This window comes from Streptomyces sp. CB02980, assembly GCF_014451325.2.
Classification (GTDB): domain Bacteria; phylum Actinomycetota; class Actinomycetes; order Streptomycetales; family Streptomycetaceae; genus Streptomyces.
The window spans coordinates 1-115,343 of sequence record NZ_JACSCH020000006.1; the positions used below are offsets into that span (position 1 = coordinate 1).

A 115,343-nucleotide genomic window follows, 5' to 3' on the forward strand; every position below is an offset into this window, starting at 1 on the left:
CTCTATCAGATCTTTTCGACCCGATTTCCTCGGTGCTTTCCGGTCCCTTTTGTTTTCACTCCGGGGGCCTTTCGGCGTTTCCGACTTTATCAGAAGATCTGAGTCGGTTTTTCCGCCTCCCGGTGAAGCGTTCGGGCGCACGTCGGCGCCGGGGCTTCCCGTTCTGGCGGAGCCGTAAACGTACTGGAGCGGGGCGCCCCGATGCAAATCGAGGGGCCCCGCTCCGGTGCTGCGCTGGTCCAGGCCGTCAGGCCTGTCAGACCTCTACGACGACCGGGAGGATCATCGGGCGCCTGCGGTAGGTGTCGGAGACCCACTTGCCGACGCTGCGGCGGATCAGCTGCTGGAGCTGGTGGGGTTCCACGACGCCGTCCTGGAACGACTTGTTCAGCGCCTGGTCGATCTTCGGGAGCACCGCGTCGAACGCGGAGTCGTCGATACCGGAACCTCGGGCGTGGACGTGCGGGCCGCCCACGATCTTGCCGGTCGAGGAGTCGACCACGACGAAGACCGAGATGATGCCCTCCTCGCCCAGGATGCGGCGGTCCTTGAGGGAGGTCTCGGTGACGTCGCCGACCGAGAGGCCGTCGACGTACACGTAACCCGCCTGGACCTTGCCGGTGATCCGGGCGCGGCCGTCGACCAGGTCGACGACGACGCCGTCCTCGGCGATGACGATGTGGTCCTTGGGGATCCCCGTCATCGCGCCGAGCTCGGCGTTGGCGCGGAGGTGGCGCCATTCGCCGTGGACCGGCATGAGGTTCTTCGGGCGGCAGATGTTGTAGAAGTACAGCAGCTCGCCGGCCGAGGCGTGGCCCGAGACGTGGACCTTGGCGTTGCCCTTGTGGACGACGTTCGCGCCCCAGCGGGTCAGGCCGTTGATCACGCGGTAGACCGCGTTCTCGTTGCCCGGGATCAGGGACGACGCCAGGATCACGGTGTCGCCGGGGACGATCCGGATCTGGTGGTCGCGGTTGGCCATGCGGGACAGGGCCGCCATCGGCTCGCCCTGGGAACCCGTGCAGACCAGCACGACCTCGTCGTCCGGCAGGTCGTCGAGGGTCTTCACGTCCACGACGAGGCCGGCCGGGACCCGGAGGTAGCCCAGGTCGCGGGCGATGCCCATGTTGCGGACCATCGAGCGGCCGACGAAGGCGACCCGGCGGCCGTACTCGTGGGCGGCGTCGAGGATCTGCTGGATGCGGTGCACGTGGCTGGCGAAGCTGGCCACGATGATGCGCTTCTGGGCGTTCGCGAAGACCGTGCGCAGGACGTTGGAGATGTCCTTCTCCGGCGGGACGAAGCCCGGGACCTCGGCGTTCGTGGAGTCCGAGAGAAGGAGGTCGATGCCTTCCTCGCTCAGACGCGCGAACGCGTGGAGGTCGGTGAGGCGGCCGTCCAGCGGGAGCTGGTCCATCTTGAAGTCGCCGGTGGCGACGGCCATGCCCGCGGGGGTGCGGATCGCGACCGCGAGCGCGTCCGGGATGGAGTGGTTGACCGCGATGAACTCGCAGTCGAACGAGCCCAGGATCTCCCGGTCGCCCTCCTTCACCTCGAGGGTGTAGGGGCGGATGCGGTGCTCCTGGAGCTTGGCCTCGATCAGGGCGAGGGTCAGCTTGGAGCCGATCAGCGGGATGTCCGGCTTGAGCCGGAGCAGGTAGGGGACGGCACCGATGTGGTCCTCGTGGCCGTGCGTGAGCACGATGCCTTCGATGTCGTCGAGACGGTCCCGGATGATGGTGAAGTCCGGGAGGATCAGGTCGATACCGGGCTGCTCCTCTTCGGGGAAGAGGACGCCGCAGTCGACGATGAGCAGACGGCCGTCGAATTCGAAGACCGTCATGTTCCGGCCGATTTCGCCGAGCCCGCCGAGCGGGATGACGCGCAGGGCGCCCTTCGGCAGCTTCGGCGGGGCACCGAGTTCAGGATGCGGATGACTCAAAAGACTCTCCTCACCACGCACGCCACGTACCTCTTGGCACGTGGCGCGCATGACATTCGTGCACTTGCTGTTGTCAGTGTTCAGTTGTGAAGTCCGTTGTCAGAGCTCTACCCCGCCGGCGGCCAGGTCGATCTTGAGCTGCTCGGTCTCCTCGGGGGACAGCTCCACGAGGGGCAGCCGCAGGGGGCCGGCCGGGAGGCCCTGGAGGGCGAGGGCGGCCTTGGTGGTCATGACGCCCTGGGTGCGGAACATCCCGGTGTAGACCGGGAGCAGCTTCTGGTGGATCTCGGTGGCCTTCTGGATCTCGCCGCCCAGGTGGGCGTCGAGGAGGGCGCGGAGCTCCGGGGTGACCACGTGGCCCACGACGGAGACGAAGCCGCAGGCGCCGACGGAGAGCAGGGGCAGGTTGAGCATGTCGTCGCCGGAGTACCAGGCGAGGCCGGAGCGGGCGATGGCCCAGCTGGCGCGGCCGAGGTCGCCCTTGGCGTCCTTGTTGGCGACGATGCGCGGGTGCTCGGCGAGCCGGACGAGCGTCTCGGTGTCGATCGGGACGCCGCTGCGGCCGGGGATGTCGTAGAGCATCACCGGGAGCTCGGTGGCGTCGGCGATGGCCGAGAAGTGCCGGTACAGGCCCTCCTGCGGGGGCTTGTTGTAGTACGGCGTGACGGCGAGCAGTCCGTGTGCCCCGTCACGCTCGGCGGTGCGGGCGAGCTCGATGGAGTGGTGGGTGTCGTTGGTGCCGATGCCGGCCACGATGTGGGCGCGGTCGCCGACCGCCTCCAGTACCGCTCGTACGAGCTCCGATTTCTCCGCGTCGCTGGTGGTGGGGGACTCGCCGGTGGTGCCGTTGATGACGAGGCCGTCGTTGCCTGCGTCCACCAGGTGGGTGGCCAGTCGCTGGGCACCGTCGAGGTCGAGTGCGCCGTCCGCCGTGAAGGGCGTGACCATGGCGGTGAGGACCCGCCCGAAGGGGGTCTGCGGAGTGGAGATCGGAGCCATGGGTAACACGCTACTCGCTGCTCAGCGCCGGGTGTCCCCTAGGGGGACAGGATAAAGGGAGCCCGGCGCTGCCTGCTCGGGGGTTCAGGCAGCGCCGGGTCCGTTTGATCAGCCTAGATGAACTTCGTGAAACGTCGCAATACGGACACTTCGCACGAGGGGTTCGGACATCTGTGCCCTATGGGGCCACACGGCCGTTCTTGTTGAAGGCTCCATGGGTCAGCGGCATCAGCCGGGCCCAGTGCTCCTCCATCTTCTCGCCGACCATCTCGATCTCCCGCTGCGGGAAGGACGGGACCGCGGCCAGCTCGTGCTGGGTGCGCAGACCGAGGAAGTGCATCAGCGAGCGCGCGTTGCACGTGGCGTACATCGAGGAGAAGAGACCGACGGGGAGGACCGAGCGGGCGACCTCGCGGGCGACGCCGGCGGCGAGCATCTCCTGGTAGGTGGCGTACGCCTGACGGTACGAGTCCTCCATCGTGCGGCTGACCAGGTCGTGCTGCTCCTGGGTGCCGTCGACGAAGACGTACTTGCCGGGACGGCCCTCCTGGACGAGCTTGCGCGAGGCGTCCGGGACGTAGAAGACCGGCTGGAGCTCCCTGTAGCGGCCCGATTCCTCGTTGTACGACCAGCCCACGCGGTGGCGCATGAACTCGCGGAACACGAAGATCGGGGCGCTGATGAAGAAGGTCATCGAGTTGTGCTCGAAGGGGCTGCCGTGGCGGTCCCGCATCAGGTAGTTGATGAGGCCCTTCGAGCGCTCCGGGTCCTTCTGGAGCTCTTCGAGGGACTGCTCGCCCGCCGTGGAGACCCGGGCTGCCCAGAGGACGTCGGAGTCGGCCGCCGCGCTCTTGACCAGCTCGACGGTGACGTCGCTCCGGAAGTCGATCTTCACGTTCTCGGTGGGGCTGTCGGTCACCAGCGGTCCTTCCAATCGGCTGTTGCAGTCGCCCACTCTAACGACGTCCTACCGGAGGATGAGATTCGGCCGCTTTGGTGAAATAGGGCACCAAAGCCCCGGTTCTGTCGTCTCTCCCTGTGACGCATGACGACGACCCGAGGAGAGTGGCTCTGATGTTCCGCCGGAGAGAGGCCGTACCGTTCGCGTTCGTCGCGGAGGCCGACCACTTCCGCAGTAACGTCGCTCCGCCACCCCGGGAGCGCCTCGGCGCCTCGCAGATCATGGGCCGTACCCTGCTGGGGCTGACCGTCGCGGCCGGCCTCGTGGGCTCGTTGATCTTCGGGATGCCGTCCCTTCAGGCGGCCGACTCCACCACTCATCAGCAGCAGTCCGAAGCCTCCGACAACCGCTGAGGTAGCCTCACCGGGCATCGCCCCTTCGAGCGTGCTTGTGAGTGAGGACCTGTCGTGCCCCTGCCCTTTCTGACGGCCGACCGTGCTTTTGACACGACCGACCACGTCGCCCTGCCGTTCGACGACCACGACCAGTGGCGTCGTCCGTACCGGCCGGGATCCTGGCGGGTCGGGGCGGCGGCGCTCGCGCTGCTGCTGGCCTCGTTCGTACTCCTCGCCGCGGTGATCATCACCGCGGCCGGAGGATTCAGCGGCGGGGCCGTCACCCTGGCCACCGCCGTACTCGTCATCCTGGCCGCCCTGCGGATGCTGCGCATGGGCACCTGGGTGAGCCGCGCCGGGATCCGCCGCGTGGCCTTCTTCTCGACCGTCACCGTGCCGTGGGCGAAGGTGACCTCCGTACGCACCGTGCAGCAGCCGGTTCGCTGGCTGGGGCTCCCCCGTACGGTCCAGGGTCAGGCCCTGGCGCTCGGCCGGCAGGGTGGTGAGCAGCTGATGCTGCTCACCGACCACAACGCCGACTTCCTCTCCCGTGTCGAGGCCTTCGACCGGGCGGCCGACACGGTCGAGGCCTGGAACGCCGAGTACGGCGTGGCCCCGGCCGTCACACGCTGACCGGAAGCCCTTCGTGGAGGGCGATGGCCCTCTGCATCGCCTTGCGGGCCCGCGGGGTGTCGCGGGCGTCGTGATAGGCGACCGCGAGCCGGAACCAGCAGCGCCAGTCGTCCGGCGTGTCCTCCGTCTCGGCCTTGCGCCGGGCGAAGACCTCGTCGGCCGAGTCGCGGTCGATCCGGCCGCCCTCGGTGCGCTTCAGCTCGTCCACGGGCAGGCCGCCCTCCGCCTCCAGTTCGGTGGCGAGGCGGCCCGCCTGGCGGGCGAACCGGGTGTTCTTCCAGAGGAACCAGCCGCCGACCGCGGGCAGCAGGAACGCCACCGCGCCCATGCCCATGGCGGCCGGCTCGCCCGTGAGGAGGAGCAGGACGCCCTCCATCGCCACCACGCCGAAGACGAGGACGAGCACGGTGGAGAGGAAGACGTACGTGATCTTTCCGCCCATGATCGTCAGCCCAGGTCCAGGAAGTGCTCCAGGCCGAAGGTGAGGCCCGGAGTGCTGGGGACACGGCGGGCGCCCAGAAGGATGCCCGGCATGAAGCTGGAGTGGTGCAGCGAGTCGTGGCGGACCGTCAGGGTCTCGCCCTCGCCGCCGAGCAGCACCTCCTGGTGGGCCAGGAGGCCCGCCAGGCGTACGGAGTGGACGCGGACGCCGTCGACGTCGGCGCCGCGCGCCCCGTCCAGGGCGGTCGCGGTGGAGTCCGGCTGAGCGCCGAGACCGGCCTCGGCACGGGCGGCGGCGATCAGCTGGGCCGTCCGGGTGGCGGTGCCGGAGGGGGCGTCCACCTTGTGCGGGTGGTGCAGCTCGACCACCTCGACGGACTCGAAGTACGGGGCCGCGATCTGGGCGAACTTCATGGTGAGGACCGCGCCGATGGAGAAGTTCGGAGCGATGAGGACGCCGGTCTCCGGGGAGGCGGCGAGCCAGGTCCGCAGCTGCGCGAGGCGCTCCTCGGTCCAGCCGGTGGTGCCGACGACCGCGTGGATGCCGTGGCGCACGCAGAAGTCGAGGTTCTCCATGACCGAGGCGGGGGTGGTCAGCTCGACGACGACCTGGGCGTCCGCCTCGACGAGGCGCTCCAGCTTGTCGCCGCGGCCGAGGGCCGCGACCAGTTCCATGTCCTCGGCGGCCTCGACGGCCCTCACGGCCTCGGAGCCGATGCGGCCCTGGGCACCGAGGACCGCCACGCGCAGCTTGCTCATTGCTCTGAATTCCTTAGGGCTAGATGGTCAGGAGACGGCCTGGTGCAGACGGTCGGCCTGCTTGTCCTTCAGCGGGCCGATCACCGAGAGCGAGGGCCGCTGGTCCAGTACATCGCGTGCGACCTCCCGGACCTCGTCCGGGGTGACGGCCGCGATCCGGTCCAGCATGTCGTCGACCGACATCTGGGTGCCCCAGCACAGCTCGCTCTTGCCGATGCGGTTCATCAGCGCGCCGGTGTCTTCGAGGCCGAGCACGGTCGAACCGGAGAGCTGGCCGACGGCGCGGGCGATCTCGTCGTCCGTGAGGCCGTCGGACGCGACCTTGTGGAGCTCGTCGCGGCAGATCTTCAGGACGTCGTGGACCTGGCCCGGGCGGCAGCCCGCGTACACCCCGAAGAGGCCGCAGTCGGCGAAGCCCGAGGTGTACGAGTACACGCTGTAGGCCAGACCGCGCTTCTCGCGGACCTCCTGGAAGAGGCGTGAGGACATACCGCCGCCGAGAGCGGTGTTCAGTACGCCGAGGGCCCAGCGGCGCTCGTCCCCGCGGGCCAGACCCGGCATGCCGAGGACCACGTGGGCCTGCTCGGTCTTGCGGTTCAGGAGCTCGACGCGGCCCGCCGCGCGCAGGGTGCGCAGGCCGTCGCGCGGGGCGACGGGGACTGCGTCGGTACGGGTGAGGGCGCCGGCCTTCTCGAAGGCGCGGCGGACCTGGCGTACCACCGTGGCGTGGTCGACGTTGCCCGCGGCGGCCACGACCAGGTGGGTCGGGTCGTAGTGCTTCTTGTAGAAGCGGGCGATCTGGCCGCGGCTGAGCGCGTTGACCGTGTCGACGGTGCCGAGGACCGGGCGGCCCAGCGGGGTGTCGCCGAACATGGTCTGCGCGAAGAGCTCGTGCACGACGTCACCGGGGTCGTCCTCGGTCATCGCGATCTCTTCGAGGATGACGCCGCGCTCGGCGTCCACGTCCTCGTCGAGGATGAGCGAGCCCGTGAGCATGTCGCAGACGACGTCGATCGCCAGCGGCAGGTCGGTGTCGAGGACCCGGGCGTAGTAGCAGGTGTACTCCTTCGCCGTGAAGGCGTTCATCTCGCCGCCGACCGCGTCGATCGCGGCGGAGATGTCGAGGGCGGACCGCTTGTGGGTGCCCTTGAAGAGGAGGTGCTCCAGGTAGTGGGTGGCGCCGTTGAGCGCCGGGGTCTCGTCGCGGGACCCGACGTGCGCCCAGATGCCGAAGGTGGCGGAGCGCACGGAGGGAAGGGTCTCGGTGACGATCCGGAGGCCGCCGGGGAGGGTCGTGCGGCGGACCGTGCCGATGCCGTCCTTGCCCGGGAGAAGCGTTTGGGTACGGGCGACGGCCCGCCCCTCCGAGGAGGGGCGGGCCGTCGTCACGGAACTACGGGACGTCACTGGTCGGTGTCGCCCTTGTCGTCGGCGGCGCCGTCCTCGTCCGCGATCACGGGGATCAGGGACAGCTTGCCGCGCTGGTCGATCTCGGCGATCTCGACCTGGACCTTGGAGCCGATCGCGAGCACGTCCTCGACGTTCTCCACGCGCTTGCCACCGGCGAGCTTGCGGATCTGCGAGATGTGCAGCAGGCCGTCCTTGCCGGGCATGAGGGAGACGAAGGCACCGAAGGTGGTGGTCTTGACGACCGTACCCAGGTAGCGCTCGCCGACCTCCGGCATGGTCGGGTTGGCGATCGCGTTGATCGTGGCGCGGGCGGCCTCGGCCTGCGAGCCCTGCTGGGCACCGATGTAGATGGTGCCGTCGTCCTCGATCGTGATGTCGGCGCCGGTGTCCTCCTGGATCTGGTTGATCATCTTGCCCTTGGGGCCGATGACCTCACCGATCTTGTCCACCGGGATCTTGACGGTGATGATGCGCGGCGCGTTCGGGGACATCTCGTCCGGAACGTCGATCGCCTCGTTCATCACGTCGAGGATGTGCAGACGCGCGTCGCGGGCCTGCTTCAGCGCGGCGGCCAGGACCGAGGCGGGGATGCCGTCGAGCTTGGTGTCGAGCTGGAGGGCGGTCACGAACTGCTTCGTGCCGGCGACCTTGAAGTCCATGTCGCCGAAGGCGTCCTCGGCACCGAGGATGTCGGTGAGGGCGACGTAGTGCGTCTTGCCGTCGATCTCCTCGGAGATCAGACCCATGGCGATACCGGCGACGGCGGCCTTCAGCGGCACACCGGCGTTCAGCAGCGACATGGTGGAGGCGCAGACCGAGCCCATGGACGTCGAACCGTTGGAGCCGAGGGCCTCGGACACCTGGCGGATCGCGTAGGGGAACTCCTCGCGCGTCGGCAGCACCGGCACGATGGCGCGCTCGGCGAGCGCGCCGTGGCCGATCTCACGGCGCTTGGGCGAGCCCACGCGGCCGGTCTCACCGACGGAGTACGGCGGGAAGTTGTAGTTGTGCATGTAGCGCTTGCGGGTCACCGGGGAGAGGGTGTCCAGCTGCTGCTCCATGCGGAGCATGTTGAGGGTGGTGACGCCCAGGATCTGGGTCTCGCCACGCTCGAACAGCGCGGAACCGTGCACACGCGGGATGGCCTCGACCTCGGCCGCGAGCGTACGGATGTCCGTCAGGCCACGGCCGTCGATGCGGACCTTGTCCTTGATGACGCGCTCGCGGACCAGCTTCTTGGTCAGCGCGCGGTAGGCGCCCGAGATCTCCTTCTCGCGGCCTTCGAAGGCCGGGAGGAGCTTCTCGGCGGCGAGCTCCTTGATGCGGTCGAGCTCGGCCTCGCGCTCCTGCTTGCCGGCGATGGTGAGCGCCTTGGTGAGCTCACCCTTGACGGCGGCGGTGAGCGCCTCCAGGACGTCGTCCTGGTAGTCCAGGAAGACCGGGAACTCGCCGGTGGGCTTCGCGGCCTTGGCGGCGAGGTCCGACTGGGCCTTGCAGAGGGCCTTGATGAAGGGCTTCGCGGCCTCGAGACCGGCGGCGACGATCTCCTCGGTCGGCGCCTCGGCGCCGTCCTTGACGAGATCGATGGTCTTCTCGGTGGCCTCGGCCTCGACCATCATGATCGCGACGTCGCCGTCCTCCAGGACGCGACCGGCGACGACCATGTCGAAGACGGCGTCCTCGAGCTCGGTGTGCGTCGGGAACGCGACCCACTGGCCCTTGATCAGGGCGACGCGGGTGGCGCCGATGGGGCCGGAGAAGGGCAGGCCCGCCAGGATCGTGGAAGCGGAGGCGGCGTTGATCGCGACCACGTCGTACAGGTGGTCGGGGTTGAGCGCCATGATCGTCTCGACGATCTGGATCTCGTTGCGCAGGCCCTTCTTGAAGGAGGGGCGCAGCGGCCGGTCGATCAGGCGGCAGGTGAGGATCGCGTCCTCGGAGGGGCGGCCCTCACGGCGGAAGAAGGAGCCGGGGATCTTGCCGGCCGCGTACTGCCGCTCCTCGACGTCCACCGTCAGGGGGAAGAAGTCGAGCTGGTCCTTGGGGCGCTTCGAGGCGGTGGTCGCGGAAAGGACCATCGTGTCGTCGTCCAGGTAGGCGACGGCGGAGCCGGCGGCCTGCTTGGCCAGACGGCCGGTCTCGAAGCGGATGGTGCGGGTACCGAAGGCGCCGTTGTCGATGACGGCCTCGGCGTAGTGGGTCTCGTTCTCCACTAGTGGTTTCTCCTACGTGTTCGTCTTTGCGTCCGGGGCCCGTGTGGCCGGGGACGGTGGCGACGGCGGCGGAGAAGCGCCTCGGGTGCGGGCCGGTCTTCGATCGAAGCACCCGGTGATTCGTCCGGGGGCCACTACCGAGGACCGGCGGCTGGCCGGCGGCTTCTCGCTCGTCGTATGGGGTTGTGCGACCAGACTAAGCCGGTGCGCACACTTTGTGCACGTACAGCAAAGGGAGCGGCCCCCCGAAAGTGGGAACCGCTCCCTTCACGGCGTCTTACTTGGCGCCGCCGGCCGCACCGCGGCGGATGCCGAGGCGGTCGACGAGCGTACGGAAGCGCGCGATGTCCTTCTTGGCCAGGTACTGCAGCAGGCGGCGGCGCTGGCCGACCAGGATCAGCAGACCACGACGGGAGTGGTGGTCGTGCTTGTGCTGCTTGAGGTGCTCGGTCAGGTCCGAGATGCGGCGGGACAGCATCGCGACCTGGACCTCGGGAGAGCCGGTGTCGCCCTCCTTGGTGCCGAACTCGGCAAAGATCTGCTTCTTGACAGCGGCGTCGAGAGCCACGCGGTTCTCCTCGTTGGTTCGTGCGCCCGTGAGTGCCCCTGGTCTTGATCTCAGGGGAAGCTTCCGTGACTCGACGGGCGAAGGTCCGATGGGCGCAGCTTCCAGAGGATTCCGGGAGCGCGTACACAAACGGCCGTCACACAGCGTACCAGCTCGCCGGAGCGCCCCCGGAGCAGACCTCTACTTGCTGGTCAAGGACCGGACCGTGGAGAAGACGTCGAGGACGGCGAGGCAGAGCGGGACGAGGGAGAGCAGGACGAGGCCCTCGGCCAGGTCGAGGAGGCGGCCCCAGAACGGGGAGAGGCCCTTCCTCGGGATGATCAGGCCGATCGCGGTGATCAGCGCGGCTCCGGCGGCGACGGACGCGGTGAGCCAGATCGTACGGATGTCCAGGCCGCCCCGGTCGCCGTACATGAGGAGGTCCTTGACCAGGTCCGCCGGCGGGTTGAGGGAGAGGCCGAGGACGAGCAGCGCGATGGCGGCGATGCCGGCGACCAGGACGCAGACGACCTGCGAGGTGTAGCGGAAGAGGCGGGCGCGCAGCAGCATCGCGAGGCCGGCGGCGAGGGCGAGGAGCTGGCCCCACATGTTTCCGGCGAAGCCGAGGACGGCCGCGGAGCCGACGACGACCGCGGCGCAGCCGCCGACCAGGCCGAGGAGCATCTCGTGGCCGCGGCGGGCCTGGAGCGCGATGCGCTCCCCGTCGACGGGCTGGAGGTCGTCGCCGGCCGGCTGCTGCGGGTCGCCGTGGAACTCGTCGTCGGCGGCGCTGCGAGGGGCGGCGTAGCCGATGGGGAGCCGGGCGAAGCGGGCGGAGAGGCCGGGCAGGAAGGCGACGAGGCCGATGGCGACGGGGGCGCAGGCGGCGGCCGTCTCGGTGGCGGTCGACTCGGTGAGGATCGCCACGAAGGTCGCGAGGGTGCCGACGGTGGCGAGGAAGGTGGCGGCCACGAAGGGCGCGTCGCCGCTGGGGGTGAGCGCGACGAGCGCCACCGAGGCGACCAGGACGGTGACGCAGCCGAGCAGGAACTGGAGGCGGCCGGGGCCCTGGCCGGCGTCGGGGCCGACGATGCCGGAGCCGGCGATGAGCAGCAGCGGCAGCGCGCCCAGGCCGAGGGCGACGGCGGTGGCCCGGTCGCCGTACACGCGGGCGCGTACTCCGGCGAAGGCGGTGAGGAGGAATCCGGCGGCGCCCGCGATGATCCCGGGCAGGCTGTGCATGTCGTGCCGGATCGGGTCGGCGAACCAGAGCACGAAGCCCATCAGGACGAGGAGCAGCACGCCGCCGAGGAGTCCGGCGCCGCGCAGCAGCTCGTCGCTCCACAGGTGCCGGTCGCGGGTGACGGCGGAGGCGACGGCGTCGGACACGTCGTCGTAGACGGCCGGCGGCAGGGACTGGGCGAACGGGCGCAGGGAGAGCACCTCGCCGTCGAGGACCTGCTGGGCCGCGAGGGTGCGGGCTCCGTCGAGGACGGATCCGTCGCGGCGGACCAGGTGGTAGCCCGTGGGCGTACCGGCGGCCTGTGTCTGTCCGGTGAGGCGCAGGATCTCCGGGTAGACGTCGGCGACGGCGATGTCCTCCGGGAGCGCGACGTCGATGCGGCTGTCCGGCGCCACGACGGTGACGCGGCAGAAACCGGTCGCTGCGGTCGTACTCACGTGTCTGGACCCCCTGATTCGCGGTTGCGCACGATGCGCGCGCCACCCTACCGGGGACGGCGGGTGAGGGCTGCAAGTAGGATCGCCGTCCCATGGGGGAAGTCCGTGTGCCCGGCTGCCGACAGGGGTGCCGGGCGGATGCTCCCGCCACGAGCCCACCTCCAACGAGGGATTGATGCGCCGGTGAGCCAGATCGTCGTCAAACGCCCGCCGAGGTCTCTTCCGCCGGAAGTGCCCGGTGGGGAACTGGTCCTGGAGTCTCCGCCGGAACTCCCGCGGGGACAGCAGGAGTCGGCGCTGATGCAGCTCCTGCCGATGCTCGGCATGGGTTCTTCGGTGGTGTTCTTCTTCATGACGCCGTCGCCGATCATGCGGATCATGGGCACGCTGATGCTTGCCTCGACGGTCGCGATGGCCGTCGCCCAGTTCGTGAGATTCCGTCGCGGTACGCAGGGGCAAATGTCCGATGTCCGCCGCGACTACCTCAAATACCTCGCGCAGACCCGGCGTACGGTCCGGCGCACGGCCCACAAGCAGCGGGACGCGCAGCTGTATCTGCACCCGTCCCCCGAGCAGTTGTGGTCGGTCGTGGCCGAGGGCTCGCGGGTGTGGGAGCGCCGGGTCGGCGACCACGACTTCGGGCAGGCGCGGATAGGGCTCGGGGCACAGCAGTTGGCGACGCCGCTCGTGGCGCCGGACACGGCTCCGGTGGACGAGCTTGAGCCGCTGTGCGCGGGTGCGATGCAGCAGTTCCTCGCGGTGCACGGCACCCTGGACGGGCTGCCGATGGCGGTCTCGATGCGGGCGTTCTACCACGTGACGGTGTCCGGTGAGCCGGAGTCGGCGCAGGCGGCGGCGCGTGCCCTGGTGGCGCAGCTGGTGACCCTGCACTCCCCCGACGACCTGATGCTCGCGGTGGTCGCGACCCGGCCGGCGCAGGAGCGCTGGGACTGGACGAAGTGGCTGCCGCACACGCAGGTGCCGGGGCAGGTCGACGGGGCCGGCACGAAGCGTCTGTTCGGCGACGACCTCGCTGAGCTGGAGCAGTTGGTCCGCTCGAAGCTGGACGGTCGGCCGCGGTTCTCCCGGGAGAACCAGCCGGTGCTCGACCAGCCGCACGTGGTGGTGGTCCTCGACTCCGATTCCACCCGCGGTGGTCTGGTGCCGCCGGACTCGCTGCTCGCGGCGGCCGAGGGCCTCCAGGGCGTGACGATCGTGGAGGTCGTCTCCGGCGACCTCGACGAGCCGCGCGGTGGTCTGTCCGTGGTCGTACGGCCGGGCCGGCTGCGGCTGGAGTCGGGTGGCGGTTTCGCGTACGAGGGTCTGCCGGACGGCGTCTCGCTGCCCGCGGCGGAGGCGCTGGCCCGTCAGCTGGCCCCGCTGAAGATGGGCGGCGGGGACGACGACGAGCCGCTGCTCGCCAATCTGGACTTCACGGATCTGCTGAACCTGGGCGACGCGGCCTCGGTGGACGTGGCGCGGACCTGGCGGCCCCGTTCGGTGGCCGAGCGCCTCCGGGTGCCGATCGGTGTCGGCGAGGACGGCCAGCCGGTCATGCTCGACCTCAAGGAGGCCGCACAGGAGGGCATGGGCCCGCACGGTCTGTGCGTGGGCGCCACGGGTTCCGGAAAGTCGGAGCTGCTGCGGACGCTGGTCCTGGGTCTCGCGGTGACGCACTCCTCGGAGACGCTGAACTTCGTCCTCGCGGACTTCAAGGGCGGCGCGACCTTCGCGGGCATGTCGCAGATGCCGCACGTGGCGGCGGTCATCACCAACCTGTCGGACGACCTGACGCTCGTCGACCGCATGGGCGACGCGATCCGCGGTGAGCTGCAGCGGCGTCAGGAGCTGCTGCGGTCGGCCGGCAACTACGCCAACATCCACGACTACGAGAAGGCGCGCGCGGCGGGCGCCCCGCTCGAACCGCTCGCCTCGCTGGTCCTGGTGATCGACGAGTTCTCCGAGCTCCTCACCGCCAAGCCGGACTTCATCGACATGTTCATCCAGATCGGCCGCATCGGCCGCTCCCTGGGTGTGCATCTGCTGCTCGCCTCGCAGCGCCTGGAGGAGGGCAAGCTGCGCGGCCTGGACACGTACCTCTCGTACCGGATCGGTCTGCGGACCTTCTCGGCGGCGGAGTCGCGGACGGCGATCGGTGTGCCGGACGCGTACCACCTGCCCTCGGTGCCGGGTTCGGGCTATCTGAAGTTCGGTACGGACGAGATGACCCGCTTCAAGGCGGCGTACGTCTCGGGCACGTACCGGACGGGCGGGCCGCGGCTGGAGATCGGGCACCTGCCCGTGGAGCGGCGTCCCGCGCTGTTCACGGCGGCGCCGGTGCCCGTCGTGTACGCGGCGCCGGACCCGGCGTACCTCGCGCGGCAGCGGGCGGAGGAGGACGACGCGCTCGCGGACACCGTCCTCGACGTGATCGTGCGCCGCCTGGAGGGCCAGGGCGTGCCCGCGCACCAGGTGTGGCTGCCGCCGCTCGACCAGGCGCCGTCGCTCGACCAGCTGCTTCCGGGTCTCGCGCAGACCGCGGACCGGGGGCTCACGGCGACCGAGTACACGCGTCAGGGCGGGCTCACGGTGCCGCTCGGCCTCATCGACAAGCCGTTCGAGCAGCGGCGCGAGGTGCTGTACCGGGACTTCTCCGGCGCGGCGGGCCACATGATGGTGGTCGGCGGTCCGCAGTCCGGCAAGTCGACGATGATGCGCACGCTCATCTCGTCGTTCGCGCTCACCCACACCCCGGCCGAGGTGCAGTTCTACTGCCTGGACTTCGGTGGTGGCGGCATGGTGTCGCTCGCCGATCTGCCGCACGTCGGCGGGGTGGCGTCCCGGCTGGACCCGGAGCGGGTGCGGCGTACGGTCGCCGAGGTGATGGGCGTGCTGAACCGGCGCGAGGAGTTCTTCCGCTCGCACTCCATCGACTCGATCGCGACCTACCGGCGCAAGCGGGCCGCAGGCGAACTGCCCGGCGAGGCCTGGGGCGACGTCTTCCTGGTCGTGGACGGCTGGGGCGGTTTCCGCAACGACTACGACGTGCTGGAGCCGATCGTCTCCGACATCGCCGCGCGCGGTCTCGGCTACGGCATCCACGTGGTGATCACCGCCTCCCGGTACATGGAGGTGCGTGCGGCGCTGAAGGACCAGATGCTGGGCCGGCTCGAACTGCGGCTCGGTGACGTCATGGACTCCGAGTTCGACCGCAAGGTCGCGGCGAACGTGCCGCCCGGCGTGCCGGGTCGCGGCCAGGTGCCCGAGAAGCTGCACTTCATGGGCGCGCTGCCGCGGATCGACGGATCGAGTTCGGCCGCCGACCTGTCGGACGGCACGGCGGCGTTCGTACGGTCGGTGCAGGCGTCCTGGACCGGGGCCCCGGCCCCCGCGGTGCGACTGCTGCCGCGCAAGCTGTCGGCGGACCGACTGCCGAAGGGCTTCGAGTACCCGCAGCACGGCATCGCGATCGGCATCGACGAGACGAACCTGGAGCCGGTGTTCGTCGACTTCGAGTCGGACCCGTTCTTCCTGATCTTCGGCGAGAGCGAGTCCGGCAAGACGGCGCTGCTGCGGCTCATCGCCAAGCAGCTGTGCGAGCGGTACACGCCGGAGCAGGCGCGGATCGTGGTGGGCGACTACCGGCGGACGATGCTGGAGGCGGTCGCGCCCTCGCACCTCCTGGAGTACGCGCCGATGGCCTCCGCCATGCAGATGCACATGGAGGCCATCAACACGGTGATGGGGAAGCGGGCGCCGAAGCCCGACATCACACCGCAGCAGCTGCGCGACCGCAGCTGGTGGACGGGTCCGCAACTGTACGTCCTGGTCGACGACTTCGAGCTGGTGGCCACCAACTCGGGGAACCCGCTGGCGGTCCTGGTGGAGAACCTGCCGTTCGCACGGGACGTCGGCATCCGGTTCATCGTGGCGCGCAGCGCCGGTGGTGCCTCCCGGGCGATGTACGAGCCGTTCATGCAGCGCGTGAAGGAGCTGGGCGCGCAGGGCGTGGTCCTCTCCGGCGACCCGCAGGAGGGCGACATCCTGGGCAGCGTCCGGGCACGGCCGATGCCTCCGGGCCGGGGCACGTTCGTGTCGCGGAAGCGGGGCACGCCGCTGGTGCAGCTGGGCTGGCTGCCGGAACAGCACTGACGGAGCGGGCCGGACGGGCGGGGGAATTCCCGCCGACCGGGTACGGCGGTCCCACTACTGTGGGAGGGACCGCCGTACCACCGCGAAGGGAACGCGCCGATGACCGACGCAGACACGAGCACGACCAGCGCCGACAGCGCCGCCGACGCCGCTCTGGCCGCCGAGAAGCAGCGCCAGAAGGACGAGCTGTACGCGCTCGACATCTCGGGCGTCTCGTGGGAGGGCGCTCCCGGGACGAGCCCGGACGAGGAGCGCGTGGAGATCGCCCGGCTCCCCGAGGGGGCGGTGGCGATGCGTTCGTCCCTCGACAAGGACACGGTGCTGCGGTACACGAAGGCCGAGTGGGACGCGTTCGTCCTCGGGGCCCGGGACGGCGAGTTCGACCTGCGGTGACGCGCGGACATACGTGAGGGGGTGGCCCGTCGTACGGGCCACCCCCTCACGCGTGCTCGCCGGGTCTCACATCATGCGGAACCGGGCGGCGTTGCCCTTGTCGGTGTCCTGGTAGCCCATGACCGACTCGTCGAGGAGCTGGGCGATGCGCGCCAGGTCCTGGTTCATGCCGGCCATGTCGCGAGTGATGCGGTCCTGGGTCTCGCGGTAGGCGACCTTCGCCTCACCTTCCCAGTTGGAGGCGACACGGTTGACCTCGGCCATGAGGTCGTCGAGCTTCTGGGTGAGCGTGGTGGAGGTCAGGCGGGTGTCGGCCGCCGCCTGCGTCACGGTGTCGTAATTGACCGCAGTGGTCATGATGATGACTCCTGAAGTGAGAGTGGCGCGGAGGAGTGGGTGAGGACGGGGCTCAGACGCCCAGGATGGCGCTCTGGCCGCCGCCGCTGTTGTCCATGGTGCGGAAGGACCGGAGGCGGTCCTCCTCCTCGCGCGAGAACCCGTCGGCGCTCATGCGCATCATCTCTTCGAGGTTGGAGAGCTCCTGGCGCATGCTGCGCAGGCGCTGGTTCAGGTCGTTCTGGACCCGGTCGTACTCCTTGCTCGCAGCACCCTGCCAGCCCGCCTGGACGCGGTCCACCACGCTGTTGAGCGAGGTGATGCGGGACTGGAGCTCGTCGGAGAAGTCCTGGATCCGGCCGGCGAGCTTGACTTGTTCGGCACTGGTTACGTTCAGGTCTTTCGACATCTTGCCCCTTCTTCCTTCGGTGACGTCGACGGCTGGGCCGTCGGGCCATCCGGTCGTGATGCGGACGGGAATCTTCTGATGCCGCCCCCGTGCTGGGATCGCACTGTCGTGCGCCCAGCGGTCACTTTAACCATTGACGGCGGCAGTTCCAACTGCAAAGGAGGGTCGGGATACTTGACCGACACGCCGGTCAACGGGCCCCCCTTCCGCGGCGGCTGTCGCGGATCACGGTGGCGGTCCCGGCGACCACGGCCACCAGGACGACACCGATCCCCAACGTGTAGGTGGCGAGCCGTTCGGAGCGCTCCTGAGGCGTCTCCGACAGCGCCAGACGCGCCGGCTCGGGAGCCGGCGGCTTGGGCGGGCGAGGGTCGGGCGTGGGCGCCGCGGGCGGCGTCCCGGGGGTGTCCGCGAGCGCCCGCACCGGGTCGACCACGCCCCAACCGACGTAGTCGTCACGTCCGTTGACCGAGCGGACGGCGGTCTGCTCGATCCGGGCGACGATCTGGGCCGCGCTCCAGTCCTTGTGCTCGGCGCGCAGCAGGGCGGCGACACCGGCGACGTACGGCGCGGAGAAGCTGGTGCCGTTGTCGACGCACTGGCCGCCGCCGGGGACCGTGGAGACGATGTCGACGCCGGGGGCGGCGACACCCACCATGGGGCCCGCCTGGGAGAACACGGCGCGCTCGTTGTTCCGGTCGGAGGAGGCGACGGCGAGGACACCGGGGAAGGCGGCCGGGTAGGTCAGCTTGGAGGTGCCGTCCATGCCGTCGTTGCCGGCGGAGGCGACGACGACGACGCCCCTCTTGATGGCCTCGGCCACCGCCTTGGCCATCGCCGTCTCGGGGCCGAGGCGCTGGGTGGTGTCCTGCGAGATGTTGATGACGTGTGCGCCCTTGGCGACGGCCCACGTGATGGCCTCCGCCATCGTGTCGGCCTTGCCGCTGTTCTTCTCGTCGTTCTGCCGGATCGGGATGATCGTCGCCTCCGGCGCGAGGCCGACGAATCCGGTGCCCTTGTGGGGGCGGGCGGCGATGATGCCGGCGACCTTGGTGCCGTGGCCGACCTGGTCGACGGTGCCGTCGGTCTTGCCGCGCTGCTCGTCGCCGAAGCCCGGGTTCTTCTTGTCGGGCTTGAGGTAGTCCTTGCCCGCCTTGGCGTCGACGGCGGACTTCAGCTGCGGGTTGACGTCGTCGACGCCCGTGTCGATGACCGCGACCCTGACGCCCTTGCCCTTGGTGTCCTGCCAGAGCTCGTCGAGGAGGACCCGCTGGAGCGGCCAGGGGGTGTCCGCGATCTGCTTCTTCATGGGGAAGGTGCACTCGCCGCTGCCGTCGAGGACGGGAGTGCCGCCGGCGCCTTCACGGGGCCCGGGGGCGGCCGAGGCCGCGCCGGGGGCCGCGAGGAGCGCGGTGAGGGTGCCCGCGGCGAGGAGGGCCGCAGCGCGGGTGGTCGTCGTCATCGGTGCCACCCCCTAGGAACCCTGCGGCTGGGCCGCGCTGTTGGAGTCGAGCCGGGGGCCCTTCGAAAGGAACTCGGACCATTCGATCGGGACCCGGGCCGGCACGACCTTGTCGTAGCCGAGACGCTTCTGGGCGTCGCTGGGTTCCGGGCGTCCGTCGGTCGGCTTCTCCTTGTCGCCGGCGCCGATCTCGGAGCGGGCGGAGTCGCTGTCGCCGTTGGCCTGCACCGCGTAGCGGAGCCCCGTGTCGGTGACGAGGAACAGCGAACCGTCGGGCGTCTGCTGCTTGCCCTGGGTCTGGGTGTACAGCAGGCCGGTGCCGGGGGTGACGTACGTGCTGCTGCCGCCCGCGGTGATGTCGGCGGGGTACTGGGGACCGGCCCAGGTCGCGAGGGTCGTCTGCCCCTTCTCGCCGACTTCGGTGAGGATGCTGCAGACGGTGTCGCGGGCGTCCGGGCCGGTGACGGAGTTGACCTGGTCGGACCTCTTCTTCGGCCAGTTCACCTCGCCGTGGAAGACGGTCGGGTCCGGGACGAAGGAGGAGGCGTCGGCGGGGGTGGCCTCGCCGTCCATGTCGAGGGACCGGGTCTGCGGGGCGTTGATGAGCAGCCAGGCGGTGAACGGCGTGACCGGCTGCACCTTCCCGGGAAGGACGACGTAGTTCTGGGGCCCGGAACCGGTGGGCGCGAGCAGGACGTTGCCGATCCGGCTCTCGGTCTCGGTCAGGGTGGAGCCGGGGATCTGGGTGGTGCGGCCGACCTCGTTGCTGTCGATGCGCGGGAAGTCGATCGCGTCGCCGGTCTTCAGCGTGGCGAGCCAGTCGTCGGTGACCGCCTGCGGCTCCTTGCCGAGGCCGACCAGGGCGGTGAGGAGTCCGGTGGACTCGGCCTTCACCGGGTACTTGGTGCCGGTGTGGTCGATGAGGAACTGGGCCGCGCCCGCCTGCCCCTTGACGTACAGGATCTCCCCGTCGTCGAGCTTGCTCTTGTCGTCGGTGAGCTTCAGATCCCGCTGGGCGAAGACGAAGGTCGCCTTCTGGACGCTGGCGCCCGTGCCGCCACCGGGCTGCTCGCAGACCGCCCAGCGCTTCGCCTTGCCCGCCTCGTCCGCGGTGGGCAGCCGGTCGGGGGCGTACGGAATGCCGAGGATCGGGCCGCGCGGGGGCGTGCCCTTGCCCTCGTCGAGCGTCTTGTCGGCGACCTGGACGACCTGGAACTGCTCGGGGTCGAGGAGGAGCCGCGCGGAGGCGAGGTTGAGCACGGGGTGGAGCAGGGTCTTCTTGTCCTTGCCCTTGCCGGTCTCCAGGACCACGTACCGGGTCGTCGACTGCTTGCCGACGATCACCCGGGTGCCCGGGGTGTCCCAGCCCTTGGGGGCCTGCGGTTTGAACATGCCCCAGGCGCCGAAACCGGCCACCACGAGCGCGGCGACGATCAACCCGGGAAGGATCGCGCGCAGCGGCTTCGGTGCCCCCTCCTCCGTACCGGAGGGCGAGGGTTGGAGGAATGCCGCCACCGTGCGCTTCTTCGCAAAGGTGTACGCGTTGAGCTCGTCCCGCCGCGATGCCATGAGTCCCCATTCTCGTCAGGCGCGATCTTCGCGCGGGAGCCGGGGGAGGTGACACCCGGGTCCCGGCTGTCGGACCGGCCCCCTACTATGCCTGCTGTCCCGTGGGGTTCGTGGGGCGGGTAGGGTGATCCGGCCGCCAATGCCCTGGCGGGCCAGGGTGATCGGGATGAATTGAGGGGGATTCTCCATCATGGTTTCCGCGACGCGGACGCGGCCCGCCGCGGCCACCGCCTCCGCACCCCCGTCCACGGGGCCTGTTTCCTCGGTCTCGCCGAAGCTCCAGGCGCGCCCGGGACACTTCGGTTCGTTCCAGTTGCAACAGCTCGTACTGATCGAGGTGGCGGCGGCACTGATGCTCGTCGCCTGGGTCGTCGAGCCGATGCTGATGGTCCCCGCGGGCGTGGTCGCCGTCGTACTCGTGCTGATGGCGGTCGTCCGCCGGCACCGCCGCTCGCTTCCCGAGTGGCTCGGAACGTTCCTCGCGCTGCGGACGCGTACCCGCAAGGCGTCCTCGTTCACGGTGCCCGAGGGCACCGAGCCGGGGCTCGCGCCGGTCGTGGAGTGCGACCCGGCCCTGCGGACCTACGCGTACAGCGATCGTGACCGGCGACCGGTCGGCATGGTCGGCGACGGCACCTTCCTGACCGCGGTCCTGCGGGTCGAGGCGGACGGCACGGCGCTGCGCCCGGACCGCGCGGCCGCGCCGCTGCCCGTCGGGCTCGTCCGGGACGTCCTGAGCGTGGACGGCATCCGCCTGGAGTCGGCGCAGATCGTGCAGCACACGCAGCCCGCTCCCGCACCCCACCTGCCCGCGCAGTCGATGGCCGCGCGCAACTACGGGCCGCTCCAGGCACAGACGGGTTCGCCCGCCGTGCGGATCACCTGGATCGCGCTCAAGCTCGACCCCGAGCTCTGCCCGGAGGCGGTCGCCGCGCGCGGCGGCGGCCTCAAGGGCGCGCAGAAGTGCGTGGTGCGGGCGGCGGACCAGCTGGCGAGCCGGCTCGCGGGCGCCGGGTTCGCGGCGAGCGTGCTGACGGAGCAGGAACTCGTCTCGGCGCTCGCCACCTCGACGTGCGCCAGCCCGATGGCGATAGCGCAGGCGGGCCGGGGGCAGACACAGGCACGCCGGACCCAGGAGACCGCACGGACCTGGCGGGTGGACGACCGGCGGCACACCACGTACTGGGTGGGGCGCTGGCCCCAGCTCGGCGGGCAGGGCGGCTCGGGGGCCTCGATGCCGCAGCTGGTGGCCCTGCTGACCTCGCTGCCCGCGCTCGCGACGACGTTCAGCCTGACGCTGAGCGGCGGGGACCGGCAGGAGGTGACGGTGACCGGACACGTACGGATCACCGGGCGCAGCGACGAGGAACTGGTGGCCGCGCGGCACGAACTGGAGCGCGCCGCGCGCGGGGTGAGGACGGGACTCGTGCGACTCGACCGTGAACAGGTGCCGGGCATCCTCGCGACGCTTCCGCTGGGGGGTGCGCGCTGATGTCCCACGCCGCCTCCTCTTCCTCCTTCGGTACGCCGGCCCGTTCGGGCGCCGGTGGCACCGGCCGGGCCGCCTCCCGGGGCGCCGGCTCCCGGGGTACGGGCCGGGCCACGAAGCCCCGCTTCGGCTTCGGGCTCGTCGGGCCGCGCCGCGACCGGCACTCCGTCCCCCTCGACCAACTCGAGGCGCTGGCCCTGCCGGTCGGCGACGACGGCATGGTGATCGGCGTCGACGCCGAGAGCCGGCCCGCCGTGCTCGGCATCAACCGGCCCGTCCCGTACGACATCACGCTCATCGGCGGTCTGTGGACCGCCCAGGTGCTGGCCCTCCGGGCCGCCGCCACGGGTGCCCGGGTGGCGGTCGAGACCGGCCGTGCGCAGGCCTGGACGGCGCTCGCGCAGGCCGCCGGCGGCGGCCAGCCGTGCATCGCGCTGCACGACGTGGGACGCGTGCCGCCGCAGGGCGCGTCCGCGGGCAGTCCCGTGGTCGTGATCCGCGACTGCGGCATGCGGCCGCCGCGCGGCCGCGTCGTGTCGGCGCCCTGGCAGTCGGTGGTCACGCTGCTGCCCTATCTGAGCCCGGTCGCACCCCGGCTCCTGGAGAAGTCCTCGCTGGTCGGCGTCCAGCGGGTCTCGCCCGACGAGGCCACACAGATCGGCCGCATCATGAGCCTGCCGCGCCACGAGTACGAGGCGCTCTCCACGCTCGCGGACGGAGTGACGCTCTGGTGTACGCCGAGCGACCGCCAGTTCGTCATGACGCAGGGCACCGACGCCGAGACCGGATTGTTGGGCGCCGCGCGCAGGATGGACTGAACGGCACCGAACGGCATGAAGTCGTTCAAGTACGTCCGTTTTTGCATCGTTTTGAACGGTCGGGGTTCTCACTCTGCGACGCACTCAGGTCACTTGGCGACCGGAGCGGGTCATGGGGACGGGCGCGGAGGGGCCGTCGGGCCTGCCCGGGGGTTGCCCGCGCCGTTTAGGGTGGAAGAGCCCCGCCCACAACGGCACAAGGGTGCTCGACCACACCAGGAGGCAAAGTGAACGGCGATCGCGACGAGATCCACGGGGGTTGGAGTCCGCCCGCCGACGATCAGTCCGACGCGGATCCCGCCGAGATGACGGGTGAGTTCACCATCGACTACACCCCGCCGGCCTGGTACACGCAGAACGCGTCGGGCGGTGCGGGGGCCGGCGGTGCCACTCCCCCGCCGCCGAGCGGAGCGCCGGTCCCGGTCCCTGTCCCTGTCCCGGGCCTCCCGGCGGGCAGCGGCTTCGAGCCGAGCTGGAACGCGGGGACTCCGGCGGCGGGCACGCCTGCCGGGGGCACGCCCCTGGCCGGCACCCCTGTGCCCGGCCCGCCCGTGGTGGGTGGACCTGCGACGGGTACGCCTCCGGTCGCCGGGCACGTGCCTCCGGCCGGGATGCCTCCGGTCGGGATGCCTCCGGTCGGGATGCCTCCGGTCGGGATGCCTCCCGTGGCCGGGCCTCCGGCTGTTGTGCCTCCCGCGGTGACGCCCCCGGTTGTCACGCCGCCGGTCGCCACGCCTCCCCTTGTCACGCCTCCCGTTGTCGCGGCTCCCGACGCCTCGTCGCCGGGTGCCTTCCCGCCGCCCGTCCCGCTGCCGGGTGCTCCGGCACCCGCGCCCGCCGCGCCGTTCGGGGGCGGGGACGTCGAGAGCGGCTCGACCATGCGCTTCTCCCCCGCCGCACTCCAGCGCGAGATCGCGGAGCGCGCGGCGGAGGCCACCGCGGCCGCCCCCGCCACCTCGGCGACGCCCGGGGCCGGCGCCGAGGAACCGGCCGCGACCGCCGACGACAGCGCCCCGGCCGAGGCCGAAACGGCCGGCGTCGAAGCGGCGGACGTGACGGAGTCCGGCACGGAACACGCCCTCTCCGCCGAAGCGCCCGAGGTGCCGGAAGCGCACGACGAGTCCGCGCCCGACCGGGCCGCCGATGCCGTGGCGAGCACGAGCCCGAGCCCCGAGGGCGCCGAGGCGGACTCCGACGCGGACGCCGGACCGGTCACCGACGCCGTACCCGCGGACGTCTCCGGCGACGCGGCCCCTCCGGACGCCGTCCCGGCCGCTCCCGAAGCACTGACGGAGCCGATGGCTCCCGTTCCCTACCCGCCGGCCGACGCCGCGCCACAGGGCTTCGGTCCCGACGCGGCCCCCGGTCCGTTCCCCGGTGCCGCTCCGGCTCCCGCGCCCGCGCCCGGGCAGCCCTTCCCGGCCGCCGGGCCGCAGGCCGGCGGCGGCTTGCCGCCGCTCCCGCCGTCGTTCCAGCCGGCCGCTCCCGGGCCCGCCCAGCAGTGGCCCGCGCAGCCGGGCGCCCAGCCGCAGCCCCAGGCCGCGCCGCTGCCGCCCGCCGCCGCATGGCCGCCGCCCGCGACTCCCGGCGCGCCCGGCCCCGTACCCCCGCAGGCCCAGGCGCCCGGCGCCTACGGGTACCCGCACCCCGGCGCCCTGCCCCCGCAGCCGCCCCACGCCCAGCAGGCCCCGCACGACCAGCCCCAGGGCCCCGGCGGTTACGGCTACCCCCAGGCGCCCCACACTCCGCAGGCCCCGCAGCCCCAGCCCCCGGCTCCCGGCCCCCAGGGCGGCTACGGCTTCCCGCACCCCGGGACGCCTCCGCAGCAGGCCGGTTACGGCTACCCGCTGGGGGCACCTCCCGGGCCGCAGGGCCCAGGGGGACAGCCCGGGGCCCCCGGTGGCGTGCCGCCGCAGGCGCAGGGCGGTTACGGCTACCCGCACCCCGCCGCCGTACCCCCGCAGGCCCCGGCCCCCCAGCCGCCGCACGACGGGCAGCCCGTCGACCCGCGGACCGGGGCCGCCTGGCCCTCGCCCGTGACGCACGATCAGCGGGAGCGGTCCGTGCCGGGCGCCCCGCTCGGCTACAACGCGGCCGTCGAGCTGTCCTCCGACCGTCTTCTGCGGAACAACAAGCAGAAGCCCAAGTCCAGCCGGACGCCCGGCGGCGGCGCCGCCCGCTTCAAGCTCGGCGGCAAGAAGGAGGAGGCGGAGCGGCAGCGCAAGCTGGAGCTGATCCGGACCCCCGTCCTCTCCTGCTACCGGATCGCGGTCATCTCGCTCAAGGGCGGTGTCGGCAAGACCACGACGACCACCGCGCTCGGCGCGACGCTCGCGACCGAGCGGCAGGACAAGATCCTGGCGATCGACGCCAACCCGGACGCCGGAACCCTGGGCCGCCGGGTGCGGCGCGAGACCGGGGCGACCATCCGTGACCTGGTGCAGGCGATCCCGTACCTGCACTCGTACATGGACATCCGCCGGTTCACCTCGCAGGCGCCGTCCGGTCTGGAGATCCTCGCCAACGACGTGGACCCGGCCGTCTCGACGACGTTCAACGACGAGGACTACCGGCGGGCGATCGACGTCCTGGGCAAGCAGTACCCGATCATCCTCACGGACTCGGGTACGGGTCTGCTGTACAGCGCGATGCGCGGGGTGCTCGACCTCGCCGATCAGCTGATCATCATCTCCACGCCCTCCGTGGACGGCGCGTCCAGCGCGTCGACGACGCTGGACTGGCTCTCCGCGCACGGCTACGCGGACCTGGTGCAGCGCTCCATCACGGTCATCTCCGGGGTCCGCGAGACCGGCAAGATGATCAAGGTCGAGGACATCGTGCAGCACTTCCAGACCCGCTGCCGCGGCGTCGTGGTCGTGCCCTTCGACGAGCATCTGTCGGCCGGCGCCGAGGTGGACCTCGACATGATGCGGCCGAAGACCCGGGAGGCGTACTTCCACCTCTCGGCGATGGTGGCCGAGGACTTCGTACGGGCGCAGCAGGTGCAGGGTCTGTGGACCGGCGACGGCCAGGGCGCGCTGCCGCCGCACATGGCCCCGCCGATGCCGGGCCACCAGATGCCCGGACAGCCGATGCCCGGTCAGCAGATGCCGGGGCAACCCCTGCCCGGCCAGGCGGTGCCGGGGCAGTTCGCGCCCGGACAGCCCGTACCGGGGCAGCCGTACGGTGCCCAGCCGACGCCCGGACAGCAGATGCCCGGACAGCAGATGCCCGGTCAGCAGATGCCCGGTCAGCAGATGCCGGGGCAGCCGTTCCCCGGCCAGCAGCCGCCCGGCCAGCCCGGCCAGCCGTACCCGCCGCAGCAGCCGGCACCGGGGCAGCCGTACGGCACGCCGCCCGCACCCGGACAGCCGTACGGGGCTCAGCCCGTGCCGGGGCAGCAGCCGATGCCCGGGCAGCCCGCGCCGGGTCAGCCGTACGGAGCACAGCCCGCACCCGGACAGCCGTTCGGGGCGCCTCCCGGCCAGCCCGGTATGCCGCAGGGCTGGCAGCAGCCGCAGCCGGGTCAGCCGCTGCCTCCGCAGGCCGATCCGCAGGATCACGGTCACGGGCAGCCGCAGGGTCAGGGGCAGGGCCATGACCAGGGACAGGGGCAGGTCCCGCCGCCGAACTGGTCGCAGGAGCAGCCTCCGCAGGCTCCGCCAGCCCCTCAGCAGTAAGGCGTCACAGGAGTAGACCAATGAGGCCCCGTACCGGTTCCCCGGTACGGGGCCTCTTGGCATTCCCGCAGTCCACAAGGGGTTTGAGGGATCGTTGACGACGGCAGACCACCGCTGATAAACCTTCGCTTCACTCACCGTCAGCCCAAGATCCACGACAGATCCCCCGACGCGAGGTCACGTCCCATGGTCATGGTCACGAAGGTTCCACCCCGTCACACCCCCACTCACAGAGCGCTCCGTCTGCTGCTCGCCTCCGGTGTCACCGCCGTCTCGCTCGTGGCCGTCCCCGGTACCGCCGCCGCGGAGGACGACAAGTCCGCGGGGAACACGCTCACCGTCGCCGTCTCGCAGAGCATCGACTCGCTGAGCCCCTTCCTCGCCCAGAAGCTCACCTCGACCAGCATCCACCGGCTGGCCTACGAGTACCTCACCAACTACGACGCGAAGGACGCCCGCACGATCCCGGGCCTGGCGACGGCGTGGAGCCCCTCGGCGGACAAGCTGACGTGGACGTACACGATCCGCGAGAACTCGAAGTGGTCCGACGGGCAGCCGGCCACCGCCGAGGACGCGGCCTGGACCTTCAACAAGATGATGACCGACCCGAACGCCGCCACCGCCAACGGCAGCTTCACGGCCAACTTCGCGCAGGTCACCGCACCCGACCCGAAGACGCTCGTCATCCGCCTGAAGAAGCCGCAGGCCACGATGACCGCGCTCGACGTGCCGATCGTGCCGAAGCACGTCTGGGAGAAGGTCGGCGACTTCTCGAAGTTCAACAACGACAAGCAGTTCCCCATCGTGGGCAACGGGCCGTTCGTCATCACGGACTACAAGGTCGACCAGTACATCAAGCTCAAGCCGAACGAGACGTTCTGGCGGGGCACGCCGAAGTTCGACGAGCTGGTCTTCAAGTACTACAAGGACGGGGACGCCGCCGTCGCCGCCCTCCAGAAGGGCGAGGTGTCCTTCGTACCGAATCTGACGCCCGCCCAGGCCGCTGCGCTGAAGACCCAGAAGAACGTCAAGGTCAACGACGCCCCCGGCCGCCGCTTCTACGCCATCGCCACCAACCCCGGCGCGAAGGCCCAGGACGGCAAGACCTTCGGCAACGGCCACCAGGCGCTGCTCGACCCGGCCGTCCGCAAGGCGCTCTTCCTCGCGGTCGACCGCACCACCCTCGTCGACAAGGTCTTCCAGGGCCACGCGGTCGAGGGCCAGGGCTACATCCCGCCGCGCTTCGGCTCGTACTTCTGGAAGCCCGAAGACGCCCAGAAGCGGTCGTACGACCCCGTCGCCGCGGAGAAGGTCCTCCTCGCGGCCGGCTACCGGAAGAACGCCGAGGGCAAGCGGGTCGGCAAGGACGGCAGGCCGCTGGAGTTCCGGATCCTCTGTCACGCCACCGACCCGAACGACAAGGCGGTCGGCAAGTACCTCCAGGAGTGGTGGGGCGCGCTGGGCATCGGCCTGAAGGTCGAGTGCCTGGACAGCGTCTCGGACCCGTGGGTCAAGGGTGACTACGACCTCGCGTTCGACGGCTGGTCGGTCAATCCCGACCCGGACTACGTCCTGTCGATCCACACCTGCGGCACGCTCCCCGCGACGCCGAAGGACTCCGGGGCCACCGACAACTTCATCTGCGACAAGGAGTTCGACGGGCTCTACGCGCAGCAGGCGGTGGAGTACGACACCGCCAAGCGGGCGGATCTGGTGAAGCGGATGCAGTCCCGGCTGTACGACACGGGGTACATGAACATCATGGCCTATCCGAACGCCCTCGAGGCGTACCGCACGGACCAGATCGCGTCCATCACGACCATGCCCGAGGCCGCCGGAAACCTGTGGGGCCAGGACGGCTACTGGAGCTGGTGGTCGGCCACGCCCACGGCCTCCGCGTCCGGCGGCGACAGCTCCGGCTCCTCGACGACCATCTGGCTGATCCTCGGCCCCGTCGCGCTCGTCCTCGTCGCCGTGGGCGTCTGGACCGCCCGTCGCCGTCGCACCACCGCCGACGACCGCGAGTAGTCCGTGACGACAGCGAGCACCCCCGCCGACGTGGTGCGGGCCGAAGAGGCCCGCGCCACGGACGGCGCACCCCGCACCGGTTCCTCCCTCGGCTATCTCCGCCACGCGGCGGGCAAGCTGGGCGGCGCGCTCGTCTCCCTCTTCGCCGTCCTCGTCACCAGCTTCTTCCTGTTCCGGATCATCCCCGGCGACCCGGTGAAGGCGATGACGCACGGCGTGCCCACCTCCGCCGAACAACTCGCCACTCTGCGCCGCCAGTTCGGGCTCGATCTGCCACTGTGGCAGCAGTTCACCGACTACTGCGCCAAGGCACTGAGCGGCGACCTCGGCACCTCGTTCCAGTTCCGCGCCCCGGTCGGCGACCTGATCGCGGAGAAGCTGCCCGCGACGCTGCTGCTCACCGGCGTCGCCGTGGTGATCTACTCGGCGCTCGGGCTCTGGCTCGGCACCCGCTCGGCCTGGCGCCACGGCGGGCTCGGCGACAAGCTGAACACCGGGATCGCGCTGACGCTGTGGTCGGTGCCCTCCTTCTGGCTCGGGCTGCTGCTCATCATCGTGTTCTCGGTCGGCATCGGCCCGATCCCGGGGCTCTTCCCGACCGGCGGCATGGAGTCGGGTACGGGCGAGACCGGCTTCGCGTACGTCCTCGACGTCGCCCACCACCTCGTACTGCCGGTCGTCACGCTCGTGGCCGTCGGGTACGCGCAGACCCTGCTCGTGATGCGCTCCTCGCTCCTCGACGAGATGGGCGGCGACTATCTGACGACGGCGCGGGCGAAGGGGCTGCGCGACGACGACGTGCGGCGCCGGCACGCCGTGCCGAACGCGCTCCTGCCGACCGTCACCATGATCTTCATCAATCTGGGCCACGTGGCGGCCGGTTCGATCCTGGTGGAGACGGTGTTCTCCTGGCCGGGGCTCGGCGGGCTGTTCTACCAGGCCCTGAGCGTGCCCGATCTGCCGCTCGTCCAGGGCCTGTTCGTGGTCTTCGCCGGAGCGATGATCCTGATGAACCTGATCGCCGACCTGCTGTATCCGCTGCTCGACCCCAGGGTGGGCCGATGACCTCGACCGAGCCGACACTGCCGTCGGCGGCCTCGCTGCGATGGGAACGCCGCCGAGGCTCGGTGTCCCGCTTCTGGAAGGCGTACCGCACCCACCGCGCCGGGCTCTTCGGCCTCGCCGGGCTCGCCCTCATCGCGCTGCTCGCACTGACCGCCCCGTGGACCGTCGGCGCCGACGTGCAGTCCGTGACGCAGGCCCCGGGCACCGCACTGGAGTCGCCGAGCGCCGAATTCCCGCTGGGCACCGACCAGTTCGGCCGCTCGCTGCTCGGTCTGCTGATCTGGGGGGCGCGGATCTCGCTGCTCGTCGGACTCCTTGCGGCGGCGCTCTCGGTCGCCATCGGCACCCTCGTGGGGATCATCGCCGGGCACTACGGCGGCTGGTTCTCGACCGTCGTCATGCGGATCACCGACTGGTTCCTGGTGATGCCGACCCTGGTCCTCGCGATCGTGCTCGCCACCGTCATGTCCCGGTCGATGTGGACGGTCGTCATCGCCATCGGGGTGACCTCCTGGCCGACCACGGCCCGCCTGGTGCGGGCCCAGACGATCGCCGTCGAGTCCCGCCCGTACATCGAACGGGCGACCGCGCTCGGCGGCGGACACGGGCACGTCATGAGCAAGCACGTGCTGCCGAACGTGATGCCGCTGGTGCTCGCGCAGACCACGCTCGGCATCTCGACCGCCATCCTCACCGAGGCGACCCTCGCCTTCCTCGGGCTCGGCGACCCGACGGTCGTCTCCTGGGGCGGCATGCTCCAGGACGCCCGCGAGGCCGGCGCGGTCTCCTCCGGGCACTGGTGGTACCTGGCCCCGCCCGGCATCGCCATCGCCCTGGTCGCGCTGGCGTTCACGCTGTGCGGCCGGGCCGTCGAGTCCGTACTCAACCCGAAGCTGGGGGCGGGGCGATGAACGCACAGAGCCTCCTGGAGGTACGGGACCTCAGGGTGACGTACGGGTCGGGCGCGGCCGCCGTGCCCGCCGTGCGCGGGGTCGACCTGACCCTGGAGCCGGGCCGCAAACTCGGTGTGGCGGGCGAGTCCGGCTGCGGCAAGTCCACGCTCGCCCTCGCCCTGCTGCGCCTGCTTCCGGCGTCGGCGCGGGTCGAGGGACGGATCCTGCTCGACGGCGACGACGTCCTCGCCATGAAGTGGGGCCGGCTCCGGGCCGTGCGGTGGGCGGGGGCGTCGATCGTCTTCCAGGGCGCGATGCACTCGCTCAACGCCGTGCACCGGATCGGGGACCAGATCGCCGAGCCGCTGCTCGTCCACGGCCGGGCGACCCCGGCGGCGGCCCGCAGGAAGGCCGGCGAGCTGCTCGAACACGTCGGTCTGCCCGCCGCGCGCGCGGCTGCCTATCCGCACGAACTGTCCGGTGGACAGCGGCAGCGCGTGATGATCGCGATGGCGCTGGCCTGCGATCCGCAGCTGATCGTCGCGGACGAGCCGACGACCGCGCTCGACGTGATGATCCAGGCGCAGATCCTGCGGCTGATCGAGCGACTCGTCGCCGAGCAGTCCATCGGCCTCCTGATGATCAGCCACGACCTCGCGGTCCTCGCCGACACCTGTGACCGGCTGGCGGTGATGTACGCGGGCCGGGTCGTCGAGGAGGGTCCGGCCAGGGCGGTGTACGAGGCCGCTCAGCACCCCTACGGCCGCGCGCTGTCCTCGGCGTTCCCGCGCGTCGGTGACCTCGCGTCCCGGCGTGCGCCGCGCGGACTGCCGGGCGACCCGCCGGACCCGGCGGACCTGCCGGGCGGCTGCACCTTCCATCCGCGCTGTCCGGTGGCGGTGGACGCCTGCGGGGAACTCGATCTGGAGCTACGGGAGGCGGGCACGGATCACCGGGCCGCCTGCGTCCATGTGGGGAGTGCGTCATGAGTACGGAGACGGCCGTGCGTACGGAGACGGCGGCGGCGTCACTGCTGTCGGCGCGGGGGCTGCACGTCACCTTCCCCGGGCGGCGGGGCGCGCCGCCCGCACGGGCGGTCGACGGGGTGGACCTGGACATCGGCGCGGGCGAGATCGTGGCCCTCGTCGGGGAGTCGGGCTGCGGCAAGACGACGCTGGCCCGCTCGCTCCTCGGCCTGGTCCGGCCCACGTCGGGGACGGTCGCCTTCGACGGGAAGCCGCTCGGGTACGGCGCCGGGGCCCTCAAGGCGTACCGGAAGCGGGCCCAGCTGGTCCTCCAGGACCCGAGCGGCTCGCTGAACCCCCGGCACACGGTGTACGACGCGGTGGCGGAGGGGCTGCGCATCCACGGATACACCGGCGACGAGCGGGAGGCGGTCGCCGGGGCCCTCGCGCGGGCCGGGCTTCGCCCGCCGGAGCGCTTCTTCCTGCGCTACCCGCACGAGCTGTCCGGCGGGCAGCGGCAGCGCGTCGTCATCGCGGGCGCGCTGGTCCTTGAGCCGGAACTCATCGTCGCCGACGAGCCGGTGGCCTCGCTGGACGCTTCCGTACGGGGCGAGATCCTGGCGCTGCTGCTGCGCCTGCGGGACGAACTCGGGCTTTCCGCGCTGGTGGTGACGCACGACCTGGGTCTCGCGTGGAACATCGCGGACCGGGTGGCGGTGATGTACCTGGGCCGGATCGTCGAGACCGGCACGGTGGAGTCCGTCCTGACCCGACCCCGGCATCCGTACACCCGGGCGCTGTTGTCGGTGCTTCCGGAGTCCGGGGGCGCTCCGGTGGTGCTGACCGGCGAGCCGCCGGATCCGTCCCGCATCCCGTCCGGCTGCCGCTTCCACGCCCGCTGCCAGGTCCTCGCCTCGGGCGAGGCGGCGGCGGTCGCGGACCGCTGCCGCGGCGAGAGCCTGCCGGTCCTGGGCGGCGGCGGTGAGCAGGAGGTGGCCTGCCACTGGGTGGCGCGGGAGGCGGTGGTCTGAGCCGACGGGGCTCAGGGAACGGCGGGCCGGACGACCGGGCCGGCGGGCCGGGTGGGCGGGCCGGCGGGCCGGGTGGGCGGGCCGCCCACCGTTCCCGTCGGCCGGCGAAGGGCTAGCCGGCCTGGGGGTTCTCCAGGTCGTACGCCTCCGTCAGCTCCCGGCAGCGCTTCACGTCGCCGGCCATCGCTTCGAGCAGGTCGTCCAGGGTGTCGAACTTCAGCATCCCGCGGACGTACGCGAGGAAGTCCACGGCGACGTGCAGCCCGTACAGGTCGAGGCCCTCACGGTCGATCGCGTAGGCCTCCACCGTCCGCTCCGTGCCGTCGAACTGCGGGTTCGTGCCGACCGAGATGGCCGCGGGCATCCGCTCCCCGTCGGCCGTCAGCCAGCCGGCGTAGACGCCGTCGGCCGGGATGGCGGTGTGCGGGAGGGTCTCGACGTTGGCCGTCGGGAAGCCCAGTTCGCGGCCGCGCTGCGCGCCGCGGACCACGATGCCCTCGACGCGGTGCGGACGGCCGAGGATCTCGCCGGCCCCGGCCATGTCGCCCTCGGCGACGAGCCGGCGGGTGAGAGTGGAGGAGAAGGGGTCGCCGCCGCCCGCCGTGCCGCTGACGAACAGGTCGATGACCTCGACCTCGTAGTCGTAGGTGGCGCCCAGCTCGGACAGGAAGGCGACGTTTCCGGCGGCCCGGTGTCCGAAGCGGAAGTTGGGGCCCTCGATGACGGCCTTCGCGTGCAGCTTGTCGACGAGCACCTTGACGATGAAGTCGGCCGGGGACAGCTGGGAGAACTCGGCGGTGAACGGCAGCACGAGCACCGCGTCCACGCCGAGGCCGGCGATCAGCTCGGCGCGCCGGTGGTGCGGGGCGAGCAGCGGCGGGTGGCTGCCGGGCCGCACGACCTCGGAGGGGTGCGGATCGAAGGTGACCACCACGGAGGGGACCCCGAGTTCCCTGGCGCGCTCGACGGCCCGCCCGATGATCAGCTGGTGCCCGCGGTGCACACCGTCGTAGGAGCCGATGGTGACGACGCTGCGCCCCCAGTCCTGGGGGATGTCCTCCAAGCCACGCCAGCGCTGCACTGTGACCGCTCCTCGTCCGCCTGTTCGCCGATTACGCAGGTCTAAGACTGCCATGCCCACGGCCGTCGGTTCGCATCGGCATGGAAGTGCCGTGGCTCCGCAGCGCCCGGAGGGTCTCCGGACCGAGCAGCGGCGCCCACTCGGCGGGGTCGCCGACCGCCCAGCGGGCGAGCAGCGTGGCGAACCCGGGCCGCGCGCGGACGTGCCCCGCGAGGGCCGGGTCGAGCAGCCTCGCGCCTTCGGGAGTACGGGCCCACAGGGCGCCGACCCGGTGGGTGAGCGCCCGGGTCCGCGGCTCACTGCGCCGCTCGGCGCCGTCCGCGGCGGTCTCCAGGAGGGCGGCCAGGACGGTGAACTCCCCCGTCTCGGCCTCGTACCGCTCGTGCTCCAGGAGTACGTCGAGGAGTTCGGCCCGCAGATGCCGGGAGGCGCCGGTGCCGGGCGCGGCGAGTACGGGGGCGAGGGCGCGGCGGACCCGCGCGGGACGGCCCCGGATCAGGCCGGAGACCAGCGGGAAGAGGACGGCCCGTGCGGCCGGGCCGTACTCGAAGCGCCGGTCGACGAAGTCGGCCACGTGCGCGGCGCCCTCGGGGTGGCGGGCGACGTATCCGCGGACGAGGGAGGCCACCCGACGGGCGAGCGCGGGCGTGTCGACGTCGGCGAGCGCCCGCAGGGCGGCGGCGGGGGCCTCGCCGGTGCCGTCCAACCGGGCCCCGAAGGCGGCGAGGACCGGTCCGGGGTCGGCCGCGAGGGTCTCGACGAGGGCGCTCGCGGGCACCCGGGGCTCGGCGAGGGCGCGGGGCAGGTGGCGGTCCCGGGTGTGCGGGTCGCGGATCAGCAGGCCGAGGGCGGCGCCGTGGAGGGTCTGGTCGCCGGGGCGGGCGAGCAGGGCCAGGGCGGCGAAGCGGAGGAGTTCCCGGTCGGTGGGGCGGGTGGCGTGACCGGCGACGAGCTGCCCGTACGCGGCGGCCGCGACCCGCCGCTCCGGGCGCCCGTCGTCGTGGGCCCAGCGGTCGACGGCCCGGCAGACGGCGGAGGGCTCGTCCTCGGCGAGGGCGGCGAGGAGGCCGTCGGCGAGCGGGTGGGCGGTGGCGACGAGCGCCTCGCACAGATCGTCGACGGCGAGTGCCCGATGGGTGTGCAGCAGGGCCTGGGCGGCGGTGGCGACGGTCGCGCCCGGGGCGGCGGGGATGGCCCGGTCGTCGGCGAACCAGCGGCAGAGCAGCGGCTGCACGCCCCTGGGGTCGGCGGCGAGCATCCCGGCGACGGCGGCGAGGGACCGCTCGCCGCCGGGGCCCTCGCCGGGGCCCTCGCCACGGCCCTCGCCGCGGTCCTCGCCGGGCGGCGGGTCGGCGGGGGCGAGCCGCCGCAGCAGATCGATCCGCTCGTCCTCCCCGAGCGGCAGCCCCAGCCAGAACTCGGGCCCGAACGCGGCGAACACCGCGTGCCGCCCCCCGCGGGCGTCGATCCGGCCGGCGCCCGCCCCGTCCGGCTCGACGCCTGCCCCGATCCGGTCGGCGCCTGCCCCGATCCGGTCGGCGAGCAGCCGCAGGACGGGGAGGTACGGCCGGGGGTCCGGCAGCCTCCGCACGCTCTCGCCGAACAGCCGGGCGGCCCACCAGGGCCCGTCGCCGGAGGATCCGCCCGCCTCGTCGGCGTACCGCCCGAGAGCCTCGGCAAGCACGGCGAGCCGGGGGGCGAGGGCGGCCGGGCCGCGCTCCCGGTGGAGCAGCAGGAGCGCCTGGAGGACGGGGCCGATGCGGTGACGCGGGACCGGCGGGGGCGCTTCGTCGGGGGTCCGCTGCCGGGGGACGACGGGCGTCGCGAGCGGGTCGCCGGATCCGGCGGGTCCGGCAGGTCCGGTCGCGTCCTCAGGGCCGGCGAGAGAACCGAGACCCAGGGAGAGCAGCGCCTCCAGGGCGCCGTCCAGGTCCAGGTGGGCCGCCTGCACCCAGTCCGCCAGCTCCTCGTGGGCGAAGCGGTAGCCGGAGCCGGCCGGGACGAGCAGTCCTTCGGTGAGGACCGCCGAGGCCCAGCCCTCCCGCCAGGGGAAGAGCTCCTCGAAGGAGACCCGGTCGAGGACGCCGTGCCCGGGGCCGAGGCAGCGGCGGGCCGCCTCGTGGACCTGGCCGGTGACGCGGGCGGCCAGGCGTCGTACGGCGGTCCCCGGGGGCAGGGGCCGGGAGCCCGCGGCGATCCGGACGGCGATCCGCAGGCACATCAGGTCGAGGTACGCGGTGAAGATCTCCTCGCGCCCCGGCCGCCCGGGGACGTCCGCCGGCAGTGCGGCCCGCACCTCGGCGAGCAGCCGCAGGGCCAGCGGGTGGCGGGCGTCGGCCTCGGCGAGGTCCTTCTCCCCGAGCCCGTACCCCTCGCGTACGGCCTGGGCCTCGGCCGCGGAGTACGGCCCGAGGACGAGGGCGGCCGGCAGTCCGCCGGGCACCCCGTCCCGGGGGCCCGTCGCCGGCCGGTGCAGCGCGCCCGGCCGGTAGAGGGCGCCCGCGCGTTCCCAGTGCTCGGGGCGGCAGGCGGTGACGAGGTGGACGTGGTGGGCGCGGAGCCAGTCCTCGGTGGCGGTCGTCCAGTCGGCGAGCCGGTGGACGAGGTGCGGCGACATCTCCTCGGGGCCGTCGAGGACGACGAGGAGCGGGCGGCCCGCCTCGTGGGCGAGGGCGGCGGCCCGTTCGGGGGTGGCGGTGGTGGTGTCGCCGAGCGCCCCGGAGGCGGCGACGATCCGGCCGGCCTGCTGGAGTGCCCGGCCGACGGCCTCGGCGAGTGAGCGGTCCTCGGCGCGCAGGTCGGCCCCGCGCAGCCGGACGGTGGGAGCGGGCGCGACGCCCCGGGCGCGACGGGCGCAGAGGGCGGCGAGGGCGGTGGTGCGGCCGGTGCCGGGGGCGCCGACGAGGGCGAGGACCGGCGCCTCGCCCGCCGTGAAGCGGGCGAACTCGCGGACGCACTCGGGGCGTTCGACCGGCTCGGGCCAGGGGTCGGGGTCCCGTACGGGGCCGGTGGAGGTGGCGGTGAGTTCCAGGATTCCGGCGAGGTTGAGGTCGGGTCCGTAGGCGGGGACGGTGGCCGCGTTGCGCCGGAGGAGGGCGGTGAGGGGGCCTTCGGGGCGCAGTCGCACCGCGTATCCGGCGGCCGGGCGGTCGCCGTGCAGGGCGGTGCCGAGGACGGCGAGGACGGTGCCGGTGGTGGTGTCGAGGACGGGGCCGCCGGCGGCCTGTCCGCCGAGGCGGAGGGCCTCGGCGCCCTCGGTGCCGATGGCGAGTTCGAGGGCGTCGGCGAGCGCGTGGAAGCGGTCGGTGGCGGTGTACGTGACGGCGGCGGGGCCGAGCACGCGCGCCTCGCGCCAGCCGTGGGCGGCGATCCGTACGTATGTGCCGGGTTCGATCTCGGTTCGGGTCGCGAGCGGCAGCGGCCGTACGTCGAGGCCTTCGGTCCGTACGAGCGCGAGGCCGCTCTCCGGCAGCGGGGTGACGGCCTCGGCCTCGGCGAGCCAGGTCCGGTCGCCGGGGGCGTGCAGGACGACACGGCTGAGCCCGTCGACGGCTTCGTGACTGGTGACGACCGTTCCGTGGTGGTCGGCGAGGAATCCGGTGCCGCGAGGCCGGCCCGCCAGATCGCAGATCCGCACCAGCGTCGCCAGGTCCCCGCGTCCCATGGTGTCGACGGTAGGTCGCCGGTGATCACACGGAGGACCACGACGAAGGAACGCGCCCCCTGTCACTCCCCCCTTCACTCCGAGCGCCTCCCTGATCGGGTGGTTCTTCGGCGTTCCGCCGGACAGGCTCTCGCAGGGGGAGGCAAAGGGGGGAGACAAGTGAGGGCGGGCACGCGCGCGTGCCCGCCCTCACTGTGAGCCGACGATGGGCTCCGAACCGCTCGGATCAGCCGAAGACGGCGAGGCTCTTGGCCTTGCCCCGCTGGTCCTCCACGAGCGCCAGCAGCGTCCCCTCGGGCCCGAAGACCGCGACGGGACCCGCCGGGTACTCCGGCATCTCCAGGCGGACGCCGTTGAGCAGCAGTTTGGCCCGCTTCTCGTCGACGTCCCACCGGGGGAACGCCGCCGTGGCCGCGTCGGCGACCGGCATGACCGTGAGCTCCTCCTGGAGCTGGTCGAGCGTCTTCGCCGAGTCCAGCTTGTACGGGCCGACCCGGGTGCGGCGCAGCGCGGTCAGGTGCCCGCCCACGCCGAGGCCCGCGCCGAGGTCCCGGGCGAGCGCCCGGATGTACGTACCGGAGGAGCAGACGACGGAGACGACCAGGTCGACGACGGGGGTGCCGTCCTCGGCGGTCGCCTCACGGACGTCGTACACCTGGAAGGAGGAGACGGTGACCGGGCGGGCCGGGATCTCGAACTCCTCGCCGCCGCGCACGCGCGCGTACGACCGCTTGCCGTCGATCTTGATCGCGGAGACCTTCGACGGCACCTGCATGATGGCACCGGTCAGCTCGGCGACGCCCGCGTCGATGCCCTCGCGGGTCACCTTGGATGCGTCGACGGAGGCCGTGATCTCGCCCTCGGCGTCGTCGGTGACCGTCGTCTGGCCCAGGCGGATGGTGCCCAGGTACTCCTTCTCGGTCAGCGCGAGGTGACCGAGGAGCTTGGTCGCCCGCTCCACGCCGAGGACGAGGACGCCGGTGGCCATGGGGTCGAGCGTGCCGGCGTGGCCGACCCGGCGGGTCTTCGCGATCCCCCGCATCTTGGCCACGACGTCGTGCGAGGTGAAGCCCGACGGCTTGTCGACGATGACAAGGCCGTCGGGCGTGCGTGCTGCGTTGCTCATTCGGCGGCTTCGTCCTCGCCCGGCTTCTTGTAGGGGTCGGCCTCGCCCGCGAAGTGGGCGCCCGAGGACGCCTCCCGCACCTGGGCGTCCGAGGCCCGCGCCTTGTCGAGGAGGTCCTCGATGGTCTTGGCGTTCTCCGGGAGGGCGTCGGCGATGAACGTCAGGGTCGGGGTGAACTTGGTCCCCGCCGCGCGGCCCACGGCCGAACGGAGGACGCCCTTGGCGCTCTCCAGGCCGGCCGCGGCGCTCGCCCGCTCCTCCTCGTCGCCGTAGACCGTGTAGAAGACCGTGGCCTCCCGCAGGTCACCGGTGACGCGGGTGTCCGTGATGGTCACGTGCGTACCCAGGCGGGGGTCCTTGACGCCGCGCTGCAGCTTCTCGGCGACCACCTCCCGGATGAGGTCTGCCAGCTTCTTCGCCCGCGCGTTGTCGGCCACTGGTCCTTCTCCTTCTTTGCCTTGCTCAACATCAGTCTTCATCAGTGTGGAGCCTGCGGCGCACCGACAGCAGCTCCACCTCGGGACGGGCGGCGACGAGCCGCTCGCACCGGTCCAGTACGTCGCTGAGGTGTCCCGAGTCCCCCGACACCATGGCGACCCCGATCTCGACCCGCCGATGGAGGTTCTGGCCGCTGACCTCCGCCGCGCTCACCGCGAATTTCCGCTGGAGCTCGGCGACGATCGGCTTGACGACGGAGCGCTTCTCCTTCAACGAACGAACGTCGCCGAGGAGCAGATCGAAGGACAGTGTCCCCACATACATGTATGTCCGGATGTCCCGCCGGTTCGGGTTCGGTGTTCCCGCCGACCACTCGGCGGGAACACCGGAAACGCTACACGCAACGGCCGGGGCCGATCGACGGAATACTTTCCGCCGACCGGCCCCGGCTCACTGCTGCGATCGGACGCGATCAGGCGCGCGGCTTCTCGCGCATCTCGTACGTCGCGATGACGTCGTCGATCTTGATGTCGTTGAAGTTTCCGAGGTTGATACCGCCCTCGAAGCCTTCGCGGATCTCGGTGACGTCGTCCTTGAAGCGGCGCAGACCGTGGATCGTGAGGTCCTCGGCGATGACCTTGCCGTCGCGGACGAGGCGCGCCTTGGTGTTGCGCTTGACCTCGCCGGAGCGGATGAGGACACCGGCGATGTTGCCCAGCTTGGACGAACGGAAGACCTCGCGGATCTCCGCCGTACCGAGCTCGACCTCTTCGTACTCCGGCTTGAGGAGGCCCTTGAGCGCCGCCTCGATCTCCTCGATCGCCTGGTAGATGACCGAGTAGTACCGGACGTCGACGCCCTCGCGCTCCGCCATCTGCGCGGCACGGCCGGCCGCACGGACGTTGTAGCCGATGACGATGGCGTCGGAGCCCATGGCCAGGTCGATGTCCGACTCGGTGACCGCACCCACACCGCGGTGCAGGACACGGATGTCGACCTCTTCGCCGACGTCGAGCTGGAGCAGCGAGGCCTCGAGGGCCTCGACCGCACCGGACGCGTCGCCCTTGATGATGAGGTTGAGTTCCTGGACGAGACCGGCCTTGAGCACCTTGTCGAGGTCCTCGAGGGACACCCGGCGGACGCGCTTGGCGAAGGCGGCGTTGCGCTCACGCGCGGCGCGCTTCTCGGCGATCTGACGGGCCGTACGGTCCTCGTCGACAACCAGGAGGTTGTCGCCGGCACCCGGGACGTTGGTGAGACCCAGGACCAGGACGGGAGTCGACGGGGTCGCCTCCTCGACGTTGTTGCCCTTGTCGTCGAGCATCGCCCGGACGCGGCCGTACGCGTCGCCGACCACCACGGTGTCGCCGATGCGCAGCGTTCCGCGCTGGACCAGGACGGTCGAGACGGCACCACGACCACGGTCGAGGTGGGACTCGATCGCAATACCCTGCGCGTCCTGGTTCGGGTTGGCCCGCAGGTCGAGCGAGGCGTCGGCGGTGAGGACGACGGCCTCGAGCAGGGAGTCGATGTGCAGACCCTGCTTGGCGGAGATGTCGACGAACATCGTGTCGCCGCCGTACTCCTCGGCCACCAGACCGAACTCGGTCAGCTGACCGCGGACCTTGGTCGGGTCCGCACCCTCGACGTCGATCTTGTTGACCGCGACGACGATCGGGACGCCGGCGGCCTTGGCGTGGTTGAGCGCCTCGATCGTCTGCGGCATGACGCCGTCGTTGGCCGCGACCACGAGGATCGCGATGTCGGTCGACTTCGCACCACGGGCACGCATGGCGGTGAACGCCTCGTGACCCGGGGTGTCGATGAAGGTGATGCGACGCTCTTCGCCGTTGACCTCGGTACCCACCTGGTAGGCACCGATGTGCTGGGTGATGCCACCGGCCTCGCCCGCGACGACGTTCGTCTTGCGGATCGCGTCGAGAAGTCGGGTCTTACCGTGGTCGACGTGACCCATGACGGTGACGACCGGCGGACGGGAGACCAGAGCCTCTTCGCCGCCCTCGTCCTCGCCGAACTCGATGTCGAAGGACTCGAGGAGCTCGCGGTCCTCTTCCTCCGGCGAGACGATCTGAACGGTGTAGTTCATCTCCTCGCCGAGCATCGTCAGCGTGTCGTCGGACACGGACTGCGTGGCCGTGACCATCTCACCGAGGTTCATCATCACCGCGACGAGCGACGCCGGGTTGGCGCCGATCTTCTCGGCGAAGTCGGTGAGGGAGGCACCGCGCGACAGGCGAATGGTCTCGCCGTGGCCGCGAGGCAGCATCACGCCGCCCACGGACGGGGCCTGCATGGCCTCGTACTCCTGGCGCCTCTGACGCTTCGACTTGCGACCGCGACGCGCGGGACCGCCGGGACGACCGAAGGCGCCCTGCGTGCCACCACGGCCACCCGGACCGCCGGGACGGCCACCGAAGCCACCGGGACGACCGCCGAAGCCGCCGCCACCGCCGGGACCACCCGGACGACCGCCGCCGCCGCCACCGGGACCACCGGGACGACCGGCGAAGCCGCCGCCGCCACCGCCGGGACCGGCCGGACGACCGGCGAAGCCGGGACGACCGCCGCCGCCACCGCCGGGACCACTCGGACGGCCACCGGGGCCACCGGGACCACGGCCACCGCCGCCGGGACCGGGACGCGGGCCGGCAGCGGGACGCTGCGGCATCATGCCCGGGTTGGGACGGTTACCGCCGGGCGCGCCGCCCGGACGGGGAGCCTGCGGACGAGGCATGCCACCGGGGGTGGGACGAGCGCCGCCGCCCTGACCCTGCGGACGCGGAGCGCCGCCGGGGCCACCCTGCGGACGCGGGGCGCCCGGAGCGCCACCGGGGCCGCCGGGACGGGGAGCGCCGCCACCGGGACGGGGCGTCTGCGGACGCGCCATGCCGGTGGAGCCACCCGAGGTGAAGGGGTTGTTGCCCGGACGCGGACCGGCCGGACGGGCACCGCCCGGACGGGGAGCGCCCTGGCCCTGCGGACGCGGGGCACCCTGGCCCTGCGGACGCGGTGCGCCCTGACCCGGACGGGCCGGACGCTCGGGGCGGTCGCCGGTGGGACGGGGTCCCTGGGCGGCGCCACCGGGGCGCTGACCGGCGGCGGGAGCCGACGGAGGCGCGGTGAACTCAGGTGCGGCCGGAGCCGGCGTGACCGGCTTGGGCGCGGGCTTCGGGCCCGGGCGGGGGCCCGAGGCGGCCGGAGCCGTGGAGGGGGTGCTGCTCGCGGCGGGCGCGGCCGGAGTGACCGGGGCCGGCGCCGCAGGCGCGGCGGGGGCCGGCTTGGGTGCCGGGGCGCCGGGCTTCGGGGCAGCGGGACGTGCCGCGGCGGCCGGAGACGGCGCCGCGGGCGAGGGGGCGGCCTTGCGAGGCGCGCCGGGCTTGGCAGCGGTCTTGCCGGCGTTGCCGCCGGGACCCTGCAAAGCATCAGTCAACTTGCGCACGACCGGCGCCTCGATAGTCGAGGACGCCGAACGGACGAATTCACCGAGTTCTTGGAGCTTGGCCATGACGACCTTGCTCTCCACACCGAACTCCTTGGCGAGTTCGTATACCCGGACCTTAGCCACTTCGCTCCTTTGAGGTCCGGGTTACCGCCGGACCGTCGCTACTTCATGGGCGTACTCATCGCGTACTCATCGAGTGCTCATCGCAATCTCGACCTACTTCCAACTCGCGAGGTACCTGACCGCACGGTGTTCCGTGCCGTACTTCTTCACTGCGGTGCCGGCCGTTCGACGTGGTGACGTAGTTCCGCTGTTTCGAGCGGGCCCTGGACCCTGAAGGCCCTCGGGAACGCTCGGCGGCGGACCGCCAGGTCGAGACAAGCCACGGCGGGGTGCAGGTACGCACCCCGGCCGGGCAGCGTACCGCGATGATCAGGAACGCACTCGTCCTTGTTCACCACGATCCGCAGCAGATCGCTCTTGGCCGCTCGCACCCGGCATCCCACACAGGTTCGCTCAGGGCACGCGCGGGCATGCGTCCGGCCAGACACGATTAAGTCTACCTCCCCGTACCGACCTCACCTGTTTGGGGCAAGAATCGAACACTTGTTGGCCAAAAACGGTCTCAGTCCTCCGGACCGCTCGGCTCGGTGTCGGGACGGATGTCGATCCGCCAGCCGGTGAGACGCGCGGCGAGGCGGGCGTTCTGGCCCTCCTTGCCGATCGCCAGCGACAGCTGGTAGTCCGGCACCGTCACGCGCGCGGAGCGGGCCATCATGTCGACGACCTCGACCCGGGACACCCGCGCCGGGGAGAGCGCGTTCGCCACCATCTCGGCCGGGTCGTCCGACCAGTCGACGATGTCGATCTTCTCGCCGAGCAGCTCCGCCATCACGTTGCGGACGCGGCTGCCCATCGGGCCGATGCAGGCGCCCTTGGGGTTCAGGCCCGAACGGGTGGAACGGACGGCGATCTTGGTGCGGTGACCGGCCTCACGGGCGATGGCCGCGATCTCGACCGAGCCGTCGGCGATCTCCGGCACCTCGAGGGCGAAAAGCTTCTTCACCAGATTGGGGTGGGTGCGCGAAAGGGTGACGGACGGACCGCGGACACCCTTCGCCACCCGGACGACGTACGTCCGCAGCCGCAGACCGTGCGTGTAGTCCTCGCCCGGCACCTGCTCCTGCACCGGAAGAATGGCTTCCAGCTTGTCGTCCAGACGGACCAGGACGTTCTTCGGGTCCTTGCCCTGCTGCACGACACCGGCGACGACGTCGCCCTCGCGGCGAGCGTACTCGCCGAACGTCACGTCGTTCTCGGCGTCCCGCAGACGCTGCTGGATCACCTGACGGGCGGTGCTCGCCGCGATCCGGCCGAAGTCCGACGGGGTGTCGTCGAAGTCCTTGGGCTCCTGGCCCTCCTCCAGATCGGAGGGGTCTTCCTTCGCCCACACCGTCACGTGACCGGTCTGCCGGTTCAGCTCCACGCGCGCGTGGCGGCGGGCGTCGGGGGTGCGGTGGTAGGCGATGAGGAGGGCCGACTCGATCGCCTCGACCAGCAGGTCGAAGGAGATCTCCTTCTCATTCGCCAAGCCCTTGAGCAGCTTCACGTCGATGTCCACGGCTACGCCTCCTCTTCCTTCTTGTCCTTGCGGTTGAACTCGATCTCGACACGCGCCTTGGCGATGTCGGCGAACGCGACCCGGCGGGCGGTGGGCTTGCGCCCCTTCACGCCCGGCACTTCGAGGTCGAGGCCGTCCTCGTCCACGGCCAGGATCCGCGCGACCAGTTCCTCGGCGGCGCCGTCGGTGGTCAGCTGGAGCTTGGCGAGGCGGCCGATGGCCCGCACGTAGTGGCGGTGCTCGGTCAGCGGGCGGTCGGCGCCGGGGGAGCTGACTTCGAGGACGTACTCGCCCTCGCCCATCGCGTCGGTCTCGTCGAGCTTCTCGGAGATCGCGCGGCTCAGCTCGGCACAGGCGTCCAGTTCCACGCCCTCGTCCGAATCGACGACGATCCTCAGCAGTCCGCGGCGGCCGGCCCGGGACACCTCGATCTCCTCGAGATCCAGGTCCCTCGCGTGGACGAGCGGCTCCACGAGTCCGCGCAGCCTGTCGCTCTGGGTGGTGCTCATCCGGGTGACTCCTCGGCCGCGTGTGCTGTTGTGGGTTCGTCGCGTTTTCCTCGCGTGTCAGACCAAAGGGTATCCGGTCCGGGAGGGTGTTGCCGTCCACCGCCCCGGGGCCCGCGGGTACGCTCGCCTGCGGTGATCCCGACGATCTTCGACGACGTACCACAGCTGAGGGAGAGAGCGTGACGACGACGGGCAGGCGCGCACTCCTGACGGCGGGGGTCTCGGCCGCCGCCGCGGCGGCGCTCACGGGCTGCACCGCCTCGGAGGACCCGGGTCCCCGGAAGCCCAGCGCTGCCGAGGTGGAGGCCGAACGGGTGGCGCGGGCCGAGGCCGCGCTGCGGCTGCGCTCCGTGACCGCCTCCAGGACCCTGCTGGAACGTTACGACGCGGCGCTCGCCGCCCACCCGGCCCTCGCGCCCCGGCTGACCCCGCTGCGACGCTCCGTGGCGGCGCACGCCAAGGCGCTCGGCGAGGGCGGCACGACGGTGCGCCCGGCGACGGCCGCACCGTCACCGTCCGCCACCGCCACCGCTTCCGCCTCCGCCTCCGTGCGGCCCACCGCGCCCCCCGTGCCCGTCGCGGCCGACCCCCGGACGGCCCTGAAGGAGCTCGCGGCGGCCGAACGCACGGCCGCCGACGCCCACACCGCCGCCCTGGTCACCGCCCCGCCCGAGTACGCCCGGCTGCTGGCCTCCGTGGCCGCCGCCGGCGCCGCCCACGCCTATCTGCTGACCGAAGGAGCCCGGGCATGAGCGCCCTCGACGCGACCCAGGCCGCGCTGGCCGCCGAACACGCGGCGGTGTACGGGTACGGGGTCGTCGGCGGCCGGATCGGTACGGAACGACGGGCCGAGGCCACCGCCGCGTACGAGGCGCACCGGGCGCGCCGGGACACGCTGCGCCGGAGCGTGCGCGACCTCGGCGGCACGCCGGTGGTGGCGGAGGCCGCGTACGAGCTGCCCTTCCGGGTCGCGGACCCGGCCGGCGCCGTACGGCTCGCGGCCGTCCTGGAGGACCGGGTGGCCGGGGTCTACTCCGACCTCGTCCGGGCCACCGAGGGCCCTCGGCGCCGTGAGGCGGCCGCCGCGCTGCGGGAGGCGGCGGTACGCGCGGTCCGCTGGCGCGGCAGCGACGTAACCTTTCCTGGGCTCGCCGAGCGGGTGTGAGCCCCGCCCCGACCGAAGGAACAACGTACGCATGGGTTTCGAACCGCCGCAGCGACTGATCAGGACGCTCGGTGAGACGTACGGGGACGCCGCGGCGGCCGAGTGGCTCGGGAGACTGCCCGAGCTCGCCGGTCAGGTGCTCGACCACGCCTCCCTGGACAGCGAACGGGTGATGGCACCCGGCGGACGCAGCAGCCTGGTCGTGCTCGTCCGGCGGTCCGACGGCTCCCCCGCCGCGCTCAAGATCGCGCCCGCGTTCGCCCGGCCGGACCTGGAGCGGGACGCGCTCGCGCACTGGAACGGCTGGGGCGCGGTCCAGCTCCTCGACGAGGCCGCGGAGGGCGCGCTCGTCCTCGAACGGCTGCACCCCGAGGTCTCGCTGCGCTCGCTCCCGGAGGCGAAGGCGCTCCTGGAGGCGGCCGGGACCGTACGCAAGCTGTGGGTCGAGCCGGCGGCGGAACACGGCTTCGAGACGGTGGCCGAGCGGACCGCCCGGCAGGCGGCGGCGATGGTCCCCCACCTGACGGGGGCGGCGACCGCCGAGCTGACGACGGCGGCGCTCGCGGCGCGGGAGGAGCTGGTGACCGGCGCCTCGGAGACGCTGCTGCTGCACGGGAACTTCCGGCAGGGCAAGGTGCTCGGCGGTGACCGGGCGCCCTGGCTCGCCGTGGGCCCGGAGCCGCTGGTCGGCGAGCGGGCGTACGACCTCGCCCGGCTCGTACGGGACCGGGTGGAGGACCTGGTGGCCGCGTCCTCGGGTGCCTCGGCGGCCCGGCGGCGGGTCAACAGGCTGGCGGACTCCCTGGACCTGGACCGGGAGCGGCTGCGCGGCTGGACGCTGTTCCGCGCGGTCGAGTCGGGCACGCGGGCGCTGACGGCGGGGCGCCGGCAGGATGCCGAGCTGCTCCTGGAGTTCGCGAGCTGGCTGTAGGGGAATACCCTTTCTGTACCGTTCGGCTCAATCCAGGGGGCCGTGATGATCGAAGAGCTGCTGGTGGCGGCGGCCGGCGCGGCGGCGGCGATCGCCGTGTACGCGGGCGCCGCCGCGCGGGTCGTGAAGCAGTACGAGCGAGGAGTCGTCTTCCGCTTCGGGCGGCTGCGCGACAACGTGCGCGCGCCCGGCTTCACGATGATCGTTCCGGGTGTGGACCGCCTCCACAAGGTGAACATGCAGATCGTCACGATGCCCGTGCCCGCGCAGGAGGGCATCACGCGGGACAACGTGACGGTGCGGGTCGACGCGGTCGTCTACTTCAAGGTCGTCGACGCGGCGGAGGCGCTGATCCGGGTCGAGGACTACAAGTTCGCGGTATCGCAGATGGCACAGACGTCCCTGCGGTCGATCATCGGCAAGAGCGATCTCGACGACCTGCTGTCGAACAGGGAGAAGCTCAACCAGGGCCTGGAACTGATGCTTGACTCCCCCGCGATCGGCTGGGGCGTGCAGATCGACCGGGTCGAGATCAAGGACGTGTCCCTGCCGGAGACGATGAAGCGCTCGATGGCACGGCAGGCGGAGGCGGACCGGGAACGCCGGGCGCGGGTGATCAACGCGGACGCCGAGCTCCAGGCCTCGAAGAAGCTGGCGGAGGCGGCGGCGGTCATGTCCGACCAGCCGGCGGCGCTGCAGCTGCGGCTGCTGCAGACGGTGGTGGCCGTCGCGGCGGAGAAGAACTCGACGCTGGTACTGCCGTTCCCGGTGGAGCTGTTGCGATTCCTGGAACGGTCGACGGTGGGGCCGGCGGCCGCCGTGAGCGAGGCACCTGCCGTGGCGCCGACCACGTCGACGCCGCCGGTCAGTGACGCGTACCTGAAGGGCGCGGCCCATGCGGCGGAGGGGGTGGAGCCGGTGGGTGACCTGACGGGAGCGTCGGTGGAACCGGCACCACCGGAGGACGGCGCCTGAGCGTCCTACATGAGGGAGGGGCGGGGGCCTCGGGCCCCCGCCCCTCCCTCATGTCTCCCGCCGTCAGGCGGTCAGGCGGGCGAGCGCCTCGTCGACGGTCAGTTCCTCGCGGTCGCCCGTCCGGCGGTCCTTCAGCTCCACGACGCCCTCCGCCGAGCGGCGGCCGGCGACCAGGATCTTCGGGACGCCCATGAGCTCCGCGTCGGTGAACTTGACGCCGGGCGAGACGCCCGCGCGGTCGTCGACCAGGACGCGGAGGCCCGCGGCGGACAGCTTGTCGGAGACCTCGAGGGCCAGCTCCGTCTGGAGGGCCTTGCCCGCGGCGACGACGTGGACGTCGGCCGGGGCGACCTCGGCCGGCCAGCACAGGCCCTTCTCGTCGGCCGTCTGCTCCGCCAGCGCGGCGACGGCGCGCGAGACGCCGATGCCGTACGAGCCCATGGTCACGCGGACCGGCTTGCCGTTCTGGCCGAGGACGTCGAGCTTGAGGGCGTCGGCGTACTTGCGGCCCAGCTGGAAGATGTGGCCGATCTCGATGGCGCGGTCCAGCTTGAGGCCGGTGCCGCACTTGGGGCACGGGTCGCCCTCCTGCACGACGACGACGTCGACGTACTCCTCGACCTCGAAGTCACGGCCCGCGACGACGTTCTTCGCGTGCATGCCGTCCTTGTTGGCACCCGTGATCCACGCGGTGCCGGGCGCCACGCGCGGGTCGGCGATGTACGTGACCTTCTCCAGGCCCTGCGGGCCGACGTAGCCCCGTACGAGGTCGGCGCGCTCGGCGAAGTCGGTCTCGGTGACCATCTCGACGGTCGCCGGCGCGAAGTGCTCCTCGACCTTGCCCAGGTCGACCTCGCGGTCGCCGGGGACGCCGACGGCGACGATCTCGCCGTCGACCTTCACGAGGAGGTTCTTCAGCGTGGCGGAGGCCGGGACGCCGAGGGAGGCGGCCAGGGTCTCGATCGTCGGGGTGTCCGGGGTGGGGATCTCCTCGGCGGCGGCGACGGCCGAGCCGTCGACCGGCTTGAGCTCGTACGAGATCGCCTCGGTGTTCGCCGCGAAGTCGCAGTTCGGGCAGTCGGCGAAGGTGTCCTCGCCGGCCTCGGCCGGGGCCAGGAACTCCTCGGACTTCGAGCCGCCCATGGCGCCGGCGGTGGCCGCGACGATGCGGTAGTCGAGGCCGAGGCGCTCGAAGACCCGCTGGTAGGCCTGGCGGTGCAGGGCGTAGGACTGGGCGAGGCCCGCGTCCTCCGTGTCGAAGGAGTACGAGTCCTTCATGAGGAACTCGCGGCCGCGCAGGATGCCGGCGCGGGGGCGGGCCTCGTCACGGAACTTGTTCTGGATCTGGTACAGGATGACCGGCAGGTCCTTGTACGACGAGCACTGGTCCTTGACCAGGAGCGTGAAGATCTCCTCGTGCGTCGGGCCGAGGAGGTAGTCGCCGCCCTTGCGGTCCTGGAGACGGAAGAGCTCGGCACCGTACTCGTTCCAGCGGCCCGTCGCCTCGTACGGCTCACGCGGCAGCAGCGCGGGGAGGGTGACCTCCTGCGCGCCGATCGCGTCCATCTCCTCGCGGACGATGCGCTCGATGTTGGAGAGGACCTTCTTGCCGAGGGGCAGCCAGCTCCAGATGCCGGCGGCGGTGCGGCGCACGTAGCCGGCGCGGACGAGGAGCTTGTGGCTGAGGACCTCGGCGTCGGCCGGGTCGTCGCGCAGCGTCTTCGCCATCAACTGGGACATGCGCTGGACCGGTGCGTTGGCCATGGTTCTCGTACTCCTGCCGGGTAAGGATGATGGCCCCGAGATTAGCCGGGCCTCCCCGGGTCGGAGAAATCAGTTCCGGCGCTTGAGCGGCAGGGACGCGCCCATGACCGCGTACGGGCGGACCGCGCTCGGGAAGTGCACCTGGCGGGCGAGGTCCTGGTAGCCGAGGGAGCGGTAGAGGCCGCGGGCCGGGCTGTCGGTGTCGATCGCGGAGAGGATCGAGCGCTGTTGGGCGGACTCGTCGGTGATGGTGGTGATCAGCTCGCGGCCCACACCGCGCCCCTGGTAGGCCGGGTGGACGTGGAGTTCGGTGATCACGAAGGAGTCGTCGAGCCAGTCGACGGTGCCGGTGGCGCGGAGATACGACTCGACGACGGTGGACCACCAGTGGCCCCGGTCGTTGGGCATCCCGTACACGAACCCGACGAGTCTCCCCTCGGGGGTGGTGGCCCCGTAGGCGCGGGCGCCGGGGTTCAGCAGGTGGCGCAGCACGATGTGGCGGCGTACGGCGATCTCTTCCTCGTCCAGGCCGAAGGCGAGCGCCTGCACGGCGAGTGCCTCGTCCACCCGGGCGGCGAGATTGACCGGTCCGATCATGACCTGTGCGTCATCCATGCGGCGCACCCTACAAGCGGCCGGGGCCTCAGAACAGCACACTCATGAAGGCACCGGTCTCCTGGAAGCCGACACGGAGGTACGAGGCCCTCGCCGGGGTGTTGTAGTCGTTCACGTACAGGCTGACGACGGGCGCGATGTCCGCCAGGGCGTACTGGAGGACGGCGGCCATGCCCGACTCGGAGAGGCCCTTGCCGCGGTGCTCGGGGGCGACCCAGACGCCCTGGATCTGGCAGGCCTGGCGGGTGGCGGCGCCGATCTCCGCCTTGAAGATCACCTTGCCGTCCTCGATGCGGGCGAAGGAGCGGCCGGCGCCGACGAGCTCGGCGACCCGGGCCTGGTAGAGCAGTCCGCCGTCGTTGGCGAGCGGGGAGACGCCGACCTCCTCGGTGAACATGGCCACGCACGCGGGCATGATCACGTCCATCTCGTCCTTGCGGACGCGGCGCACGAGCGGGTCGGGCGCGACGGTCACGGAGGGCTCCTCGGCGACCATCAGCGGCTGCCGGGCTCGGACGTCCCGCGCGGGGCCCCAGCTGGGCTCCAGGAGCCGCCACAGCTCGGTGGTGGGCTCGGCGGGCCCGACGATCGAGGAACAGCGACGGCCGGTCCTGCGCGCCCGGTCGGCGAAGGCGCGAACGGCCTCGGGCGTCGCGCAGAGCGGCACGAGGTTGGCACCGGAGTAGCAGAGCGACCGCAGTCGCCCCTCGCTGTACCAGCCCCACATCTCGCCGCCGAGCCGCCAGGGATCGAGCCCGGCGACCTGGACGCGGGCGGTCACGAAGGCGTTCTCGACGGGGGCGCTCTCCAGAACGGCGAGTGCGGCGCCGAGGTCGGCGGGTTCGAGGACCCGGGTGGCGGGTTGTGTCAGCACGAAGGGGGCCTCACCGTACGGTTCTACGTGGTCTCCGCACTTTACCCCTCTCGCCTGTGGCGGGGCCCTCCGCGCACGCGAAGCCCCCTCGTCCCCGGAGGGAGGAGGGGGCTTCGGGACGAGCCGGGGCTTCGGAAGGAGCCGGGGCTTCGGGACGAGCCGGAACGCTCAGCCCGCGACGGCGACCGACGGTTCGCCGCTGGCGACGCCGTCCTTCTCCATCTGCTCGGCGATCTTCAGGGCCTCTTCGATGAGGGTCTCGACGATCTTCGACTCGGGCACGGTCTTGATGACCTCGCCCTTCACGAAGATCTGGCCCTTGCCGTTGCCGGAGGCGACGCCGAGGTCGGCCTCGCGGGCCTCGCCCGGGCCGTTGACGACGCAGCCCATGACGGCGACGCGCAGCGGGACGGTCATGCCGTCGAGGCCGGCGGTGACCTCCTCCGCGAGCTTGTAGACGTCGACCTGGGCGCGGCCGCAGGACGGGCAGGAGACGATCTCCAGGCGGCGCTGGCGCAGGTTCAGCGACTCCAGGATCTGCATGCCGACCTTGATCTCCTCGGCCGGCGGCGCGGAGAGGGAGACGCGGATGGTGTCGCCGATGCCCTGGGACAGCAGCGCGCCGAAGGCGACGGCCGACTTGATGGTGCCCTGGAAGGCCGGGCCCGCCTCGGTGACGCCGAGGTGCAGCGGGTAGTCGCACTGGGCGGCGAGCTGGCGGTAGGCCTCGACCATGACGACCGGGTCGTTGTGCTTGACCGAGATCTTGATGTCGCGGAAGCCGTGCTCCTCGAAGAGGCCGGCCTCCCAGAGGGCGGACTCGACGAGCGCCTCGGGGGTGGCCCTGCCGTACTTCTTGAGCAGGCGTGCGTCGAGCGAGCCGGCGTTGACGCCGATGCGGATCGGGGTGCGGGCGTCGGAGGCCGCCTTGGCGATCTCCTTGACCTTGTCGTCGAACTGCTTGATGTTGCCGGGGTTGACGCGGACGGCCGCGCAGCCGGCGTCGATCGCCGCGAAGACGTACTTCGGCTGGAAGTGGATGTCGGCGATCACCGGGATCTGCGACTTCTGCGCGATGACCGCGAGGGCGTCGGCGTCGTCCTGGGTGGGGCAGGCCACGCGCACGATCTGGCAGCCGGAGGCCGTCAGCTCGGCGATCTGCTGCAGCGTGGCGCCGATGTCGGACGTGCGGGTCGTGGTCATCGACTGCACGGAGACGGGTGCGTCACCGCCGACGGCCACGCTGCCGACCTGGATCTGGCGGCTCTTGCGCCGCTCGGCGAGCCGGGTCGGGACGGTCGGGATACCGAGAGAAATCGCGGTCATCTTCTGTGCAACCTCAAGGTTGTGCGTCGGCGGGCTCAGGTCTCCGAGGTTACCGCCCCGGGGGCGGGGGGCCGGACACCACGGTGTCCGGCCCCCCTGTGGACTACGTGATCTTCACCGGGTTGACGAGGTCGGCGGCGAGGACGAGCAGCGTGAAGCAGACGAAGACTCCGGCCACCACGTACGCGGCGGGCATCAGCTTCGCCACGTCGAAGGGGCCCGGGTCGGGGCGCCTGAAGATCCGGGCCGTGTGACGGCGTACGGACTCCCACAGGGCACCCGCGATGTGACCTCCGTCGAGCGGCAGCAGCGGGAGCATGTTGAACAGGAACAGCGACACGTTGAACCCGACGAGCAGGTTCATGAACATCACGAGGATCGTCGTCGGCGGGGCCTCGACGGTCATCAGTTCACCGGTGATGCGGGCGGCGCCGACGACGCCGACCGGCGAGTCGTCCGCACGCTCGCCGTCGCCGAAGGTGGCGTCCCACAGGCCGGGGATCTTGCCCGGGAGGGCGATGACCGAGTGGACGCCGTTCTCCAGGAGGTCGCCCATGCGGTCGGTGGTCTCGCCGAAGCCGAGGGGCGCGACCTCGGTCCTGGAGGCGAAGCCGAGGTAGCCGGCGTCGACGTACCTGACCGGCTGGACGACCTTGCCGTCCTCGTCCTTCGCCAGCACCTTGTTGGCGACGAGGTCGGGGTGCAGCTCCAGGCGCTGCCCGGCCCGCTCGACGGTGATCGTCGCGGGGCCGATGGTGTCGCGGATGCGGTCGGAGAGGGTGTCCCAGTCGCTCACCGGCGTGCCGTTGAAGGCGACGATCTTGTCGCCGTCCTTCAGGCCGGCCTTGAAGGCCGGGGAGACGGGGTCGCCCGCGGCGCACTTGTCGCGCTTCTCGTCCTGCTCGATCACGCACTTCTGGACGCCCGCGACCTGGGTGGTCTGACCCTCGATGCCCAGCGTCATCATCGAGCCGAAGAACAGCGCCACCGCCAGGACCAGGTTCATGAACGGCCCGGCGAACATCACGATCACGCGCTTCCACGGCTTGCGCGTGTAGAAGAGCCGGGTCTCGTCGCCGGGCTTGAGCTCCTCGTACGAGGCCTCCCGGGCGTCCTCGATCATCGAGCGCCAGGGCGAGGTGGAGCGGGCCTCGATCTTGCCGTCCTCACCCGGCGGGAACATGCCGATCATGCGGATGTAGCCGCCGGCGGGGATGGCCTTGATGCCGTACTCGGTCTCGCCGCGCTTCTTCGACCAGATCGTGGGGCCGAAGCCGACCATGTACTGCGGCACGCGGATGCCGAAGAGCTTGGCCGTGGAGAGGTGGCCCAGCTCGTGCCAGGCGATGGAGACGAGGAGGCCGAGGGCGAACAGCACGAGGCCCAGGATGTACAGGAGCATTTCGGTCATGCGCGGGCCTCCGCTGTTGCCTTCGCTGCGAGCTCTCGGGCCCGGGCGCGCGCCCAGGTCTCCGCTTCGAGGACGTCCGGCACGGTGAGGGAGGTTCCCGCGGCGGGAACGCCGTGCTCCGCGACGACCGCTGTGACCGTATCCATGATTCCGTTGAACGGCAGCCGTCCGGCGAGAAAGGCCTCGACGCACTCCTCGTTGGCCGCGTTGAAGACGGCGGGGGCCGTGCCGCCCAGCTCGCCGACGTGCCGGGCCAGGCCGACCGACGGGAACGCCTCGGTGTCGAGCGGGAAGAACTCCCAGGTGGAGGCCTTGCTCCAGTCGAAGGCGGGGGCCGCGTCCGGGACCCGCTCGGGCCAGCCGATGCCGATGGCGATCGGGCCGCCCATGTCCGGCGGGGTGGCCTGGGCGAGCGTGGACCCGTCGGTGAACTCGACCATCGAGTGCACGTACGACTGCGGGTGGACGACGACCTCGATGCGGTCGAAGGGGATGTCGTAGAGGAGGTGCGCCTCGATGACCTCCAGGCCCTTGTTGACCAGCGTGGCGCTGTTCACCGTGATCACCGGGCCCATGGCCCAGGTCGGGTGGGCGAGCGCGTCCTCGCGGGTGACATCGGCGAGCTGCGCGCGCGTACGGCCGCGGAACGGGCCGCCCGAGGCGGTGACGACCAGCTTGCGGACGTCGGCGCGGGTGCCCGCGGCGAGCGCCTGGAAGAGGGCCGCGTGCTCGGAGTCGACCGGGATGATCTGACCGGGCTTCGCGAGCGCCTTCACCAGGGGGCCGCCGACGATCAGCGACTCCTTGTTGGCCAGCGCGAGGGTACGGCCGGCTTCGAGGGCGGCCAGGGTCGGCGCGAGGCCGATGGAGCCGGTGATGCCGTTCAGGACGGTGTGGCACGGCGAGGCGGCGAGCTGGGTGGCCGCGTCGGGGCCGGCGAGGATCTCGGGCAGCGGCTCGGAGCCGTACAGCGCCTTCAGGGCCGTACGGAGCTCCTCCACCACGTCCTCGCGGGCCACGGCGACCGCGGCGACCTTCAGCCGGTGCGCCTGCTCGGCGAGCAGCGCGACCCGGCCGCCCGAGGCGGCCAGGGCGGTGACCCGGAAGCGGTCGGGGTTGCGCAGCACCAGGTCGATGGCCTGCGTGCCGATGGACCCGGTCGAGCCGAGGACGACGATGTCCCGGCGTCCTTCGGAGACGTCGAAGGCGAGATGGGGGTCGGCGAGAGGAGAGGGGCGGTCGCTCATGCCCCCCATTCTTGCCGCAAACGCCGCGCGGTCTTCACGGGGTGTGGACGAACGTGTCGAAGACCCGGTGGAAGTCGGGGAACGTCTTCTTCACACAGCCGGGGTCGTCGAAGGTGATGCCGGGCGTGCGCAGGGCTGTGACCGCGAACGACATGACGATCCGGTGGTCGCCGTGGGTGGCGATCTCGACGGGTCCGGCAGGCGTTCCGGGGTGGATCTCGATCCAGTCGGGGCCGGTCTCGACGGTGATGCCGAGGCGGCGCAGGTTCTCGGCACAGGCGTCGAGGCGGTCGCACTCCTTGACCCGGGTGTTGGCCACGTCCTCGATGCGGACCGGGCCGTCGGCGAAGGGCGCGAGGGCGGCGAGGGTCGGCATCGTGTCGGAGATGTCCCGCATGTTGACCGTGAGGCCGCGCAGGGTGCCGGTGGAGCGGACGGTGGTGCCCGTGGCGGTGATGTCGACATCGGCGCCCATGCGGCGCAGCACGTCGACGAAGCCGAGGTCTCCCTGGAGGGCGCCGGTGCCGAGACCGGGGACGGTGACGGAGCGGCCGGGTTCGAGGGCGGCGGCGGCGAAGAAGTAGCTGGCGGTGGAGGCGTCGGGCTCGATGCCGTAGGTACGGGCGCGGTAGCCGGTGGGGGCGACGCGGTAGGTACGGCCGCCGTCCCGGCTTCGCTCCTCGCCGATCTCGGCACCGAAGTCGCGCATCATCGCGAGGGTGATCTCGACGTACGGCTCCGAGACCAGGTCGGTGACGGTGATGTCGAGGCCCTCGGCGGTGAGCGGGCCCAGCATGAGGAGGGCCGTCAGGTACTGGGAGGACTGGCCGGCGTCGAGGGTGAGCGCGCCGCCCTTCACGCCGTGGGCGTGGACGTCGAGGGGATGGTGCCCCTCCTGCCCTCCGTGCCGCAGGTCGACGCCGAGCTCGCGCAGGGCGGTGCTGAGCGGGCCCAGGGGGCGCCGTCGCATCTGGGCGGAGGCGTCGAAACGGTAGGTGCCGTGGCCGGCGGCGGCGAGGGTGGGCAGGAAGCGGGCGGTGGTGGCGCCGTCGCGGCAGTAGACGTCGGCGGAGTCCGCGCCGGGGCCGGCGGGGCGGCCCTCGATGTGCCAGGCGTCGCTCTCACGGCGGACGGCATAGCCGAGGGCGGTCAGCCCCTCGGCGAAGCCCTCGGTGTCGTCGGAGACGAGGGGCCGGAGGAGGGTGGTGGTGCCTTCGGCCGCGGCGGCGAGGAAGAGCGCGCGTGCGGTGACGGACTTGGAGCCGGGGATGTGGATGACGGTCACGGGATCATCCTGCCGTTCCGTCCCGCCGGGTGGACCCGCGTCCCGCATGGCGGAACGCCCCGTCCGCGCCGGGAACCCGACCCGGCCGACAGGCCGCTGCGCCCCGGTCCCCACCGCTCCCCGCCCCGGTCCGTGCGGCGGCCGGGAACCCGACCCGGTCCGGTCCGTGCGGCGGCCGGGAACCCGACCCGGTCCGGGCGTCGCTCCGTCCCGGTCCCACCGCTCCCCCGCCCCGGCCGTGCGGCCCCTCACCCCGAGTACGTCGGTACGACCGCCACCCCGGTCAGGAACCCGAAGACGCCGCCGGAGGAGAGCACCTGCTGCTCCCCGGTCGTGGGGTTCACCCGGAACAGGGTGCCCACGCCGTTCAGGGCATCGTTGTCGGTCACCAGCAGACTGCCGTCGGCCTCGACGGCGATCGCGTACGGGCCGACGAAGCCGCCGCCGGAGGACACGGTGGTCTGAGTCCCGCTGACGGGATCCACCCTGAGCACTCCACCGCCGAAGCCGGCGAAGGCATTGGCGTCGGCGACCAGGATGCCTCCGTCGCCGTCGACCGCCACCCCGATCGGGCTGCGCAGCTCACCGCCCGAGGTCACCGTCGTCCGCGCCCCGGTGACCGGGTGGACACGGACCACTCGGGACGAGAGGTCCTCACCGCCCAGCCTGTTCTGTTCGGTGACGAGGATCGCTCCGTCCGGGGCCGTGCACAGCATCACGGGCCGCGGTGGGGAGTCGCCCTCCCCGTCCCCCGCCGACAGGACGGTCTGCTCACCCGTGGCGGGATCGACCCGGAGCACCGCTCCGAAACCTCCGGACCAGGCGTCGGCGATCAGGATGCGCCCGTCGGCCTCGACGGCCACGGCACCCGGCGTGGCGAACTTTCCGCCGGATGTCACCTCGGTCTGTGTTCCGGTGCCCACGGGCAGCCGAAGCAGCACACCGGTCCCCGGGAAGAACCGGTCCTTGCTGATCAGGACACTGCCATCGGCCTCCAGGGCGATCCCGGTCGCCCCCTGGAGGTCGCCGGCCACGGCGAGCGTGTGCTGCTCACCGGTCACCGGGTCGATGCGGAACACCGCGCCGGCGCAACCGAAGGCCTTGGCGTCACTGACCAGGATCGTTCCGGCGGGGAGGGGCTCCAGGGCGGCCATGGCGGCTCCTCGGAAGTGGGGGACGGGCCCGTCACCGCGGGTCCGGTGGGCTGGGGACGATCGGGCTCCAGGGGGTGTCTTGCCGAGCCCGGCCTGATCGGCACGACACCCCCTAGGAGGAGCGGCCCTCGACCGGGTCGCCCAGCTGGACCGCGGCCCAGCGGGCCGGGGCTCCTTCCTGGGCCTCCACGCACAGGTAGAGGCGGCAGGTCACGGCGTCGTCGCTCAGGACGGCGAGCTGGCCGAGCCGTCCCGCCTCGGGCAGCGGCGCGACGGTCTCCGGGGCGTCGGCCAGCCGTGGCGAGAGCTCGATCTGGGCACCCTTCACCGAGCTGAAGACGCCGCCCACTTCCGTGTCGGACCCGGCGCGGAGGCCGACCTCGCTCTTGCTCGCCGCGATGACTCCGGGGCCGTCCTTGCTCTCCCCGACGACTCCCGCGCCGGTCGCCTTCGACACCCCGTGAACGCCTTCGCTGAAGAGCGTCTCGCCCCGCACGCCGGTCTCCCCGCGGCCGAGCACTCCGCACGTGGATCCGCTGCCGATCACGCCGGTCTCACCGAATCCGGCCACTCCGGGAGAGTGCGTGGACGCCTCCCCGACACCGAGCACGCCCGCGCGGGTCTCCAGCTCCTTCGTCACGTCCCGAGGGGCCGGACGGGCGTACCCGGCGACGCCGGTCACCCCCAGCCCGACCAGGCCGCTGCTGCCCTCGGAGGTCGTCTCGGCCATCGCGTCGGTGTCCGCCATCGTGGGTCTCTTTCCTGGTGTCCCGGTTCCCGTGGAACTGCCCCACCCACGCTAGGAGCGGCCCCGGACCGCGACCACCGGGGCTGCTCCAAGCGGCCGAGCCGCGAAAGGGCCACGAGCCGTTCCGCCGCGGAAGGCGGTCAGGGGACGCGGCGGTGGACGTTCTCCTCGGCCGACGGGCCGGGGGTGGCGTCCGCGATCCAGGGGCCGTCGTCGCCCGGGTCGACGATGCCCTCCTCCAGCCAGGTGTACCGGCCGGTGAGCACACCGTCGGCGACTCGTCGGTCGAGGTCGTCGGTGTTGGACCAGAGGCGTCCGAACAGTTCCTCGATCCGCAGCCGGGCCTGCCGGCAGAACGCGTCCGCGAGCTGCTGCGCCTCCCGGCCGTGGTCGCCGGTGGTGCGCAGCAGCTCGGCCCGCACGCAGGCCGCGCTCATCGCGAAGAGTTCCGCGCCGATGTCGACGATCCGGCCGAGGAAGGCCTGCTTGAGCTCCATCCGGCCCTGCCAGCGGGACATCGCGTAGAAGGTGGAGCGGGCGAGCTTGCGGGAGGTTCGCTCCACATAGCGCAGATGCACCGCCAGCTCGCCGAACTCACCGTACGAGCCCGGCAGTTGCCCCGGACCCGCCACGAGTCCCGGCAACCAGCGGGCGTAGAAGCCGCCCGCCCGCGCACCGGCCTTCGCCTTGTCGCCGAGCGACTTCCCGGGGTCGATGAGGTCCCCCGCGACGGAGAGATGGGCGTCGACGGCCTCGCGGGCGATCAGCAGGTGCATGATCTCGGTCGAGCCCTCGAAGATCCGGTTGATCCGCAGATCGCGCAGGACCTGCTCGGCGGGGACGGCGCGTTCGCCGCGGGCGGCGAGCGAGTCGGCGGTCTCGTAGCCGCGACCGCCCCGGATCTGGACGAGTTCGTCGGCGATGAGCCAAGCCATCTCGGAGCCGTACAGCTTCGCGAGGGCGGCCTCGATGCGGATGTCGTTGCGGTCCTCGTCGGCCATCTGGGAGGCGAGGTCGACGACCGCCTCCAGGGCGAAGGTGGTGGCCGCGATGAAGGAGATCTTGGTGCCGACGGCCTCGTGCCGGCCGACCGGCCCGCCCCACTGCTCGCGGACGCCCGCCCACTCGCGGGCGATCTTCAGGCACCACTTCCCGGCGCCCGCGCAGGCGGCGGGTAGCGAGAGCCGGCCGGTGTTGAGGGTGGTGAGGGCGATCTTGAGGCCGGCGCCCTCGGGGCCGATGCGGTTCTCGGCGGGGACCCGGACGCCGTGGAAGCGGGTGACGCCGTTCTCTAGGCCGCGCAGGCCCATGAAGGCGTTGCGGTGCTCGACGGTGATGCCGGGCGAGCCGGCCTCGACGACGAAGGCGGTGATGCCGCCGGGACGCCCGTCCGAGGCGGGCACCCGGGCCATGACGACGAGCAGGTCGGCGATGACGCCGTTGGTGGTCCAGAGCTTCACGCCGTCGAGGACGTACGTGTCCCCGTCGGGTACGGCCGTCGTGGCCAGCCGCGCCGGGTCGGAGCCGACGTCCGGCTCGGTCAGCAGGAACGCGGAGATGTCCGTACGGGCCAGCCGGGGCAGGAAGGCGTCCTTCTGCTCCTGGGTGCCGAAGAGTTTCAGCGGCTGCGGTACGCCGATCGACTGATGCGCGGAGAGCAGGGCGCCGACCGCGGGGCTCGCGGAGCCGACGAGTGCGAGGGCCCGGTTGTAGTACAGCTGGGTGAGGCCGAGACCGCCGTACTTCCGGTCGATCTTCATGCCGAGCGCGCCGAGCTCCTTGAGCCCGGCGAGCGTCTCGTCGGGGATGCGGGCCTCGCGCTCGATGCGGGCGCCGTCGATCCGGGTCTCGCAGAACGCGCGCAGGGTGGCCAGGAAGGCCTCGCCGCGCCGGGCGTCCTCCTCGGCGGGGAGCGGATGGGGATGGACGAGGTCGAGCCGGAACCGGCCGAGGAACAGCTCCTTGGCGAAGCTCGGCTTGTGCCAGTCCCGCTCACGTGCGGCCTCGGCGGTCTGCCGGGCCTCGTGTGCGGTGACCTTGGGCCGCTGGGTGGGGGCGGACATGGACACCTCCTCGGTCTCACTGTCCGTCGTACCCGATTTCCGCGGGTCCGGACAGGCGGGAGACCGGCCGGAGCCCCGGCCGTACGGCGAAAGGCGGCCCGAACCCCCGCACAGTGGGTTCGGACCGCCTGGTCTCGTGGACGTGCGCCGTACGAGGTACGCCGCGCGCCGTCCGACTAGAGGGCGAGGCCCGTCAGGACGAGGACGCGCTCGTAGGTGTAGTCGTCCATCGCGTACTTGACGCCCTCACGGCCGACGCCGGAGCGCTTGGCGCCGCCGTACGGCATCTGGTCGGCGCGGTACGAGGGGACGTCGCCGACGATCACGCCGCCGACCTCGAGGGCGCGGTGGGCGCGGAAGGCGGCCTGGAGGTCGTGGGTGAAGACACCGGCCTGGAGGCCGAAGTCGGAGTCGTTGACCGCGGCGAAGGCCTCGGCCTCGCCGTCGACCTCGGTGATGGTCAGGACCGGGCCGAAGACCTCGGCGCGGGCCAGCGTGACGTCCGCCGGGAGCTCGGTGAGGACGGTCGGGGCGTAGGTCGCGCCCTCGCGCTTGCCGCCCGCGAGGAGCTTGGCGCCGGCGGCGACGGCCTCGTCCACCCAGGACTCGACGCGCTTCGCGGCGGCCTCGTCGACCAGCGGGCCGACGTCGGTGGCGGCGTCGGACGGGTCACCGGTGACCTGCGCCTCGACGGCGGCGACGATCTTCGGCAGCAGGCGGTCGTGGACGGAGGAGTCGACGATCACGCGCTGGACGGAGATGCAGGACTGGCCGCCCTGGTAGTTGGAGAAGGTGGCGATACGGCTCGCCGCCCAGTCCAGGTCCTCCTCGGAGGACCAGTCGGGGAGGACGACGGCCGCGGCGTTGCCGCCGAGCTCCAGGGTGCAGTGCTTGTGGGGCACCGACTGCTGGATGGCGTAGCCGACCGTGTCGGAGCCGGTGAAGGAGATGACCGGGAGGCGCTCGTCCTTGACGAGGGCGGGCATGCGGTCGTTCGGCACGGTCAGGATCGACCAGGAGCCGGCCGGCAGGTCGGTCTCGGCCAGGATCTCGCCCAGGATCAGGGAGGAGATCGGGGTCGAGGGCGCCGGCTTGAGGATGATCGGGGCGCCGACGGCGATGGCCGGGGCGACCTTGTGCGCGCTGAGGTTCAGCGGGAAGTTGAACGGCGCGATGCCGAGGACGACACCCTTGGGGATACGGCGGGTCAGCGCGAGGCGGCCCGCGCCACCGGCCTCGGTGTCCAGGCGCTGGGCCTCGCCGGCGTTCCAGCGGCGGGCCTCCTCGGCGGCGAAACGGAAGACGGAGACGGCACGGCCGACCTCGCCGCGGGCCCACTTGATGGGCTTGCCGTTCTCGGCGGAGATCACCAGGGCGATCTCCTCGGTGCGCTCGGCGAGCCGCTTCGACACGTGGTCGAGGGCGGCGGCGCGGACGTGCGCCGGGGTCGCGGCGAACTCGTCGACGACGGCGTGCGCGGCGGCGACGGCCTCCTCGACCTGGGCCTCGGTGGGCACGCTGACCTTGCCGACCAGACGTCCGTCGAAGGAGTTCGTGACGTCGAAGGTGGCCTCGCCGGTGGCCTCGCGGCCGGCGAGCCAGAAGGCGTGGGTGGTCGTCATTGCGTCCCGGCCCTTTCCGTATCGGGGGGTGCGAGCGATTGCTCTCGTGACACGTTAGGGCCGGGGCGGCGGGCGTGGGCTTGTCCGGTGTGGAGTGATGGGTCGGAACCTCTGTCCGAATTGGCCGAAGAGAGGGTGTCGCCTCGCGGGACGGGAACGTTCAGGAGGCGCCGCACCGGAGGACGCCGGTCATCCGCGCCGTTCCGTCGAGACGATGAGACAGACGCCGCCGACGACGATCGCGCCGCCGAGGACGATGGGCCACGACAGCGCCTCGTTCAGGACGAGGGCGCCGAGGGCGACCGCGACGACGGGGTTCACGTACGCGTAGGTGGCGACGAGCGAGAGCGGTGCGGCCTGTAGGAGCCACGCGTACGCGGTGAAGGCGATCAGCGAGCCGAAGACGATCAGATAGGCGAGCGCGACCCACGACCGGGTCGAGATCTCGGCCAGGTCGAGGCCGTGGTGCTCGCCCCGGAACAGCCCGAGGGCCATGCCGGCGAGACCGCCCGCGATCATCTCGTACGCACTGGCGGTGAAGGGGTTCGCGGGCATCGGGAGGCGCGCGGAGGAGAACGACCCGACGGACCACAGCAGGGTCGCGACCACGACGAGGACGACCCCGCCGACCTTCACCTCGCCGCTGATCCCCGGCAGGGTGAGCACGGCGAGCCCCACGAGCCCCAGGAGCACTCCGGCGAGCCCGCCGGCACTCGGACGCTGCCCGGTGACGGACTTCAGGATCACGACCCAGGCCGGGACGACGGAGATGAGGAGGGCGGCCAGGCCGGAGGGTATGGAGGTCTCGGCGAGGACGACGAGGGCGTTGCCGCCGAGGATCAGGAGCAGACCGACGAGGACGGCCGACGCGAGCTGCCGCCGGTCGACCTTGAGGGCGGCGGGACCCTGGCGCCAGGCGATGATCCCGGCGAGGAGCAGCCCCGCGGTGACGAAGCGGACGCCGGAGGAGAGGAACGGCGGCATCGTCTCGACGGCGATCCGGATGCCGAGGTACGTGGAGCCCCAGACGACGTACACGATGCCGAGCGCCGCCCATACGGCCCCGGTGATCCGGCGGGCCGGGACGGTGGTGGCGGCCGCGGCGGTGGCGGCGCCGGTGGTCCCGGCGGTCGCGGTCGCCCGCGCGGGGGTACGGGAATCGGGCTCGGGAGCGGCCTGGGGTGCCTCGGGGGCCGGATCGACGGCGGGGCTTGTCATGAGCAGGAGAGTAAGGAGTAAAAGGCTCGATGACCAAGAGAATTGCCCGTATTCGGGCAGGCGGAGGCCGATACGTGGGCGGGTGAAGACCGTTTTCGGGGAATGACAGGATGTCCGGACCCCATCGCGGAAGCGGTGGAGGGAGACGACAGACAGGGGGACTCGCATGATCGTGCTCGCGTTGACCGGCGTCCTGGTGCTCGCGATCGGAGGGTGCGTCTGCGTGGTGTGGGCCGCGCGGGGCGGGCCCCGCTGGGTGCGAGGGGTCGCCGCCGTGACCCTGGTGCTCGGGAGCATGGTGCGCAACGGCAACCGACGGAGGCGCGTCGGGGGTGGCGGGGACGACGGCGGCGGCGACAACTAGGGCCCTGCGACAACGGGGCGGGAACGCCAAGGTTCCCTGCGACAACGGGCGGGGACGCCAAGGGGCGGCGGGGGCGGCGGCGGGGGCCGAACCCGGACGACGCGCGGCGGGAGACCGACGACCACCGGTCCCGCTCCCGCTACTCCGCGCCGCCCTCCCCCGTCGCCTTCAGCGCCAGCCACAGCTCCATCCGTACGTCCGGGTCGTCGAGCGAGCGGCCGAGGATCTCCTCCACCCGCCGCATCCGGTAGCGCAGGGTGTGCCGGTGGACGCCCAGGTCGGCCGCGGCCGCGTCCCACTGGCCGTGCCGGGAGAGCCAGGCACGCAGCGAGGCGACGAGGTCACCGCGGCCCGTCGCGTCGTGGTCCCGCAGGGCGCGGAGCATCCCGTCGGCGAAGGCGCGGACGGCGTCGTCGGCGAGGAGCGGCAGGACCGAGCCCGCCGCGAGGTCCTCGTGCTCGACGAGCGCCTTGCCGCGCCGCCTCGCCACCGAGAGGGCCTGTTCCGCCTGCTTGTACGCGGCGGCGGCGGTGATCGGGCCGGCGGGGGCCGAGAGGCCGATGGTGAGGCCGGCGTCCTCGGCGTCCCGTTCGGCGTACCCCTCGCAGGCGGCGACGACCGCGCCCGCGTCGCCGGCGAGGACGACGAGCCGCTGTTCGCTCTCGGGGACGGTGAGCACCGCCTCACCCGCGCGCGCGGCCGCCGACTCCAGGGCCTCGGCGAGGACCTGGAGCGCCGGTTCGCCGGTGGGGTCGCCTCCGGCGGATTCGGCGACGAGGAGGCGGAAGGGGGCGTCGAGCAGCCCGCCGTACACCTCACCGGCCACCGCGCGCGCGTGGTCCGGCTGGCCCGCGAGCATCATCTTCAGGACCGCGCCACCGAGCCGCTGTTCGGCGGCCTGGAGCGAGCGGGAGCGTTCCGTCGTGAGGGTGAGCAGGGCGATCGCCGAGTGCACCGCGTACCGCTCGGCCGTCCCGAGGGGTGCGCCGGTGCCGACGGCGAGGGCGCCGCGGACGCGCCGTCCGGTGCCGAGCGACTGGAGCTCGACGCGGTCGTCCGTACCGCCGACGACGGCACTGGCGGGCGCGGGCCGGTCGCGCAGCCGCTCGACGTCGGGGGTGAGGCGGGCGGCCCGGCGTGCCGCCCAGTCGGGCGAGACGGCGACGACGGTGCCGGAGGTGTCGTAGAGCGCTGCCCAGCCGTCGACATGGGCGGCGAGCCGGGCGACGACGGCCTCGGGGCCTTCGGCGAGCGCGGCGCGGGTCAGCTCGCGCTGGGCCTCGAAGCCGGCCGTGACGGCGCGGTACTGGTCGGCGGAGATGGCCGCGGACACGGCCTTGCTGATGGCGAGGAAGGGGGTGCGGCGCGGTACTTCGAGGAGGGGCAGGTGCTCGTCGCGGGCGGCGTCGAGCAGGGCGGGCGGGATCTCGTCGTAGTTGACGCCGACGGCGAAGCCGAGCCCGACGACCCCCGCACCGAGCAGCCGCCGCACGTAGCGGCGCATCGCCTCCAGGTCCTCCGCGTCGAGGGTGAGCGCGGTGGTGAGGAGCAGCTCGCCGCCCTCCATGTACGGGACGGGGTCGGTGAGCTCGCTGACGTGCGCCCAGCGGACGGGGGTGTCCAGACGGTCCTCCCCCGCCCGGACGACGAGCTTCAGGGAGGAGTGCTGGACGAGGGAGGCGAGGGTGGGCGGCATTGGGGACCGTCGGACCTTTGAGCGAGGGGTCGCCGCTCAGCCGAGCGGCGACCCCGATTGTGCCAGGGCGGCGGGGTGGCCGCTCAGCCTCGCAGGTCGACGAGCATGGGCGGCACCTGCTCGCCGCGCACATGGCTCAGAGAGAGGACGGCATGGCCGGGAGGTACGGCGTGAGCGAGGTCCGAGGCGGACCAGCGCTGCCGCTCCACCTCTCGTACGGTGACGGCCTCGGTGGTCACGGCCTTGCCCGTCACCAGCTTGCGCAGGGCGTGGATGGCCCTGGTCATCGGCTGATCGGCGAAGACGGTGTGATGGGCCACCTCGGTCATCTCCACGCGTTCGGTGCCCCATGCCTCGGCGAAGGCCCTCCCGTCCCAGGTGGGGAGCCCATAGAAGGCCATCCGGCAGCCGACGATCGCGAGGAGCGGCCCGTGCAGTGCCTCAGGCACCTCTGCGAGGGTGCGGAGGGCCAGCACGACACCCGCGTTCTGCGTGCGCAGCCGCTGAAGAGCCCGCAGCGTGCCGGGCGTGACCGCGCCCGCCGCGTCGTCGAGCACCAGACACGCGAAGTTCCCCCGTCCCGCACGTCCTCGTGTGATGTGCTGGAACTGGGCGAGCAACAGCCGATTGAGCAGGCGCTCCGCCTCCTCATGGCCACCGTCCGGCAGGCTGACCCGCACCCGAATCGGATGCTGGGCGACGGCCCGCAGAGAGAAGGACCTCGCTTCTTCCCCTCCGCCGAAGAACTCTGCGAAGGCGGGCCGGTCGAGGGCCGCAAGCCGATCGGCGAGCACGGGGCCCAGGTCGTTCGTGGTGCCGACCTGGCGGAGCCGGGACTCCAGCTCGCGGCGCATCGCCTGCGCGCCGTCGGCCGGCAGCAGGTCGAGCAGCGCCTGCAAGGTCTCAGGGCGGGCCTCGAGCAGCTCCCGCAGGACAGGCACGGTCGGGAAGCGCCCGTAGGCGACCCGGTACGGGCCCAGGATCTGGGCGAGCACGGTCGCGGCTCGTCGCGTCTCCATGCCCTCCATGTCACCGACCAGCCCTTCGGCCAGGCAAGCGGCTGCCTCGTCCGGGTCGGTGGCTCCGGCGTACAGGTCCAGGTCGTACCGGGAGGCGGGGTCGCCGAGCCGGATCACGACGTCATACGCCCCGTCGGGGCCGAGCCGGGTTCCGGCCGAGCCGACAGCGACGACGGCGCAGGCACCGGTGAGGGCCTGGAGGCACAGCGACTCGACCACGGGCGCGACCAGGGAGCGGGTCTTGCCCGCTCCGGAAGGGCCGACCGCCAGGAGTGAGGTACCGAGGAGCTCGGGATCGAGCGCGAGACCCGCGCCGTGATAGTCACGTGAGCCGCGCTCGGCGGCCACCCACTTGCCCACTCGAACCTGGCCCAGGAGCAGGTCGTGGGAAGCCGAACGGTTCGGCAGATCGCGGTCGCCCGACGGGTGCGCGCTGGCAGCGGCGCCCTGGCGGAGGAGCACATCGACGAAGGCGGCCGGGCGGACGGCATCCCGATCACCGGCCTCCCAGAGGCGGCGCACCCGTGCGCAGTCGACGTCGTTCATCCGCCCGCCGGCCAGTTCACCGGTGAGCATGTCCGCAGCTCGGTGCTCACCCACGGCCCGCAGCTCGGGCCATTGCGAGCGGGGGATTCCCGGGCTGCTCGGAGGGGTGGGGGCCGGGGCGGCGCCGGGGGCGCCCCCGGAACGCCATCGCCGGAAAAGGCTCTCCCAGTCGCCGACCCGCGCACACGGCCAGACGACCAGCGCCGCGCTCAGTACGTACACGGCGTAGATGACGAACGGCGAACCGGCGATGTGCCAGCCGCCGGTGACAAGGGCGATGAGGTAGAGGATCGGGTTGACGACCGGTACCGCCGACCAGCCGAGGTGAAGGGCCTCGGGCAAGACGGCTGCCAGACCGATGAGGGCCCCCACACCCGCGAGCGCGGCGCGCACCGGCGGACGGCGCCGATCGAGGTAGTAGCGGACGATCCTGCCCCAGGAGCCGAGGACGCCGACCACCCACACGAGGCCGAAGAAGACGACAGCGTCGAAGATCGTGTGGACTGCGACGCCTTGCCAGTCCTTCGCCGTGGCGCCAAGGCCGCTCCACCAGTCGTTCGGAGTGAAGGTCCGCATCACGAAGGCCGCGTACGGCAAGTTGTCATTGCGGTAGGCCAACCAGATGAACAGTCCGACCATCAGAGGGATCAACATCCCGAGCAAGGTGATGGGCCTGATGCTCGTGACCTCCGCAGGCGGCGGAACATGCCGAAGCCGCCAGACACCGAGACCCGCCTTCGGGCGCGGAGCGTCCAGCCACTCGACGACGGGCGAGGAAGCCGGCGCCGCGGCCTGCGCAGGGGCCCGGGACGGCAGAGGCGGGACGCTCGGCGGCGGCGGTCCGAGTCTCGGGCCGACCCTTCGAGCGGGGGGCACCTCGGGGGCGGTTGCCCTCACCGGCGGCACCGCGCCCCCCTTGGTGTCGCGTGACTCGTACGTGCCATCGGTCTCCATGAACCCCTGCCCCCTGACCAGCCAGGTCGCCGCGTCTGTGCCACCGTCAATCTAGTGGGCCTGGAGCCCCCGGGAGGGGATTCGACCACCCGTACGGCCGAGACCCCGGCTTGCGGCGGCTGGTCCGGGCCAGAGTCCACCAAGTCCTGGCCACGACACGTCCCAGGGCTCCCCCTCGCCCCGCCCCACCCCCGCCCTGTCCATCCCGGACAACGACACACCCCCCACCACTCCCGATCGGCGCATGCCCCCACCCCTCCCCCGCGCCTAGCCTGCGGAGGAAACCCGCAAGTGCGTCCAGAACACCCCCAGGAGCCCCGCATGAACGCTGTCCCGCAGGAGCGGCGCATCGTCACCGCCATCCCCGGTCCGAAGTCGCAGGAGCTTCAGGCCCGCCGTCTCGACACGGTCGCCGGTGGCGTGGGCTCCACGCTCCCCGTCTTCACCAAGCGGGCCGGTGGCGGCATCATCGAGGACGTCGACGGCAACCGCCTGATCGACTTCGGTTCCGGCATCGCCGTGACCTCGGTCGGCGCCTCCGCCGAGGCCGTCGTGCGCCGCGCCTCCGCGCAGCTCCAGGACTTCACCCACACCTGTTTCATGGTGACGCCGTACGAAGGTTACGTGGAGGTCTGCGAGGCGCTCGCCGAGCTGACCCCGGGCGACCACGCCAAGAAGTCCGCGCTGTTCAACTCCGGCGCCGAGGCCGTCGAGAACGCGGTCAAGATCGCCCGTTCGTACACCAAGCGCCAGGCCGTCGTCGTCTTCGACCACGGCTACCACGGCCGTACGAACCTCACGATGGCGCTGACGTCGAAGAACATGCCGTACAAGCAGGGCTTCGGTCCGTTCGCGCCCGAGGTCTACCGCGTGCCGGTGGCCTACGGCTACCGCTGGCCCACCGGCCCGGAGAACTGCGGCCCCGAGGCCGCCGCCCAGGCGATCGACAACATCACCAAGCAGATCGGCGCCGACAACGTCGCCGCGATCATCATCGAGCCGGTCCTCGGCGAGGGCGGCTTCATCGAGCCGGCCAAGGGCTTCCTGCCGGCGCTCGTGAAGTTCGCCAACGACAACGGCATCGTCTTCGTCGCCGACGAGATCCAGTCCGGCTTCTGCCGTACCGGCCAGTGGTTCGCGTGCGAGGACGAGGGCATCGTCCCGGACCTCATCACCACCGCCAAGGGCATCGCGGGCGGTCTGCCGCTCGCCGCCGTCACCGGCCGCGCCGAGATCATGGACTCCGTCCACGGTGGCGGTCTGGGCGGCACCTACGGCGGCAACCCGGTGGCCTGCGCCGGCGCGCTGGGCTCCATCGAGACGATGAAGGAGCTCGACCTCAACGCCAAGGCCCGGCGCATCGAGGAGGTCATGAAGGCCCGCCTCACCGCCATGCAGGAGAAGTTCCCGGCCATCGGTGACATCCGCGGCCGCGGCGCCATGATCGCCATCGAGCTGGTCAAGGACCGCGAGACCAAGGAGCCGTACGCGGAGGCCGCCGCCGCGCTGGCGAAGGCCTGCCACGCCGAGGGCGTGCTGGTCCTGACCTGTGGCACCTACGGCAACGTGCTGCGCTTCCTCCCGCCGCTGGTCATGGGCGAGGACCTGCTGAACGAGGGCCTCGACGTCATCGAGAACGCGTTCGCCCAGATCTGACAGCAGATCTGACAGCAGGTCCGGAAGCAGGTCTGACAGCGGGCCCGACCGTCGATCCGGCGGCGGGCCCGCGGCAGATCCGGACACGAGCCGGAGTTCGGGCAAGAGTTCGGACCGGAGTTCGGATCCGACCTCGGATCTGACACTCCGTGTGAAGACTGTGTGGGGGGCCGATGGCGGGACGCGTTTCCGGCTGTCGGTCCCCCCTTCTCTGACGTACGGTTTCTGCAGATGAGAGAAACACCCCGGGCGGAGCCTCCCCAGCCCCGCCCACACCGTGCCGTCGCGCACACCCCTGGAGCCTCGTGCTCCGGAACTCCTCACCGATCGGACGGCCGCCCGCCCCACACCCCCCGGGGCGTGCGGCGATCCGATCCTCTCGGCCGCTCTGGAACCACCCCCCCTGTTCCAGGGCGGCCGGCTCTCTTCTCGGCGCTCGTCGCCCTCGCCGTCGTGACCTGGCAGGTGCTCGTCCACGGCCCCTTGGCCAGGCTCGACGAGCGGGTGTCCCGGGCCGTGGTGGACTCGGTCCCCCGCCCCCTCTCCGAACTCGCCGCCGACCTCGGCAACATGACCGTCGCCCTCCCCGTCCTCGCCTGCGCGATGGCGTACGCGGTGTGGCGCGGCCGACGGCTCGCCGCCCTGTACGCGGGTCTCGCCATGGCCGTCGTCCCCCTGCTCGTGATCCCCCTCAAGGAGTGGACGGCCCGCCCCGGCCCGCTGGAGCCCTGGGCGCACGGCTACTACCCGTCGGGCCACACGGCCACGGCGACGGTCGCCTACTTCGGCGCGGCCTTCCTGGTCTCGAAACGCCTGATCCCCGTCGCCGCCGTGCTGACGGCGGTGACGGGGACCGGTCTGGTGCTGCGGGGCTTCCACTGGCCGCTCGACGTGCTGGCCAGTCTCTGCCTCTCGCTGCTGATCCTGGCGGTCAGCTCCAGTTGTACGCGTCGAAGTTGTTCGAGAACTGCCACTGGTTGTAACGGTCCCAGTTGATCGACCAGGTCATCAGGCCGCGCAGGGCCGGCCAGGTGCCGTGGGTCTGGTAGGTGCCGCAGTTGGTCTTCCTGGTCAGGCAGTCCAGGGCCTTGTTCACCTCGGCCGGGGCCGTGTGGCCGTTGCCCGCCTGGGTGGAGGCCGGGAGGCCGATCGCGACCTGTTCGGGGCGGAGGGCCGGGAAGACGCGGTCGGTGTTGCCCGCGACCGGGAAGCCGGTGAGCAGCATGTCGGTCATCGCGATGTGGAAGTCGGCGCCGCCCATCGAGTGGTACTGGTTGTCGAGGCCCATGATGGAGCCCGAGTTGTAGTCCTGGACGTGCAGCAGGGTGAGGTCGTCGCGCAGGGCGTGGATGACCGGCAGGTAGGCGCCCGCGCGCGGGTCCTGGCCGCCCCAGGGACCGGAGCCGTAGTACTGGTAGCCGAGCTGGACGAAGAAGGTCTCCGGGGCCATGGTCAGGACGAAGTTCTGGCCGTACTTGGCCTTGAGGGTCTTGACCGCCTGGATCAGGTTGACGATGACCGGGCTGGTCGGGTTCCGGAAGTCGGTGTCGCCGGTCTGGAGGGACAGCGAGTGGCCCTCGAAGTCGATGTCGAGGCCGTCGAGGCCGTACTCGTCGATGATCTTCGAGACGGAGGAGACGAACGTGTCACGGGCGGCGGTGGTGGAGAGCTGCACCTGGCCGTTCTGGCCGCCGATCGAGATCAGGACCTTCTTGCCGGCGGCCTGCTTGGCCTTGACGGCCGCCTTGAAGTCGGCGACCGACTCGACATTCGGGCACTCCGTCGCCGGGCACAGGCTGAAGCGGATGTCGCCCGAGGTCACCGAGGTCGGCTCGCCGAAGGCGAGGTTGATGACGTCCCAGGAGGCGGGGACGTCGGCCATCCGGGTGTAGCCGGAGCCGTTGGCGAAGCTGGCGTGGAGGTAGCCGACGAGGGCGTGCGCGGGCAGGCCGGGGTTGCCCGGGTTGCCGCCGCTGGTCGTCGTCGCGCTCACGGTGGCCGACTTCGGGGACTCTCCCGCGCTGTTCACGGCGCTGACCTGGAAGGTGTACGCGGTGGAGGCGGTGAGTCCGGTGACGGTGGCCGAGGTGCCGCCGACCGTCTGGACCTTGGTGGTCCCCCGGTAGACGTTGTAGGAGGTGGCGCCGGAGACCGCGGACCAGGTCAGCGGGACGGTGGTGGAGGTCGGGGAGCCCGCCGCGAGGCCGGTGGGGGCGGCCGGGAGCTGGACCGGGTCGCCGCCGGGGCCGAAGAGGGAGAGGTCGTCGGCCTGGTAGGCGGGGGTGCCGTACCAGCCGTGGGTGTAGATCGTGACGGAGGTCGTCGAGGCGCCCGTCGTGAACGTGGTCGCGAGCCGCTGCCAGTCGGGGGCGGAGCCCGTCCAGGTGGAGACGTCGGTGGTGCCCGTACCGGTGGCACCGAGGTAGACGTAGCTGCCGCGCACCCAACCACTGAGCGTGTAGGCGGAGTTGGGCTTGACGGTGACGGTCTGGGAGCAGCGGGCGTTGTCGCTGCCGGCGGGGGTCGCCTGGAGTGCCTTCGTACCGCTGTGGGTGGGGGTGGAGACGACGGCGCCGCTGCCGGCGGTGCAGGTCCAGCCGTCGAGGCCGGCCTCGAAGCCGCCGTTGCGGGCGAGTTCGGCGTCGGCGGCCTGGGCGGTCGGGCCGAGTGCGGCGAGCCCTCCGGCGGCGAGGACGCCCGCGAGGAGCAGGGTGAGAGGTCTGGCGCGGTCCACAACTGCCTCCGGGGATGGGGGAATCGAGGTGGGAGCGCGCCACAGCATGGTCCAGACCAATCAAGTGGTCAAGACCTCTGTACCCGACGTCCGCACGGCGGACGAACCGATCCGCCCACCGTACGGACCACACCCCTCCGGTCCGCCCACCGCACGAATCGCATCCCTCGGGTCCGGCCACCGCACGGCCCACCTCCATCCGCCCACCGCACGGACCACACCCCTCCGCGCCGTGGCCCGTGCGGGCCGCCCGGGCTACGGGGTTCCTCCCGCCCGCCCGATCTGCCCCGCCGCCTCGTGCATCGCCAGCTCCAGGAGCGAGGCGTCGGTGAGGGTGCCCGCGCCGTCCGGCGCCACCAGCCAGCGCACCCCGCCGGTCGCCCGGCCCGGGTACGGGACCACGATCCAGGTCCCGGCGCCCGCGCCGCGCACCCCGGTGCCGAGCCAGCGGGTCACGGTGCCCGGCGGGACGAAGAAGCCCATCCGGGCGTCGCCGAAGTCGGCGAGGACCGGGCCCGGCCGGCCCACCAGGCGGGTCAGGACGTCGAGGGTGGGATAGCCGAGCTCCGCCGGCAGGATCAGGACGTCCCAGCGCCTGCCGGCGGGCAGCAGCGCGACCCCGTGCGGGTTGCGCTCCCACTCCCACCGGCAGGCGTCGGGATCGGGTGCGACCGAAACCAGCCACTCCACCGCGCTCTTGGCGCCCGAGGCCCCCGTACCAGTCATCGCAACGGTCTCCTTCCGTGTGGACACGGTGTCCGTACGGAGAGAGCGATTCGGGCGGCTGCTCTTACGCGGTTTCAGCTACCCATCAGTTGTGATGTAGGTCACATGCTGAGCCTCGGGAGGCCCTGGAGTCTCAGCTGTCGAAGCCGAGGCCCATCCGGTCCATCGCCTTCAGCCACAGGTTCCGGCGGCCGCCGTTCTCGTCGGCGCGCGCCATCGCCCACTTGGTGATGCCGATACCGGCCCAGGCGATCGGCTCGGGCGGGAACGGCAGCGGCTTGTGGCGGACCATCTCGAGCGCGGTGCGCTCGGTCCGCTCCCCCGCGAGCAGGTCCAGCATCACGTCGCCGCCGAAGCGGGTGGCGCCGACACCGAGGCCGGTGAACCCGGCCGCGTACGCCACCTTGCCCTGGTACGCCGTACCGAAGAAGGCCGAGAAGCGGGAACAGGTGTCGATCGCGCCGCCCCAGGCGTGGCTGAAGCGCAGCCCCTCCAATTGCGGGAAGCAGCGGAAGAAGTGCTCGGCGAGCTTGAGATAGGTCTCCGGACGGTGGTCCATCTCGGCGCTGACCTTGCCGCCGAAGGGGTAGACCGCGTCGTAGCCGCCCCAGAGGATGCGGTGGTCGGCGGTGATCCGGAAGTAGTGGAACTGGTTGGCGGAGTCGCCGAGTCCCTGCCGGTTCTTCCAGCCGACGGAGGCGAGCTGCTCGGGGCTGAGCGGCTCGGTCATCAGGGCGTAGTCGTAGACCGGGACGGTGTACGCGCGCACGCGCTTGACCAGCGACGGGAAGACGTTGGTGCCGAGGGCGACCCGGCGGGCGAGGACACGGCCGTACGGGGTGCGGACGCCCATGCCGGCGCCGACGGAGACGAGGTCGAGGCCGGGGGTGTTCTCGTAGATCCGTACGCCCAGGTCCAGGCAGGCCCGCTTGAGGCCCCAGGCCAGCTTGGCGGGGTTCAGCATGGCGACGCCGCGGCGGTCCCAGAGACCGCCGAGGAAGGTCGGCGAGTCGACCTCGGCCCGGACGGCGTCCTGGTCGAGGAGTTCCAGGCCGTCCGCGAGACCGAGCCGGTCGATCTCCTCGTACATCTCGTGGAGTTCGTCGAGCTGGTACGGCTCGGTGGCGACGTCGATCTCTCCGGTGCGCTCGAAGTCGCAGTCCAGGGAGTAGCGGGCGACCGCCTCCTCGATGCCGTCGAGGTTGCGCTCGCCGAGCTCCTCCAGCTTCGGCAGTTCGCCCGGCCAGCGGGCGAGCCCGTTGCCGAAGCCGTGCGTGAGGGAGGCGGCGCAGAAGCCTCCGTTGCGGCCCGAGGCGGCCCAGCCCGCCTCGCGGCCTTCGATCAGTACGACATCCCGGGCGGGGTCGCGCTCCTTGGCGAGGAGCGCGGTCCACAGTCCGCTGTAGCCGCCGCCGACGACGAGGAGATCGCACTTCTCGGTGCCGGTGAGGGCGGGCAGGGCGCCGGGCTTGCCCGGGTCTTCCAGCCAGAAGGGGACGGGCTGGGCGTCGGAGAGAGATTGTGCAGCGAGACGCATGGCGACTGGGGCCATGGTTTCCAACTCCTTCGGTGCCTGAGCTGCGTTCTGCTCAGGCCGTTGCTGTTTTCTTGCGCCGGTTCGTAATGATTTGCCCGGCCACGACCACCAGTACCGCGAGGACGAACATCGCGGTGCCGATGACGTTGATCTGAACGGGGGTTCCTCGCTGTGCCGAGCCCCAGACGAACATGGGGAAGGTGACGGTGGAGCCCGCGTTGAAGTTGGTGATGATGAAGTCGTCGAACGAGAGCGCGAAGGCGAGCAGGGCGCCGGCGGCGATGCCGGGGGCCGCGATCGGCAGGGTGACGCGCAGGAAGGTCTGCGTGGGTCCCGCGTAGAGATCGCGCGCGGCCTCCTCCAGACGCGGGTCCATGGACATGACCCGGGCCTTGACCGCCGTCACCACGAACGACAGACAGAACATGATGTGGGCGATCAGGACCGTCCAGAAGCCGAGCTCGATGCCCATGTTGAGGAAGAGCGTGAGCAGCGAGGCGGCCATGACGACCTCGGGCATCGCCATCGGCAGGAAGATCAGCGAGTTGATCGCGCCGCGGGCCCGGAAGCGGTAGCGGACGAGCGCGAAGGCGATCATCGTGCCGAGGACGACGGCGCCGACCGTCGCCCAGGCGGCGAGCTGGAGCGAGAGGGAGAGCGACTCGCACATGTCGGCGACGCCGCAGGGGTCCTTCCAGGCGTCGAGCGAGAACTCCTGCCAGGAGTAGTTGAAGCGCCCCTTCGGCCTGTTGAAGGAGAACGCCATCACGACGAGGTTCGGCAGGATCATGTACGCGAGCGTGAGCAGGCCCGCGATGACGACGAGGTTGCGACGGATCCAACGCATCAGACCAGGTCCTCCGTTCCCGCTCGGCGGATGTAGACGGTGACCATGGCCAGCACGATCGCCATGAGGATGAAGGAGAGCGCGGCCGCCGTCGGGTAGTCGAGGACCCGCAGGAACTGCGACTGGATGACGTTGCCGACCATCTTGGTGTCGGTCGAGCCGAGCAGTTCGGCGTTGACGTAGTCGCCGCTCGCCGGGATGAAGGTGAGCAGGGTGCCGGAGACGACGCCGGGCATCGACAGCGGGAAGGTCACCTTGCGGAAGGTGGTGGCCGGGGAGGCGTACAGGTCCTGCGCGGCCTCGTGCAGCCGGCCGTCGATCCGCTCCAGGGAGGTGTAAAGGGGCAGGATCATGAAGGGCAGGAAGTTGTACGTGAGGCCGCAGACGACCGCCATCGGGGTGGCGAGGACGCGGTCGCCCTCGGTCCAGCCGATCCAGCTGGTCACGTCGAGGACGTGCAGCGTGTTCAGCGCGTCGACGACGAGGCTGTCGTCGGCGAGGATCGTCTTCCAGGCCAGCGTCCGGATGAGGAAGCTGGTGAAGAAGGGTGCGATGACGAGGACGAGGAGCAGATTGCGCCAGCGGCCGGCCTTGAAGGCGATGAGGTACGCGAGCGGGTAGCCGAGCAGCAGACAGAGCAGGGTCGCGGTCCCGGCGTAGAGCAGGGAGCGGACGAACTGCGGCCAGTACTCCTGGAAGGCGTTCCAGTAGGTCTGGAAGTGCCAGGTGACCTTGAAGCCGGCTTCGAGCGAGCCGGTCTGGACCGAGGTCGAGGCCTGGTAGACCATCGGCAGCGCGAAGAAGACGAGCAGCCAGATGATGCCGGGCAGCAGCAGCCAGTAGGGGACGAGCCGCTTGCGGGTGGAGGGCTTGCGCAGAACCGGTTCCTCGACCGGTGCCGTCTCCTCCTTCGTGAGGGTAGTGGTGCTCATCCGGCGTCCTCCACCGTCTCCACGCCCGCGTCGATGTCCTGGGCGGCGTCGAGCCCGAAGGTGTGCGCCGGGTTCCAGTGCAGGACGACCTCGGCACCGGGGACCAGGCGGGTGTCCCGCTCGATGTTCTGCTCGTACACCTGGAGCTCCGCGCCGGCCGGCGAGTTCACCACGTACTGGGTGGAGACGCCGATGAACGAGGAGTCGGCGATCCGGCCGGTGACCCGGTTGCGGCCGTCGGCTATCGAACCGGCGTCGTCGGCGTGCGTCAGCGAGATCTTCTCGGGGCGGACGCCCACGAGCACCTTGCCGCCCTGGCGGACGGCGGAGGTACAGCGGTCGCCGGGGACGCGGAGCTTGCCGCCGCCGGCCGTGACGAGCACGTCGGCGCCGGTCTCGACGACCTCGGCCTCGATCAGGTTCGAGGTGCCGAGGAAGTTGGCGACGAAGGTGGTCTTCGGGTTCTCGTACAGGTCGGCGGGGGCGCCGAGCTGCTCGACGCGGCCGCCGTTCATCACCGCGACCTGGTCGGCCATCGTCATGGCCTCCTCCTGGTCGTGGGTGACGTGCACGAAGGTGATGCCGACCTCGGTCTGGATGCGCTTGAGCTCCAGCTGCATCTGGCGGCGCAGCTTGAGGTCGAGGGCGCCGAGCGGCTCGTCGAGGAGCAGCACCTGCGGGTGGTTGATGAGCGCGCGGGCCACGGCGACGCGCTGCTGCTGGCCGCCGGAGAGCTGGTGCGGCTTGTGCCGGGCCTTGTCGCCGAGCTGGACGAGCTCCAGCATGTCGTCGACCTGCTTCTTCACCGACTTGATGCCGCGGCGGCGCAGGCCGAAGGCGATGTTCTCGGTGATGTCCATGTGCGGGAAGAGCGCGTAGGACTGGAAGACGGTGTTGACCGGCCGCTTGTACGGCGGGAGGTCGGTGACGTCCTTGTCGCCGAGGAAGACGGTGCCGGTGCTGGGGTCCTCCAGGCCGGCGATCATCCGCAGCGTGGTGGTCTTGCCGCAGCCCGAGGCGCCGAGGAGGGCGAAGAAGGAGCCCTGCGGGACGGTCAGGTCGAGCGGGTGGACGGCGGTGAAGGAGCCGTACGACTTGCTGATCCCGGTGAGACGGACGTCGCCGCCGGTGGTCTTGTCAGTCATGGGTTGTGGTCCCAGGGAGTGAGAGAGGTGGACGACGGGGGCCTCAGGCGCCGATGAGCTTGGCGAACTTCTCCTCGTACGCCGTCTCCTCCGCGCTGGTGAGCGAGCGGAAGGCGTGCGACTTCTTGGCCATGGCCTTGTCCGGGAGGATCAGCGTGTTGTTCGCGAGTTCGGGGTCGATCTTGGCGAGCTCGTCCTTCACCCCGTCGACGGGGCACACGTAGTTGATGTACGCGGCGAGCTGGGCGGCGACGGGAAGCTCGTAGTAGTAGTCGATGAACTTCTCGGCGTTCGTCTTGTGCCGGGCCTGGGCGGGGACGAGCAGGTTGTCGCTGGAGGTGATGTAACCGGCCGACGGGATGGAGAACTTGATGTCCGGGTTGTCCGCCTGGAGCTGGATGATGTCGCCGGCCCAGGCGAGGCAGGCCGCGATGTCGCCCTTGTCCAGGTCGGAGGTGTAGTCGTTGCCGGTGAAGCGGCGGATCTGCTTCTTGTCGACGCCCTTCTGGAGGCGTCCGATCGCCGCGTCGTAGTCGGCGTCGGTGAAGTCGCCCGGGTCCTTGCCGAGGTCGAGCAGCGTCATGCCGACGGAGTCCCGCATCTCGGTGAGGAAGCCGACCCGGCCCTTGAGCGAGGGGTCGTCGAGGAGCTGGGTGACCGAGTCGACCTTCTTCCCGCCGGTCGCCTTGGCGTTGTACGCGATGACCGTGGAGATGCCGGTCCACGGGTACGAGTAGGCGCGGCCCGGGTCCCAGTCGGGGCTGCGGAACTGGGCGGAGAGGTTCGCGTACGCGTGGGGGAGGTTCGAGGAGTCGAGCTTCTGGACCCAGCCGAGCCGGATCATCCGGGCGGCGAGCCAGTCGGTGACGCAGATCAGGTCGCGGCCGGTGTCCTGGCCGGCCGCGAGCTGCGGCTTGATCTTGCCGAAGAACTCGACGTTGTCGTTGATGTCCTCGGTGTACTTGACCTTGATCCCGGTGCGCTTCGCGAACGCCTCCAGGGTCGGGCGGGACTTCTCGTCCTCGCTGACGTCCATGTACTCGGTCCAGTTGGAGAAGGCGAGGGTCTTCTCCTTGGCCGACACGTCGGTGGAGGCGGGCCCCTGGCCCTCCCGCTTGGCCGGCGGGATGCCGCAGGCGCTCAGGGACGCGAGGCCTCCGACGGTGAGCGCGCCGACACCGCCCGCGCGCAGCATCGAACGGCGGGTGAGGGCGCCCCGGCCGCTCGTCAGGCTGCGACGTATCGCCGCCGTCTGCGCGGCGGAGAGGCTGTCGGGCTCGTACTGCTCCATGCGCTGTGCCCTTTCGGGATGGTTGCGCCGCTGGTCGGGCGGCGAATGCCTCGCGGCGGTAGCCGCATATCGATTACGGACGGTCCCCGAAGATCGTGCGGTGCCAGTCCTTCGCGGCGACCGCGGTGTTGTCGAACATCACGTGCTTGACCTGCGTGTACTCCTCGAAGGAGTACGCCGACATGTCCTTCCCGTAGCCCGATGCCTTGGTGCCGCCGTGGGGCATCTCGCTGATGATCGGGATGTGGTCGTTGACCCAGACACAGCCGGCCTTGATCTCCCGGGTGGCGCGGTTGGCCCGGTAGACGTCCCGGCTCCAGGCCGAGGCGGCCAGGCCGTACGGGGTGTCGTTGGCGAGCCGGATGCCCTCGTCGTCGCTGTCGAAGGGGAGGGCCACCAGGACCGGGCCGAAGAGCTCCGACTGCACGACCTCACTGTCCTGCGCGGCGCCGGTGATCAGGGTCGGACGATAGTACGCACCGTCCTTGAGGTCTCCGCCAGGGGCTTCCCCGCCGGTGACGACGGTGGCGTAGCCGCGGGCCCGCTCGACGAAGGCGGCGACGCTGTCGCGGTGGCGGTGGCTGACGAGCGGGCCGAGGTCGGTGGCCGGGTCGAAGGGGTCGCCGAGCCGGACGGTCTCCATCAGTTCGGCGACGCGCGCGACGAACGCGTCGAAGAGCGGGCGCTGGACGTACGCGCGCGTGGCGGCGGTGCAGTCCTGGCCGCTGTTGATGAGGGAGGCGGCGACGGCACCGTGGGCGGCGGCCTCCAGGTCGGCGTCGTCGAAGACCACGAAGGGGGCCTTGCCGCCGAGTTCGAGGTGGAGGCGCTTCACGGTGGCGGTGGCGATCTCGGCGACCCGCTTGCCGACGGGGGTGGAGCCGGTGAAGGAGGTCATGACGACGTCGGGGTGACCGACGAGGTGTTCGCCGACGGTCTTCCCTGCGCCGTTGACGATGTTGACCACGCCGTCGGGGATGCCGGCCTCCTTCGCCGCCTGCGCGAACATCAGGGAGGTCAGCGGGGTGAGCTCGGCGGGCTTGAGGACGACCGTGTTGCCGGCGGCGATGGCCGGGAGGATCTTCCAGGCGGCCATCTGGAGCGGGTAGTTCCAGGGGGCGATGGAGCCGACGACGCCGATGGGTTCGCGGCGGATGTACGAGGTGTGGTCGCCGCTGTACTCGGCGGCGGACTGGCCCTGGAGGTGACGGGCGGCCCCCGCGAAGAAGGCGGTGTTGTCGACGGTGCCGGGCACGTCGAACTCGGTGGTGAGCCTGAGCGGCTTGCCGCACTGGAGGGACTCCACGCGGGCGAGGTCCTCGGCCCACTCGGCAAGGACGCCGGCGAAGCGGTGGAGCGCGTCGGAACGCTCGCCCGGGGTGGCGCCGGCCCAGCCGGGGAAGGCGGCCTTGGCGGCGGCGACGGCCTCGTCGACGTCGGCGGTGGAGGCGAGCGTGTAGGTGTACACGCTCTCCCCGGTCGCCGGATCGATCACGCTGTGTTCCTGACCGGAGGTTCCGGCGCGGAGCCGCCCGCCGATGTACTGTGCGCCGTCCGCGAAGCGGTCCGTCACCTGGAAGCGGTTGCCCATGACGCTCTCCGTTGTTCCAGCTCGAATTGAGTGCCGATCCTGACAGAGGGATGATGGCCCAACAAGTGATTCCGTTGTTGCCTTTTGGTTACGCGACGGAATCGGTCGACCATGTGTCGAGGCGGCCGGAATATCTCCGTACTAAGTGTCAGTGGCGGATGCCACACTCGCGTGCATGAGCGCGATCGAGACACTGACACAGCAGGTCAACCGGGGTGACCGTGTGAAGTGGCTGCACTTCTGGGGTCACCGTCCGCACCCGGAGGGTCGGCTTTCGGCGAGCTGTCTCAGCCAGTGGTGGCCTGCTCCCTTCGTGGTCGCCGGCGTGTCGTACGCGACGGCCGAGCACTGGATGATGGCGGCCAAGGCCCGGCTCTTCGAGGACGCCGAGGCGGAGCGCGCCGCGCTGTCCGCCCGTACCCCGGCGGAGGCCAAGAAGGCGGGCCGGCTCGTCCGCGGCTTCGACGAGACGGTGTGGGCGCGGGAGCGCTTCGGGATCGTCGTCGAGGGCAGCGTCCACAAGTTCTCCTCTGACGAGTCCCTGCGCGCCTATCTCCTCGGCACCGGCACCCGGGTCCTGGTGGAGGCGAGCCCCGTGGACCGCGTCTGGGGCATCGGCCTGGCGGCCGACGACCCGCGGGCCCACGACCCGGCGCGCTGGCGCGGCGACAACCTCCTGGGCTTCGCCCTGATGGAGGCACGGGAGCGGCTGCGCCAGGGCGCGTGAGAAGCGTCGGGTGGCTGCGCCGGGGCGAGCGAGAAGCGCCAGGGCGGCTGCGCCAGGGCGCGTGAGAAGCGCCGGGGCGGCTGCGCCAGGGCACGTAAGAAGCGTCGGGTAGCTGCGCCGGGGCGAGCGAGAAGCGCCGGGGCGGCTGCGCCAGGGCGCGTGAGAAGCGCCGGCGGGACGCCGAGGGCCCCGCACCTCATGAGGTGCGGGGCCCTTGACCGTGGGATCTCCCGGGGTGACCGTGGATCGCTCAGGGTGGGATCACCCGGAGTGACCGCAGGGGTCGTTCAGCGGCCGGCGCTCTCGACCACCAGGCTCGACGCGAACGGGTCCTCGTCGTAGCCGGAGTCCTCGAAGGACGTCGAGTCCTGGCTGACCGCCCAGATCACGAAGCCCAGGAAGACGGCGCTGACCAGGGTGCCGATGGCGCCCAGCACGATGCCCGCGATGGCCATGCCCCGGTTCGTCGCCTCGCCCCGGCCGCACTTCTTGATGCCGATGATGCCGAAGATCAGCGCCAGGATGCCGAGGATCGCGCCCAGGCCGTACAGGCAGAAGCCCGCCACCGCGATGATGCCGAGCACCATCGAGGCCGTCCCCATGCCGTTGGAAGGGGACTGCTGCCAGCCGGCTGTCTGGCCGGGGTAGCCGCCGGGCGACGGGTAGCCGGGATAGCCGTACCCGGAGCTCGTCGGGGCGGGCGGCGGGGTCACCGCCGACGGGTACCCGTATCCGCCGGACGTGTCCGCCGCGGGGTAGCCGTACGCGCCGGGCGTGGCCGCGGGCCCGCCGGGTGCGACCGGTGGCGGCGGCACGTCGTGGGGACCGGGCTGCGCCAGCGGAACGGACGTGACGGTCTGCTGGTCGTGCACCGGCGACGGCGACGGAGTCGCCGGCTTGCTCAGCTCCACCCCGTCGCGGTTCGGCGGAGCCCACGGGTCCGTCGGGTCGTACCCGCCCCGCGACTGGTCTTGGTTGTCAGACATGGGCCTCCCCCATCATGGTCCCGCCATGCTACGGCCTCACCCCTGAGGGGTAACCGTCCGGCCTACGATGACGGGATGACCGATCTCCATCCCTTCATCGCGGGCCTGCCCAAGGCAGAGCTGCACGTCCACCACGTCGGCTCCGCCTCTCCCCGGATCGTCGCCGAGCTCGCCGCCCGGCACCCCGACTCCAAGGTCCCCACGGACCCGGAGGCGCTGACCGACTACTTCTCGTTCACCGACTTCGCGCACTTCATCGACGTCTACCTCTCGGTCGTCGACCTGGTCCGCACCCCCGAGGACGTCCGGCTGCTGACCTTCGAGGTCGCCCGTGACATGGCCCGGCAGAACATCCGGTACGCCGAGCTGACCATCACCCCCTACTCCTCCACCCGCCGGGGCATCGACGAGCGTGCCTTCATGGCGGCCATCGAGGACGCCCGCAAGGCGGCCGAGGCCGAGTTCGGCACCATCCTGCGCTGGTGCTTCGACATCCCTGGCGAGGCCGGCCTGGTCTCCGCCGAGGAGACCGCCCGTCTCGCCACCACCGACGGGCTGCGCCCCGAGGGCCTGGTCTCGTTCGGCCTCGGCGGCCCGGAGATCGGCGTGCCGCGCCCGCAGTTCAAGCCGTACTTCGACCGGGCGCGGGCGGCCGGCCTGCACTCCGTCCCGCACGCGGGCGAGACGACCGGCCCGCAGACGATCTGGGACGCGATCAACGACCTGGGCGCCGAGCGCATCGGCCACGGCACCAGCTCGGTCCAGGACCCGGCGCTCCTCGCCCACCTGGCCGAGCACCGCATCGCCCTGGAGGTCTGCCCGACCTCGAACATCGCCACCCGGGCCGTCGCCACCCTGGACGAGCACCCGATCCGGCAGATGGTGGACGCCGGCGTCCTCGTCACGATCAACAGCGACGACCCGCCGATGTTCGGCACCGACCTCAACAACGAGTACGCGGTCGCCGCCCGGCTCCTCGGCCTCGACGAGCGCGGTGTCGCCGCCCTCGCGAAGAACGCGGTGGAGGCCTCGTTCCTCGACCCGGCCGGGAAGGCCAGGATCGCCGCCGAGATCGACACGTACACCGACACCTGGCTCGCGCGCTGACGACTGGCTCGCGCACCCACGACGGCGAGAATGGGCCCATGGACTCCGACACCGCCATGGACCCGACCGCCGTCGCGAAAGCCGCCGAGGCCACGGCCTCCGTCACCGTCGTGGGCCATCGCGGCGACCCGTACCGCGTCCGCGAGAACACCCTCGACTCGATCGCCTCGGCGGTCGAGCGGGGGGCGGACGCGGTCGAGGTCGACGTCCGGCTGACGAAGGACGGCGTGCCCGTCCTTCTCCACGACGACACCCTGAAGCGTCTGTGGGGCCACGACCGCCCGCTCTCCGCGCTCTCGTACGAGCAGGTCCGGGAGCTGACGTACGGCGGGGTCCCGACCCTGCGCGAGGCGCTGCTCACCGCCGGGGAGAAGCGGCTGATGCTGGACCTGCCGGGCGGGAACGAGGACTCGGTCCGCGCGATCGTCCGTACGGTCCGCGAGTGCGGCGCCGGGGAGCGCGTCTACTACTGCGCGGGGGCCGTCGCCATGCTCCAGGTGCGCGCCGCCGACCCCGCCGCCGAGATCGCCCTCACCTGGACCTCGCTCGCGCCGCCCCGCCCGATCCTGCTCGACGTGGTCCGGCCCCGCTGGCTCAACTACCGCTTCGGCCTGGTGAGTCGGGCCCTGACCGACCGGGTGCACCGGGACGGTCTCCTCGTCTCGGCATGGACGGCGGACACCTCCCGCACCATGCGTAAGCTGATCAAGAACGGGGTCGACTCGATCACCACGAACCGGGTCGACGCACTCGCCGCCGTCCTGCGAAAGGCTCAGGGATGAACGACCGGATCCGGACCGACATCGCGCACAACGCCCGGGTGTGGAACTACTGGCTGGGCGGCAAGGACAACTACCCGGTCGACCGCGCCGTCGGCGACCAGGTCACCGGCTTCTACCCGAGCATCGGCGAAGTGGCCCGCGCGGACCGGGCGTTCCTCGGCCGCGCCGTCACCTTCCTCGCCGCGGACGCCGGGACGCGCCAGTTCCTCGACATCGGTACGGGCCTGCCGACCGCCGACAACACCCACGAGGTCGCGCAGCGGGTCGCGCCCGACGCCCGGATCGTCTACGTCGACAACGACCCGATCGTCCTCACCCACGCCCGCGCGCTCCTCACCAGCGCGCCGGAGGGCGTCACCGAGTACGTGGACGCCGACGCCCACGACCCGGAGAAGATCCTGGCGGCGGCCGGTGCGACGCTCGACCTCTCCCGGCCGGTCGCCGTGATGATGCTCGGCATCCTCAACTTCGTCCTGGACACCACCGAGGCCCGGACGATCGTCCGCACGCTGATGGACGCCGTCCCCTCCGGGAGCCACCTGGTGCTGACCCACCCCACCCTGGAGCCGGAGCTCGGCGGCGAGGGCAACAAGGCCGCCATGGCCTTCTGGAACGAGAACGCGACCCCGCCGATCACCGCCCGCAGCCGCGCCGAGTTCGCCTCCTTCTTCGAGGGCCTCGACCTCCTGGAGCCGGGCATCCTCTCCTGCTCGCGCTGGCGCGCGACGAGCCAGGACGCGCCGGTGGTCGCACAGTTCGGCGCGGTGGGCCGCAAGCCGTAATGGGCATACGGGGGGAGGTGCGCGGCCGGTGGGAGCTGGAGCGGTGCCAACCCGTGGGCGGTGGACCTCGGGATCGCGCTGCTCGTCCAGGCGGCGATGACGATGCCGTTCGTGGTGCCGCGCCCGCCCGAGATCGAGCCGGCGACCTGGGCCGCGTACGGGCTGACGACGCTCACGGTGGTCCCGCTCGTCTGGCGGCGGCGCGCGCCGGTCGCCGTACTCCTGGCGATCCTGGCGACGAGCACGCTGTACGTCCTGGCCCTGGAGGGTCCGGGCCAGCCGCTGCCGTACACCGGGCTCGTCATCGTCTACACGATCGCGCACCTCTCCTCGCCGGGGAAGCGGCTCGCGACGGCCGGGCTCATGGTCGTCGCGGTGCCCGTCTCGGTCTGGCTCAACACCGGGTCGGCCCGTGAACTGACCTTCTCGCTCTTCGTGTTCGGCGCCGCCTATGTCTTCGGCCGGCTCCAGGACGCCCGGCAGCGCGCGCACCTGATCGAGGCGGAGCGGGCCGCCGCACGGGAACGGGCCCGGATCGCACGGGAGATGCACGACATCCTGTCGCACGCGGTGAGCCTGATGATCGTGCAGGCGGAGGCGGGCCCGGTGGCGGTGCGGGCGGCACCGGAGCGCGCGGAGGCCGCGTTCGAGGCGATCTCGGAGACGGGCCGCGAGGCGATGACCCAGTTGCGGCAGATGCTGGGGCTGCTGCGGGAGGGGCCCGAGGGGGCGCCGCCCCGCGAGCCGCAGCCGGACGTCTCCGGGATCCCCGCGCTGGTCGAGCGGGTGAGGGCCGGCGGTCTGCTTGTGGAGTACACGACGGAGGGCGGGGTACGGGCGCTGCCGGCGGCGACCGGCGCGAGCGCCTACCGGATCGTGCAGGAGGCCCTGACGAACGTCGTCAAGCACGCGGGCGCCCACCGGGCCGACGTCCGGCTCGCCCACGCCGACGGCGTCCTGGGGGTCACGGTGACGGACGACGGTCGCGGCTCCGCGCCGGGGCCGGCCGGACGCGGCTCCGGCGGCCACGGCCTCACCGGCATCCGGGAGCGGGCCGCCGCGCACGGCGGGACGGTGACGACCGGCCCCGGGCCGGGCGGCCGGGGGTTCGAGGTGCGGGTCCTGCTCCCCGTACCCTCCACGGCGGAGGTGGGCAGATGACGACGATCCGGGTGGTGGTCGCGGACGACCAGGAACTGGTCCGCAGCGGCTTCGCGATGATCCTCGACGCACAGCCGGACATCGAGGTCGTGGCGGAGGCCGGGGACGGCGCCGAGGCGGTCGAGGCGGTGCGCCGGCACGCCCCGGACGTGGCGCTGCTCGACATCCGGATGCCCGGCACCGACGGCATCGAGGCCTGCCGGGCGATCAGCGCGGGCACCGGCTGCCGGACGGTGATCCTGACGACCTTCGACACCGACGCGTATGTGTACGAGGCGCTGCACGCGGGCGCGAGCGGCTTCCTCCTCAAGGACGTGCGCCGAGACGATCTGGTGCACGCGGTACGGGTGGTGGCGGCGGGCGACTCGCTGCTCGCACCGTCCGTGGCCCGCCGTCTGGTGGAGCAGTACACCGCGGGCGGCCCGCGCAGGACCGCCCCCGACCCCCGGCTCGACGTGCTGACGGGCCGGGAGCGGGAGACCCTGCTGTTCCTCGCGCGTGGTCTCTCCAACGCGGAGATCGCGGCGGAGCTGGTGGTCAGCGACCACACGGTGAAGACCCACGTGGGGAACGTGCTCGCCAAACTCGGCCTGCGGGACCGGATCCAGGCGGTGATCTGCGCGTACGAGACGGGTCTGGTCGCGGCGGGCTCTCCCCCGCCCGGGGGAGGCGAGGGGCCGGGCCCCTCCCCCGTGTCGGCGAGGAACTGACCGGCGAAAGACCGCCGGTGCGGGCGATCCGTCGATCGCCGCAGGTCAGCAGGATGGAGCCATCGAGAACAACGGCTCACACCACCGGAGTTGACCATGAGGAAGTCCACCCGCACGCTGCTCGCCGCGGCCCTGGTCCTGGGGGTCGCGGCGAGCCCGGCCCTGACCCCGGCCTTCGCGGCACCCCCGTCCTTCGCGACGCCCCCGGCGGCCGCGTCGACGGCACGGCCGGCGAGCCCGGACCTGAGCGCGGTGATCGCCGGGCTCCCCCGGGCCGATGCCACGGCCGCGCTCGTCCGGGTCGGCGGCACCGAGGGTTCCTGGCAGGGCAGTTCAGGTGTCCACGACCTGACGACCGGCGCCCCGGCGGACCCGGCCGCCCGCTTCCGCGCCGGATCGGTGACGAAGGTCTTCACTGCGGCGACCGTCCTCCAGCTGGCGTCCGAGCGCCGGATCGACCTGGACCGCACGGCCCGCTCGTACCTGCCGGAGCTGATCCCCGGCCGGTACGCCACGGTGACCGTGCGCCAGCTCCTGAACCACACCCACGGCATCCCGGCCCCCGAACTGGCCGTCGGCGACACGGTGGAGGAGTGGTACGCCCACCGCTTCGACGTCCACAGCCCGGAGGCCATGGTCCGCTCGGCGACGGCGAAGCCGCGCGAGTTCCGGCCCGGCACGAGGCAGCACTACCTCAACATCGGGTACACGATCGCCGGTCTGATCGTGGAGCGGGTGACGGGCGACTCGTACGAGCACCAGGTGGAGCGGCGGATCCTGCGCCCGCTGGGCCTGCGGGACACGTACCTCCCGGGCGAGGCGGCCGAGCTCGTCGGCCCGTACAACCACGGCTACCAGAGCATGCGGCTCGACGACGGGACGACCGGGCTGCGGGACGTCTCGGTGTGGGGGGTGACGGACGGCTGGGCGGCCGGTGACCTGGTCTCGACCACGGCCGACCTGGAGCGGTTCACCCGGGCGCTGTTCGCGGGCCGGGTGGTGCGCGGGCCGCTCCTGGAGGAGATGTTCACGCTGCCGAAGGTCACGGACCTGAAGTCCGGTGACCCGGCCGCGTACGCCGCGGGTCTGTCGATGAAGAGGCTCGGCGGCCGCGAGGTGTGGGGCAAGACCGGCGGCCGCTGGGGGTACAACGCGGCCATCGCCTCCACCCGCCACGGCGAGCGCACCCTCGTCTACAGCGTCAACTCCACCGACGCGAAGGGCCAGGACATGAACCCGACCGCCCTGAACGTCATGGTCGCGGCGTACGGCCTGCCGGACTAGGGCCTGTCCGACCCTGATCCGCCGGACAGACCCTAGCGGGCTCCGGCCGGCACGGGCGCCGGCTCCGGTGCCGTGTCGGCTTCGAGCCGCTTGATCAGCCGGCGTACGTGGAGCAGCGGCAGGATCCCTATGACGCCGAAGGACATGTCGATGACCGACCACCAGAAGGGGATGTCCCGGAGGGGTCCGCAGATCAGGGCGAGCGGAATGATGCCGACGCAGGCGATCATGCCGAACTCGACGACCCAGATGTTGCGGACGGGGTCGCGGTAGGCGCCGTAGAAGGCGACCGCGATGACGAGGTGGGCGAAGGCGAGCCAGTCGGTGCCGTAGAGCAGGTACGGGGCCTGCTCGTCGGCGGTCTCGACGCCGCCGCGCACCCGGTCGATCCATTCGGCGAGCCCGGGGAGGAGGTCGGCCACGGGAGCCGCCCACCCGTCGAGCGAGGAGTCCAGCAGCCGGAGTTCGGTGACGAGCGGGAACGCGGTGATCCCGCTCAGGACCAGGCAGACGACGAAGACGATCAGCCAGACGCGGATGTGCGTGAGAAGGGCTCTCGGCCCGTTCGAGTCGCTCATGAAGGCAGCGTACGCCCCTCTTGAACGCGTTCAGAAATGGGGGGTCAGTCGGCGCGCCACCGCGTGCGCGACGACGGTGGCGGCCGCCGCCACCCCCAGGCCGGTGACCGTGCCGCGGAGTCCGGCCGGGCGGAGCACGCCCGCCCGGCGCAGCCGGCCGCGCGCCCAGAGGGTGAAGGGGATGACCACGAGCGGCGAGGTCACCGAGCCGGGTGTCACCCTTCGCACGGCGGCGGCCTGCGCGAGGTGGACGAGGCCGTGCAGGCCGAAGCCGTTCAACGCCCCCTGATAGAAGGCGGACCGGCCCCCGGTGCGGGCCCCGGCCACGGCGGCGGCGCCGACGACGGTCGCCATCACCCCGACGGCGAGGGCGAATTCGCGCTCGTCGACGGACTCGGCGGCCTTCCAGACCGCCTCCGGCACGCCGGGGAACCGCTCGCGCAGCATCGGCAGGTTCTCCCGCAGCCAGCGGGGTCCGAGGACCAGCTCCTCGGCGTCGTGGACGGCCCAGGCGAGGAACAGTCCGTAGGTGGCGAGCGGGTTCGGGTGGGATGGGGTCACGTCCGGCTCAACTCACAGGCCGACGATCGCGTTCCACCTCTTCGTGAAGTCCTGCCGCTCCTGGGCGGTGATGTCCCGGGCGATCGCGAGGCGTCCCCGCATGTCCGCGTCCGGGAAGATCAGCGGGTCCTCCGCGAGCGCCACGAGCTCCTCGTCGCCGGAGTCCGCGAGGACCTTCTGCGCGGCCGGCACCGGGCAGACGTAGTTGACCCAGGCGGCGAGTTCGGCGGCGACCTCGGGCTCGTAGTAGTAGTCGACGAGCTTCTCGGCGTTGGTCTTGTGGTGCGCGAGGTTGGGGATCATGAGGGACTCGGCCCACAGTTCGGCGCCCTCCTCGGGGACGACGAACTCGATGTCCGGGTTGTCGGCCTGGAGCTGGATGACGTCGCCCGAGTACGCCTGACAGGCCAGCACGTCGCCGGTCGACAGGTCCTTGATGTAGTCGTTGCCGGTGAAGCGGCGGATGTGCCGCTTCTTCACGAGACCCTCGATCTGCTCGCACAGGGCGTGGAAGTCGTCGCCGGTCCACCGGGTGACGTCGACACCCCTGCCCATCATGAGCAGCGCGAAGGACTCGTCGAGGCCGGACAGCAGGGTGACCTTGCCGCGCAGGTCGTCGGCCCACAGCTCCTTGGTGGAGCGGAGCTCCCGGCCGAGCTTCCTGCGGTTGTACGCGATGCCGGTGATCCCGGACTGCCAGGGGACGCTGTGCAGCCGGCCCGGGTCGAAGGCGGGCGAGCGGAGCTGCGGGTCGAGGTGCTCGGTGACGTTCGGCTGGGTGGCGCGGTTCATCTCCTGGGCCCAGCCGAGGCGGACGAAGCGGGCGGCCATCCAGTCGCTGACGACGATCAGATCGCGGCCGGTCTCCTGGTGGTTCATCAGGGACGGGCTGATCTTGCCGAAGAACTCGTCGTTGTCGTTGATCTCCTCGGTGTACCGGACGGAGATCCCGGTGCGCTTCCTGAACGCGTCGAGGGTCGGGCGCTTCCTGGCGTCCTCGTCATCGGTGTCGATGTAGAGCGGCCAGTTGGCGAAGTCGAGCGTCCGGTCCCGGGCGGAGAGGTCGCGGCCGGCCCGGTCGCCCTCGTCGACGTAGGCGGCGGGGACCCCGCATCCGGCGGCGAGCAGGCTCGCGGCCCCGGCACCGCCGATGCCGCGCAGCAGGGACCGGCGGGAGATGTTGTTCCTGACTGTCGCTCTCACCCGTGCAGCATCGCGGCAGGCCACCGGCCGGGGCAATGGACGCTCCGTCGAGCGACGCGGCGCGGCCCCGACACCCTGTCGACCGGGGTGCCGGGGCCGCGTGGCGTTCAGGCGGGGGTTCAGCCCAGGGAGGTCATGACGTGCTTGATGCGCGTGTAGTCCTCGAAGCCGTAGCCGGAGAGGTCCTTGCCGTAGCCGGACTTCTTGAAGCCGCCGTGGGGCATCTCGGCGACCAGCGGGATGTGGGTGTTGATCCACACACAGCCGAAGTCGAGCGACTTGGACATGCGCATCGCGCGCGCGTGGTCCTTGGTCCAGACGGAGGAGGCGAGGGCGTACTCGACGCCGTTCGCGAACTCCAGGGCCTGGGCCTCGTCCGTGAAGGACTGGACGGTGATGACGGGGCCGAAGACCTCGTTCTGCACGATCTCGTCGTCCTGCTTGAGGCCGGAGACGACGGTCGGGGCGTAGAAGTAGCCCTTGTCGCCGACCCGGTGGCCGCCGGCCTGGACCTTGGCGTGCGCCGGGAGGCGGTCGACGAAGCCGGTGACCTGCTTCAGCTGGTTGGCGTTGTTGAGCGGGCCGTAGAGCACGTCCTCGTCGTCCGGCTGACCGGTCTTGGTCTCGGAGGCGGCCTTGGCGAGCGCGGCGACGAACTCGTCGTGGATGGACTCGTGCACGAGGACGCGGGTGGCGGCCGTACAGTCCTGGCCGGCGTTGAAGAAGCCGGCGACGGAGATGTCCCCGACGGCCTTCTCGATGTCGGTGTCCTCGAAGACCACGACCGGGGCCTTGCCGCCCAGCTCCAGGTGGACGCGCTTGACGTCCTTGGCCGCCGACTCGGCGACCTGCATGCCGGCGCGCACGGAGCCGGTGATGGAGGCCATGGCGGGGGTCGGGTGCTCGACCATCGCCTTGCCCGTCTCACGGTCGCCGCAGACGACGTTGAAGACGCCCTTGGGGAGGATCTGGCCGATGATCTCCGCCATCAGGACGGTCGACGCGGGGGTCGTGTCCGAGGGCTTGAGGACGACGGTGTTGCCCGCGGCGAGCGCCGGGGCGAACTTCCACACGGCCATCATCATCGGGTAGTTCCACGGCGCGACCTGGGCGCAGACGCCCACGGGCTCGCGGCGGACGATGGAGGTCATGCCCTCCATGTACTCGCCGGCCGAGCGGCCTTCGAGCATCCGGGCGGCACCGGCGAAGAAGCGGATCTGGTCCACCATGGGCGGGATCTCTTCGCTCGCCGTGAGGGCGATGGGCTTTCCGGTGTTCTGGACCTCGGCGGCGATCAGGTCCTCGGCGCGCTCCTCGAAGGCGTCGGCGATCTTGAGGAGCGCCTTCTGGCGCTCGGACGGCGTGCTGTCACGCCAGGCGGGGAAGGCGGCCGCGGCGGCCTCCATCGCGGCGTCGACGTCAGCCTGGCCCGAGAGCGGGGAGGTGGCGTACACCTCGCCGGTGGCCGGGTTGACCACCTCGATGGTGCGGCCGTCGGCCGCGTCGCGGAACTCCCCGTTGATGTAGTTACGCAGCCGGCGCAGCTCGGTGGTCACTTGCCACCCCTCCTGTCACGTTCTGTCGTCGCACGTCCTTGTGCGGTGTCCCGATGGGCGAGACACCTCAGCCTAGTCGCTCGGCTGACGCTTTCAACAGGCCCAACCCTCTCCAACTTCGGATTCCGTGAGTTTCACGCCCCTCGACAACGAATTACATCGCTCTGGGGTTGCAAGACCGACATTCTCGGTGCACAGTGAAGCCGTGGCCAGTCGAAGCACAGAACCCAGAACCGGAACCGGTTCGTCCCCGACGATCGACGCCGTCTCCCTGGCGATCATCGAACAGCTCCAGGAGGACGGTCGCCGTCCCTACGCGGCGATCGGCAAGGCCGTGGGCCTCTCCGAGGCCGCCGTGCGGCAGCGCGTCCAGAAGCTGCTCGATCAGGGCGTCATGCAGATCGTCGCCGTCACCGACCCGCTCACCGTGGGCTTCCGGCGGCAGGCGATGGTCGGCATCAACGTCGAGGGTGACCTTGATCCGGTTGCGGAAGCCCTGACGGCCATGGCCGAATGCGAGTACGTGGTGATGACCGCGGGCTCCTTCGACCTGATGGTGGAGGTCGTCTGCGAGGACGACGACCACCTGCTGGATGTGATCAACAAGCGCATCCGCACCCTCCCCGGCGTGCGCTCCACCGAGAGCTTCGTCTACCTCAAGCTCAAGAAGCAGACCTATATGTGGGGAACTCGATAATCGTGACCCAGGACCTCTCCAAGACCGCGTACGACCACCTGTGGATGCACTTCACCCGCATGTCGTCGTACGAGAACTCGCCCGTTCCCACCATCGTGCGTGGTGAGGGCACCTACATCTTCGACGACAAGGGCAAGCGCTACCTCGACGGTCTCGCGGGTCTCTTCGTGGTCAACGCCGGACACGGCCGCGAGGAGCTGGCCGAGGTCGCGTACAAGCAGGCCAAGGAGCTCGCGTTCTTCCCCGTGTGGTCGTACGCGCACCCCAAGGCCGTCGAGCTCGCCGAGCGTCTCGCGGACTACGCGCCGGGCGACCTGAACAAGGTCTTCTTCACCACCGGTGGCGGCGAGGCCGTCGAGACCGCGTGGAAGCTCGCCAAGCAGTACTTCAAGCTGCAGGGCAAGCACACCAAGTACAAGGTCATCTCGCGTGCGGTCGCCTACCACGGCACCCCGCAGGGCGCCCTGTCCATCACCGGTCTGCCGGCCCTGAAGGCCCCCTTCGAGCCGCTGGTCCCCGGCGCGCACAAGGTGCCGAACACCAACATCTACCGCGCCCCGATCCACGGCGACGACCCCGAGGCCTTCGGCCGCTGGGCCGCAGACCAGATCGAGCAGGAGATCCTCTTCGAGGGCGCCGACACCGTCGCGGCGGTCTTCCTGGAGCCGGTGCAGAACGCCGGCGGCTGCTTCCCGCCGCCGCCCGGCTACTTCCAGCGCGTCCGCGAGATCTGCGACCAGTACGACGTGCTGCTCGTCTCCGACGAGACGATCTGCGCCTTCGGCCGCCTCGGCACGATGTTCGCCTGTGACAAGTTCGGCTACGTGCCGGACATGATCACCTGCGCCAAGGGCATGACCTCGGGCTACTCCCCGATCGGCGCCTGCATCGTCTCGGACCGCATCGCGGAGCCCTTCTACAAGGGCGACAACACCTTCCTCCACGGCTACACCTTCGGTGGCCACCCGGTGTCGTCGGCGGTCGCCATCGCCAACCTCGACATCTTCGACAAGGAAGGCCTGAACCAGCACGTCCTCGACCAGGAGGGCAACTTCTTCGACACCCTGAAGAAGCTGCACGACCTCCCGATCGTCGGCGACGTCCGCGGCAACGGCTTCTTCTACGGCATCGAGCTCGTCAAGGACAAGGTCACCAAGGAGTCCTTCACGGACGAGGAGACCGAGCGCGTCCTGTACGGCTTCCTCTCCAAGGCGCTCTTCGAGAACGGTCTGTACTGCCGTGCCGACGACCGTGGCGACCCGGTCATCCAGCTCGCCCCGCCGCTGATCGCCGACCAGGGCACCTTCGACGAGATCGAAGGCATCCTGCGCTCGGTGCTCACCGAGGCCTGGACCAAGCTCTAAGGTCCCCGCCGCGCGAGGCACACGACATCACGCCGCCCTCACGGCGTGACCCCGGCCCGGGCATGCCGCCATCCGAGTGGATGGCGGCGGCCCGGGCCGCGTGCTGTCCGTACAAACGGATCCGAATACTTACGGTGCCCAGTGACCGACAGGCCCGTCCCTTCGTTCCTCCGGACGGGGGACACAGATCGGATCCGACATCGAGGTGTACGCGATGGCCCCACCGGACAACGACGTGCTCTGGGCGCGTTCCCTGCACTGCGCCCTGGGCGGTTCGGACGCCCTCAGCGGCGTCTCACTCGGCGTCCGCGAGGGCGAGATCCTCGCCCTCGTCGGCCCCCGCGGCAGCGGCAAGACCACCCTCATGCGGTGCCTGTCCGGCCAGCTCCTCGCCCAGCAGGGCGAGGTCTGGTTCAACAGCAGCCCCGTGCACACCCTGAGCCCCGCCGACCGCGAACGGCTCCGACGCGACCGCTTCGGCTGGATCGACCCCGAGCCCGTCCTCGTCCCCGAGCTCACCGGCTGGGAGAACGTGGCCCTGCCCCTGCTGCTCCGCGGCACCTCCCACCGGGCCGCGAGGACCGCCGCCCTGGAGTGGCTGGAGCGCCTCGACATCGGCGCCTGCGCCCGCAAGCGCCCGCACGCCCTCACCCACGCGCAGCGCCAGCGCATCGCCATCGCCCGCGCGCTGGTCACCACCCCGTCGGTGCTGTTCGCCGACGAACCCACCGCGATCCTGCACCGGGCCGACGGCGCCCAGGTCCTGCGCACCCTGACCGCCGCCGCCCGCTCGCACGGCATCACCGTGCTGCTCGCCACCCACGACGCCGAGGTCGCGGCGCTCGCCGACCGCGCGGTCGCACTCCTCGACGGACGCCGGGCCGGCACCGTACCCCCGGCGTCAGGGGCGGAGGGCGTCGCGGCGTGCTCGCTCTCCGTCTAGCCCGCGGGGCCCACCCCCTCGTCCAGACGCGCCGGCTCCTCGTCGCCGCCGCGGCGGCGGGGGTCGGCTTCCTCCTGCTCTGCACCCTCGGATACGCGGTCGGGCACCCGGAGCGGTCCTCGGCGTCCGTGCTGCGGCTGCTCTGGTGCGTCCTGCCGCTCGCCGCGACCGTCCAGTTCGCGGTCGCGGTGGCCCGGACCGACCCCAGCACCCGCCCGCGCCCCGGGCTCTCCGCGATCGGCCTCGGCCCCGCCCGCCTCACCGCGATCGCCGCCGCGTCGACGGCCGTCGCCTGCACGCTCGGCTCCATGCTCGCGCTGCTCTTCTACCTCCACCTGCGCGGCGACATCACGGGCCTGCCCTTCGACGGGGCCGCCGCCGACCTCCTCGCCGCCGACCAGCCGATCCCGCTCGCCGCCGCCCTCACCCTGCTCGCCGTCCTCCCGGTCGTCGCGGCCACGGCCGCCGGCCTCGCCCTGCGGCCGCGCACCGCGCCCGCCGCACCGGAGGGCGAGGAGAAGCCGGTGCCGTCCGGACTGCCGTGGGGGATCGCCCTGGTCGCGGTCGGCCTGGCCGTCGAGACGTACGCGGGCCGCAGCGGCGCCGCCGCCGGACTCCCCCTGCCGGGCCGCTTCGACGGCAACCCCGCGGGCGTCCTGGCCGGCTGGGTCCTCAGCGCCGTCGGCCTCGCGATGGCGGGCCCCGGTCTGGTCCACGGCTGCGGCCGCCTCCTCCAGTCCGTCCGGCCGGGCGCCACACGGCTGCTCGCGGGCCGCGTCCTGATGGACGAGTCCCGCCGGATCGGCCGCCCCCTGGGCGTGGTCAGCGCGGTGATCTCCGGAACGCTCGCGGCGGCGGCCCTGCACGACGCGGGTACCGGCCCCGGTGCCTTCGGCCCGCTCACCGGCCTGGGCGCGGCCCTCATCCTGGCCTGCACGACGGCGACCCTCCTCACCGCGGCCCTGGAGTCCAAGCAGTGCCGCGCCCACACCACCGAGGCCCTCCTGCGCATCGGCGCCCCGCCCACGGTCCTCCGCTCGGCGGCCCTGATGCGCGCCGGCGTGCTGCTCGCGGTCTTCCTCCCCCTGACGTGGGCCGTGGCGGAACTGGCGGCGCTGCCGCTGACCGGCTGAGACACCGAAGAGGTGCGCCCTCGGCCGGGACGCGATCCCCGCCCGACCGGCACGACACCTCCAGGGGCGGCACCCCGGTGCCGCCCCTATCGTGGGCCCATGGCGATGCTCCCCCCGGCACACCGGCCGCCCGGACCGCGCGGGCACGGGCGGGAGATCCACACGCTCGAAGCGTTCGACGAGGCGGTCGCCCGGCCCGGCTCGCTCGCCGGGTACCGCGTGCAGTCGGTCGACCTCACCGACCGGACCTTCGCCCTGCTGACCGCCGTGACCGCCCACGCCGTCTTCCTCGGCTGCCCGATGGAGCCGGAAGCGTCCGCCAAGGTCCGCGCCGACGGCGCGCTCGTCTTCCCGCCCGTGCCCGACCTGCCCTTCGACCCGTACCGGGCGGCGCTCTACTCCCCCGATGAGCTGTTCGACGGTCTCGCGGACACGGGTTACGGGGGGACGCCGGACGCCCTCGCGTACGCCTGGTTCGGCCGGACCCGGGCCGACGGCGACATCCTCGCCTCGATGATCCGCTCGATCCACGACGACGCCGTCTCCGACGCCCTCGACGAACTCCTCGACGGGGCCCGGGTCGTCGGCGTGATGGGCGGGCACGCGATGGGCCGGGGCACGGAGGCCTACGCGGGCGCCGCCAGGCTCGGCAGAGCGCTGGCGCGCGCCGGTCTCACCGTGGCGACCGGCGGCGGTCCCGGCGCGATGGAGGCCGCGAACCTCGGCGCGTACGTGGCACCGCTCGCCGACGACGCCCTGACCGAGGCGCTCGCCGAGCTCGCCGTGGTCCCGTCCTTCGCGCCCTCGGTGACGGAGTGGGCCCGCGCGGCCTTCCGGGTACGGGCCCGCCTGCCGTACGGCGGCGACTCGGTCGGCATCCCCACCTGGTTCTACGGCCACGAGCCGCCGAACGCCTTCGCGGGCCACATCGGCAAGTACTTCGCCAACGCCACGAGGGAGGACGGCCTCCTCTCCCGCTCCACGGCGGGCGTCGTCTTCCTGCCGGGCGCGGCGGGCACGGTCCAGGAGATCTTCGACAACGCGACCCCGAACTACTACCCGTCCCAGGGCCCGCCGACCCCGATGGTCCTGGTCGACCGCGCCCACTGGACGGAACGCCTCCCGGCCTGGCCCCTCCTGGAGGCCCTGGCTGCGGGCCGCCCGATGGCGGCGCGCATCGCTCTCGTGGACTCGATCGACGAGGCCCCGGACGCCCTCGAACGCCTCACGAAGGCGTAGCCGGGCTCCGCCGCACGGCGGAGCGGGACCAGCCTTCGGGCCGACGCCCCCGGGTCCCGGCGCCGCGAGGCTCGGAGCATGACGCCGAAGAGACTCCTGGCCGACTGGCCCTCCTGGGCTGGTCGCGCCGCCCTCCTCTGGTCGCTGCTGTACGCCACGGGCGCGGCGCTCGCCGCCCTCACCGGGCCCGCGTTCGGCTACGCGCTCCTCGCCGGGGGAACGGGCACGGCCGCCGAGGCCGCCGCGGCGGTGCTGTACGGGGCCTCCGCCCTCCTCGCGTACGCGCTGCTCCGCCGTCCGGACGCGAGGTGGCCGTCCACCGCGGCGTGGGCGGTCGTCGCGCTCTGCCTGACCTCGGGCTTCGCCGCCCTCCTCAGCCCCGTCCACCTGCTGTTCTTCCTGTCCCGCAACCAGCCGCCGGTCGACTGGGCGGCCCTGACGAACCAGAGCCTCGCCGTGCTCGGCGCGGTCCTGTGGGGGTACGCGGCCCTCGCCCACCGCCGCGGGGCGCGCGGCACCTGCCTCCACTGCGGCGGACGCGCCCCCGCCCCGGCGACACACGGCGGCAGCACCCGCGCCGGCCTGGTCGCCGTCGCCGCCCTCGTCCCGTACGCCACCCTGAAGACGGCCTGGGCGCTCGGCGTCACCCCGGGGTTCACCGGCACCGGCCGCCCCGGCGCCGACCCGGAGTACACCAGCGACCTGGGCCTGTGGCTGTACGACCACGGGGTCGACGTCACCGCGGTCCTCGCCGTCCTCGGCATGATCCTCGCGCTCGCGCTGACCCACCCCTGGGGGCGCCGGCTGCCCCGGCTGCCGCTGCTCGCGCTCGGCTGGGCCGGGGCGGGCGCGCTCGCCCCTTTCGGGGCTTTCCTGGCCGCGGTCGGTGTACTGGCCTGGACGGGGGCGACCGGCTCGGGCGTCGCCGACCACGCCCCGTGGGTGGTCGCCGTCGCCTACGGGGGCTTCTCCTGCTACGGCCTCGCCCTGGGCCGCGCCACGCTCCTCCACCAGCGTTCCGCACTCAGGACCTGCGACCGCTGCTAGAGATGCCCCGGGTCACTTCCGCCAGAAGAGGTGGTGCGTCACCGCACCGCTCGGGCTGGGCACGACATCGCGGTGGAACCGGTCGAGGAGCTCGTCGGGCGACTCCCAGAGCCGTACCCCGGAACCGAGCTTCACCGGCGCGACCGCGACGTGCAGGGTGTCGACGAGGCCGGCGTCGAGGAACTCGCGGATGACGGTGGCCCCGCCGCCGAGCCGGACGTCCTTGCCGTCCGCCGCCTCCTTCGCCCGCGCCAGCACACTCACCGGGTCACCGTCGACGAAGTGGAACGTGGTGTCGGAGAGCGTGAACGAGGGACGCGGGTGGTGCGTCATGACGAACACCGGCGTGTGGAACGGCGGCTCGTCACCCCACCAGCCCTGCCACTCGTGGTCCTGCCAGGGACCGCGCTGGGGCCCGAACTTGTTGCGGCCCATGATCTCGGCACCGATGTGGTGGGAGAAGTCCCGGGTGAAGTAGTCGTCGAGGCCGCGGCTGCCCCCGGGATCGGTGCGGTTGGGCCAGCTCGCCGTGGCTCCCGCCCAGGAGAACATGGCCCCGGGATCCGCGTGCCCGAAGGGATGCTCCAGGCTCTGGCCCTCCCCCGTACCGAATCCGTCGGACGAGACCATGAAGTTCTGGACTCTGAGCAGCTGGCCCATGGGGTTCCTCCCGCGTGGTCGACACAGACATGACGAACACCAAGGAGACTCCACCGGACCGGGAAACTCATCGCACCCGCTACGGAATGTCGTCCCCCAGCACCACCACGTCCTCCGCCCGGAACTCCACCCCCACCGCGGCGCCCTCCCCCGGCACCTCCCGCAGCGGAAGCTCCGCGTCCAGCGGCGGTCCGTCCACCGGGCGGAGCCGTACGGCCACATGGCTGCCCCGGAAGGTCCGGGACTCGACCGTCCAGGCGGGCCCCTCCTCGACGGGCACGAGCCGTACCCCGCCGGGCCGGACCAGGAGCCGCCGCTCGCCCTGCGGCGAGCCGTCCGGCACCGGGACCTTCCCCCAGGCGGTCTCCGCGACCGGCCCGGTCACCCGCGCCGCCACCACGTTGTCGAACCCCAGGAAGCGGGCCACGAACTCCGAGGCCGGCCGCGACCACACCTCGACGGGTGCACCCGACTGGGCGATCCGCCCGTCCCGCATGACCACCACCCGGTCGGCCAGCGCGAACGCCTCGCCCTGGTCGTGGGTCACCGCGAGCACCGTCGTGCCGAGCCGCCCGAAGAGCTGCCGCAGCTCCACGACGAGCCGCTCCCGCAGCCCCCGGTCGAGCTGGCCGAGCGGCTCGTCGAGCATCAGCAGCCGGGGCCGGGGCGCCAGGGCGCGGGCCAGCGCCACCCGCTGCTGCTCACCGCCGGAGAGCGCGGCGACGGACCGCCGCCCGGCGCCCGGCAGTCCGACGAGGTCGAGCAGCTCCGCCACCCGCTCGGCCTGCTCGGCCTTCCCGGCCCCGCGCATCCGCAGCCCGAAGGCGACGTTGCCGCCGACGTCCCGCTGCGGGAACAGCTGGTGGTCCTGGAACATCAGGCCGACGCCCCGCCGGTGCACCGGCACCCCGCGCTGGTCGGCGCCGCCGAGGAGCACCCGCCCGCCGTCGAGGGCCTGCAGCCCCGCGACGGCCCGCAGCAGCGTGGACTTGCCGCTGCCGCTCGGCCCGAGCACGGACACGATCTCGTGGTCGGCGACCTCCAGGTCCACGGCGTCGAGCGCGGCCCGCTCCCCGAACCGTACGGTCGCCCCGTCGAGTACCAGCATCAGAACTCCCCCGAGGTGCGTTCGGTCCGGAGCCGTTCGAGCAGCAGCAGGGACACCGCGCACACCACCATGAGGATCGTCGAGAGGGCCATCGCCTGGCCGTAGTTGAGTTCGCCGGGCCGGCCGAGGAGCCGGGCCACCGCCACCGGAAGGGTCGGGCTGTCGGGGCGGGCGATGAAGACGGTCGCGCCGAACTCGCCGAGCGAGACGGCGAACGCGAACCCGGCGGCGATCAGCAGCGCCCGCCGCACCAGCGGCAGGTCCACCTCCCGCCAGGCCCGCCACGGCGAGGCGCCGAGCACGGCCGCCGCCTCCCGCAGCCGCTCGTCCACCGCCCGCAGCACCGGCAGCATCGTCCGTACGACGAAGGGCACACCGACCAGCGCCTGTGCCAGCGGTACGAGGATCCAGCTGGCCCGCAGGTCGAACGGCGGCTCGTCGAGCGTGATGAGGAACCCGAAGCCGACGGTCACGGCCGACACCCCGAGCGGCAGCATGAGCAGCGCGTCGAAGCCCTTTACCAGCCGCCCGGCCCGCCGGGTCAGCGCGGCCGCGGCGAGCCCGCCGATGACGAGGGCGATCAGGGTGGCGACGACGGCGTACCGCAGCGAGTTCCCGATCGTGTCGAGCAGGGGCACGAGGAAGGTGCCGGAGGGGTCGGGGGTCTGCAGGGCCCGGTAGTAGTCGAACCCGTACCCGTGGGAGGTGGCGAAGGACCGCTCGACGAGCACACCGAGCGGCAGCACGATCAGCAGCGCGACGGAGAGCAGGACGGCCGCGAACAGCGCCCACTGGCCGATGCCCCGGGGCCGGCGGGCCGTCTCCTCGGGTGCCACCATCCTCAGCGCGGTCTCCCGGCGGCGCACCGTCCGGGCGTGCACGGCGAGGACGACGCCGACGGCGACGAACTGCACCATCGTGAGGACGGCCGCCGTCGTCAGGTCGAAGCGGACGACGGTCTGCCGGTAGATCTCCGTCTCCAGGGTGGAGTACGTGGATCCGCCCAGGATCTGGACGATGGCGAAGGAGCTCGCGGTGAACAGGAAGACCATCAGCGCCGCCGCGGCGACCGACGGGGCCAGCGCCGGCAGGGTCACGGTCCGCCACGCCTTCCAGCGGGACGCGCCGAGGACCCGGGCCGCCTCCTCCTGGCGCGGGTCGAGCTGCGCCCACAGGCCCCCGACGGTCCGTACGACGACGGCGTAGTTGAAGAACACATGGGCGATCAGGATCGCCCAGACCGTGGTGTCGAGTCGTACGCCCCACAGCTCGTCCAGCAGCCCGCCGCGACCGACGAGCGCCAGGAAGGCCGTACCGACCATGACGGTCGGCATCACGAAGGGCACGGTGACGACCGCGCGCAGCAGCCCCTTGCCGCGGAACTCGAAGCGCGCGAAGACGTACGCGCCCGGCAGCGCGATCAGCAGGGTGAGACCGGTGGAGGCGAGCGCCTGCCAGAGCGTGAACCACAGGACGTCGAGGATCTCCGGCCGGCTCAGCGTCTCGCCGAACCGGCCGAACTGCCACACCCCGTCGACCCGCAGCCCGCGCTCGACGATCGAGACGACGGGCCAGGCGAAGAAGAGCACGAAGAAGGCGACGGGCACGACCATCAGGCCGAGCCGCGCCGCGCTTCCCCGGCGGTCGGGGACTACTTCAGAACGAGCGACGACCACTGCTGGATCCACGGGTCACGCTTCTCGGCGATCTTCTCCGGCGCCATCGTCTCCGGCTCGTCGACGACCACACCGTGCTTGGTGAAGAGCTCGGGCAGGGCCGCGTCCTTCGCCACCGGGTTGACGAACATCTGGAGCGGCATGTCCTCCTGGAACTTCTTGGAGATCAGGAAGTCGATCAGCGCCTTGCCGCCCTCGGGGTTCTTCGCGCCGTTCAGCAGGCCCGCGAACTCGGTCTGCCGGAAGCAGGTGCCGGTGGAGACCCCGGTGGGGGCCACCTTCGGCTGCGGCTCGCCGTAGAGCACCTCGACCGGCGGGCTGGAGGCGTACGACACGACGAGCGGCCGGTCGCCCTTGGCCTGCTTGCCGCCGGCCGAACCGGAGAACTCCTGGTTGTAGGCGAGCTCCCAGCTGTCGACGGTCTTCACGCCGTTGGCCTTGAGCTTCGTCCAGTAGTCCTGCCAGCCCTCGTCCCCGTACTTCGCGGCCGTACCGAGGAGGAAGCCGAGGCCCGGGGAGGACCGCTCGGGGTTCTCGACGACGAGCAGGTTCTTGTACGCCGGCTTCGCCAGGTCGTCGAAGGTCACCGGCGGTGCCAGCTTCTTGTCGGCGAAGTACTTCTTGTCGTAGTTGACGCAGATGTCGCCGGAGTCGATCGGCGTGACCCGCTGCTCCTTGTCGAGCCGGTACGCGGCCGGGACGCGGTCCAGGCCCTTCGCCGCGTACGGCACGAAGATGCCGTTGTCGAGGGCGCGGGACAGCAGGGTGTTGTCGACGCCGAAGAAGACGTCGCCCTGCGGGGAGCCCTTGGTCAGGATCTCCTTGTTGACGGCCTCGCCCGCGTCGCCGCTCTTCAGCACCTTCACGGTGAAGCCGGTCTGCTTCGTGAACTCGGCCAGCACCGCCTTGGAGGCGTTGAACGAGTCGTGGCTCACGAGGGTCACGGTCTTCGGCGCGGGCGCGCCGGACTTGCCGGCGGCCTCGCGGACGTCGTCCGTGCCGCAGGCGGCAAGGGTGGTGACGCCCAGCGCCGCGACGAGCGCGGCGGCGGCGGCCTTCTTGATGCTCACCGGATTGGTGCTCACTGAGATTCCTCCTGGGTATGACCAGGAAGAGACGCGGCCCTGCCCACGACCGGCGAACCGGACGCGGGCAGGGCGCAACAGCTTGAGTTAACGACCGAACTTCCTACCCAGAATGACCTGGGCAAGGTTCAGAGGGTCTGCGGTCCTACGGTGACCGCACTCTCAGCGCTGTGGCGCTCCCCTGTCGGAATATGGAGATGTGTTCGAGCTCAGACTACAAGGTCAGCGCTCCGCGGCGGCCAGCTGTCCACAGGCACCGTCGATCTCCTGGCCCCGGGTGTCCCGAACGGTCACCGGCACGCCGTGGCGGGCGATGGCCTCGACGAAGGCCTTCTCGTCCTCCGGACGCGACGCCGTCCACTTCGAACCCGGCGTCGGGTTCAGCGGGATCAGGTTGACGTGCACCCGACGCCCCTTGAGCAGCCGGCCCAGCAGGTCACCGCGCCAGGCCTGGTCGTTGATGTCCCGGATGAGCGCGTACTCGATGGAGATCCGGCGGCCGGACTTCTCCGCGTACTCCCAGGCCGCGTCCAGGACCTCACGCACCTTCCAGCGCGTGTTGACCGGCACCAGGGTGTCCCGGAGCTCGTCGTCCGGGGCGTGCAGCGAGACCGCGAGCCGGCACTTGAAGCCCTCGTCGGCGAACCGCAGCATCGCGGGCACGAGCCCCACGGTGGAGACGGTGATCCCGCGCTGCGAGAGCCCGAGACCGTCCGGCTCGGGGTCGGTGAGGCGCCGGATGGAACCGACGACCCGCTTGTAGTTCGCGAGCGGCTCGCCCATGCCCATGAACACGATGTTGGAGAGCCGCGCCGGTCCCCCGGGCACCTCCCCGTCCCGCAGCGACCGCATGCCGTCCACGATCTGGTGCACGATCTCGGCGGTCGACAGGTTCCGGTCGAGCCCGGCCTGCCCCGTCGCGCAGAACGGGCAGTTCATCCCGCAGCCGGCCTGCGAGGAGATGCACATGGTGACCCGGTCCGGGTAGCGCATGAGCACCGACTCGACGAGCGTGCCGTCGTGCAGCCGCCACAGGGTCTTGCGGGTGGTGTCGTCGTCGCACGAGATGTGCCGCACCACGGACATCAGATCGGGCAGCAGCTCCCCGGCCAGCTTCTCCCGCGAGGCGGCCGGAATGTCCGTCCACTCGGCGGGATCGTGCGCGTACCGCGCGAAGTAGTGGGTGGACAGCTGCTTGGCGCGGAACGGCTTCTCGCCGATCGCGGCGACGGCCTCCTTCCGCTCGGCGGGCGTGAGGTCGGCCAGGTGCCGCGGCGGCTTCTTGGCTCCGCGGGGGGCGACGAAAGTGAGTTCTCCGGGCTTGGGCATGGTGGTACCAGTGTCGCAGACGCGCGCCCGTGGCCCGGTTCGCCGCTTCAGGGGGTGGGTGAGCGGGGCTGGGTGCGTGGGATGCGGTGGGTGAAGAAGAGCGCCACGACGGACGCGCCGGCCAGGATCGCGAGGGCAGCCTTCAGACCGTCCAGCCGGGCGGCCTCGTTCGCCTCCAGGGCGGCGTCGGCCACCTCCTCGCTGGTGCCCGCCTCGTCGAGGGCGGTCGTCAGCTGGGCGTCCGAGAGGAACGGGACGCCGCTCTGCAGCTCGACGACGGCCTGGCTCTTCACCTCGGCCGGGATGGCCTCGTTCCGCTCCACGGCGCCCAGGAACGACGAGGTGAGCGCGGCGATCATCAGGGAGCCCGCGAGCGCCGTGCCCATCGAGGAGCCGAGGTTGGTGACGGCGTTCTGGATCCCTCCGACCTCCGCGCTCTGCCGGTCCGGGACGGCGGACACCGTGACCGACCCGAGCTGGGAGGCCAGCGCCCCCATCCCGAACCCGATCAGCAGCAGCGGGACGGTGACGATCTCCGCCCCGGCGTCCGCGTCCAGCGCGGCCATCAGGGCGACCGCACCGGCGAGGAGCGCCGCCACCCCGATCCGTACCACCCGCCGCGGCGAGACGTCGGGGAGGAAGCGCGGGATGAGGACCGCGGCGGCGAGCAGCGTCAGCGAGAGCGGCAGGATCCGCGCGCCCGTCTGCAGCGCGGACAGACCGAGAGCCACGGACAGATAGAGCGGGACGACGAAGAAGACGCCCATCTGCACGAGGTACTGGAAGAAGAACATCGTCAGACCGCCGGTGAGCTGCTTGTTCCGCAGCATGGCCGGGTCGACGAGCGGCTCCCGGCCGCGCTCGACGAGCCGGGCCTCCCAGCGGAGGAACAGATACACCAGGAGCAGGCCCGCCATCATCAGCCACACGGTCAGCGACACCCCGAGCCATGCGGGCGCGTCGGCCTTCGGCTGGACCCAGCCCCATTCGTCCGAGCGCAGGACGCCGTAGACGAAGACCCCGAGCCCGGCGGCGGACAGGACGGCGCCGACGAGATCGATGCGCGGGTGTTCCTCGTCGCCGGCGTCGGCGATGCGGCGGGCGAACACCAGGATGACGAGCACGACCAGGACCTCGCCGGCGAAGACCCAGCGCCAGGAGAAGTAGGTCGTGGCGATACCGCCGATGAGCGGTCCGAGCCCGATGGCCACGGCGCCCGCCGCCGCCACGATGCCGTACGCCGCGGCCCGGCCCTCGGTGGGGAAGTTGCCGGCCACCAGCGCCACGATCGACGGCAGGATGAGCGCCGCCCCGATGCCTTCGAGGAACGACCAGCCGAACAGCAGAACGGGGAGGTTCGGCGCGAGGGCCGTGGTCAGCGAGCCGCAGCCGTAGATCACGCAGCCGATCATGAACGCGCGCCGGCGACCGATCAGCACCCCGACCTTGCCCCCGGGGATCATGAACATCGCCATCACCAGCGTGTACGCGGTGATGGCGCCCTGGATGCCGGTCACCGTCGTGTCCACGTCCTCGGCGACGGTCGCGATCGCCACGTTCATGACGGAGCTGTCGAGGGCCATCAGGAACTGGCCCGCCGCGAGCGTCAACAGGACGAGCCGCGCGCCCGCGGGTGCGCCGCCGGCGCCTGCCTTGGATGCCATGACCGCATTGTGCCCATGTGGCACGGTTTCGGCTCGGTGGCTACGTCCACCCGCCGGCTCGGCGACTGCGCCCACACGCCGCCCCCATGCGTAAGGGCCCGTCACCCCCGGAGGGTGACGGGCCCTTACGGCACACGCGTACGGATCAGGCCGAACCGACGAAGATCACGAACAGCAGCCACACGACCGGAGCCGTCGGCAGCAGCGAGTCCAGCCGGTCCATGATCCCGCCGTGCCCGGGAAGCAGGGTGCCCATGTCCTTGATGCCCAGGTCCCGCTTGATCATCGACTCGCCGAGGTCGCCGAGCGTCGCGCTCGTCGCCACCGCGAGGCCCAGCAGCAGACCCTGCCACCAGACGCCGTCGTCGATCATGAACTGCATGCACAGCGCGCCCGCCGCCATCGCGAAGGTCACCGCCCCGAACAGACCCTCGCGGGTCTTTCCGGGACTGATCCTCGGTGCCAGCTTGTGCTTGCCGAAGCGCCAGCCGATCGCGTACGCACCCGTGTCGCTGACCACCGTGAGCACCAGGAACGTCAGCACCCGCTGCGGGCCGTCGTCGGCGGTGAGCATCAACGCCACGAACGTCGCCAGGAACGGCACGTAGAACGCCGCGAACACACCCGCCGTGACGTCCTTCAGATAGCCCTCGGGAGGCTCCGTCATCCGCCAGACGAGTACCGCGAGTGCCGTGAGCGCCATCGCCACCCAGGCGCCCTCGGGCCCCCGGACGTAACCGGCGACGACCATCGCCGCGCCGCCGACCGCGAGCGGCACCAGCGGAGCCTTGATCCCCTTGCGCTCCTGGAGACGGGAGGTCAGCTCCCACAGCCCGACCACCACGGCGACCGCTATCACCCCGACGAACGCCGGAGCCCAGACGTACAGCGAGGCGATGATGACGGCCCCGAGGCCGACCCCGACCCCTATGGCCGCGCCCAGATTGCGCCCCGCGCTCTTCTTCTGCCGTGGCGCCGGCGGCGCGGGCGGCGGAGGCGGGGCGGGGCTGGGCATGGGCTCCTGCGGGTGCTCGTGCGGCGTCTCGTCACGGAACAGGGGACCGCTCGGGTGAGCGGCCCCCCGGCCGTGACCGTCCTGGAATCCGCCGGCGGGAACGTCGGGCACGATGGGCATGGGCCGAGTCTGCGCCGCCTGATGCCGATCGTATGCGGGACCCGCCGGGACGGGCCCCTGGTCGGGTCCCCCACGGCCGGAACCGGCCGGGGCCCCCCAGGAAGAGTCGTTCATCAGACCTCGAGCAGCTCGGCTTCCTTGTGCTTGAGCAGCTCGTCCACCTGCGAGACGTACTTCGCGGTGGTGTCGTCGAGCTCCTTCTCGGCGCGGCGGCCCTCGTCCTCGCCGACCTCGCCGTCCTTGACGAGCTTGTCGATGGTCTCCTTGGCCTTGCGGCGGACCGAGCGGATCGAGATCTTCGAGTCCTCGGCCTTGCTCTTGGCGACCTTGATGTACTCGCGGCGGCGCTCCTCCGTCAGCTCGGGGAACACCACCCGGATGATGTTGCCGTCGTTGCTCGGGTTGACGCCGAGGTCCGAGTCCCGGATCGCCTGCTCGATGTTGCGCAGCGCGCTCTTGTCGAACGGGGTCACCACGGCCATCCGCGGCTCCGGAACGGAGAAGGACGCCAGCTGGTTGATGGGGGTGATGGCACCGTAGTAGTCCGCCACGATCTTGTTGAACATCGCCGGGTGCGCACGGCCGGTGCGGATCGCGGCGAAGTCCTCCTTGGCGACCACGACGGCCTTCTCCATCTTCTCCTCGGCCTCGAGGAGGGTCTCTTCGATCACCACATGCTCCTGCGTGTCGTCGCGTTGTGTCCTGCACGGTGTACGACCGGCAGGGCTCTGTCCATCCCCTTGCGGGGCGGTTCCCCGGTTCGGGTCAGGCCCGGGTGCCCTGGTCGCTCACGAGCGTGCCGATCTTCTCACCCTTCACCGCGCGAGCGATATTGCCCTCGGTGAGCAGTTCGAAGACGAGGATCGGGAGGTTGTTGTCCCGGCACAGGGTGATGGCGGTGGCGTCGGCGACCTTGAGGTCGCGGGAGAGCACCTCGCTGTACTCCAGTGCGTCGAACTTGACCGCGTCGGGGTTGGCCTTCGGGTCGGAGTCGTAGACGCCGTCCACGCCGTTCTTGCCCATGAGCAGGGCCTCGGCCTCGATCTCCAGGGCACGCTGGGCGGCGGTGGTGTCCGTGGAGAAGTACGGCATGCCCATGCCCGCACCGAAGATGACCACGCGGCCCTTCTCCAGGTGGCGCACGGCGCGCAGCGGAATGTACGGCTCGGCGACCTGGCCCATGGTGATGGCGGTCTGGACGCGGGAGTCGATGCCTTCCTTCTCCAGGAAGTCCTGGAGGGCGAGGCAGTTCATCACGGTGCCGAGCATGCCCATGTAGTCGGAGCGGGCCCGGTCCATGCCGCGCTGCTGGAGCTCGGCGCCACGGAAGAAGTTTCCGCCGCCGATCACCACCGCGATCTCCGCGCCGTCGCGGACGACGGCTGCGATCTCACGCGCGATGGCGTGCACGACATTGGGGTCGACGCCCAGGCCGGTACCGCCGGAGAAGGCTTCTCCGGACAGCTTCAGCATGTAGCGGCCGGCCTTGTTGCCGTTGTTGTCGCCCTGTACGGCGCCCTGGTTCATGGAGATCTCCTCGTGCACATACGAAGGAGGCCATTGCCTTGGGTCCTCGCGGGTTTCCCGTACGGCAATGGCCTCCTCGTCAGATCTGCGGTCGTCCTGCGCGTGCGCGGACGACTGCCTCAGACCCTATCGGGGTCCGGTGTCCGTCGCGTTCGCGTACGGACTCAGATGCCGACCTTGATGCGGCTGAAGCGCTTCAGGGTGACACCGGCCTCGTCCAGGATCTGCTGGACGGACTTCTTGTTGTCAAGGGCGTACGGCTGACCGAGCAGCGTCGCGTCCTTGAAGAAGCCGTTCACGCGACCCTCGACGATCTTCGGGAGCGCGGCCTCGGGCTTGCCCTCGGCGCGGGTGGTCTCCTCGGCGACGCGACGCTCGGTCTCGACGACCTCGGCCGGAACGTCCTCACGGGTGAGGTACTTCGGCGCGAAGGCGGCGATGTGCTGGGCGACACCCTTGGCGACGGCGGCGTCGGCCTTGTCGAACTCGACGAGGACACCGATCTGCGGCGGGAGGTCCGGCATCGTGCGGTGCATGTACGCGAAGACGAAGCCGTCGGCGTACTGCGCGAAGCGGTCCAGGACGATCTTCTCGCCGAGGTTGGCGTTGGCCTCGTCGACGAACGCCTGCACCGTCTTGCCGGCCTCGATCTCGGAGGCGAGCAGCGCCTCCAGGTCGGCCGGGGCGGTGGCGGCGACGTGCGCGGCCAGCTGGTTGGCGACGGCCTGGAACTTGTCACCCTTGGCGACGAAGTCCGTCTCGCACTTCAGCTCGACGAGGACGCCGGAGGTGTTGTCGTCGGCGATGAGGGAGACCACGGCGCCGTTCTCGGCGGAGCGGCCCTCGCGCTTGGCGACGCCCTTCTGGCCCTTGATGCGCAGGGCCTCGACGGCCTTGTCGACGTTGCCGTCGGCCTCGTCGAGGGCCTTCTTGCAGTCCATCATGCCGGCGCCGGTGAGCTCGCGGAGCTTCTTGACGTCAGCGGCGGTGTAGTTCGCCATGAGTCTGTTTCTCTCTCGAAGTCTGAAAGATCGGGCGGGTCCACGGGTGGACGGCGGGGGCTTCGTGGGCCCCCGCCGTCGTCACCCGAAGGTCCTGAAGGGTCAGGCCTGCTCGGCGTCCGCGGCCGGAGCCTCGGCGACGACCTCGGCGGCAACCTCGGCAACCTCGGCGACCTCGGCCGGGGCGTCAGCGGCCTCGGCGTCGGCGACCTTCTCGGTCTCGGCGGAGGTCTGGACCTCGGCGTCGTCGGCCTTCTTCTCACCCTCGAGCAGGTCGCGCTCCCACTCGGCGAGGGGCTCGCCGGCGGCCTTCTCGCCCGGCTTCGAGTCGCCGGTCGCGGCGCCGGAACGGGCGATGAGGCCCTCGGCGACGGCGTCGGCGATCACGCGGGTGAGCAGGGTGACGGAGCGGATCGCGTCGTCGTTGCCCGGGATCTTGTAGTCGACCTCGTCGGGGTCGCAGTTGGTGTCGAGGATCGCGACGACCGGGATCTTCAGCTTGCGAGCCTCACCGACGGCGATGTGCTCCTTCTTGGTGTCCACGATCCAGACGGCGCTGGGCACCTTGGACATCTCGCGGATACCGCCAAGGGTCTTCTCCAGCTTGGCCTTCTCGCGGGAGAGGACCAGGAGCTCCTTCTTGGTGAGGCCGGAGGCGGCCACGTCCTCGAAGTCGATCTGCTCGAGCTCCTTGAGGCGCTGCAGACGCTTGTAGACGGTGGAGAAGTTGGTGAGCATGCCACCGAGCCAACGCTGGTTGACGTACGGCATGCCGACACGCGTCGCCTGCTCGGCGATGGCCTCCTGGGCCTGCTTCTTCGTACCGACGAACATGATGGAGCCGCCGTGCGCGACGGTCTCCTTGACGAACTCGAAGGCGCGGTCGATGTACGACAGCGACTGGAGCAGGTCGATGATGTAGATGCCGTTGCGCTCGGTGAAGATGAAGCGCTTCATCTTCGGGTTCCAGCGACGGGTCTGGTGACCGAAGTGGACGCCGCTTTCCAGCAGCTCCCGCATCGTGACGACGGCCATGGCCGTATCTCCTTGGGTTTCTCGGTTATGTTCCTGACACCCCGACGCGCCATGCCCGCGAGGGACCGAAAGGCGCTGCCACGGCCGGTGAGGGTAGTGGCGGGGCGTGCGAAGTCGACCCGGTGACCCGGGTCGCCATAGGAAGTGTACGGGACCCCGGGAGCAGCGGGTGACGGCGCTGTCCACAACCGGCGGGTAGTCCACAGAAACCGTCCGCCACCCCTGTGAACCGGACGCGCGGGGGAGCGTTCTCCCATGCACCTCACGGCACTGATCCTGACCCTCGGCCTCCTGTGGCCGGTGGGCCCGCCGCCCCCGGAGATCCTCCGCGGCTGGCAGCCACCGCCGGGCCCGTACGCGGCCGGCCATCGCGGCGTCGACCTGGCCGCCCCGCCGGGCACCCCGGTCGTGGCCCCGACCGCGGGCACGGTCACCTTCGCGGGCCCGGTCGGCGGCCACGGGGTCCTCACCCTCACCCTGCCGCACTCGGGCACTCCCCCACTGCGGACCACCTTCACCCCGGTGACTCCGCTGGTGGAGACCGGCACGCGGGTCGCGGCCGGCACCCCGATCGCCCGGGTCGCCCCCGGCACGCACTGTCCGGAGACCTGCCTCCACTGGGGCCTCCTCAGAGGCGACCACTACCTGAACCCGCTGCTCCTGACCCCACGCGCTCCGTCCCGCCTACTACCGGTCGGAGGGTGATCGGGGCGTCCGGGGAGCAAAGGGGTAGGGGCAGGGGGGCAGGGGGGCAGGGGGGCGGGGGGCCGGGGGGCGGGGGGCAGGGGGCGGGGGCGGGGGCGGGGGCGGGGGGATCGGGGCAGGGGCCCCGATCGCGGGCTGTCAGGCCTGGGTGCCGTTGACCCCGTGGAGGGCCATCGTGACCGCCGCCTCGGCGATCTCTTCGGGGTTCTCGGCCGCGCCGAGCTCGACGCGGCGGACTGCGGCGTCGACGACGCCCTGGAGGAGCATGGCGCCCAGGCGGGGCTGGGGCTGGCCCAGGGCCGCGAGGGCTTCGACGATCATGGCGACGAGTCCGCCGTGGGCCGCGCGGATCTTCTCGCGGGCGCCGTCGTCGAGCTCGCTCGCCGAGATGGCGACGACCGCGCGGTGCCTGCGGTCGCCGACGAGCTCCAGCTGCTTGCGGACATAGGCCTCGACCTTGCCCTGCGGGGTGTCCGCGCCGTCCATGGCCACCTCGACCTCGGCGGCCCAGACGGGGAAGTCGACGGCGCACAGCTCTTCGACGACGGCCGCGCGCGATCGGAAGTACTCGTATACCGAGGAACGGGCGAGGCCCGTGCGCTCGGCGAGTGCGGGGAAGGTCAGCGCCTCCGTACCGCCCTCGGACAGCAGGGCACGCGCGGCGTCCAGGAGGGCGCCACGCTGCATCGTCCGGTGCTCGGCCACCGAGGCCGCTCGAATCCTGGGCACGGCTCCACTGTACGACCGGCTCGCGCCGGGTCAGCGTCCGACGTCGGCCAGCTTGGCCCGGAGCTGGAGGACGGACTTGGTGTGGATCTGGCTGACGCGGCTCTCGGTGACGCCGAGGACGTGGCCGATCTCGGCGAGAGTGAGGCCCTCGTAGTAGTAGAGCGTGACGACGGTCTTCTCCCGCTCGGGGAGCGTGTTGATGGCGCGGGCGAGCAGCCGGCGCAGCTCACGGTCCTCGGCGACCTCGACGGGGTTGTCGGCGGCGGTGTCCTCGAGGGTGTCCATCAGGGAGAGCCGGTCGCCGCCCTCGCCGCCCACGTGCAGCAGCTCTTCGAGGGCGACGACGTTCGCCAGGGACAACTGGCTGAAAACCGCGTGCAGTTCCTCCAGCGTGACGTCCATCTCCGCGGCGACCTCGGTCTCGGAGGGGGTGCGCCGGAGCTGGGCTTCGAGGGTGGCGTACGCGCGCTCGACGTTGCGGGCCTTCTGGCGGACGGAGCGCGGGATCCAGTCGAGGGCGCGGAGTTCGTCGATCATGGCGCCGCGGATGCGGGTGATGGCGTACGTCTCGAACTTGATCGCGCGCTCGACGTCGAACTTCTCGATGGCGTCGATGAGGCCGAAGACTCCGGAGGAGACGAAGTCGGCCTGTTCCACGTTGGACGGCAGCCCGACGCTGACTCGTCCCGCGACGTATTTGACGAGGGGCGAGTAGTGCAGGATCAGCTGTTCCCGCAGCCGCTCGTCTCCCGTGTCCTTGTACGACCGCCACAGTTCGTCGAGGGAGGTCGGTGCGGGTGGTCGCACGGCGCCCCGGGCTGCTGGGGGCACCGCAGCGCGGTCAGACCCGGAGGTGTGCTGGGGCATGCGTTGCCTTGAGCCGTTCTGCTGTCGGGTGTGTCGGTGTGGGCGTCCTGGACGGAATCCTGGTGAGCGTAGCGTGAGTGCGCGGTCGCGGTGCGCGAACATCGGCGGATCGCGCCGCTCCGGGTGGACGCCGTCGGCCACATCTTCGAACCCGGGCCGTGGCGCGTGTCGGCCCCTCGGGTGCGGCCGAGAGAACTCGATTGTTCATCGCCTTCACCCTTTCACCCGAATGCTCCAGGTCAAGTACCGCCTCGCCGCGCGTTCGACGCGGGAGTTGTCGTGTTCGTCAACTGCCAGCCCTCTCCGTGTCGTTCGACGAAGCCGAGGGAGTGGAGTTCGTACAGCTTGGCGAGGGTGTCGTCGGGGGTGGTACCGGCGCGACGGGCGATGACGGTGGCGGGGGTGGGGGTGGGACCGCGGGCCGGGATCGCTTCGAGGATGTGCGCCGCGGCCGGGGCGAGGAGGTCACGCGGGAGGACGGGTCCTCGGCGCGCCGGGGCGAGCTGGCCCATGTCGCCGACGAGTTCGATGATCTCGTCGGCGTCGGTGACGAGGGCCGCGTCGCCGCGGAGGAGTTCATGGACGCCGGCGGAGAGTGCGCTGGTCACGGGTCCGGGGACGCCCATGAGGTGACGGCCGAGGCGGGTGGCGGCGCGGGCGGTGACGAGCGAACCGCTGCGGTGTCGGGCCTCGATGACGACGGTGCCTCGGGTGAGGGCGGCGATGACCCGGTTGCGGAGGATGAAACGGCTGGGGGTGGGGTGGCTCTCGGGCGGCAACTCCCCTACGACGAGGCCTTGTTCGGCGACGCGACGGATGAGTTGGTCGTGGCCTCGGGGGTACGGGGTGTCGACGCCGCAGGCGAGGACGGCGACGGTGGCTCCGCCCGCGGCGAGTGCGCCGCGGTGGGCGGCGCCGTCGATGCCGTAGGCGGCTCCGGAGACGACGACCCAGCCTTGTCCGGCGAGGCCGGTGGCGAGGTCGGCGGCGGTGTGGGCGCCGTACGGGGTGCAGGCGCGGGCGCCGACGAGGGCGACGGAGCGGAGGGCCCAGGTGCGCAGGTCGGCGGGGCCCCGGACCCAGAGGCCGAGGGGGCGGGCGTCCGCGAGGTCGTCGAGCTGGCGGGGCCATTCGGTGTCGCCGGGGACGAGGAAGCGTCCGCCGAGGTCGTGGATGGTGGCGAGGTCGCGGGTGGGGTCGGCGGCGGCGGCGCGCAGTCGCCAGGAGGCGACGCGTTTCGGTCCGGTGCCGGGGAAGGGGTCGGCGTCACCGTCCTTCCGGGGAGCGCGGGGAGCGGGCGTGGTGTCGCGGGAAGCGGGCGTGGTGTCGAGGAGCCGGTCGAGGAAGCCGGTGGCTCCGTAGCGGTGGAGCCAGCGGCCGGCGTGCTCGTCGCCGGGTTCGACGGCGCGGCTGAGTGTGGCCCGTGCCAGTCGCTCGCCCATGGAGGCCGAGCCGGGGGTGCCGGAGCGGGGGTCGGGGGTGGTCATGCCCGGCCCCCCGTTGCGACGGGCACGCCGCGGGCGATGCCGGTGCGCAGTTCGAGGGCGAGGGCGATGTCCTCGCTGTCGGGGCGGTCGTGTCCGGCGAGGTCGGCGACGGTCCAGGCGACACGGAGGACCCGGTCGAGGCCGCGGGCGGTGAGGAGTCCGCGTTCGATGTCGCGTTCGGCGGTGGCGAGGGCTCCGGGGGTGGCCAGGTAGCGGGTGCGGAGTTCGTGTCCGGGGATCTCGCTGTTGACGTGCCAGGGGGTGTCGGCGAGGCGTGCGGCGGCGCGGTCGCGGGCTTCGCGGACGCGTTCGGCGACGGCCTCGGTGGTCTCGCCGCGGGCTCCTTGGCCGAGGAGGTCGGAGCGGGTGACCGGTTCGACCTCGACCCGGAGGTCGACGCGGTCGAGGAGGGGTCCGGAGAGACGCGCCTGGTAGCGGCGGACGAGCGCGGCGGGGCATTCGCAGCCGGCGCCGTGCAGGGTGTGGCGTCCGCAGGGGCAGGGGTTGGCGGCGAGGGCGAGGAGGAAGCGGGCGGGGAGGCGGACGACGCCGGCGGCGCGGGCGATGACGACGTGCCCGGATTCGAGGGGTTGGCGGAGGGCGTCGAGGGCCTTGCCGGAGAACTCCGGGGCTTCGTCCAGGAAGAGGATGCCCCGGTGGGCGAGGGAGACGGCGCCGGGCCTGGGGAGTCCGTTTCCGCCGCCGACGAGGGACTGCATGGTGGCGGAGTGGTGGGGCGCGCAGTAGGGGGCGCGACGGACGAGGGGTTCGCCGGGCGGGAGGATGCCGGCGACGGAGTGGACGGCGGTGACTTCGAGGGATTCCTGCCGGGTGAGGGGCGGGAGGATGCCGGGGAGGCGCTCGGCCAGCATGGTCTTCCCGGCGCCGGGCGGTCCGGAGAGCAGCAGGTGGTGGCTGCCCGCGGCGGCGACTTCGAGGGCGCGGCGGGCTCGGTGCTGGCCGGCGACGTCGGCGAGGTCGGGGCCTTCGGAGGGGTCGGTGGGGTCGGCGGCGAGTCCGGTGCCGAGGCCGGCGCCGGGGACGAGGAGTCCGGCGAGCATGGCGTCGGGTCGGCCGGCCTCGGTGGGTTCCTCCTCGGGGACGGGTTCGTCGGTGAGGACGGCGATGAGCTGGCGGAGGCTGCGGACGCCGAGGACGGACACTCCGGGGACGAGGGCGGCCTCGCCGGCGGTCTGTTCGGGGACGACGACCTGGCGGTACCCGGCGTCGGCGGCGGCGAGGACGGCGGGGAGGATGCCGCGGACGGGCCGGACGCGTCCGTCAAGGCCGAGTTCGCCGATGAGGACGAGGTCGGCGATGGCGCGGGGGTCGATGCGCTCGGCCGCGCCGAGAACCGCCGCCGCTACGGCCAGGTCGAAACCCGATCCGCCCTTCGGTACGGATGCGGGGCTGAGCCCGACGGTGAGTTTCTTCTGGGGCCATTCGGCGCCGGAGTTGACGACGGCGGCGCGGACCCGGTCACGGCTCTCGGTGAGGCTCTTGTCGGGGAGGCCGACGAGGGTGAAGGCGGCGACGCCGGGTTCGAGGTCGGCCTGGACCTCGACGACGACGCCTTCGACACCGACGAGGGCGACGGAGCAGGTGCGGGCGAATCCCATCTCAGGCCACCCCCTGGGCGTGGGTGAGGTGCGGGGCGCCGCGGCGGGGCAGGACGATGCCGATGAGGTCGATGCGGACGCCGCCGAGAGGGGCCGGGACGCCGTTGCGGTCGAGCCAGCAGGCCGCGAGCCGTCGGAGCCGGTCCGCCTTGCGGGGTGTGACGGCGGCCATCGGGTGTTCGTACCCGCCGTCGCGCCGGGTCTTGACCTCGCAGATGACGAGGGTGTCGCCGTGGCGGGCGACGATGTCGATCTCGCCGGTCCGGCCGCAGCGCCAGTTGCGGGCGAGGATGTGCATGCCGGTCGCG

98 protein-coding genes and 1 riboswitch (1 of these 99 running past the window's edge) are annotated in these 115,343 nt (G+C 71.7%); of the genes, 33 read left to right on the forward strand and 65 right to left on the reverse strand.

Annotated elements, in window-relative coordinates; all coding sequences use genetic code 11:
* Window positions 1-256 precede the first annotated feature (256 nt).
* The 3 genes from E0F75_RS14490 to thyX all read right to left on the reverse strand — a co-directional run bounded on the left by E0F75_RS14490 (window position 257) and on the right by thyX (window position 3,860).
* The gene (locus E0F75_RS14490) at window positions 257-1,942 is read right to left on the reverse strand and encodes a ribonuclease J (RefSeq protein WP_187622947.1); all 1,686 of its coding nucleotides are present in this window, start codon (window positions 1,940-1,942) and stop codon (window positions 257-259) included.
* 99 nt (window positions 1,943-2,041) lie between these two features.
* Window positions 2,042-2,941, reverse strand: coding sequence for a 4-hydroxy-tetrahydrodipicolinate synthase (gene dapA / locus E0F75_RS14495; protein WP_187622948.1), 900 nt, complete (start codon window positions 2,939-2,941; stop codon window positions 2,042-2,044).
* A 178-nt stretch (window positions 2,942-3,119) separates the two neighbouring features.
* On the reverse strand, window positions 3,120-3,860 hold the full coding sequence (gene thyX, locus E0F75_RS14500) for an FAD-dependent thymidylate synthase (protein WP_055600971.1): 741 nt from the start codon (window positions 3,858-3,860) through the stop codon (window positions 3,120-3,122).
* 155 nt (window positions 3,861-4,015) lie between these two features.
* Here thyX and E0F75_RS14505 point away from each other — a divergent pair, with 155 nt between their 5' ends.
* Window positions 4,016-4,255, forward strand: a complete 240-nt coding sequence (locus E0F75_RS14505; RefSeq protein WP_187622949.1) for a hypothetical protein — start codon at window positions 4,016-4,018, stop codon at window positions 4,253-4,255.
* Between the two features lie 54 nt (window positions 4,256-4,309).
* Window positions 4,310-4,870: a PH domain-containing protein gene (locus tag E0F75_RS14510; protein WP_187622950.1), complete on the forward strand. Its 561-nt coding sequence runs from the start codon at window positions 4,310-4,312 to the stop codon at window positions 4,868-4,870.
* Here the strand turns inward: E0F75_RS14510 and E0F75_RS14515 are convergent.
* The 6 genes from E0F75_RS14515 to eccD all read right to left on the reverse strand — a co-directional run bounded on the left by E0F75_RS14515 (window position 4,860) and on the right by eccD (window position 11,920).
* Window positions 4,860-5,312, reverse strand: coding sequence for a tetratricopeptide repeat protein (locus tag E0F75_RS14515; protein ID WP_187622951.1), 453 nt, complete (start codon window positions 5,310-5,312; stop codon window positions 4,860-4,862). The two genes, E0F75_RS14510 and E0F75_RS14515, sit on opposite strands and share 11 nt — an antisense overlap.
* Window positions 5,313-5,317: 5 nt before the next feature.
* Window positions 5,318-6,070, reverse strand: coding sequence for a 4-hydroxy-tetrahydrodipicolinate reductase (gene dapB, locus E0F75_RS14520; protein ID WP_187622952.1), 753 nt, complete (start codon window positions 6,068-6,070; stop codon window positions 5,318-5,320).
* A 27-nt stretch (window positions 6,071-6,097) separates the two neighbouring features.
* The gene (locus E0F75_RS14525) at window positions 6,098-7,477 is read right to left on the reverse strand and encodes a pitrilysin family protein (protein WP_187622953.1); all 1,380 of its coding nucleotides are present in this window, start codon (window positions 7,475-7,477) and stop codon (window positions 6,098-6,100) included.
* On the reverse strand, window positions 7,474-9,693 hold the full coding sequence (locus E0F75_RS14530) for a polyribonucleotide nucleotidyltransferase (RefSeq protein ID WP_187622954.1): 2,220 nt from the start codon (window positions 9,691-9,693) through the stop codon (window positions 7,474-7,476). Before E0F75_RS14530 ends, E0F75_RS14525 begins: the two co-directional genes overlap by 4 nt.
* A 277-nt stretch (window positions 9,694-9,970) precedes the next feature.
* Window positions 9,971-10,261: a 30S ribosomal protein S15 gene (gene rpsO, locus E0F75_RS14535; RefSeq protein ID WP_187622955.1), complete on the reverse strand. Its 291-nt coding sequence runs from the start codon at window positions 10,259-10,261 to the stop codon at window positions 9,971-9,973.
* Window positions 10,262-10,441: 180 nt separating this feature from the next.
* A complete protein-coding gene (eccD, locus tag E0F75_RS14540) occupies window positions 10,442-11,920 on the reverse strand; it encodes a type VII secretion integral membrane protein EccD (protein WP_187622956.1) in 1,479 nt (492 codons plus the stop codon).
* Between the two features lie 183 nt (window positions 11,921-12,103).
* Here eccD and eccCa point away from each other — a divergent pair, with 183 nt between their 5' ends.
* Together eccCa and E0F75_RS14550 are read left to right on the forward strand one after the other, a co-directional pair.
* Window positions 12,104-16,072: a type VII secretion protein EccCa gene (gene eccCa, locus E0F75_RS14545; RefSeq protein ID WP_187622957.1), complete on the forward strand. Its 3,969-nt coding sequence runs from the start codon at window positions 12,104-12,106 to the stop codon at window positions 16,070-16,072.
* 99 nt (window positions 16,073-16,171) lie between these two features.
* On the forward strand, window positions 16,172-16,465 hold the full coding sequence (locus tag E0F75_RS14550) for a DUF397 domain-containing protein (protein WP_187622958.1): 294 nt from the start codon (window positions 16,172-16,174) through the stop codon (window positions 16,463-16,465).
* Window positions 16,466-16,531: 66 nt separating this feature from the next.
* Here the strand turns inward: E0F75_RS14550 and E0F75_RS14555 are convergent, their stop codons facing one another.
* From E0F75_RS14555 to eccB, 4 genes are all read right to left on the reverse strand, one after another.
* Window positions 16,532-16,822, reverse strand: a complete 291-nt coding sequence (locus tag E0F75_RS14555) for a WXG100 family type VII secretion target (protein WP_187622959.1) — start codon at window positions 16,820-16,822, stop codon at window positions 16,532-16,534.
* Between the two features lie 52 nt (window positions 16,823-16,874).
* Window positions 16,875-17,210, reverse strand: a complete 336-nt coding sequence (locus tag E0F75_RS14560; protein ID WP_187622960.1) for a WXG100 family type VII secretion target — start codon at window positions 17,208-17,210, stop codon at window positions 16,875-16,877.
* A gap of 190 nt (window positions 17,211-17,400) precedes the next feature.
* On the reverse strand, window positions 17,401-18,672 hold the full coding sequence (gene mycP, locus E0F75_RS14565) for a type VII secretion-associated serine protease mycosin (RefSeq protein WP_187622961.1): 1,272 nt from the start codon (window positions 18,670-18,672) through the stop codon (window positions 17,401-17,403).
* Window positions 18,673-18,684: 12 nt separating this feature from the next.
* A complete protein-coding gene (gene eccB / locus E0F75_RS14570; RefSeq protein ID WP_187622962.1) occupies window positions 18,685-20,241 on the reverse strand; it encodes a type VII secretion protein EccB in 1,557 nt (518 codons plus the stop codon).
* Between the two features lie 190 nt (window positions 20,242-20,431).
* On the opposite strand from eccB, the gene eccE reads away from it, so the two are divergent.
* The 8 genes from eccE (at window position 20,432) to E0F75_RS14610 (ending at window position 32,210) form a co-directional block, all read left to right on the forward strand.
* Complete coding sequence (eccE, locus tag E0F75_RS14575) at window positions 20,432-21,733, forward strand: type VII secretion protein EccE (RefSeq protein WP_187622963.1); 1,302 nt, start codon at window positions 20,432-20,434, stop codon at window positions 21,731-21,733.
* The gene (locus tag E0F75_RS14580; protein ID WP_187622964.1) at window positions 21,733-22,548 is read left to right on the forward strand and encodes a hypothetical protein; all 816 of its coding nucleotides are present in this window, start codon (window positions 21,733-21,735) and stop codon (window positions 22,546-22,548) included. The genes eccE and E0F75_RS14580 overlap by 1 nt, the downstream gene beginning before the upstream one ends.
* 227 nt (window positions 22,549-22,775) lie before the next feature.
* Window positions 22,776-26,228, forward strand: coding sequence for an SCO5717 family growth-regulating ATPase (locus E0F75_RS14585; protein ID WP_187622965.1), 3,453 nt, complete (start codon window positions 22,776-22,778; stop codon window positions 26,226-26,228).
* A gap of 192 nt (window positions 26,229-26,420) precedes the next feature.
* On the forward strand, window positions 26,421-28,256 hold the full coding sequence (locus E0F75_RS14590; RefSeq protein WP_187623221.1) for an ABC transporter substrate-binding protein: 1,836 nt from the start codon (window positions 26,421-26,423) through the stop codon (window positions 28,254-28,256).
* A 3-nt stretch (window positions 28,257-28,259) separates the two neighbouring features.
* Window positions 28,260-29,321, forward strand: coding sequence for an ABC transporter permease (locus E0F75_RS14595; protein ID WP_030322438.1), 1,062 nt, complete (start codon window positions 28,260-28,262; stop codon window positions 29,319-29,321).
* A complete protein-coding gene (locus E0F75_RS14600) occupies window positions 29,318-30,232 on the forward strand; it encodes an ABC transporter permease (RefSeq protein ID WP_187622966.1) in 915 nt (304 codons plus the stop codon). The genes E0F75_RS14595 and E0F75_RS14600 overlap by 4 nt, the downstream gene beginning before the upstream one ends.
* Window positions 30,229-31,203, forward strand: coding sequence for an ABC transporter ATP-binding protein (locus E0F75_RS14605; RefSeq protein ID WP_187622967.1), 975 nt, complete (start codon window positions 30,229-30,231; stop codon window positions 31,201-31,203). The genes E0F75_RS14600 and E0F75_RS14605 overlap by 4 nt, the downstream gene beginning before the upstream one ends.
* Entirely contained in the window at window positions 31,200-32,210 is a 1,011-nt protein-coding gene (locus E0F75_RS14610; RefSeq protein ID WP_187622968.1) for an ABC transporter ATP-binding protein, read from the forward strand. The genes E0F75_RS14605 and E0F75_RS14610 overlap by 4 nt, the downstream gene beginning before the upstream one ends.
* 112 nt (window positions 32,211-32,322) lie before the next feature.
* On the opposite strand, the gene E0F75_RS14615 is transcribed toward E0F75_RS14610, so the two are convergent.
* The 9 genes from E0F75_RS14615 to rimP form a co-directional block, all read right to left on the reverse strand.
* Complete coding sequence (locus E0F75_RS14615; protein ID WP_187622969.1) at window positions 32,323-33,291, reverse strand: bifunctional riboflavin kinase/FAD synthetase; 969 nt, start codon at window positions 33,289-33,291, stop codon at window positions 32,323-32,325.
* 31 nt (window positions 33,292-33,322) lie between these two features.
* Window positions 33,323-36,955 carry a serine protease gene (locus E0F75_RS14620; RefSeq protein WP_187622970.1) on the reverse strand — a complete coding sequence of 1,211 codons (3,633 nt, stop codon included), beginning with the start codon at window positions 36,953-36,955 and terminating at the stop codon, window positions 33,323-33,325.
* 226 nt (window positions 36,956-37,181) lie between these two features.
* A complete protein-coding gene (gene truB, locus E0F75_RS14625; protein WP_187622971.1) occupies window positions 37,182-38,081 on the reverse strand; it encodes a tRNA pseudouridine(55) synthase TruB in 900 nt (299 codons plus the stop codon).
* A complete protein-coding gene (gene rbfA / locus E0F75_RS14630) occupies window positions 38,078-38,518 on the reverse strand; it encodes a 30S ribosome-binding factor RbfA (RefSeq protein ID WP_187622972.1) in 441 nt (146 codons plus the stop codon). The genes truB and rbfA overlap by 4 nt, the downstream gene beginning before the upstream one ends.
* Window positions 38,519-38,549: 31 nt before the next feature.
* A complete protein-coding gene (locus tag E0F75_RS14635) occupies window positions 38,550-38,843 on the reverse strand; it encodes a DUF503 domain-containing protein (protein WP_187622973.1) in 294 nt (97 codons plus the stop codon).
* A 148-nt stretch (window positions 38,844-38,991) separates the two neighbouring features.
* Window positions 38,992-42,105, reverse strand: a complete 3,114-nt coding sequence (gene infB, locus E0F75_RS40415) for a translation initiation factor IF-2 (protein WP_187622974.1) — start codon at window positions 42,103-42,105, stop codon at window positions 38,992-38,994.
* 146 nt (window positions 42,106-42,251) lie between these two features.
* Window positions 42,252-42,533 carry a YlxR family protein gene (locus tag E0F75_RS14645; protein WP_187622975.1) on the reverse strand — a complete coding sequence of 94 codons (282 nt, stop codon included), beginning with the start codon at window positions 42,531-42,533 and terminating at the stop codon, window positions 42,252-42,254.
* A gap of 74 nt (window positions 42,534-42,607) precedes the next feature.
* Window positions 42,608-43,603, reverse strand: a complete 996-nt coding sequence (gene nusA, locus E0F75_RS14650; RefSeq protein WP_187622976.1) for a transcription termination factor NusA — start codon at window positions 43,601-43,603, stop codon at window positions 42,608-42,610.
* 2 nt (window positions 43,604-43,605) lie between these two features.
* Window positions 43,606-44,112 carry a ribosome maturation factor RimP gene (rimP, locus tag E0F75_RS14655; RefSeq protein WP_187622977.1) on the reverse strand — a complete coding sequence of 169 codons (507 nt, stop codon included), beginning with the start codon at window positions 44,110-44,112 and terminating at the stop codon, window positions 43,606-43,608.
* Between the two features lie 179 nt (window positions 44,113-44,291).
* Between rimP and E0F75_RS14660 the strand changes: the two genes are divergently transcribed.
* Genes E0F75_RS14660 through E0F75_RS14675 form a run of 4 tightly spaced genes read left to right on the forward strand, consistent with a single transcriptional unit; the run spans window position 44,292 to window position 47,183 of the window.
* Window positions 44,292-44,864, forward strand: coding sequence for a hypothetical protein (locus tag E0F75_RS14660; protein WP_187622978.1), 573 nt, complete (start codon window positions 44,292-44,294; stop codon window positions 44,862-44,864).
* Complete coding sequence (locus tag E0F75_RS14665) at window positions 44,861-45,277, forward strand: ferritin-like domain-containing protein (RefSeq protein ID WP_187622979.1); 417 nt, start codon at window positions 44,861-44,863, stop codon at window positions 45,275-45,277. Before E0F75_RS14660 ends, E0F75_RS14665 begins: the two co-directional genes overlap by 4 nt.
* 31 nt (window positions 45,278-45,308) lie before the next feature.
* Window positions 45,309-46,208 (forward strand): aminoglycoside phosphotransferase family protein, encoded by a 900-nt coding sequence (locus E0F75_RS14670; protein ID WP_187622980.1) that lies wholly within the window; start codon window positions 45,309-45,311, stop codon window positions 46,206-46,208.
* 45 nt (window positions 46,209-46,253) lie between these two features.
* Window positions 46,254-47,183 (forward strand): slipin family protein, encoded by a 930-nt coding sequence (locus E0F75_RS14675; RefSeq protein WP_187622981.1) that lies wholly within the window; start codon window positions 46,254-46,256, stop codon window positions 47,181-47,183.
* 63 nt (window positions 47,184-47,246) lie between these two features.
* Here E0F75_RS14675 and E0F75_RS14680 read toward each other — a convergent pair whose 3' ends face one another.
* From E0F75_RS14680 to E0F75_RS14735, 12 genes are all read right to left on the reverse strand, one after another.
* Window positions 47,247-48,947, reverse strand: coding sequence for a proline--tRNA ligase (locus E0F75_RS14680; protein ID WP_187622982.1), 1,701 nt, complete (start codon window positions 48,945-48,947; stop codon window positions 47,247-47,249).
* 69 nt (window positions 48,948-49,016) lie between these two features.
* Window positions 49,017-49,562, reverse strand: a complete 546-nt coding sequence (locus tag E0F75_RS14685) for a GNAT family N-acetyltransferase (RefSeq protein WP_187622983.1) — start codon at window positions 49,560-49,562, stop codon at window positions 49,017-49,019.
* Between the two features lie 28 nt (window positions 49,563-49,590).
* A complete protein-coding gene (locus tag E0F75_RS14690; RefSeq protein WP_187622984.1) occupies window positions 49,591-50,436 on the reverse strand; it encodes a GNAT family N-acetyltransferase in 846 nt (281 codons plus the stop codon).
* A 168-nt stretch (window positions 50,437-50,604) separates the two neighbouring features.
* Entirely contained in the window at window positions 50,605-51,762 is a 1,158-nt protein-coding gene (gene ispG, locus E0F75_RS14695; RefSeq protein ID WP_187622985.1) for a flavodoxin-dependent (E)-4-hydroxy-3-methylbut-2-enyl-diphosphate synthase, read from the reverse strand.
* Window positions 51,763-51,865: 103 nt separating this feature from the next.
* A complete protein-coding gene (locus E0F75_RS14700; protein WP_187622986.1) occupies window positions 51,866-53,173 on the reverse strand; it encodes an RIP metalloprotease in 1,308 nt (435 codons plus the stop codon).
* Window positions 53,170-54,420 (reverse strand): 1-deoxy-D-xylulose-5-phosphate reductoisomerase, encoded by a 1,251-nt coding sequence (dxr, locus tag E0F75_RS14705; RefSeq protein ID WP_187622987.1) that lies wholly within the window; start codon window positions 54,418-54,420, stop codon window positions 53,170-53,172. Before dxr ends, E0F75_RS14700 begins: the two co-directional genes overlap by 4 nt.
* 34 nt (window positions 54,421-54,454) lie before the next feature.
* The gene (gene aroA, locus E0F75_RS14710; RefSeq protein WP_187622988.1) at window positions 54,455-55,705 is read right to left on the reverse strand and encodes a 3-phosphoshikimate 1-carboxyvinyltransferase; all 1,251 of its coding nucleotides are present in this window, start codon (window positions 55,703-55,705) and stop codon (window positions 54,455-54,457) included.
* A 248-nt stretch (window positions 55,706-55,953) separates the two neighbouring features.
* Window positions 55,954-56,859 (reverse strand): hypothetical protein, encoded by a 906-nt coding sequence (locus tag E0F75_RS14715; protein ID WP_187622989.1) that lies wholly within the window; start codon window positions 56,857-56,859, stop codon window positions 55,954-55,956.
* A gap of 112 nt (window positions 56,860-56,971) precedes the next feature.
* Complete coding sequence (locus E0F75_RS14720) at window positions 56,972-57,607, reverse strand: PE-PGRS family protein (RefSeq protein WP_187622990.1); 636 nt, start codon at window positions 57,605-57,607, stop codon at window positions 56,972-56,974.
* Between the two features lie 140 nt (window positions 57,608-57,747).
* On the reverse strand, window positions 57,748-59,670 hold the full coding sequence (locus E0F75_RS14725; protein ID WP_187622991.1) for an acyl-CoA dehydrogenase family protein: 1,923 nt from the start codon (window positions 59,668-59,670) through the stop codon (window positions 57,748-57,750).
* 176 nt (window positions 59,671-59,846) lie between these two features.
* Window positions 59,847-61,292 (reverse strand): aldehyde dehydrogenase family protein, encoded by a 1,446-nt coding sequence (locus E0F75_RS14730; RefSeq protein ID WP_187622992.1) that lies wholly within the window; start codon window positions 61,290-61,292, stop codon window positions 59,847-59,849.
* A 189-nt stretch (window positions 61,293-61,481) separates the two neighbouring features.
* The gene (locus E0F75_RS14735) at window positions 61,482-62,510 is read right to left on the reverse strand and encodes an EamA family transporter (protein WP_194480894.1); all 1,029 of its coding nucleotides are present in this window, start codon (window positions 62,508-62,510) and stop codon (window positions 61,482-61,484) included.
* A 166-nt stretch (window positions 62,511-62,676) separates the two neighbouring features.
* On the opposite strand from E0F75_RS14735, the gene E0F75_RS14740 reads away from it, so the two are divergent.
* Window positions 62,677-62,874 carry a hypothetical protein gene (locus E0F75_RS14740; RefSeq protein WP_187622993.1) on the forward strand — a complete coding sequence of 66 codons (198 nt, stop codon included), beginning with the start codon at window positions 62,677-62,679 and terminating at the stop codon, window positions 62,872-62,874.
* 139 nt (window positions 62,875-63,013) lie between these two features.
* Here E0F75_RS14740 and E0F75_RS14745 read toward each other — a convergent pair whose 3' ends face one another.
* Window positions 63,014-64,570 (reverse strand): PucR family transcriptional regulator, encoded by a 1,557-nt coding sequence (locus E0F75_RS14745; RefSeq protein WP_187622994.1) that lies wholly within the window; start codon window positions 64,568-64,570, stop codon window positions 63,014-63,016.
* Between the two features lie 83 nt (window positions 64,571-64,653).
* Window positions 64,654-67,089 (reverse strand): ATP/GTP-binding protein, encoded by a 2,436-nt coding sequence (locus tag E0F75_RS14750; protein WP_187622995.1) that lies wholly within the window; start codon window positions 67,087-67,089, stop codon window positions 64,654-64,656.
* 321 nt (window positions 67,090-67,410) lie between these two features.
* Between E0F75_RS14750 and gabT the strand changes: the two genes are divergently transcribed.
* Complete coding sequence (gene gabT, locus E0F75_RS14755; protein ID WP_187622996.1) at window positions 67,411-68,745, forward strand: 4-aminobutyrate--2-oxoglutarate transaminase; 1,335 nt, start codon at window positions 67,411-67,413, stop codon at window positions 68,743-68,745.
* A 231-nt stretch (window positions 68,746-68,976) separates the two neighbouring features.
* Window positions 68,977-69,741, forward strand: a complete 765-nt coding sequence (locus tag E0F75_RS14760; protein ID WP_194480898.1) for a phosphatase PAP2 family protein — start codon at window positions 68,977-68,979, stop codon at window positions 69,739-69,741.
* On the opposite strand, the gene E0F75_RS14765 is transcribed toward E0F75_RS14760, so the two are convergent.
* The 8 genes from E0F75_RS14765 to E0F75_RS14800 form a co-directional block, all read right to left on the reverse strand.
* Window positions 69,677-71,479 (reverse strand): chitinase, encoded by a 1,803-nt coding sequence (locus tag E0F75_RS14765; protein ID WP_187622998.1) that lies wholly within the window; start codon window positions 71,477-71,479, stop codon window positions 69,677-69,679. The genes E0F75_RS14760 and E0F75_RS14765 overlap by 65 nt on opposite strands.
* Before the next feature lie 255 nt (window positions 71,480-71,734).
* Window positions 71,735-72,205: a hypothetical protein gene (locus tag E0F75_RS14770; RefSeq protein ID WP_187622999.1), complete on the reverse strand. Its 471-nt coding sequence runs from the start codon at window positions 72,203-72,205 to the stop codon at window positions 71,735-71,737.
* A gap of 133 nt (window positions 72,206-72,338) precedes the next feature.
* Window positions 72,339-73,757: an FAD-binding oxidoreductase gene (locus tag E0F75_RS14775; protein WP_187623000.1), complete on the reverse strand. Its 1,419-nt coding sequence runs from the start codon at window positions 73,755-73,757 to the stop codon at window positions 72,339-72,341.
* 37 nt (window positions 73,758-73,794) lie between these two features.
* Window positions 73,795-74,589 carry an ABC transporter permease gene (locus tag E0F75_RS14780; protein WP_187623001.1) on the reverse strand — a complete coding sequence of 265 codons (795 nt, stop codon included), beginning with the start codon at window positions 74,587-74,589 and terminating at the stop codon, window positions 73,795-73,797.
* The gene (locus E0F75_RS14785) at window positions 74,589-75,521 is read right to left on the reverse strand and encodes an ABC transporter permease (protein ID WP_187623002.1); all 933 of its coding nucleotides are present in this window, start codon (window positions 75,519-75,521) and stop codon (window positions 74,589-74,591) included. The genes E0F75_RS14780 and E0F75_RS14785 overlap by 1 nt, the downstream gene beginning before the upstream one ends.
* Window positions 75,518-76,666 (reverse strand): ABC transporter ATP-binding protein, encoded by a 1,149-nt coding sequence (locus tag E0F75_RS14790; RefSeq protein WP_187623003.1) that lies wholly within the window; start codon window positions 76,664-76,666, stop codon window positions 75,518-75,520. Before E0F75_RS14790 ends, E0F75_RS14785 begins: the two co-directional genes overlap by 4 nt.
* Before the next feature lie 43 nt (window positions 76,667-76,709).
* Window positions 76,710-77,957, reverse strand: a complete 1,248-nt coding sequence (locus tag E0F75_RS14795) for a PotD/PotF family extracellular solute-binding protein (RefSeq protein WP_187623004.1) — start codon at window positions 77,955-77,957, stop codon at window positions 76,710-76,712.
* 73 nt (window positions 77,958-78,030) lie between these two features.
* A complete protein-coding gene (locus tag E0F75_RS14800) occupies window positions 78,031-79,548 on the reverse strand; it encodes a gamma-aminobutyraldehyde dehydrogenase (RefSeq protein WP_187623005.1) in 1,518 nt (505 codons plus the stop codon).
* Between the two features lie 175 nt (window positions 79,549-79,723).
* On the opposite strand from E0F75_RS14800, the gene E0F75_RS14805 reads away from it, so the two are divergent.
* The gene (locus E0F75_RS14805; protein ID WP_187623006.1) at window positions 79,724-80,275 is read left to right on the forward strand and encodes an NADAR family protein; all 552 of its coding nucleotides are present in this window, start codon (window positions 79,724-79,726) and stop codon (window positions 80,273-80,275) included.
* A 287-nt stretch (window positions 80,276-80,562) separates the two neighbouring features.
* On the opposite strand, the gene E0F75_RS14810 is transcribed toward E0F75_RS14805, so the two are convergent.
* The gene (locus E0F75_RS14810; RefSeq protein WP_187623007.1) at window positions 80,563-81,261 is read right to left on the reverse strand and encodes a DUF4190 domain-containing protein; all 699 of its coding nucleotides are present in this window, start codon (window positions 81,259-81,261) and stop codon (window positions 80,563-80,565) included.
* 75 nt (window positions 81,262-81,336) lie between these two features.
* On the opposite strand from E0F75_RS14810, the gene E0F75_RS14815 reads away from it, so the two are divergent.
* The 6 genes from E0F75_RS14815 (at window position 81,337) to E0F75_RS14840 (ending at window position 87,087) form a co-directional block, all read left to right on the forward strand.
* Entirely contained in the window at window positions 81,337-82,368 is a 1,032-nt protein-coding gene (locus E0F75_RS14815; RefSeq protein ID WP_187623008.1) for an adenosine deaminase, read from the forward strand.
* A 56-nt stretch (window positions 82,369-82,424) separates the two neighbouring features.
* Window positions 82,425-83,150 carry a glycerophosphodiester phosphodiesterase gene (locus tag E0F75_RS14820; protein ID WP_187623223.1) on the forward strand — a complete coding sequence of 242 codons (726 nt, stop codon included), beginning with the start codon at window positions 82,425-82,427 and terminating at the stop codon, window positions 83,148-83,150.
* The gene (locus tag E0F75_RS14825; protein ID WP_187623009.1) at window positions 83,147-83,932 is read left to right on the forward strand and encodes an SAM-dependent methyltransferase; all 786 of its coding nucleotides are present in this window, start codon (window positions 83,147-83,149) and stop codon (window positions 83,930-83,932) included. The genes E0F75_RS14820 and E0F75_RS14825 overlap by 4 nt, the downstream gene beginning before the upstream one ends.
* A 60-nt stretch (window positions 83,933-83,992) precedes the next feature.
* Entirely contained in the window at window positions 83,993-85,093 is a 1,101-nt protein-coding gene (locus E0F75_RS14830) for a histidine kinase (protein WP_308189581.1), read from the forward strand.
* Window positions 85,090-85,803: a response regulator transcription factor gene (locus E0F75_RS14835; protein ID WP_187623010.1), complete on the forward strand. Its 714-nt coding sequence runs from the start codon at window positions 85,090-85,092 to the stop codon at window positions 85,801-85,803. The genes E0F75_RS14830 and E0F75_RS14835 overlap by 4 nt, the downstream gene beginning before the upstream one ends.
* Window positions 85,804-85,899: 96 nt before the next feature.
* Entirely contained in the window at window positions 85,900-87,087 is a 1,188-nt protein-coding gene (locus E0F75_RS14840) for a serine hydrolase (RefSeq protein ID WP_187623011.1), read from the forward strand.
* A gap of 32 nt (window positions 87,088-87,119) precedes the next feature.
* Here E0F75_RS14840 and E0F75_RS14845 read toward each other — a convergent pair whose 3' ends face one another.
* The 4 genes from E0F75_RS14845 to E0F75_RS14860 form a co-directional block, all read right to left on the reverse strand.
* Complete coding sequence (locus tag E0F75_RS14845; RefSeq protein ID WP_187623012.1) at window positions 87,120-87,665, reverse strand: hypothetical protein; 546 nt, start codon at window positions 87,663-87,665, stop codon at window positions 87,120-87,122.
* A 30-nt stretch (window positions 87,666-87,695) separates the two neighbouring features.
* Complete coding sequence (locus E0F75_RS14850) at window positions 87,696-88,226, reverse strand: HXXEE domain-containing protein (protein ID WP_187623013.1); 531 nt, start codon at window positions 88,224-88,226, stop codon at window positions 87,696-87,698.
* Window positions 88,227-88,238: 12 nt separating this feature from the next.
* A complete protein-coding gene (locus tag E0F75_RS14855; protein WP_187623225.1) occupies window positions 88,239-89,405 on the reverse strand; it encodes a spermidine/putrescine ABC transporter substrate-binding protein in 1,167 nt (388 codons plus the stop codon).
* Between the two features lie 143 nt (window positions 89,406-89,548).
* The gene (locus E0F75_RS14860) at window positions 89,549-90,985 is read right to left on the reverse strand and encodes a gamma-aminobutyraldehyde dehydrogenase (protein ID WP_187623014.1); all 1,437 of its coding nucleotides are present in this window, start codon (window positions 90,983-90,985) and stop codon (window positions 89,549-89,551) included.
* A gap of 205 nt (window positions 90,986-91,190) precedes the next feature.
* On the opposite strand from E0F75_RS14860, the gene E0F75_RS14865 reads away from it, so the two are divergent.
* The 6 genes from E0F75_RS14865 to E0F75_RS14890 all read left to right on the forward strand — a co-directional run bounded on the left by E0F75_RS14865 (window position 91,191) and on the right by E0F75_RS14890 (window position 97,408).
* Entirely contained in the window at window positions 91,191-91,682 is a 492-nt protein-coding gene (locus tag E0F75_RS14865; RefSeq protein WP_030322349.1) for an Lrp/AsnC family transcriptional regulator, read from the forward strand.
* The gene (locus tag E0F75_RS14870; RefSeq protein WP_187623015.1) at window positions 91,667-93,046 is read left to right on the forward strand and encodes an aspartate aminotransferase family protein; all 1,380 of its coding nucleotides are present in this window, start codon (window positions 91,667-91,669) and stop codon (window positions 93,044-93,046) included. Before E0F75_RS14865 ends, E0F75_RS14870 begins: the two co-directional genes overlap by 16 nt.
* A gap of 214 nt (window positions 93,047-93,260) precedes the next feature.
* Window positions 93,261-93,989, forward strand: a complete 729-nt coding sequence (locus E0F75_RS14875) for an ABC transporter ATP-binding protein (RefSeq protein ID WP_187623016.1) — start codon at window positions 93,261-93,263, stop codon at window positions 93,987-93,989.
* Window positions 93,971-95,122, forward strand: a complete 1,152-nt coding sequence (locus E0F75_RS14880; RefSeq protein ID WP_187623017.1) for a hypothetical protein — start codon at window positions 93,971-93,973, stop codon at window positions 95,120-95,122. The genes E0F75_RS14875 and E0F75_RS14880 overlap by 19 nt, the downstream gene beginning before the upstream one ends.
* Window positions 95,123-95,221: 99 nt before the next feature.
* Window positions 95,222-96,361, forward strand: coding sequence for an LOG family protein (locus E0F75_RS14885; protein WP_187623018.1), 1,140 nt, complete (start codon window positions 95,222-95,224; stop codon window positions 96,359-96,361).
* 78 nt (window positions 96,362-96,439) lie between these two features.
* Window positions 96,440-97,408, forward strand: a complete 969-nt coding sequence (locus tag E0F75_RS14890; protein ID WP_187623019.1) for a hypothetical protein — start codon at window positions 96,440-96,442, stop codon at window positions 97,406-97,408.
* Window positions 97,409-97,420: 12 nt separating this feature from the next.
* On the opposite strand, the gene E0F75_RS14895 is transcribed toward E0F75_RS14890, so the two are convergent.
* From E0F75_RS14895 to rpsB, 11 genes are all read right to left on the reverse strand, one after another.
* Window positions 97,421-98,068 carry a dihydrofolate reductase family protein gene (locus tag E0F75_RS14895; RefSeq protein WP_187623020.1) on the reverse strand — a complete coding sequence of 216 codons (648 nt, stop codon included), beginning with the start codon at window positions 98,066-98,068 and terminating at the stop codon, window positions 97,421-97,423.
* Window positions 98,069-98,147: 79 nt separating this feature from the next.
* Complete coding sequence (locus tag E0F75_RS14900; RefSeq protein ID WP_187623021.1) at window positions 98,148-99,176, reverse strand: ABC transporter ATP-binding protein; 1,029 nt, start codon at window positions 99,174-99,176, stop codon at window positions 98,148-98,150.
* Window positions 99,176-100,789 carry an iron ABC transporter permease gene (locus E0F75_RS14905; RefSeq protein WP_187623227.1) on the reverse strand — a complete coding sequence of 538 codons (1,614 nt, stop codon included), beginning with the start codon at window positions 100,787-100,789 and terminating at the stop codon, window positions 99,176-99,178. The genes E0F75_RS14900 and E0F75_RS14905 overlap by 1 nt, the downstream gene beginning before the upstream one ends.
* A gap of 38 nt (window positions 100,790-100,827) precedes the next feature.
* Window positions 100,828-101,922: a thiamine ABC transporter substrate binding subunit gene (locus E0F75_RS14910; RefSeq protein WP_187623226.1), complete on the reverse strand. Its 1,095-nt coding sequence runs from the start codon at window positions 101,920-101,922 to the stop codon at window positions 100,828-100,830.
* A gap of 97 nt (window positions 101,923-102,019) precedes the next feature.
* Window positions 102,020-102,130: riboswitch (TPP riboswitch) on the reverse strand.
* Window positions 102,131-102,159: 29 nt separating this feature from the next.
* Window positions 102,160-103,266, reverse strand: a complete 1,107-nt coding sequence (rlmN, locus tag E0F75_RS14915; RefSeq protein WP_030322331.1) for a 23S rRNA (adenine(2503)-C(2))-methyltransferase RlmN — start codon at window positions 103,264-103,266, stop codon at window positions 102,160-102,162.
* 47 nt (window positions 103,267-103,313) lie between these two features.
* Window positions 103,314-104,930 carry an MFS transporter gene (locus tag E0F75_RS14920; protein ID WP_187623022.1) on the reverse strand — a complete coding sequence of 539 codons (1,617 nt, stop codon included), beginning with the start codon at window positions 104,928-104,930 and terminating at the stop codon, window positions 103,314-103,316.
* Window positions 104,931-105,075: 145 nt separating this feature from the next.
* On the reverse strand, window positions 105,076-106,179 hold the full coding sequence (locus E0F75_RS14925; RefSeq protein ID WP_187623023.1) for a phosphatidate cytidylyltransferase: 1,104 nt from the start codon (window positions 106,177-106,179) through the stop codon (window positions 105,076-105,078).
* Window positions 106,179-106,736, reverse strand: a complete 558-nt coding sequence (gene frr, locus E0F75_RS14930) for a ribosome recycling factor (RefSeq protein ID WP_055598433.1) — start codon at window positions 106,734-106,736, stop codon at window positions 106,179-106,181. Before frr ends, E0F75_RS14925 begins: the two co-directional genes overlap by 1 nt.
* A gap of 94 nt (window positions 106,737-106,830) precedes the next feature.
* Complete coding sequence (gene pyrH / locus E0F75_RS14935; protein ID WP_187623024.1) at window positions 106,831-107,592, reverse strand: UMP kinase; 762 nt, start codon at window positions 107,590-107,592, stop codon at window positions 106,831-106,833.
* Window positions 107,593-107,756: 164 nt separating this feature from the next.
* Window positions 107,757-108,593: a translation elongation factor Ts gene (gene tsf / locus E0F75_RS14940; RefSeq protein WP_187623025.1), complete on the reverse strand. Its 837-nt coding sequence runs from the start codon at window positions 108,591-108,593 to the stop codon at window positions 107,757-107,759.
* Between the two features lie 102 nt (window positions 108,594-108,695).
* Window positions 108,696-109,628 (reverse strand): 30S ribosomal protein S2, encoded by a 933-nt coding sequence (rpsB, locus tag E0F75_RS14945; RefSeq protein WP_187623026.1) that lies wholly within the window; start codon window positions 109,626-109,628, stop codon window positions 108,696-108,698.
* Window positions 109,629-109,883: 255 nt separating this feature from the next.
* On the opposite strand from rpsB, the gene E0F75_RS14950 reads away from it, so the two are divergent.
* Complete coding sequence (locus tag E0F75_RS14950; protein WP_187623027.1) at window positions 109,884-110,333, forward strand: murein hydrolase activator EnvC; 450 nt, start codon at window positions 109,884-109,886, stop codon at window positions 110,331-110,333.
* Between the two features lie 138 nt (window positions 110,334-110,471).
* Here the strand turns inward: E0F75_RS14950 and E0F75_RS14955 are convergent, their stop codons facing one another.
* The 5 genes from E0F75_RS14955 to E0F75_RS14975 all read right to left on the reverse strand — a co-directional run.
* Window positions 110,472-111,020, reverse strand: coding sequence for a TetR/AcrR family transcriptional regulator (locus E0F75_RS14955; protein WP_187623228.1), 549 nt, complete (start codon window positions 111,018-111,020; stop codon window positions 110,472-110,474).
* Between the two features lie 72 nt (window positions 111,021-111,092).
* Window positions 111,093-111,929: an RNA polymerase sigma factor WhiG gene (gene whiG / locus E0F75_RS14960; RefSeq protein WP_187623028.1), complete on the reverse strand. Its 837-nt coding sequence runs from the start codon at window positions 111,927-111,929 to the stop codon at window positions 111,093-111,095.
* A 239-nt stretch (window positions 111,930-112,168) separates the two neighbouring features.
* The gene (gene dprA / locus E0F75_RS14965) at window positions 112,169-113,416 is read right to left on the reverse strand and encodes a DNA-processing protein DprA (RefSeq protein ID WP_187623029.1); all 1,248 of its coding nucleotides are present in this window, start codon (window positions 113,414-113,416) and stop codon (window positions 112,169-112,171) included.
* A complete protein-coding gene (locus tag E0F75_RS14970) occupies window positions 113,413-115,035 on the reverse strand; it encodes a YifB family Mg chelatase-like AAA ATPase (protein WP_187623030.1) in 1,623 nt (540 codons plus the stop codon). The genes dprA and E0F75_RS14970 overlap by 4 nt, the downstream gene beginning before the upstream one ends.
* Before the next feature lies 1 nt (window position 115,036).
* Window positions 115,037-115,343, reverse strand: the 3' portion of a protein-coding gene (locus tag E0F75_RS14975; RefSeq protein ID WP_187623031.1) for a YraN family protein. The gene runs 59 nt beyond the window's last position; only the last 307 of its 366 coding nucleotides appear in the window; the start codon falls outside the window, past its right edge; the stop codon is at window positions 115,037-115,039.

Coding starts and splice junctions, on each gene's coding strand:
- E0F75_RS14825 (WP_187623009.1), top strand. CDS start 83,147: ATGAACGACCGGATCCGGACCGACATCGCGCACAACGCCCGGGTGTGG.
- E0F75_RS14885 (WP_187623018.1), top strand. CDS start 95,222: ATGGCGATGCTCCCCCCGGCACACCGGCCGCCCGGACCGCGCGGGCAC.
- E0F75_RS14505 (WP_187622949.1), top strand. CDS start 4,016: ATGTTCCGCCGGAGAGAGGCCGTACCGTTCGCGTTCGTCGCGGAGGCC.
- E0F75_RS14745 (WP_187622994.1), bottom strand. CDS start 64,570: ATGCCGCCCACCCTCGCCTCCCTCGTCCAGCACTCCTCCCTGAAGCTC.
- E0F75_RS14920 (WP_187623022.1), bottom strand. CDS start 104,930: ATGGCATCCAAGGCAGGCGCCGGCGGCGCACCCGCGGGCGCGCGGCTC.
- E0F75_RS14950 (WP_187623027.1), top strand. CDS start 109,884: ATGCACCTCACGGCACTGATCCTGACCCTCGGCCTCCTGTGGCCGGTG.
- eccE (WP_187622963.1), top strand. CDS start 20,432: ATGGTTTCCGCGACGCGGACGCGGCCCGCCGCGGCCACCGCCTCCGCA.
- E0F75_RS14725 (WP_187622991.1), bottom strand. CDS start 59,670: ATGTCCGCCCCCACCCAGCGGCCCAAGGTCACCGCACACGAGGCCCGG.
- dapA (WP_187622948.1), bottom strand. CDS start 2,941: ATGGCTCCGATCTCCACTCCGCAGACCCCCTTCGGGCGGGTCCTCACC.
- E0F75_RS14590 (WP_187623221.1), top strand. CDS start 26,421: ATGGTCACGAAGGTTCCACCCCGTCACACCCCCACTCACAGAGCGCTC.
- E0F75_RS14680 (WP_187622982.1), bottom strand. CDS start 48,947: ATGGCCAACGCACCGGTCCAGCGCATGTCCCAGTTGATGGCGAAGACG.
- E0F75_RS14845 (WP_187623012.1), bottom strand. CDS start 87,665: ATGAGCGACTCGAACGGGCCGAGAGCCCTTCTCACGCACATCCGCGTC.
- eccB (WP_187622962.1), bottom strand. CDS start 20,241: ATGGCATCGCGGCGGGACGAGCTCAACGCGTACACCTTTGCGAAGAAG.
- tsf (WP_187623025.1), bottom strand. CDS start 108,593: ATGGCGAACTACACCGCCGCTGACGTCAAGAAGCTCCGCGAGCTCACC.
- E0F75_RS14750 (WP_187622995.1), bottom strand. CDS start 67,089: ATGGAGACCGATGGCACGTACGAGTCACGCGACACCAAGGGGGGCGCG.
- E0F75_RS14970 (WP_187623030.1), bottom strand. CDS start 115,035: ATGGGATTCGCCCGCACCTGCTCCGTCGCCCTCGTCGGTGTCGAAGGC.
- E0F75_RS14715 (WP_187622989.1), bottom strand. CDS start 56,859: ATGGCCGCCCTGGAGCCCCTCCCCGCCGGAACGATCCTGGTCAGTGAC.
- mycP (WP_187622961.1), bottom strand. CDS start 18,672: ATGACGACGACCACCCGCGCTGCGGCCCTCCTCGCCGCGGGCACCCTC.
- E0F75_RS14925 (WP_187623023.1), bottom strand. CDS start 106,179: ATGAACGACTCTTCCTGGGGGGCCCCGGCCGGTTCCGGCCGTGGGGGA.
- rlmN (WP_030322331.1), bottom strand. CDS start 103,266: ATGCCCAAGCCCGGAGAACTCACTTTCGTCGCCCCCCGCGGAGCCAAG.
- E0F75_RS14890 (WP_187623019.1), top strand. CDS start 96,440: ATGACGCCGAAGAGACTCCTGGCCGACTGGCCCTCCTGGGCTGGTCGC.
- dapB (WP_187622952.1), bottom strand. CDS start 6,070: ATGAGCAAGCTGCGCGTGGCGGTCCTCGGTGCCCAGGGCCGCATCGGC.
- E0F75_RS14665 (WP_187622979.1), top strand. CDS start 44,861: ATGAGCGCCCTCGACGCGACCCAGGCCGCGCTGGCCGCCGAACACGCG.
- E0F75_RS14610 (WP_187622968.1), top strand. CDS start 31,200: ATGAGTACGGAGACGGCCGTGCGTACGGAGACGGCGGCGGCGTCACTG.
- whiG (WP_187623028.1), bottom strand. CDS start 111,929: ATGCCCCAGCACACCTCCGGGTCTGACCGCGCTGCGGTGCCCCCAGCA.
- E0F75_RS14780 (WP_187623001.1), bottom strand. CDS start 74,589: ATGCGTTGGATCCGTCGCAACCTCGTCGTCATCGCGGGCCTGCTCACG.
- E0F75_RS14900 (WP_187623021.1), bottom strand. CDS start 99,176: ATGCTGGTACTCGACGGGGCGACCGTACGGTTCGGGGAGCGGGCCGCG.
- pyrH (WP_187623024.1), bottom strand. CDS start 107,592: ATGAACCAGGGCGCCGTACAGGGCGACAACAACGGCAACAAGGCCGGC.
- E0F75_RS14740 (WP_187622993.1), top strand. CDS start 62,677: ATGATCGTGCTCGCGTTGACCGGCGTCCTGGTGCTCGCGATCGGAGGG.
- E0F75_RS14810 (WP_187623007.1), bottom strand. CDS start 81,261: ATGTCTGACAACCAAGACCAGTCGCGGGGCGGGTACGACCCGACGGAC.
- ispG (WP_187622985.1), bottom strand. CDS start 51,762: ATGACCGCGATTTCTCTCGGTATCCCGACCGTCCCGACCCGGCTCGCC.
- E0F75_RS14875 (WP_187623016.1), top strand. CDS start 93,261: ATGGCCCCACCGGACAACGACGTGCTCTGGGCGCGTTCCCTGCACTGC.
- E0F75_RS14835 (WP_187623010.1), top strand. CDS start 85,090: ATGACGACGATCCGGGTGGTGGTCGCGGACGACCAGGAACTGGTCCGC.
- E0F75_RS14620 (WP_187622970.1), bottom strand. CDS start 36,955: ATGGGACGCGGGGACCTGGCGACGCTGGTGCGGATCTGCGATCTGGCG.
- E0F75_RS14735 (WP_194480894.1), bottom strand. CDS start 62,510: ATGACAAGCCCCGCCGTCGATCCGGCCCCCGAGGCACCCCAGGCCGCT.
- E0F75_RS14760 (WP_194480898.1), top strand. CDS start 68,977: ATGAGAGAAACACCCCGGGCGGAGCCTCCCCAGCCCCGCCCACACCGT.
- rimP (WP_187622977.1), bottom strand. CDS start 44,112: ATGAGCACCACCCAGAGCGACAGGCTGCGCGGACTCGTGGAGCCGCTC.
- E0F75_RS14675 (WP_187622981.1), top strand. CDS start 46,254: ATGATCGAAGAGCTGCTGGTGGCGGCGGCCGGCGCGGCGGCGGCGATC.
- E0F75_RS14775 (WP_187623000.1), bottom strand. CDS start 73,757: ATGGCCCCAGTCGCCATGCGTCTCGCTGCACAATCTCTCTCCGACGCC.
- E0F75_RS14600 (WP_187622966.1), top strand. CDS start 29,318: ATGACCTCGACCGAGCCGACACTGCCGTCGGCGGCCTCGCTGCGATGG.
- E0F75_RS14560 (WP_187622960.1), bottom strand. CDS start 17,210: ATGTCGAAAGACCTGAACGTAACCAGTGCCGAACAAGTCAAGCTCGCC.
- E0F75_RS14550 (WP_187622958.1), top strand. CDS start 16,172: ATGACCGACGCAGACACGAGCACGACCAGCGCCGACAGCGCCGCCGAC.
- rpsB (WP_187623026.1), bottom strand. CDS start 109,628: ATGGCCGTCGTCACGATGCGGGAGCTGCTGGAAAGCGGCGTCCACTTC.
- E0F75_RS14955 (WP_187623228.1), bottom strand. CDS start 111,020: ATGCAGCGTGGCGCCCTCCTGGACGCCGCGCGTGCCCTGCTGTCCGAG.
- E0F75_RS14800 (WP_187623005.1), bottom strand. CDS start 79,548: ATGGGCAACCGCTTCCAGGTGACGGACCGCTTCGCGGACGGCGCACAG.
- E0F75_RS14670 (WP_187622980.1), top strand. CDS start 45,309: ATGGGTTTCGAACCGCCGCAGCGACTGATCAGGACGCTCGGTGAGACG.
- E0F75_RS14805 (WP_187623006.1), top strand. CDS start 79,724: ATGAGCGCGATCGAGACACTGACACAGCAGGTCAACCGGGGTGACCGT.
- dxr (WP_187622987.1), bottom strand. CDS start 54,420: ATGAGCGACCGCCCCTCTCCTCTCGCCGACCCCCATCTCGCCTTCGAC.
- E0F75_RS14895 (WP_187623020.1), bottom strand. CDS start 98,068: ATGGGCCAGCTGCTCAGAGTCCAGAACTTCATGGTCTCGTCCGACGGA.
- E0F75_RS14840 (WP_187623011.1), top strand. CDS start 85,900: ATGAGGAAGTCCACCCGCACGCTGCTCGCCGCGGCCCTGGTCCTGGGG.
- E0F75_RS14685 (WP_187622983.1), bottom strand. CDS start 49,562: ATGGATGACGCACAGGTCATGATCGGACCGGTCAATCTCGCCGCCCGG.
- E0F75_RS14790 (WP_187623003.1), bottom strand. CDS start 76,666: ATGACTGACAAGACCACCGGCGGCGACGTCCGTCTCACCGGGATCAGC.
- E0F75_RS14635 (WP_187622973.1), bottom strand. CDS start 38,843: ATGTATGTGGGGACACTGTCCTTCGATCTGCTCCTCGGCGACGTTCGT.
- E0F75_RS14730 (WP_187622992.1), bottom strand. CDS start 61,292: ATGACGACCACCCACGCCTTCTGGCTCGCCGGCCGCGAGGCCACCGGC.
- E0F75_RS14580 (WP_187622964.1), top strand. CDS start 21,733: ATGTCCCACGCCGCCTCCTCTTCCTCCTTCGGTACGCCGGCCCGTTCG.
- E0F75_RS14700 (WP_187622986.1), bottom strand. CDS start 53,173: ATGACCGAAATGCTCCTGTACATCCTGGGCCTCGTGCTGTTCGCCCTC.
- E0F75_RS14770 (WP_187622999.1), bottom strand. CDS start 72,205: ATGACTGGTACGGGGGCCTCGGGCGCCAAGAGCGCGGTGGAGTGGCTG.
- E0F75_RS14820 (WP_187623223.1), top strand. CDS start 82,425: ATGGACCCGACCGCCGTCGCGAAAGCCGCCGAGGCCACGGCCTCCGTC.
- E0F75_RS14785 (WP_187623002.1), bottom strand. CDS start 75,521: ATGAGCACCACTACCCTCACGAAGGAGGAGACGGCACCGGTCGAGGAA.
- truB (WP_187622971.1), bottom strand. CDS start 38,081: ATGAGCAACGCAGCACGCACGCCCGACGGCCTTGTCATCGTCGACAAG.
- E0F75_RS14605 (WP_187622967.1), top strand. CDS start 30,229: ATGAACGCACAGAGCCTCCTGGAGGTACGGGACCTCAGGGTGACGTAC.
- E0F75_RS14555 (WP_187622959.1), bottom strand. CDS start 16,822: ATGACCACTGCGGTCAATTACGACACCGTGACGCAGGCGGCGGCCGAC.
- E0F75_RS14720 (WP_187622990.1), bottom strand. CDS start 57,607: ATGGCGGACACCGACGCGATGGCCGAGACGACCTCCGAGGGCAGCAGC.
- E0F75_RS14795 (WP_187623004.1), bottom strand. CDS start 77,957: ATGGAGCAGTACGAGCCCGACAGCCTCTCCGCCGCGCAGACGGCGGCG.
- E0F75_RS14815 (WP_187623008.1), top strand. CDS start 81,337: ATGACCGATCTCCATCCCTTCATCGCGGGCCTGCCCAAGGCAGAGCTG.
- dprA (WP_187623029.1), bottom strand. CDS start 113,416: ATGACCACCCCCGACCCCCGCTCCGGCACCCCCGGCTCGGCCTCCATG.
- E0F75_RS14905 (WP_187623227.1), bottom strand. CDS start 100,789: ATGGTCGTGCCCGTCGCCTTCTTCGTGCTCTTCTTCGCCTGGCCCGTC.
- E0F75_RS14515 (WP_187622951.1), bottom strand. CDS start 5,312: ATGGGCGGAAAGATCACGTACGTCTTCCTCTCCACCGTGCTCGTCCTC.
- gabT (WP_187622996.1), top strand. CDS start 67,411: ATGAACGCTGTCCCGCAGGAGCGGCGCATCGTCACCGCCATCCCCGGT.